The sequence below is a fragment of the Burkholderiales bacterium genome (genome assembly GCA_036262035.1).
In the GTDB taxonomy this organism is placed as follows: domain Bacteria; phylum Pseudomonadota; class Gammaproteobacteria; order Burkholderiales; family SG8-41; genus JAQGMV01.
This window is the reverse complement of sequence record DATAJS010000028.1, coordinates 1-115343: the sequence shown is the minus strand read 5'-3', so window position 1 is coordinate 115343 and position 115343 is coordinate 1. Positions and strand designations below refer to the sequence as shown.

General features: G+C 66.7%; 99 protein-coding genes, 4 tRNA genes, 3 rRNA genes and 2 pseudogenes (1 of these 108 running past the window's edge). 43 read left to right on the top strand and 65 right to left on the bottom strand.

Going from position 1 to position 115343, the window contains the following annotated elements; genetic code table 11:
* Nucleotides 1-527, top strand: partial view of a peptide-methionine (S)-S-oxide reductase MsrA gene (gene msrA, locus VHP37_27820; protein HEX2830179.1) — the 3' portion only. The gene continues 139 nt to the left of window position 1, outside the view; 527 of the gene's 666 nt are visible here — the last part of the coding sequence; its start codon lies beyond the left edge, outside the window; it ends in the stop codon at nucleotides 525-527.
* Nucleotides 528-548: 21 nt separating this feature from the next.
* Here msrA and VHP37_27815 read toward each other — a convergent pair whose 3' ends face one another.
* The 4 genes from VHP37_27815 to VHP37_27800 are packed head-to-tail and all read right to left on the bottom strand — an operon-like array spanning nucleotide 549 to nucleotide 3761.
* Nucleotides 549-1382 (bottom strand): extracellular solute-binding protein, encoded by an 834-nt coding sequence (locus VHP37_27815; protein HEX2830178.1) that lies wholly within the window; start codon nucleotides 1380-1382, stop codon nucleotides 549-551.
* A complete protein-coding gene (locus VHP37_27810) occupies nucleotides 1373-2074 on the bottom strand; it encodes an ATP-binding cassette domain-containing protein (GenBank protein ID HEX2830177.1) in 702 nt (233 codons plus the stop codon). The genes VHP37_27815 and VHP37_27810 overlap by 10 nt, the downstream gene beginning before the upstream one ends.
* Nucleotides 2074-2778 (bottom strand): ABC transporter permease, encoded by a 705-nt coding sequence (locus tag VHP37_27805; GenBank protein ID HEX2830176.1) that lies wholly within the window; start codon nucleotides 2776-2778, stop codon nucleotides 2074-2076. The genes VHP37_27810 and VHP37_27805 overlap by 1 nt, the downstream gene beginning before the upstream one ends.
* Entirely contained in the window at nucleotides 2775-3761 is a 987-nt protein-coding gene (locus VHP37_27800; protein HEX2830175.1) for a substrate-binding domain-containing protein, read from the bottom strand. Before VHP37_27800 ends, VHP37_27805 begins: the two co-directional genes overlap by 4 nt.
* Before the next feature lie 194 nt (nucleotides 3762-3955).
* On the opposite strand from VHP37_27800, the gene glp reads away from it, so the two are divergent.
* Together glp and VHP37_27790 are read left to right on the top strand one after the other, a co-directional pair.
* A complete protein-coding gene (gene glp / locus VHP37_27795; protein HEX2830174.1) occupies nucleotides 3956-5224 on the top strand; it encodes a gephyrin-like molybdotransferase Glp in 1269 nt (422 codons plus the stop codon).
* Between the two features lie 82 nt (nucleotides 5225-5306).
* Nucleotides 5307-5882 carry a hypothetical protein gene (locus VHP37_27790; GenBank protein HEX2830173.1) on the top strand — a complete coding sequence of 192 codons (576 nt, stop codon included), beginning with the start codon at nucleotides 5307-5309 and terminating at the stop codon, nucleotides 5880-5882.
* Here the strand turns inward: VHP37_27790 and VHP37_27785 are convergent.
* Nucleotides 5879-7096 (bottom strand): threonine ammonia-lyase, encoded by a 1218-nt coding sequence (locus VHP37_27785; protein ID HEX2830172.1) that lies wholly within the window; start codon nucleotides 7094-7096, stop codon nucleotides 5879-5881. The genes VHP37_27790 and VHP37_27785 overlap by 4 nt on opposite strands.
* 134 nt (nucleotides 7097-7230) lie before the next feature.
* On the opposite strand from VHP37_27785, the gene VHP37_27780 reads away from it, so the two are divergent.
* The 3 genes from VHP37_27780 (at nucleotide 7231) to VHP37_27770 (ending at nucleotide 10803) form a co-directional block, all read left to right on the top strand.
* A complete protein-coding gene (locus tag VHP37_27780; protein HEX2830171.1) occupies nucleotides 7231-8223 on the top strand; it encodes a tripartite tricarboxylate transporter substrate binding protein in 993 nt (330 codons plus the stop codon).
* A 72-nt stretch (nucleotides 8224-8295) separates the two neighbouring features.
* Nucleotides 8296-9486: an HD domain-containing phosphohydrolase gene (locus VHP37_27775; GenBank protein HEX2830170.1), complete on the top strand. Its 1191-nt coding sequence runs from the start codon at nucleotides 8296-8298 to the stop codon at nucleotides 9484-9486.
* A 15-nt stretch (nucleotides 9487-9501) separates the two neighbouring features.
* Complete coding sequence (locus tag VHP37_27770) at nucleotides 9502-10803, top strand: GGDEF domain-containing phosphodiesterase (GenBank protein ID HEX2830169.1); 1302 nt, start codon at nucleotides 9502-9504, stop codon at nucleotides 10801-10803.
* Between the two features lie 18 nt (nucleotides 10804-10821).
* On the opposite strand, the gene VHP37_27765 is transcribed toward VHP37_27770, so the two are convergent.
* The 10 genes from VHP37_27765 to VHP37_27720 form a co-directional block, all read right to left on the bottom strand.
* On the bottom strand, nucleotides 10822-11295 hold the full coding sequence (locus VHP37_27765) for a protein YgfX (GenBank protein HEX2830168.1): 474 nt from the start codon (nucleotides 11293-11295) through the stop codon (nucleotides 10822-10824).
* A gap of 114 nt (nucleotides 11296-11409) precedes the next feature.
* Nucleotides 11410-11523, bottom strand: a 5S ribosomal RNA gene (gene rrf, locus VHP37_27760).
* A 144-nt stretch (nucleotides 11524-11667) separates the two neighbouring features.
* Nucleotides 11668-14555, bottom strand: a 23S ribosomal RNA gene (locus VHP37_27755).
* 293 nt (nucleotides 14556-14848) lie between these two features.
* Nucleotides 14849-14924, bottom strand: a tRNA-Ala gene (locus VHP37_27750).
* A 10-nt stretch (nucleotides 14925-14934) separates the two neighbouring features.
* Nucleotides 14935-15011: transfer RNA gene (locus VHP37_27745), tRNA-Ile, on the bottom strand.
* Nucleotides 15012-15129: 118 nt separating this feature from the next.
* A 16S ribosomal RNA gene (locus tag VHP37_27740) occupies nucleotides 15130-16666 on the bottom strand.
* Together the 16S, 23S and 5S rRNA genes with 3 tRNA genes alongside form the textbook arrangement of a ribosomal RNA operon.
* A 238-nt stretch (nucleotides 16667-16904) precedes the next feature.
* Nucleotides 16905-16981 (bottom strand) — tRNA-Met (locus VHP37_27735).
* Between the two features lie 460 nt (nucleotides 16982-17441).
* The gene (locus tag VHP37_27730) at nucleotides 17442-20531 is read right to left on the bottom strand and encodes an efflux RND transporter permease subunit (GenBank protein ID HEX2830167.1); all 3090 of its coding nucleotides are present in this window, start codon (nucleotides 20529-20531) and stop codon (nucleotides 17442-17444) included.
* Nucleotides 20528-21754, bottom strand: a complete 1227-nt coding sequence (locus VHP37_27725; protein ID HEX2830166.1) for an efflux RND transporter periplasmic adaptor subunit — start codon at nucleotides 21752-21754, stop codon at nucleotides 20528-20530. Before VHP37_27725 ends, VHP37_27730 begins: the two co-directional genes overlap by 4 nt.
* Nucleotides 21755-21765: 11 nt before the next feature.
* A complete protein-coding gene (locus VHP37_27720) occupies nucleotides 21766-23235 on the bottom strand; it encodes a TolC family protein (protein HEX2830165.1) in 1470 nt (489 codons plus the stop codon).
* 153 nt (nucleotides 23236-23388) lie between these two features.
* Here VHP37_27720 and VHP37_27715 point away from each other — a divergent pair, with 153 nt between their 5' ends.
* A complete protein-coding gene (locus tag VHP37_27715; protein HEX2830164.1) occupies nucleotides 23389-24210 on the top strand; it encodes a CbbQ/NirQ/NorQ/GpvN family protein in 822 nt (273 codons plus the stop codon).
* Complete coding sequence (locus tag VHP37_27710; GenBank protein ID HEX2830163.1) at nucleotides 24185-26251, top strand: hypothetical protein; 2067 nt, start codon at nucleotides 24185-24187, stop codon at nucleotides 26249-26251. The genes VHP37_27715 and VHP37_27710 overlap by 26 nt, the downstream gene beginning before the upstream one ends.
* A 364-nt stretch (nucleotides 26252-26615) precedes the next feature.
* On the opposite strand, the pseudogene scpB reads toward VHP37_27710, so the two are convergent.
* From scpB to VHP37_27675, 7 genes and pseudogenes are all read right to left on the bottom strand, one after another.
* A pseudogene (gene scpB / locus VHP37_27705) lies at nucleotides 26616-27134 on the bottom strand (SMC-Scp complex subunit ScpB).
* Between the two features lie 14 nt (nucleotides 27135-27148).
* Nucleotides 27149-27973, bottom strand: coding sequence for a ScpA family protein (locus VHP37_27700; GenBank protein ID HEX2830162.1), 825 nt, complete (start codon nucleotides 27971-27973; stop codon nucleotides 27149-27151).
* A 174-nt stretch (nucleotides 27974-28147) separates the two neighbouring features.
* Nucleotides 28148-29350 (bottom strand): tryptophan--tRNA ligase, encoded by a 1203-nt coding sequence (locus VHP37_27695; GenBank protein ID HEX2830161.1) that lies wholly within the window; start codon nucleotides 29348-29350, stop codon nucleotides 28148-28150.
* Nucleotides 29351-29379: 29 nt separating this feature from the next.
* Nucleotides 29380-30072, bottom strand: coding sequence for a site-2 protease family protein (locus tag VHP37_27690; protein HEX2830160.1), 693 nt, complete (start codon nucleotides 30070-30072; stop codon nucleotides 29380-29382).
* Between the two features lie 149 nt (nucleotides 30073-30221).
* On the bottom strand, nucleotides 30222-30845 hold the full coding sequence (locus VHP37_27685) for an L-threonylcarbamoyladenylate synthase (GenBank protein HEX2830159.1): 624 nt from the start codon (nucleotides 30843-30845) through the stop codon (nucleotides 30222-30224).
* Nucleotides 30846-30924: 79 nt separating this feature from the next.
* Complete coding sequence (locus tag VHP37_27680) at nucleotides 30925-31776, bottom strand: 3',5'-nucleoside bisphosphate phosphatase (protein HEX2830158.1); 852 nt, start codon at nucleotides 31774-31776, stop codon at nucleotides 30925-30927.
* Nucleotides 31777-31864: 88 nt separating this feature from the next.
* On the bottom strand, nucleotides 31865-32440 hold the full coding sequence (locus VHP37_27675) for an HNH endonuclease (GenBank protein HEX2830157.1): 576 nt from the start codon (nucleotides 32438-32440) through the stop codon (nucleotides 31865-31867).
* A 194-nt stretch (nucleotides 32441-32634) separates the two neighbouring features.
* Here VHP37_27675 and VHP37_27670 point away from each other — a divergent pair, with 194 nt between their 5' ends.
* Nucleotides 32635-34092, top strand: a complete 1458-nt coding sequence (locus VHP37_27670; protein ID HEX2830156.1) for a DEAD/DEAH box helicase — start codon at nucleotides 32635-32637, stop codon at nucleotides 34090-34092.
* Nucleotides 34093-34134: 42 nt separating this feature from the next.
* A complete protein-coding gene (locus tag VHP37_27665; protein ID HEX2830155.1) occupies nucleotides 34135-35715 on the top strand; it encodes a rhodanese-like domain-containing protein in 1581 nt (526 codons plus the stop codon).
* A gap of 99 nt (nucleotides 35716-35814) precedes the next feature.
* Here the strand turns inward: VHP37_27665 and ligD are convergent, their stop codons facing one another.
* The gene (gene ligD / locus VHP37_27660) at nucleotides 35815-38463 is read right to left on the bottom strand and encodes a DNA ligase D (GenBank protein HEX2830154.1); all 2649 of its coding nucleotides are present in this window, start codon (nucleotides 38461-38463) and stop codon (nucleotides 35815-35817) included.
* Nucleotides 38464-38679: 216 nt separating this feature from the next.
* Here ligD and VHP37_27655 point away from each other — a divergent pair, with 216 nt between their 5' ends.
* The 3 genes from VHP37_27655 to VHP37_27645 are packed head-to-tail and all read left to right on the top strand — an operon-like array spanning nucleotide 38680 to nucleotide 40857.
* Nucleotides 38680-39657: a tripartite tricarboxylate transporter substrate binding protein gene (locus VHP37_27655; GenBank protein HEX2830153.1), complete on the top strand. Its 978-nt coding sequence runs from the start codon at nucleotides 38680-38682 to the stop codon at nucleotides 39655-39657.
* A gap of 4 nt (nucleotides 39658-39661) precedes the next feature.
* Complete coding sequence (locus VHP37_27650; GenBank protein HEX2830152.1) at nucleotides 39662-40501, top strand: aldo/keto reductase; 840 nt, start codon at nucleotides 39662-39664, stop codon at nucleotides 40499-40501.
* Nucleotides 40502-40518: 17 nt separating this feature from the next.
* On the top strand, nucleotides 40519-40857 hold the full coding sequence (locus VHP37_27645; protein HEX2830151.1) for a hypothetical protein: 339 nt from the start codon (nucleotides 40519-40521) through the stop codon (nucleotides 40855-40857).
* Nucleotides 40858-40860: 3 nt separating this feature from the next.
* Here the strand turns inward: VHP37_27645 and VHP37_27640 are convergent, their stop codons facing one another.
* Nucleotides 40861-41691: an amidohydrolase family protein gene (locus VHP37_27640; GenBank protein ID HEX2830150.1), complete on the bottom strand. Its 831-nt coding sequence runs from the start codon at nucleotides 41689-41691 to the stop codon at nucleotides 40861-40863.
* A gap of 113 nt (nucleotides 41692-41804) precedes the next feature.
* Here VHP37_27640 and VHP37_27635 point away from each other — a divergent pair, with 113 nt between their 5' ends.
* Nucleotides 41805-42428, top strand: a complete 624-nt coding sequence (locus tag VHP37_27635; protein ID HEX2830149.1) for a response regulator — start codon at nucleotides 41805-41807, stop codon at nucleotides 42426-42428.
* Nucleotides 42429-42479: 51 nt separating this feature from the next.
* On the top strand, nucleotides 42480-43439 hold the full coding sequence (locus tag VHP37_27630) for a tripartite tricarboxylate transporter substrate binding protein (protein ID HEX2830148.1): 960 nt from the start codon (nucleotides 42480-42482) through the stop codon (nucleotides 43437-43439).
* A gap of 41 nt (nucleotides 43440-43480) precedes the next feature.
* On the opposite strand, the gene VHP37_27625 is transcribed toward VHP37_27630, so the two are convergent.
* A complete protein-coding gene (locus VHP37_27625) occupies nucleotides 43481-44509 on the bottom strand; it encodes a 2-dehydropantoate 2-reductase N-terminal domain-containing protein (protein HEX2830147.1) in 1029 nt (342 codons plus the stop codon).
* A gap of 149 nt (nucleotides 44510-44658) precedes the next feature.
* Here VHP37_27625 and VHP37_27620 point away from each other — a divergent pair, with 149 nt between their 5' ends.
* Entirely contained in the window at nucleotides 44659-44853 is a 195-nt protein-coding gene (locus VHP37_27620; protein HEX2830146.1) for a hypothetical protein, read from the top strand.
* Here the strand turns inward: VHP37_27620 and VHP37_27615 are convergent, their stop codons facing one another.
* Both VHP37_27615 and VHP37_27610 read right to left on the bottom strand, forming a co-directional pair.
* Entirely contained in the window at nucleotides 44854-45717 is an 864-nt protein-coding gene (locus tag VHP37_27615) for a hypothetical protein (protein ID HEX2830145.1), read from the bottom strand.
* 89 nt (nucleotides 45718-45806) lie between these two features.
* Complete coding sequence (locus VHP37_27610) at nucleotides 45807-46640, bottom strand: aldo/keto reductase (GenBank protein HEX2830144.1); 834 nt, start codon at nucleotides 46638-46640, stop codon at nucleotides 45807-45809.
* Between the two features lie 88 nt (nucleotides 46641-46728).
* On the opposite strand from VHP37_27610, the pseudogene VHP37_27605 reads away from it, so the two are divergent.
* The 15 genes and pseudogenes from VHP37_27605 (at nucleotide 46729) to recQ (ending at nucleotide 59382) form a co-directional block, all read left to right on the top strand.
* Nucleotides 46729-46893: pseudogene (locus VHP37_27605) on the top strand (thiamine pyrophosphate-binding protein).
* Nucleotides 46894-47006: 113 nt separating this feature from the next.
* On the top strand, nucleotides 47007-47588 hold the full coding sequence (locus VHP37_27600; GenBank protein ID HEX2830143.1) for a hypothetical protein: 582 nt from the start codon (nucleotides 47007-47009) through the stop codon (nucleotides 47586-47588).
* A gap of 18 nt (nucleotides 47589-47606) precedes the next feature.
* Entirely contained in the window at nucleotides 47607-47954 is a 348-nt protein-coding gene (locus VHP37_27595; protein HEX2830142.1) for a hypothetical protein, read from the top strand.
* Nucleotides 47954-48739: a phytanoyl-CoA dioxygenase family protein gene (locus VHP37_27590; protein ID HEX2830141.1), complete on the top strand. Its 786-nt coding sequence runs from the start codon at nucleotides 47954-47956 to the stop codon at nucleotides 48737-48739. The genes VHP37_27595 and VHP37_27590 overlap by 1 nt, the downstream gene beginning before the upstream one ends.
* A gap of 65 nt (nucleotides 48740-48804) precedes the next feature.
* Nucleotides 48805-49551, top strand: coding sequence for a M48 family metalloprotease (locus tag VHP37_27585; GenBank protein HEX2830140.1), 747 nt, complete (start codon nucleotides 48805-48807; stop codon nucleotides 49549-49551).
* Nucleotides 49548-49922, top strand: coding sequence for a DUF423 domain-containing protein (locus tag VHP37_27580; protein ID HEX2830139.1), 375 nt, complete (start codon nucleotides 49548-49550; stop codon nucleotides 49920-49922). Before VHP37_27585 ends, VHP37_27580 begins: the two co-directional genes overlap by 4 nt.
* 37 nt (nucleotides 49923-49959) lie before the next feature.
* A complete protein-coding gene (locus tag VHP37_27575; protein ID HEX2830138.1) occupies nucleotides 49960-51066 on the top strand; it encodes an ATP-dependent 6-phosphofructokinase in 1107 nt (368 codons plus the stop codon).
* Between the two features lie 42 nt (nucleotides 51067-51108).
* A complete protein-coding gene (locus VHP37_27570; GenBank protein HEX2830137.1) occupies nucleotides 51109-51516 on the top strand; it encodes an MAPEG family protein in 408 nt (135 codons plus the stop codon).
* Between the two features lie 150 nt (nucleotides 51517-51666).
* On the top strand, nucleotides 51667-52017 hold the full coding sequence (locus tag VHP37_27565; GenBank protein HEX2830136.1) for an STAS domain-containing protein: 351 nt from the start codon (nucleotides 51667-51669) through the stop codon (nucleotides 52015-52017).
* Nucleotides 52018-52019: 2 nt separating this feature from the next.
* Nucleotides 52020-52979 (top strand): MBL fold metallo-hydrolase, encoded by a 960-nt coding sequence (locus VHP37_27560; protein HEX2830135.1) that lies wholly within the window; start codon nucleotides 52020-52022, stop codon nucleotides 52977-52979.
* Between the two features lie 3 nt (nucleotides 52980-52982).
* A complete protein-coding gene (locus VHP37_27555) occupies nucleotides 52983-55106 on the top strand; it encodes a SpoIIE family protein phosphatase (GenBank protein ID HEX2830134.1) in 2124 nt (707 codons plus the stop codon).
* A gap of 69 nt (nucleotides 55107-55175) precedes the next feature.
* A complete protein-coding gene (locus VHP37_27550; GenBank protein HEX2830133.1) occupies nucleotides 55176-55598 on the top strand; it encodes an ATP-binding protein in 423 nt (140 codons plus the stop codon).
* Between the two features lie 88 nt (nucleotides 55599-55686).
* Nucleotides 55687-56448 carry a hypothetical protein gene (locus tag VHP37_27545; protein ID HEX2830132.1) on the top strand — a complete coding sequence of 254 codons (762 nt, stop codon included), beginning with the start codon at nucleotides 55687-55689 and terminating at the stop codon, nucleotides 56446-56448.
* Between the two features lie 181 nt (nucleotides 56449-56629).
* Nucleotides 56630-57520: a TauD/TfdA family dioxygenase gene (locus VHP37_27540; protein ID HEX2830131.1), complete on the top strand. Its 891-nt coding sequence runs from the start codon at nucleotides 56630-56632 to the stop codon at nucleotides 57518-57520.
* 71 nt (nucleotides 57521-57591) lie between these two features.
* Nucleotides 57592-59382 (top strand): DNA helicase RecQ, encoded by a 1791-nt coding sequence (recQ, locus tag VHP37_27535; protein HEX2830130.1) that lies wholly within the window; start codon nucleotides 57592-57594, stop codon nucleotides 59380-59382.
* A 226-nt stretch (nucleotides 59383-59608) separates the two neighbouring features.
* Here recQ and VHP37_27530 read toward each other — a convergent pair whose 3' ends face one another.
* Both VHP37_27530 and VHP37_27525 read right to left on the bottom strand, forming a co-directional pair.
* Nucleotides 59609-61036: an NAD-dependent succinate-semialdehyde dehydrogenase gene (locus tag VHP37_27530; protein ID HEX2830129.1), complete on the bottom strand. Its 1428-nt coding sequence runs from the start codon at nucleotides 61034-61036 to the stop codon at nucleotides 59609-59611.
* 42 nt (nucleotides 61037-61078) lie between these two features.
* The gene (locus tag VHP37_27525) at nucleotides 61079-62053 is read right to left on the bottom strand and encodes a tripartite tricarboxylate transporter substrate binding protein (protein ID HEX2830128.1); all 975 of its coding nucleotides are present in this window, start codon (nucleotides 62051-62053) and stop codon (nucleotides 61079-61081) included.
* An 83-nt stretch (nucleotides 62054-62136) separates the two neighbouring features.
* On the opposite strand from VHP37_27525, the gene VHP37_27520 reads away from it, so the two are divergent.
* From VHP37_27520 to VHP37_27510, 3 genes are read left to right on the top strand one after another with little or no spacing between them, the layout of a single operon-like run.
* Nucleotides 62137-62802, top strand: coding sequence for an ABC transporter ATP-binding protein (locus VHP37_27520; protein ID HEX2830127.1), 666 nt, complete (start codon nucleotides 62137-62139; stop codon nucleotides 62800-62802).
* Complete coding sequence (locus VHP37_27515) at nucleotides 62799-65333, top strand: FtsX-like permease family protein (protein ID HEX2830126.1); 2535 nt, start codon at nucleotides 62799-62801, stop codon at nucleotides 65331-65333. The genes VHP37_27520 and VHP37_27515 overlap by 4 nt, the downstream gene beginning before the upstream one ends.
* Nucleotides 65334-65376: 43 nt before the next feature.
* Nucleotides 65377-66465, top strand: coding sequence for a lipocalin-like domain-containing protein (locus VHP37_27510; protein ID HEX2830125.1), 1089 nt, complete (start codon nucleotides 65377-65379; stop codon nucleotides 66463-66465).
* 96 nt (nucleotides 66466-66561) lie between these two features.
* Here VHP37_27510 and clpB read toward each other — a convergent pair whose 3' ends face one another.
* Both clpB and VHP37_27500 read right to left on the bottom strand, forming a co-directional pair.
* Nucleotides 66562-69156, bottom strand: a complete 2595-nt coding sequence (gene clpB / locus VHP37_27505; GenBank protein ID HEX2830124.1) for an ATP-dependent chaperone ClpB — start codon at nucleotides 69154-69156, stop codon at nucleotides 66562-66564.
* A gap of 100 nt (nucleotides 69157-69256) precedes the next feature.
* Nucleotides 69257-70807: an FMN-binding glutamate synthase family protein gene (locus tag VHP37_27500; protein HEX2830123.1), complete on the bottom strand. Its 1551-nt coding sequence runs from the start codon at nucleotides 70805-70807 to the stop codon at nucleotides 69257-69259.
* A 235-nt stretch (nucleotides 70808-71042) separates the two neighbouring features.
* Here VHP37_27500 and nadC point away from each other — a divergent pair, with 235 nt between their 5' ends.
* Complete coding sequence (gene nadC, locus VHP37_27495) at nucleotides 71043-71873, top strand: carboxylating nicotinate-nucleotide diphosphorylase (GenBank protein ID HEX2830122.1); 831 nt, start codon at nucleotides 71043-71045, stop codon at nucleotides 71871-71873.
* 88 nt (nucleotides 71874-71961) lie between these two features.
* On the opposite strand, the gene thrC is transcribed toward nadC, so the two are convergent.
* The 3 genes from thrC to alaC are packed head-to-tail and all read right to left on the bottom strand — an operon-like array spanning nucleotide 71962 to nucleotide 75614.
* Nucleotides 71962-73086: a threonine synthase gene (gene thrC, locus VHP37_27490; protein ID HEX2830121.1), complete on the bottom strand. Its 1125-nt coding sequence runs from the start codon at nucleotides 73084-73086 to the stop codon at nucleotides 71962-71964.
* 1 nt (nucleotide 73087) lies between these two features.
* Nucleotides 73088-74398, bottom strand: coding sequence for a homoserine dehydrogenase (locus VHP37_27485; GenBank protein HEX2830120.1), 1311 nt, complete (start codon nucleotides 74396-74398; stop codon nucleotides 73088-73090).
* Between the two features lie 31 nt (nucleotides 74399-74429).
* Complete coding sequence (gene alaC, locus VHP37_27480; protein HEX2830119.1) at nucleotides 74430-75614, bottom strand: alanine transaminase; 1185 nt, start codon at nucleotides 75612-75614, stop codon at nucleotides 74430-74432.
* A gap of 157 nt (nucleotides 75615-75771) precedes the next feature.
* Between alaC and VHP37_27475 the strand changes: the two genes are divergently transcribed.
* Genes VHP37_27475 through VHP37_27460 form a run of 4 tightly spaced genes read left to right on the top strand, consistent with a single transcriptional unit; the run spans nucleotide 75772 to nucleotide 79969 of the window.
* A complete protein-coding gene (locus VHP37_27475; GenBank protein ID HEX2830118.1) occupies nucleotides 75772-76140 on the top strand; it encodes an Mth938-like domain-containing protein in 369 nt (122 codons plus the stop codon).
* A 22-nt stretch (nucleotides 76141-76162) separates the two neighbouring features.
* Nucleotides 76163-77080 carry an AAA family ATPase gene (locus VHP37_27470; GenBank protein HEX2830117.1) on the top strand — a complete coding sequence of 306 codons (918 nt, stop codon included), beginning with the start codon at nucleotides 76163-76165 and terminating at the stop codon, nucleotides 77078-77080.
* Nucleotides 77081-77090: 10 nt separating this feature from the next.
* Nucleotides 77091-78032: a DUF58 domain-containing protein gene (locus VHP37_27465; protein ID HEX2830116.1), complete on the top strand. Its 942-nt coding sequence runs from the start codon at nucleotides 77091-77093 to the stop codon at nucleotides 78030-78032.
* Nucleotides 78029-79969, top strand: coding sequence for a DUF3488 and transglutaminase-like domain-containing protein (locus VHP37_27460; protein HEX2830115.1), 1941 nt, complete (start codon nucleotides 78029-78031; stop codon nucleotides 79967-79969). The genes VHP37_27465 and VHP37_27460 overlap by 4 nt, the downstream gene beginning before the upstream one ends.
* On the opposite strand, the gene VHP37_27455 is transcribed toward VHP37_27460, so the two are convergent.
* From VHP37_27455 to VHP37_27430, 6 genes are all read right to left on the bottom strand, one after another.
* On the bottom strand, nucleotides 79966-80961 hold the full coding sequence (locus VHP37_27455) for a peptidoglycan DD-metalloendopeptidase family protein (GenBank protein HEX2830114.1): 996 nt from the start codon (nucleotides 80959-80961) through the stop codon (nucleotides 79966-79968). The genes VHP37_27460 and VHP37_27455 overlap by 4 nt on opposite strands.
* Nucleotides 80958-81629: a protein-L-isoaspartate(D-aspartate) O-methyltransferase gene (locus VHP37_27450; GenBank protein ID HEX2830113.1), complete on the bottom strand. Its 672-nt coding sequence runs from the start codon at nucleotides 81627-81629 to the stop codon at nucleotides 80958-80960. Before VHP37_27450 ends, VHP37_27455 begins: the two co-directional genes overlap by 4 nt.
* Nucleotides 81626-82372, bottom strand: a complete 747-nt coding sequence (surE, locus tag VHP37_27445; GenBank protein HEX2830112.1) for a 5'/3'-nucleotidase SurE — start codon at nucleotides 82370-82372, stop codon at nucleotides 81626-81628. The genes VHP37_27450 and surE overlap by 4 nt, the downstream gene beginning before the upstream one ends.
* Nucleotides 82373-82542: 170 nt before the next feature.
* Nucleotides 82543-84369 (bottom strand): malto-oligosyltrehalose trehalohydrolase, encoded by a 1827-nt coding sequence (treZ, locus tag VHP37_27440; protein HEX2830111.1) that lies wholly within the window; start codon nucleotides 84367-84369, stop codon nucleotides 82543-82545.
* 182 nt (nucleotides 84370-84551) lie between these two features.
* Entirely contained in the window at nucleotides 84552-85172 is a 621-nt protein-coding gene (locus VHP37_27435) for a DUF3606 domain-containing protein (protein HEX2830110.1), read from the bottom strand.
* Nucleotides 85173-85342: 170 nt separating this feature from the next.
* The gene (locus tag VHP37_27430) at nucleotides 85343-86242 is read right to left on the bottom strand and encodes a YihY/virulence factor BrkB family protein (protein ID HEX2830109.1); all 900 of its coding nucleotides are present in this window, start codon (nucleotides 86240-86242) and stop codon (nucleotides 85343-85345) included.
* Between the two features lie 148 nt (nucleotides 86243-86390).
* Here VHP37_27430 and VHP37_27425 point away from each other — a divergent pair, with 148 nt between their 5' ends.
* The 3 genes from VHP37_27425 (at nucleotide 86391) to VHP37_27415 (ending at nucleotide 88052) form a co-directional block, all read left to right on the top strand.
* Entirely contained in the window at nucleotides 86391-86819 is a 429-nt protein-coding gene (locus VHP37_27425; protein HEX2830108.1) for a hypothetical protein, read from the top strand.
* A gap of 92 nt (nucleotides 86820-86911) precedes the next feature.
* On the top strand, nucleotides 86912-87256 hold the full coding sequence (locus tag VHP37_27420) for a hypothetical protein (GenBank protein ID HEX2830107.1): 345 nt from the start codon (nucleotides 86912-86914) through the stop codon (nucleotides 87254-87256).
* A gap of 391 nt (nucleotides 87257-87647) precedes the next feature.
* A complete protein-coding gene (locus VHP37_27415; GenBank protein ID HEX2830106.1) occupies nucleotides 87648-88052 on the top strand; it encodes an integration host factor subunit alpha in 405 nt (134 codons plus the stop codon).
* 7 nt (nucleotides 88053-88059) lie between these two features.
* Here VHP37_27415 and VHP37_27410 read toward each other — a convergent pair whose 3' ends face one another.
* The 12 genes from VHP37_27410 to rnr all read right to left on the bottom strand — a co-directional run bounded on the left by VHP37_27410 (nucleotide 88060) and on the right by rnr (nucleotide 102564).
* On the bottom strand, nucleotides 88060-88218 hold the full coding sequence (locus VHP37_27410; protein ID HEX2830105.1) for a lmo0937 family membrane protein: 159 nt from the start codon (nucleotides 88216-88218) through the stop codon (nucleotides 88060-88062).
* 60 nt (nucleotides 88219-88278) lie between these two features.
* Nucleotides 88279-89613 (bottom strand): HlyD family type I secretion periplasmic adaptor subunit, encoded by a 1335-nt coding sequence (locus tag VHP37_27405; GenBank protein ID HEX2830104.1) that lies wholly within the window; start codon nucleotides 89611-89613, stop codon nucleotides 88279-88281.
* A complete protein-coding gene (locus VHP37_27400; GenBank protein ID HEX2830103.1) occupies nucleotides 89610-91718 on the bottom strand; it encodes a peptidase domain-containing ABC transporter in 2109 nt (702 codons plus the stop codon). The genes VHP37_27405 and VHP37_27400 overlap by 4 nt, the downstream gene beginning before the upstream one ends.
* Nucleotides 91719-91950: 232 nt before the next feature.
* The gene (locus VHP37_27395) at nucleotides 91951-92631 is read right to left on the bottom strand and encodes a cyclic nucleotide-binding domain-containing protein (GenBank protein HEX2830102.1); all 681 of its coding nucleotides are present in this window, start codon (nucleotides 92629-92631) and stop codon (nucleotides 91951-91953) included.
* 94 nt (nucleotides 92632-92725) lie between these two features.
* A complete protein-coding gene (locus tag VHP37_27390) occupies nucleotides 92726-96187 on the bottom strand; it encodes an EAL domain-containing protein (protein HEX2830101.1) in 3462 nt (1153 codons plus the stop codon).
* 141 nt (nucleotides 96188-96328) lie between these two features.
* The gene (gene dnaB, locus VHP37_27385) at nucleotides 96329-97723 is read right to left on the bottom strand and encodes a replicative DNA helicase (GenBank protein HEX2830100.1); all 1395 of its coding nucleotides are present in this window, start codon (nucleotides 97721-97723) and stop codon (nucleotides 96329-96331) included.
* A gap of 164 nt (nucleotides 97724-97887) precedes the next feature.
* Entirely contained in the window at nucleotides 97888-98340 is a 453-nt protein-coding gene (gene rplI / locus VHP37_27380; GenBank protein ID HEX2830099.1) for a 50S ribosomal protein L9, read from the bottom strand.
* A 12-nt stretch (nucleotides 98341-98352) separates the two neighbouring features.
* Nucleotides 98353-98655 (bottom strand): 30S ribosomal protein S18, encoded by a 303-nt coding sequence (gene rpsR, locus VHP37_27375; GenBank protein HEX2830098.1) that lies wholly within the window; start codon nucleotides 98653-98655, stop codon nucleotides 98353-98355.
* Between the two features lie 10 nt (nucleotides 98656-98665).
* On the bottom strand, nucleotides 98666-98959 hold the full coding sequence (priB, locus tag VHP37_27370) for a primosomal replication protein N (GenBank protein ID HEX2830097.1): 294 nt from the start codon (nucleotides 98957-98959) through the stop codon (nucleotides 98666-98668).
* Nucleotides 98960-98976: 17 nt separating this feature from the next.
* Nucleotides 98977-99408, bottom strand: a complete 432-nt coding sequence (gene rpsF, locus VHP37_27365; GenBank protein ID HEX2830096.1) for a 30S ribosomal protein S6 — start codon at nucleotides 99406-99408, stop codon at nucleotides 98977-98979.
* Between the two features lie 160 nt (nucleotides 99409-99568).
* Nucleotides 99569-100312, bottom strand: a complete 744-nt coding sequence (gene rlmB, locus VHP37_27360; GenBank protein ID HEX2830095.1) for a 23S rRNA (guanosine(2251)-2'-O)-methyltransferase RlmB — start codon at nucleotides 100310-100312, stop codon at nucleotides 99569-99571.
* Nucleotides 100312-102564 (bottom strand): ribonuclease R, encoded by a 2253-nt coding sequence (rnr, locus tag VHP37_27355; GenBank protein ID HEX2830094.1) that lies wholly within the window; start codon nucleotides 102562-102564, stop codon nucleotides 100312-100314. Before rnr ends, rlmB begins: the two co-directional genes overlap by 1 nt.
* A gap of 39 nt (nucleotides 102565-102603) precedes the next feature.
* Between rnr and VHP37_27350 the strand changes: the two genes are divergently transcribed.
* Nucleotides 102604-102690 (top strand) — tRNA-Leu (locus VHP37_27350).
* A 47-nt stretch (nucleotides 102691-102737) separates the two neighbouring features.
* Here the strand turns inward: VHP37_27350 and VHP37_27345 are convergent.
* From VHP37_27345 to VHP37_27285, 13 genes are all read right to left on the bottom strand, one after another.
* Nucleotides 102738-104033, bottom strand: a complete 1296-nt coding sequence (locus VHP37_27345; protein HEX2830093.1) for an adenylosuccinate synthase — start codon at nucleotides 104031-104033, stop codon at nucleotides 102738-102740.
* Nucleotides 104034-104035: 2 nt separating this feature from the next.
* Complete coding sequence (locus tag VHP37_27340; GenBank protein ID HEX2830092.1) at nucleotides 104036-105187, bottom strand: ATP phosphoribosyltransferase regulatory subunit; 1152 nt, start codon at nucleotides 105185-105187, stop codon at nucleotides 104036-104038.
* Nucleotides 105188-105238: 51 nt separating this feature from the next.
* Entirely contained in the window at nucleotides 105239-105427 is a 189-nt protein-coding gene (locus tag VHP37_27335; GenBank protein ID HEX2830091.1) for a DUF2065 domain-containing protein, read from the bottom strand.
* Between the two features lie 22 nt (nucleotides 105428-105449).
* On the bottom strand, nucleotides 105450-106331 hold the full coding sequence (gene hflC / locus VHP37_27330) for a protease modulator HflC (protein ID HEX2830090.1): 882 nt from the start codon (nucleotides 106329-106331) through the stop codon (nucleotides 105450-105452).
* A complete protein-coding gene (gene hflK, locus VHP37_27325) occupies nucleotides 106331-107503 on the bottom strand; it encodes an FtsH protease activity modulator HflK (GenBank protein HEX2830089.1) in 1173 nt (390 codons plus the stop codon). Before hflK ends, hflC begins: the two co-directional genes overlap by 1 nt.
* 121 nt (nucleotides 107504-107624) lie before the next feature.
* Complete coding sequence (gene hflX / locus VHP37_27320) at nucleotides 107625-108749, bottom strand: ribosome rescue GTPase HflX (protein ID HEX2830088.1); 1125 nt, start codon at nucleotides 108747-108749, stop codon at nucleotides 107625-107627.
* 22 nt (nucleotides 108750-108771) lie between these two features.
* Nucleotides 108772-109008, bottom strand: coding sequence for an RNA chaperone Hfq (hfq, locus tag VHP37_27315; GenBank protein HEX2830087.1), 237 nt, complete (start codon nucleotides 109006-109008; stop codon nucleotides 108772-108774).
* Between the two features lie 97 nt (nucleotides 109009-109105).
* Complete coding sequence (der, locus tag VHP37_27310) at nucleotides 109106-110425, bottom strand: ribosome biogenesis GTPase Der (protein HEX2830086.1); 1320 nt, start codon at nucleotides 110423-110425, stop codon at nucleotides 109106-109108.
* 124 nt (nucleotides 110426-110549) lie between these two features.
* Complete coding sequence (gene bamB / locus VHP37_27305) at nucleotides 110550-111719, bottom strand: outer membrane protein assembly factor BamB (GenBank protein HEX2830085.1); 1170 nt, start codon at nucleotides 111717-111719, stop codon at nucleotides 110550-110552.
* A complete protein-coding gene (locus tag VHP37_27300) occupies nucleotides 111716-112351 on the bottom strand; it encodes a tetratricopeptide repeat protein (protein HEX2830084.1) in 636 nt (211 codons plus the stop codon). Before VHP37_27300 ends, bamB begins: the two co-directional genes overlap by 4 nt.
* Before the next feature lie 18 nt (nucleotides 112352-112369).
* Nucleotides 112370-113629 carry a histidine--tRNA ligase gene (gene hisS / locus VHP37_27295; GenBank protein HEX2830083.1) on the bottom strand — a complete coding sequence of 420 codons (1260 nt, stop codon included), beginning with the start codon at nucleotides 113627-113629 and terminating at the stop codon, nucleotides 112370-112372.
* Nucleotides 113630-113651: 22 nt separating this feature from the next.
* Complete coding sequence (gene ispG / locus VHP37_27290) at nucleotides 113652-114929, bottom strand: flavodoxin-dependent (E)-4-hydroxy-3-methylbut-2-enyl-diphosphate synthase (GenBank protein ID HEX2830082.1); 1278 nt, start codon at nucleotides 114927-114929, stop codon at nucleotides 113652-113654.
* Nucleotides 114926-115343 (bottom strand): DUF4115 domain-containing protein (locus VHP37_27285; GenBank protein ID HEX2830081.1); only part of this gene is annotated, 418 nt, incomplete at its 5' end. The genes ispG and VHP37_27285, both read right to left, overlap by 4 nt.

Here is a 115343-nt window from a genome sequence, read left to right as displayed (position 1 = left end):
TGCTCGCCGGCGGCTGCTTCTGGGGTGTGGAAGGCGTCTTCGAGCAGCTCAAGGGCGTGAAGAACGTGACGTCGGGCTATGCCGGCGGCGCGAAGGAAACCGCGAAATACGACGTCGTGAGCTCGGGCCGCACCGGCCACGCGGAATCGGTGCAGATCACCTACGACCCGTCGCAGATCACGTACGGCAAGCTGCTGCAGGTGTTCTTCTCCGTGGCGCACGATCCGACCGAGGTCAACCGCCAGGGCCCGGACGTGGGCACGCAATACCGCTCGGCGATCTTCTATTCCAGCGACGAGCAGAAGAAAGTGGCGCAGGCCTACATCGCGCAGCTCAACGCCGCGAAGGTGTTCAGGAAGCCGATCGCGACCGAGCTCGCGCCGCTCAAGGCTTATTACGAGGCCGAGGCCTACCACCAGGACTTCATGAAGCGCAATCCGACGTATCCGTACATCGTCGTGCACGACGCGCCGAAGGTCGTCAATCTGCAGAAGCAGTTTCCGGAGCTCGTCGCCCGCAAGGACTGAGGCCGCCCGGCGCCCGATCCGTCACGCACCCGCGTGCTCGGCGTTGGGATAGAAAAGCTGCTCGCCGCCGATCTTGTAATCGGCGATCGCCTTCTGCCCTTCCGGCGACACGACCCAGTCGATGAAAGCCTGGCCGTCGGCACGCTTCACGTTCGGGTGCTTCTGCGGGTTCACGAGCATCACGCCGTACTGGTTGAACAGCCGCTTGTCGCCTTCGACCTCGATCTTGAGGTCGCCGCGGTTCTTGAACGCGAGCCACGTTCCGCGATCGGCGAGGAGGTAGGCGTTCATCGACGAGGCGCTGTTCAGCGCCGGTCCCATGCCCTGGCCGGTGTCGCGATACCAGGGCCCTTTCTCCTTCGCGATGTCGATGCCCGCCGCTTTCCAGAGATTGAGCTCGGCGATGTGCGTGCCGCTGCGGTCGCCGCGCGAGACGAACGGCGCGCCGGCCGCTTTGACTTTCTTCAGCGCTTCGAGGATGTCCTTGCCGCCGGCGACCTTGGCGGGATCGCTCTTCGGTCCGATCAGCACGAAGTCGTTGTACATGACCGGCAGCCGTTTCACGCCGTGACCTTCGGCGAGGAATTTCTCTTCGGCCGACCTGGCATGGACGAACACCACGTCGGCGTCGCCGCGACGCGCGAGATCCAGCGCTTGCCCCGTACCGAGCGCGACCACGCGCACCTGGATGCCGGTCTTCTTCTCGAAGATCGGCAGGAGGTGCTTGAACAGGCCCGATTGCTCGGTCGACGTCGTCGACGCGACGGTGATGAAGCGCTGCGCCCATGCGGTGGGCGCGAGCGTGAGCGCGAGCGCGACGAGCGCCCCGTGCAGGAATCTTCTCCTCAGCTCCATGGCAGTTCTCCTTTTATGAACGATGCGGCTTCCGCGGTCGTGGGTTGGGTGAAGAAGCGCTCGACCGACGCGCGCTCGATGAGCCGTCCGCCGTTGATGAACAGGATCTCGTCGCCCGCGCGCCGCGCCTGTCCGAGGTTGTGCGTCGTCATGACGATCTTGGTGCCGCCGGCGCGGATCTGGCCGACGATGGTCTCGACCTCGCGCGTCGCCGCCGGGTCGAGGTTCGCGGTCGGCTCGTCGAGAAAGAGCACCTCGGGCCCAAGCGCCCATGCGCGCGCGAGCGCGAGCTTCTGCTGCTCGCCGCCGGAGAGCCGGCGCGCCGGTTGATGCGCGCAGTGCTCGAGCCCCACCGCTTCGAGCACGTCCAGCGCGCGCAGCTTGCGCTCGGCGCGCGCGACGCCGGCGAGCTGGAGCCCGTACTCGATGTTCGCGATCGCCGAGCGCCGCAGCATGACCGGGCGCTGGAAGACCATCGCCACGCGCCGCGCATGGGGATTGCCGAGCCAGCGCACGCTGCCCTCGCTCGGACGCAGCAGGCCGTGGCAGATGCGCATGAGCACGCTCTTGCCCGCCCCGTTCGGGCCGAGGATGATCGTGCGCGGACCGACGCCGATCTCGACGGTGATGTTCGTCAGTATCCGCTTGCCGTTCGCGCGGTAGCTCACCTTGTCGAGCACGAGCGGCAGCATCAGCCGTAGCGCCTCGCGGTGACCTCTTTGAGGACGCTCGCGGCGGCGTTGAGCGTGACGATCAGTGCGATCAGCACGAGGCCGAGCCCGAGCGCGAGCGGAAGATCGCCTTTGCTCGTCTCCAGCGCGATGGTGGTGGTCATCACGCGCGTGACGCCGTCGATGTTGCCGCCGACGATCATCACCGCCCCCACTTCCGCCGCGGCGCGGCCGAAGCCCGCGAGCACGATCGTCACGAGCGAAAAACGCGTGTCCCACAACAGCGTGACCGCCGCGGTGAAACGCGCGGCGCCCAGCGAGCGCAACTGCTCTTCATACTCTCGCCATGCGTCTTCGAGCGTCTGTCGCGACAGCGCGGCGATGATCGGCGTCACGAGCACCGCCTGAGCGATCACCATCGCGGAAGGGGTGAACAGCAGGCCGAGCTCGCCCAGCGGTCCCGCGCGCGACAGCAGCAGGTAGACGACGAGGCCGACCACGACGGGGGGCAGGCCCATCAATGCGTTGAGCAGCACGATCAGCGTGTGCCGTCCCGCAAACCGCTCCACCGCGATCAATGCGCCGAGAGGTAACCCGACGATCGCGGCGACGAGCACCGCGGTGAGACTGACCTGCAGGCTGAGAGCGACAATATGAAGGAGCTGCGGGTCGAGCCCGGCGACGAGCTTCCACGCTTCGCCGAAGGCCGCGCCCAGCCCGTTCAAGCAGCAGCCCGCCTGGCGGGGCGCTTGCTCACCCAGTTGAGCGCCGCGTCGAGATCGGCCGGCGCGCCGGCTTTCGCGGTGTCGTAGCCGGGAAGCCGCCCGACCCGCCGCGCGAATTCGCGGCCGCACAGCACTTCCATCAGCGCCTGGAAAGCGGGCGTGCGCGCCGACGAGCGTTCGAACGCGAGGAAGTAGCGCTCGACCGCGAGCGGGACGAAGTCGAGGCGGTAGCGGTTCGCGTCGGCTTTCAGGCCGAAACCCGCGTCTGCGCGGCCTTCGGCCACGGCCGCGGCCACCGAATCGTCACCGCCGCTGTGACGATTGATGAAGCGCACGCCGGCGCGCGTGAGGTCGTTGACGCCGCGGATATGCGTATCGGGCGAGGCGATGAGCCCCTGCTCGCGCGTGATGAAGTGGATGAGCGCGTGCTTTTTCGGATCCAGCCAGCGGCCGAGCGCGGCGGCGGCGGCGGCCGCACGCGGCAGCGCGTCCGCCACGTGGAAGCCCGCGATATCGCATTTGCCGTTGGCCAGCGCGGCGAGGCATTCGTCGGAGCCGCGAAAGTCGACGTCGAGCTGGACGCGCCCCGCGCAGAGCTGCGGAAGCTCGGAGAGCGCGAGATCGTGGCTCGCGCAGATCGACAGGCGGCGCGCGCGCTGCGGCAGCACCTTGGCGAGGCCTGCTTCGACCTCGTGGCGCAACTGCGCGAAGTGCGGCTCGAGCGCGCTGCGCACCACGCCGTCGGCCCACAGGAGCTTCTCGCCCAACGCCGTGGGACGCGCGCCGCGGCCGCGCTGCAGCACCACGAGCGGGGCGCCGAGAGCCGCTTCGCCTTCGCCCAGCAGCCCCCACGCATGGCGGTATGAAACCCCCAGATCGCGCACCGCCTGCGCCAGTGAGCCGGTGCGTCCGACGGCTGCGACGAGCCGCAACAGCGTTTCAGCGCGCTCCGGGGCGAGACGTTCCGAGCTCAGCCAGGACACCGAAAAATCGACAGGAATGCCCATACATGCAAGATCGTGCATATTTGATCGGTCGAGCCAAGTATGCCCAAGGCGAACCGTGGCAGCAAACCTGTGCACGGGGTTGCATATATGGCGTCGCGCCTTGCGGCGCGGCGTCCCATGGGCGCTGCGGTTAGAATCGAGTCATTCCCGAGCTACAGACGAGTCGCGTTATGAACGAGCCCACCCTCGCCGCGCTTTCCTGCGCGGACGACTACGATCCGAATTCGATGCCCGTCGACAAGGCGCGAGAGGTCATCGCGCGCTTTCTCGCGCCGGTCACCGCCACCGAGCGCGTGCACGTGCGCGCAGCCCTGGGCCGCGTGCTCGCCGCCGACGTGATTTCGCCGCTCGACGTGCCCGCGCACGACAACTCCGCGATGGACGGCTATGCCGTGCGCTTCGAGGACCTGAAGAGCGACGGCGAAGTGACGCTGCGCGTCTCCGGCAGCTCGTTCGCCGGCGCGCCGTTCGGCGGCCACGTCGGTGCGGGGGACGCGGTGCGCATCATGACGGGCGGTGTCGTGCCGACCGGCGCCGACACCATCGTCATGCAGGAGCACGTGAAAGCGGCCGACGGCCGCGTCACCATCGGCGGCGGCCACCGCAAGGGACAGAACCTGCGGCGCGCGGGCGAAGACCTGCAGGCCGGCGCGCCGGCGCTCAAGCGCGGCCGGGCGCTGCGCCCGGCGGAGATCGGGCTCATCGCCTCGCTCGGCATCCCCGAGCTGGAGGTGTATCGCAAGCTGCGCGTCGCGTTCTTCTCCACCGGCGACGAGCTCGTGTCGATCGGCACGGTGCCGAAGGAAGGCCAGATCTACGACAGCAACCGCTACACGATCCACGGCATGCTCGAGCGCCTGGGCTGCGAGGTGCTCGACATGGGCGTGGTGCGCGACGATCCGGCGCTGCTCGAGCAGGCGTTCAACCGTGCCGCGGGCGCGGCCGACGTCGTGATCACGAGCGGGGGCGTGTCGGTCGGCGAAGCCGATTTCGTGAAGGACCTGCTGAACAAGCTCGGCGAAGTGGTCTTCTGGAAGATCGCGATGAAGCCCGGCCGGCCGCTCGCCTATGGGCGCGTCGGCGGCGCGCACTTCTTCGGACTGCCGGGAAACCCGGTGTCGGTGATGGTGACGTTCTATCAGTTCGTGCGCGACGCGCTGCTCAAGCTGTCGGGCAGAGACCCGGTCGAACCGTCGCCGACCTTCAAGGTGCCTTGTACGTCCAGCCTCAAGAAAGCGCCCGGCCGCACCGAGTTCCAGCGCGGCATCCTGTCGCGTGGCGCCGACGGCCAATGGAGCGTGCGCGTCACCGGCGAGCAGGGCTCGGGCATATTGCGGTCGATGTCGGAAGCGAACTGCTTCATCATCCTGCCGACCGATCAGGGCAACGTCACGCCCGGCACCATCGTCGAAGTGCAGGTCATGGAAGGCGTCGTGTAGCGGCTCCCGCCCGCCTGAATTAGTGTCGCGCCCCGGCCCGGGGTTTGCAGTGTGACCATGACCCAACTTCGAGGCCATGGCCATGACTGTCACTCGGAAGCTGATTCTCGCGGGCGTCCTCGGGACGCTGTCGGGCACGCCCGCTTTCGCCGCGGATTCCACCGAGCGCACCTCGATGCCCGATTACTGCGCCAACCGCGACGTGGTCTGCCTGCTGCCGGACGGCGGCACCGTGCCGCGCGTGGTGAGCGGAAGCACGACGCCTTCCTCCCCCCCGACGACCGGCACGACCACGCCCCCCACGACCAGCGGTGCGGGTGTGTCCGGACGCACCGGCGCCGTCGTACTGCCTCCGACCAGCACCACGGGCGCGACCACCGTCGTCACGCCGCCTGCGACGAACACCGCGGGCACCGCGGGCTCGATCGGACCGACCGTGCCGGCGGTGCCGACGTTCGGCAGCAACGTGCCGACGCTGTCGTCGGGATCGGTGCCTTCGCTGACGGGCAACGTGCCGACCTTCACGGGTAACGTGCCGTCGCTGACGAACGGCGGGACCGGAACGACGGCGGGCTCGACCGCGAGCGGAAGCGCATCCGGCACCGGCGCTGCGTCCGGCTCGACGGGCGGCGGAGGCGCCGGGGTATCGGGACGCTAAGCGCCTCCGGCGGCATGCAGGCGTGGTCGGAAGCCGGCCCTTTCGAGCTCCGCCAGCACCTCCTGCACGTGCTCGTGGTTGCGCGTCTGCACCACGAACTCGACTTCTGCGCTCTGCAACGGCAGGTGCGTGAACGTGCGCTGGTGATGCACTTCCTCGATGTTCGCGCCGAGCCCGGCGAGCCTGGATGTGACCTGCGCGAGCGCGCCCGGCAGGTCCCGCAGCTCGACCGTGATGCGGGCCAGCCGTCCCGAGCGCGCGAGCCCGCGCTCCATGATGAACGCCAGCGTGAGCGGATCGATGTTGCCGCCCGACAGGACGAGCCCCACGCGTTTGCCGGCGAAGCGCTCGCGATGCGTGAGCAGCGCCGCCAGCGTGACCGCGGCCGCGCCTTCCGCGACGGTCTTCTCCACTTCGAGCAGCATCACGATCGCCTGCTCGATGTCGCCTTCCTCGACGAGGAGCATGTCGTTCACGAGCGTGGGCCCGCAGCGGCGGATGAACGCGCCGGGCTCGCGCACTGCGATGCCGTCGGCGATGGAGCTCGTGCCGAATTGCGGCACGTGGCCTTTGAAGGCCGCATACGCGCCCGGAAAGCGCGACGACTGAACCCCGATCACCTCGATCGAAGGTTTCAGGCCTTTCGCCGCGGTCGCGACGCCGGAGATGAGCCCGCCGCCCCCCACCGGCACGACGAGAATGTCGAGCGAAGCCTCGCACGCGAGCATTTCGAGCGCGACCGTTCCCTGGCCCGCGATGACGTGCGGGTCGTCGTACGGATGCACGAACTCGAGACCGAGGCTGGGCGCGAGCTCGAGCGCGTGCAGCCTCGCGTCGTCGAAGCCGTCTCCCGCGAGCAGCACTTCGGCGCCGAAAGCGCGCGTGCGCTCGACTTTCACCGAAGGCGTGTAACGCGGCATCACGATGACTGCCGGGATGCCCAGGCGCTTCGCGTGATAGGCGACGCCCTGCGCGTGATTGCCCGCCGATGCGGCGATGACGCCGCGTCTTCCCTGATCTTCGGAGAGCGTCGCGAGCTTCGCGAGCGCGCCGCGCTCCTTGAACGATGCGGTGAACTGGAGGTTCTCGAACTTTATCCAGACCTGCGCACCGGTGAGCTCGGACAGCGTCCGTGAGCGCAGGCACGGCGTATCGACGACGTGCCCGCGCAAGAGCTCGGCGGCGGACTGTACGTCCTGTAGCGTGACGTTCACCGCGGGAAAGGCTCGTTCAGATGAAGCGCCGGACGATAGCGGAAGGTTTATCGAGGGTCAACGCGGACGGGAACGCGATCCCTGTGTGCTACAGTAGCCCGCGTTCGAATAATCATCCCGCACGAGGAGCAACCATGCAGCGTACGCTGCGTATCTGTATCTGCAGCGCACTGCTGACAGTCCCCGCCGTCCAGGCAGCCCAAACGCCCGCCAAGGGCGGATCCACCTACCCGACCAAGCCGATCCGCATCGTCGTCACCTATCCGCCGGGCGGCCCCACGGATATCGTCGCCCGCGCTGTCGGGCAAAAGCTTACAGAGGCGTGGTCGCAGCCGGTCATCGTCGACAACCGCGCCGGCGCGGGCGGCATCGTCGGCACCGAAGTCGTCGCACGCGCGGCGCCGGACGGGTACACGCTGCTGCTCGGAACGTCCGCCGGACTCTCGATCAACCCCGCGCTCAATTCGAAGCTGCCGTATAACGCGTTCAACGACTTTGCGCCGATCAGCCGCATCGTCATCAATCCGCAGATCCTCGTCTTCAGCGCTTCGTTCGCGCCCAACTCGGTCAAGGAGCTGATACAGCTCGCCAAGACGCGTCCCGGACAGATCAATTACGCGTCGGTGGGGCCGGGCAGCCCGAACCATCTGGGCATGGAGCTGCTCAAATCGATGGCCGGCATCGACATGGTCCATATTCCGTACAAGGGAACGTCACCCGCGGTTACGGATCTTCTTACCGGTCAGGTTTCCTTGATGTTCAACAGCATGCCGTCTGTACTGCCCCAGGTGCGGGCTGGCAAGCTGAAGGGCATCGCAGTCGGCAGCGCCCGACGCTCACAGGCGGCTCCGGAGATCCCCACGGTTGCGGAAGCCGGCCTTCCGGGATTCGAATACGTGACGTGGTACGGGCTGTTCGCTCCTGCAGCGACGCCGAAGGACATCGTGGCCAAGCTCAACGCCGAGATGGTCCGCATGCTCGCGGATCGCGAGCTCGCGCAGCGATTCGCGAGCCAGGGCGCGGAGCCGGCGAGCACGAGCCCGGCCGAGCTCGGGAAGTTCATGCGCATGGAATACGAGCGATGGAAGCAGGTCATCAAGTCGGCACGCATCAAGATCGACGGGTAGACGCCCCGCCGCTTCACGCCGGCGCGTCGCCGCGACACGGCCTGTACCTATAATCGGGGGGCGAGGTCGTGCATGTTTAAGAAGGCGGTGCCCGTATCGGATCTGCAGCTCGGCATGTACGTGATCGAGCTCGACAGGCCGTGGCTCGGCACGCCCTTCGACTTCCAGGGCTTCCCCCTCACCACGCAGGAGCAGATCGACCAGATTCGGCAGTACTGCGAGATCGTCTACATCGATCCCGAGCGCGAGCCGTGGACGCCCGAGCGACGCAAAGCCGGGCTCGGCCTGCGCGGCGCCGCCGTCTACAGCGAGGTGACGCCGGTCGAGAAGGAAGTCATCGCCGCGCGCGACATCTATTTCACGTGCGAGACGGCGATGCAGCAGGCGCTCGAAGGCCTGCGCAGCCACGGCGAGATCGATTCCCAGAAGCTCACCTCCGCGGTGAGCAGCATGACCGAGAGCATCCTGCGCAATCCCGACGCCATGATGCTGCTCAACACGCTGCGGCAGAAAGGCAGCTACGAGCTCGGCCGCGCGATGGACACGTCGATCCTGATGGTCACCTTCGGACGGTTCCTGCAGTTCCCGAAGGACAGGCTGGAGGTGCTCGGCCTCGCGGGCATGCTGCTCGACGTCGGCAAGACCAAGCTGCCGGACGGCGTGCTGCAGAAGAAGGACATGCTGAGCCCCGAGGAGTACGAGCTCGTCAAGTCGCACGTCGACCATTCGGTCGATCTCGTTGCGACCTCGCACGCGCTGCCGCCCGGCGTCGCGGAGATCATAGCGCTGCACCACGAGCGGCAGGACGGCTCGGGCTATCCGAAGGGGCTCAAGGGCAGGGAAATCACCATCGACGGCGCCATCGCCGGACTCGTCGACAGCTTCTCCGCGCTCACCTCGGCGCGCGCATATGCCGAGCAGGCGTCGCCGTCAAACGCGCTGTCGCTCATGCACAAGCTGCGCGGCAAGCTCTTCCACGAGGCGCTGGTCGAGCAGTTCATCCAGTGCATCGGCATCTACCCGGTCGGCAGCGCCGTCGAGCTCAACACCGGCGAGGTCGCGATCGTCATCGCGCAGAACCTCGTGCGCCGGCTGCAGCCGCGCGTCATGGTGATCCTGGACCGCAACTGGAAAACGATACACCCGCAGCTCATCCTGGACCTGGTGAAAGAGCCGAAGGCGAGCGCCGACGAGCCGTATCGCATCCGCCGCACGCTGCCCAAGGACAAGCTGCCGATCGATCCGAGCGAATTCTTCCTCTGAGCGGGTGCCCTCGTGGTGAACGATACCGAGCAGCCCATGCGCCGCGCGACCGACCAGCCCAATCCGGTGGTCGAACGGTTGAACGCATGCGTCACGCAGGCCGCGCGCAGCGGCGACTCCATCGGTCTGCTGTTGGTGCACGCCGGCGCCGTCGACAGGCTCGATGCGCTGCACGGTTTCCACGCCGGCGACCGCATGTCGAACGCGGTCGGAGAGCTCCTGCGCCAGAAGGCTTTGCGCAAGCGGGACCTGGTCGAGCCGCTCTCGCGGGACGAGTTCGCGTGCGTGCTGCGCCCGGCGCCGTCCGAAGGCATCGCGATGCTCGCCGCCAACCGCGTCATGAGCCTGCTCTCGCCGCCCATGGAGTTCGGCGGCAAATCGGTGACGCCCGACGCGGCGGTAGGCATCGCCATGTACCCGCAGCAGGCGGCCAATGCGAGCGAGCTCCTGCAGCGCGCGAAGCACGCGCTGCACACCGCTCGCGGCCAGCGCGAGCGGATCTGGGTGTACACGCCGCCGGCCGGTGACAGCTCCACCATCGACCAGCTCGAATACGAGAACCGGCTGCGCACCGCGATCGAGCAGAACACGCTGTCTCTGCATTTCCAGCCGCAGCTCGACATCCGCACCGGCCGCGTGCAGGGCGCCGAGGCGCTACTGCGCTGGCACGACGAAGTGCTCGGCTTCGTGCCGCCCAGCGTCGCGGTACGCGCCGCCGAGGCGGCAGGGCTCATCGACCAGCTCACCATGTGGGTGATTACCAGCGCGATCCAGGCGTGCCGCGAGTTCCAGAACATCGATCCCGATTTCACCGTCAGCATCAACATCTCGCCGTCCAACCTGCGCGAGGTCGACCTGCCGTATTACGTCGATCGCGCGTTGCGCACGTGGAACGTCAAGGGCAGCAGCATCATCATCGAGATCACCGAGACCGCGATGATGGTCGAGCAGGAGACGGCGCACGAGGCATTGCGGGCGCTCAAGTCCCTGGGCGTGCGCCTGTCCGTCGACGACTTCGGGACGGGTTATTCCTCGATGCAGTACCTCGCGCAGCTTCCGCTCGACGAGTTGAAGATCGACCTCTCGTTCGTCAAGGGCATGCTCGAAGCGCCGCAGAACCACAAGATCGTGCGCTCGCTCATCGACCTCGCGCACAACCTCGAGCTCAAGGTGGTCGCGGAAGGGGTGGAGACCGGCGCCATCCTCGGCGAGCTGACCTCGCTCGGCTGCGACGAAGCCCAGGGCTGGGACGTCGGCAGGCCGACCACCGCCGCGGAGCTGCTCGAGCGGCTGGGGCAGCAAAAGGGTTCGAAGTAGCTCGAGGGCTGCCCGGGGTCAGGCCCCGGCTTCTTCGGGGTCTGACCCCGGCTCACCTCTGGGGCGCGCCCAGCGCAACAACACGCGTATCGTCCTGAACTCGTCCGAATTCACGTTATCGCGCACGAGCAGCACGTGCCGTGCGAAGCGGCTGCGTGCGATTCGCAGGTTCAACACCGTCAGCGACGGCGTGACGCAGGAGGTGCAGAGGATGCGGGCGTCGCGCCAATCGGTGCCTTGCGTCTTGATCGCCGCCTTCTCGCGGTCGTGAATCTCCAGTTCGATGATCGATCGGCTTGAGCGCAGCAATGCGTAGTGATAAAGCGCGTGGCCGAGGCTGGCGATTACGAGGGTGATCAGCGTGGCCTGGTATTCCGGCCTCACGTCCAGCGGAAACACAGTCGCCGCCGCGGCGCAGTGGACGAGGGTAAGGGTCGCCGTGAGCAGGCAGGAGGGGCTTAAGCGGGCGCGGACCATGACGGTGGAACGCACGCAGAGACACGCGGGTTATCAACCTAAGCCATAGGGCCGGCAGCCGGGGACACGTGGTAAGGCGCACAAACAAAAACGCCCCGGCTTTTGGCCGGGGCGTTTTCGTTCATGGGTGCCTGACGATGTCCTACTTTCGCACGGGTAGTCCGCACTATCATCGGCGCTGAGTCGTTTCACGGCCCTGTTCGGAATGGGAAGGGGTGGTTCCAACTCGCTATGGTCGTCAGACATAGCTGTTTGTGAAAACCCGGGGCAGAGTCGTGACTCTGACCCGGTTTTTTCACCAATTCGGAAGAAGTAAAGTGGCTTTCGATCGTTTCTGGCAAACCGATCCACTTCGCTCGGGCTGCTCTCGCAACCGCTCACGATTATAGGATCAAGCCGCACGGTCAATTAGTATCGGTTAGCTGAGGCCATTACTGACCTTACACACCCGACCTATCAACGTCGTAGTCTTCGACGAACCTTCAGGGGGATCGAGTCCCCGGGAGATCTTATCTTGAGGCGAGTTTCCCGCTTAGATGCTTTCAGCGGTTATCTCTTCCGCACTTAGCTACCCGGCGATGCCACTGGCGTGACAACCGGTACACCAGAGGTGCGTCCACTCCGGTCCTCTCGTACTAGGAGCAGCCCCCCTCAAATCTCCAACGCCCACTGCAGATAGGGACCAAACTGTCTCACGACGTTTTGAACCCAGCTCACGTACCACTTTAAATGGCGAACAGCCATACCCTTGGGACCGGCTACAGCCCCAGGATGTGATGAGCCGACATCGAGGTGCCAAACTCCCCCGTCGATATGAACTCTTGGGAGGAATCAGCCTGTTATCCCCGGCGTACCTTTTATCCGTTGAGCGATGGCCCTTCCATACAGAACCACCGGATCACTATGACCTGCTTTCGCACCTGCTCGACTTGTCAGTCTCGCAGTTAAGCACGCTTATGCCATTGCACTTTCAGCGCGATAGCCGACCGCGCTAAGCGTACCGTCGCACTCCTCCGTTACTCTTTGGGAGGAGACCGCCCCAGTCAAACTGCCCAGCATGCACGGTCCCCGACCCGGATGACGGGCCTAGGTTAGAGCCTCAATGAGATCAGGGTGGTATTTCAAGGACGGCTCCACCGCAGCTAGCGCCGCGGCTTCAAAGCCTCCCACCTATCCTACACAGATCTCATCAAAGTCCAATGCAAACTTGCAGTAAAGGTGCACGGGGTCTTTCCGTCTTGCAGCGGGGAGATTGCATCATCACAAACACTTCAACTTCGCTGAGTCTCAGGAGGAGACAGTGTGGCCATCGTTACGCCATTCGTGCAGGTCGGAACTTACCCGACAAGGAATTTCGCTACCTTAGGACCGTTATAGTTACGGCCGCCGTTTACCGGGGCTTCGATCAAGAGCTTGCACCCCATCACTTAACCTTCCGGCACCGGGCAGGCGTCACACCCTATACGTCCACTTGACGTGTTTGCAGAGTGCTGTGTTTTTGTTAAACAGTCGCAGCCACCATTTTATTGCAACCTGATTTGGCTCCGGCCGCAGGGCCTTCACCTACTACAGGCGTACCTTATCCCGAAGTTACGGTACCAATTTGCCGAGTTCCTTCTCCTGAGTTCTCTCAAGCGCCTGAGAATATTCATCCCGCCCACGTGTGTCCGATTACGGTACGGTCCCGCATGACTGAAGCTTAGAGGATTTTCCTGGAAGCATGGTATCAGTGACTTCGGTCCACAAGGGACCTCGCCATCACGCCTCAGCTAAGCTCTCCGGATTTGCCTAAAGAGCACGCCTACACGCTTAGACCGGGACATCCAACACCCGGATCACCTAACCTTCTCCGTCTCCCCATCGCATCATGCGGCGGTACTGGAATATTAACCAGTTTCCCATCGACTACGCGTTTCCGCCTCGTCTTAGGGGCCGACTCACCCTGCGCCGATGAACGTTGCGCAGGAAACCTTGGGCTTACGGCGAGGGAGCTTTTCACTCCCTTTATCGCTACTCATGTCAGCATTCGCACTTCCGATACCTCCAGCAACGCTTACGCGTCACCTTCGCAGGCTTACGGAACGCTCTCCTACCAAGATACGCTTGCGCGTATCCCCCGCAGCTTCGGTATACAGTTTGAGCCCCGTTACATCTTCCGCGCAGGACGACTCGACCAGTGAGCTATTACGCTTTCTTTAAAGGATGGCTGCTTCTAAGCCAACCTCCTGGCTGTTTATGCCTTCCCACCTCGTTTACCACTTAACTGTATTTCGGGACCTTAGCTGGCGGTCTGGGTTGTTTCCCTCTTGACACCGGACGTTAGCACCCGATGTCTGTCTCCCGTGGACTCACTCTTCGGTATTCGGAGTTTGCAATGGTTTGGTAGGCCTAAGCGGCCCCCTAGCCATGACAGTGCTCTACCCCCGAAGGTGTACCACGAGGCGCTACCTAAATAGCTTTCGGAGAGAACCAGCTATTTCCGGATTTGTTTAGCCTTTCACCCCTACCCACAGCTCATCCCCTACCTTTTCAACGGTAGTGGGTTCGGACCTCCAGTGGGAGTTACCCCACCTTCATCCTGGCCATGGGTAGATCATCCGGTTTCGGGTCTACACCCAGCGACTGAGACGCCCTATTCGGACTCGCTTTCGCTACGCCTCCCCTACACGGTTAGGCTTGCCACTGAATGTAAGTCGCTGACCCATTATACAAAAGGTATGCCGTCACTCCTTGCGGAGCTCCGACCGCTTGTATGCATGCGGTTTCAGGATCTATTTCACTCCCCTCCCGGGGTTCTTTTCGCCTTTCCCTCACGGTACTGGTTCACTATCGGTCGATTACGAGTATTTAGCCTTGGAGGATGGTCCCCCCATGTTCAGACAGGGTTTCACGTGCCCCGCCCTACTTGTCGCAACCCTAGTTCCACCAATGACTTTTCGCATACGGGGCTATCACCCGCTATGGCCGGACTTTCCAGACCGTTCCGCTAAATCACTGGCTAAAGGTTGCAGGCTGATCCGATTTCGCTCGCCACTACTTTCGGAATCTCGGTTGATTTCTGTTCCTCTGCCTACTTAGATGTTTCAGTTCAGCAGGTTCGCTCTACTCACCCTATGTATTCAGATGAGAGTAACCCTTGCGGGTTGGGTTTCCCCATTCGGAAATCCGCGGATCAAAGCTCGTTTGCCAGCTCCCCGCGGCTTATCGCAGGCTACGACGTCCTTCATCGCCTGTAATCGCCAAGGCATCCACCACATGCACTTGTTCGCTTGATCCTATAACCCTGAGCCCTCGAACTTGCGTTCGAAGCCTTCGAGCTAAAGGTGAACTCGTGTTTGCCGCATTCGAAGTCCTTTTGTGCTCTTCGAACGCAACGATACAATCTTTGCCCAGCCTCGCTTCGCAGCACACGCGCAGGCAAACAGCACCCGCGGTTCGCAACGAACCGAGACCTTTACTTCTTCCGTATTGTTAAAGAACGAACAGCCGATCGACTCGAAGAGCCGATTGTTCAATGCCGAGCGCACGGCCCGACGTTCAACAACGAACTCTAAGATTTAAGTGATGGTGGTGGAGGTGAACGGGATCGAACCGATGACCTCCTGCTTGCAAAGCAGGCGCTCTCCCAACTGAGCTACACCCCCGACTAAAAAGTGGTGGGTCTGGATGGATTTGAACCATCGACCCCACGCTTATCAAGCGTGTGCTCTGACCAACTGAGCTACAGACCCCGCGAGATCAGGATCTAGGATTCAGGATTCAGCGGTATAGCCCGATCTCTGATTCCTGATTCCTGCTTTGCTGAACAACCGATAAGTGTGGACACGTGGCCCGGAGGGCATTCTCTAGAAAGGAGGTGATCCAGCCGCACCTTCCGATACGGCTACCTTGTTACGACTTCACCCCAGTCATGAATCTCACCGTGGTAGTCGCCCTCCTTGCGGTTAGGCTAACTACTTCTGGTGGAACCCACTCCCATGGTGTGACGGGCGGTGTGTACAAGACCCGGGAACGTATTCACCGCGACATGCTGATCCGCGATTACTAGCGATTCCGGCTTCATGCAGTCGAGTTGCAGACTGCAATCCGGACTACGACCGGCTTTCTGGGATTAGCTCCCCCTCGCGGGTTGGCTGCCCTCTGTACCGGCCATTGTATTACGTGTGAAGCCCTACCCATAAGGGCCATGAGGACTTGACGTCATCCCCACCTTCCTCCGGTTTGTCACCGGCAGTCCCATTAGAGTGCCCAACTGAATGTGGCAACTAATGGCAAGGGTTGCGCTCGTTGCGGGACTTAACCCAACATCTCACGACACGAGCTGACGACAGCCATGCAGCACCTGTGTCCAGGTTCCCTTTCGGGCACCCTCACATCTCTGCGAGGTTCCTGGCATGTCAAGGGTAGGTAAGGTTTTTCGCGTTGCATCGAATTAATCCACATAATCCACCGCTTGTGCGGGTCCCCGTCAATTCCTTTGAGTTTTAACCTTGCGGCCGTACTCCCCAGGCGGTCAACTTCACGCGTTAGCTTCGTTACCAAGGAATTGCTTCCCCGACAACCAGTTGACATAGTTTAGGGCGTGGACTACCAGGGTATCTAATCCTGTTTGCTCCCCACGCTTTCGTGCATGAGCGTCAGTGTTAGCCCAGGGGGCTGCCTTCGCCATCGGTGTTCCTCCACATCTCTACGCATTTCACTGCTACACGTGGAATTCCACCCCCCTCTGCCACACTCAAGCCTGCTAGTTAGAAACGCAGTTCCCAGGTTAAGCCCGGGGATTTCACATCTCTCTTAACAGACCGCCTGCGCACGCTTTACGCCCAGTAATTCCGATTAACGCCTGCACCCTACGTATTACCGCGGCTGCTGGCACGTAGTTAGCCGGTGCTTCTTCTGCTGGTACCGTCATGGATCTGCGGTGTTATCGCAGACCTTTTCGTCCCAGCCGAAAGGGCTTTACAACCCGAAGGCCTTCTTCACCCACGCGGCATGGCTGGATCAGGCTTGCGCCCATTGTCCAAAATTCCCCACTGCTGCCTCCCGTAGGAGTCTGGACCGTGTCTCAGTTCCAGTGTGGCTGGCCGTCCTCTCAGACCAGCTACGGATCGTTGCCTTGGTAGGCCGTTACCCCACCAACTAGCTAATCCGGCATCGGCCGCTCCAATAGTGAGAGGTCTTGCGATCCCCCTCTTTCTCCCGTAGGACGTATGCGGTATTAGTCTCTCTTTCGAGAGGTTATCCCCCGCTACAGGATACGTTCCGATGTATTACTCACCCGTTCGCCACTCGCCGCCAGGGGTTACCCCCCGCGCTGCCGTTCGACTTGCATGTGTAAGGCATGCCGCCAGCGTTCAATCTGAGCCAGGATCAAACTCTTCAGTTTAATCACTGCAAAGTATTAACTCGCTTGACGTATTACTGTCGTGCGAGCACTTCAAACTTCAATGTATTGAGATTCCGTTCCGACCCGAAGATCGGCGCGGCACCCTCAAGACCAAGTGCCCACACTTATCGGCTGTAAATTTTTAAAGAGCGGTTTCGGGTCTGTCGACCCAGGACAGCGGAAGTGAAGACTTCGTTTGCCCGACCTGCGCGCCGCATGACGGCGCGCAGTATTGAATTGGTAGCGGGGATAGGATTTGAACCTATGACCTTCGGGTTATGAGCCCGACGAGCTGCCAGACTGCTCCACCCCGCGTCCGAATCAACCAAGACCGCGATTTTGACAAGTTTTCGTTTCGGCGTCAAGCACTTCGGAAATCTTTTTAACGCCGTCTCAAGCCGCCGAATGCACCGGCCCCCAGGGGCCCCGCACCTGCGGTCGAGAGTGGGAGAACTTGCCGAATTCTTAAAGAGCGGGTCCTACTTTTCGCTGTCGCGTCAACCCTAAGGCCGCCCGCGTCAGCTGAGCATTTTATCCCACTTTCGGGCATTTGGGAAGTTGTTTTTGCAACTTTTTCTGCCCTCCCCGGCGCTCTTCCGGGGTCCCGCCAACTGCATCAGCGGGAGCGCGATTCTATCCGACTTAAGCGCTAGAAGGAAGTTCCTTGCCTTACCTTTTTTGCGCCCCGCCTCGACTGCCGGCGGCGTGAATCAACGCGAGGCGCGAATTCTAATTGAAGGCTCGCGCGGAATGGAACCCCTTTTTGAGATTTTTTTTACGAAGCCGCGGCGGCGGGCTGGCGTCGCCGACGCAGGAAGCGCGCGAAGCGCTCCATCGTCACGTAAAAGGTCGGCGTCACGTACAGCGTCAGGAGCTGTGAGAACACGAGGCCGCCCACGACTGCGATACCCAGCGGCTGCCGCATCTCCGAGCCCGTGCCCGTGCCGAACGCCAACGGGAGCGTCGCGCAGATCGCCGCCATGGTCGTCATCATGATCGGCCGGAAGCGAATGATCGACGCTTCGACGATGGCCTCGGCGGGCGAGAGGTTCTGCTCGCGCTGAAGCTGGAGCGCGAAGTCGACCATCATGATGCCGTTCTTCTTCACCAGACCGACCAGCAGGATGATGCCGACGAAGCTGAAGATGTTCAGCTCCATGTCGAACAGCCAAAGCATGAGCAGCGCGCCGAATCCCGCGAACGGCAACGCCGTGAGAATCGTCACCGGGTGCCCGTAATGCTCGTAGAGGATGGCAAGCACCATGTAGATGACGAGGATGGTGATGAGCAGCAGGACCGGCAGCGTGCGGAAAGCATCTTCGAAAGCCTTGGCGCTGCCGGCCATCGTGGCCGAGACACCGCTCGGCAGCGTCTCCCGCGCGATTTCCTGCGCCCTGATGACCGCGTCGCCGATCGAAACTGCGGGCGCGAGATTGAACGAGATGACGACCGACGACAGCTGTCCGTAGTGGCTGACCGATACGGGCCCGACGCCGATCTGGATGTCGGCAACGGCGTTGATCGGAACCATGCTCCCCGAGCTCGACTGCACGTAGAGCGAACGCAGCGCATTGATGTCGCGCTGGAAGCGCGGGTCGAGCTCGAGCATCACCAGATACTGATCGGTCGCGCCGTAGAGCGTGCTGATCTGGCGCCCGCCGTACGCGTTGTACAGCGTCGTCTCGATCTGCTGCGGCGACACGCCGAGAGCCGCGGCGCGATCGCGCAGAATGTTGATGCGTATCTCCGGATTACGCAGCTCGAGATTGGTGCTCACTTCCCGGAAGTCGTGCGATTCACGCAAACGCGCTTCCAGCTCCTGCGCCGAATCGTACAACACCTTCAGGTCGGTACCCTGCACCACCATCTGGTAGTCGGCATTCCCGGTAAGCCCGCCGATGTTGATGGCGGGCGGATTGTTCATGAACATCTGAAGGCCCTGCGCGCCGCCCGCAAACTGCCGCCGCAGCGTCTGAATGACCTCGTCGGCGCCCAGCTTGCGCTCCTCACGCGGCTTCAGCCGGACGATGAGCCGCCCGATGTTGTCGCCGACCGCGCCGCCCGTGCCCTGCCCCGCCGTGGACATCACTGCTTCGACGTCGGGATGCTTCTGCACGATGGCCGACGCCGCCTTCTGGCGGCGCTCCAGGTCCGCGAACGTGACGCCCTCGGGCGCGCGCGTGTTGCCGAAGATCACTCCGGTGTCCTGGCGCGGGATGAATCCCTGCGGCACCAGCTTGTAGATGACACCGGTGAGCACGAGAAAGACGACGGACACCACCACCATCAGCAGCGTGTGACGGATGGTCCAGCGCAGGGTCGACCCGTAGAAGTCGCGCGCCAGATCGAAGCCCCGCTCGAAGAACTGATACACGCGGCCGTGGCTGTGAACCGGCCTGAGGAGCCGGCTGCAGAGCATCGGCGTGAGCGACAAGGCGACGATGCCGGAGATCAGGACCGCCGCGCCCACCGTGACGGCGAATTCGCGGAAGAGCCGCCCGAGTATGCCCTGCATGAACAGGATCGGAATGAACACGGCGGACAGCGAGATCGTCATCGACAGCACCGTGAACGCGATCTCCTGCGAGCCGTCGAGCGCCGCCTGCATGCGGTCCTTGCCCATCTCCATGTGGCGCGTGATGTTCTCGAGGACCACGATCGCGTCGTCGACGACGAAGCCGACCGCGAGGATGATCGCCATCAGCGACAGGTTGTTGATGCTGAATCCGAGCAGATACATCGCCGCGAACGTTCCGATCACCGACGTCGGAAGGATGAGCGCGGTGATCAGCGTCGAGCGCGCATTGCGCAGGAAAACGAGGATCACGAGCACGACCAGTCCGACCGAGAGCAGGAGGTGGAAATCCACCTCGTCGATCGAGGCCTTGATGAACTCGGAACGATCGTTCACGACGCTGATGCGAACGCCCGGCGGCGCCTGTCGCTCGATCTCGGCGAACATCGCGCGAATGTTCTTCACGACTTCGACGGTGTTCGCCCCCGGCTGGCGATACACCGCGAGACCGATGTTGCGCTCACCGTTCAGCCAGCTCTTGGCTTTGATGTTTTCGACGCTGTCCTCGGCATAGCCCACGTCGGCCAGGCGCACCGGCATGCCGTTCTGATAGGCGACGATCAGGTTGTCGAAGTTCTTGGCGCGCTCGAGCTTGGCCGAAGACTTCACTGTGAAATTGCGCGCGGAGCCCTGCAGCACGCCGGACGGCAGGTTGCTGTTCGCGTTCTGGATCGCCGCGACGACCTTGTCGAGGCCGAGCTCGCGCTTCGCCAGCGCTTCGGGATTGACGTAGACCCGCACGGCGTACTTCTGCGAGCCGAAGATCGTCACCTGCGCGACGCCGTTGATCATCGACAGCCGCTGTGCCACGTGGGTGTCGGCGAAATTGTCGAGCTCCTGCAGCGGCAGATGCTTGGCGCTGAGCGCGAGCGTGATGATCGAGAAATCCGCGGGGTTGACCTTGCGCAGCGTCGGCGGATCGATGCCGTCGGGCAGGCGGCGCATCGCCTGTGAGATCGCGGTCTGCACGTCCTGCGCGGCGGAGTCGATGTCGCGCTGCAGGCTGAATTGCAGCGTGATGCGCGTGCGTCCGGTGTTGTTCACCGAGTTCATCGTCTCGACGCCGGCGATCTGGCTGAACTGGCGCTCGAGCGGCGTGGCGACGGTGGACGCCATCACCTCGGGATTGGCGCCTCTGAGCTCCGCCGTGACCTGTATCGTCGGGAAATCGACGTTCGGCAGATCGTTCACCGGCAGCGTCCAGAACGCGATCAGGCCGAAGATGATCACTGCCGCCACGAGCACCGTCGTGGCGATCGGCCTCACGATGAAGATCTTGGAAAGATTCATTGGGCGGCGTCCTTGGATTTACCCTTGCCCTTGCCTTTTCCCTTGCCCTTGCCCTGACCGGAGGCGTCATCGGCCTGCTCGCGCAGGCGCACCGTGGCTCCGGGCTGCAGCGCCTGCGGAATCTCGGTGATCACCTGGTCGCCGCCCTTGATCCCCTGGGCGATGACGATCTCCTGCCCGATCTGTCGCGCGACCTTCACCGGCTGGACGCGAACCTTGCTCTGATCGTCGATGAGATAGACGAAGCTCCCGTCCTGCCCGGGCTGAACCGCGGCCTCCGGCACGACCACCGATTCGGGTTCGATCGTGAGGACCACACGAACGTTCACGAACTGTCCCGGCCAGATCACCTCGTTCGCATTCGATACGCGGGTTTTCAGCAGCACCGTGCCGCTCTGCGGCGTCACGGTATTGTCGATGAACACGAGCTTGCCCTCGGCGACCGCCGGCCCGGTACGGTCGGGCAGGATGTCGATGCGCATGTTGCGGTCGGAGCTATAGCGCCGGATCTCGTCCAGTTGCCGCTCGGGGATGCTGAAGCCGACGAGTATCGGATCCATGCTGTTGATCGTGACGAGCGGCGCGCCGGTGCCGGCGGCCTGCACGAGGTTGCCGGACTTGACCGCGAGCGTGCCGGTTCGACCCGAGATCGGCGCCGCGATCCGCGAGTAGCCCAGCTGGATGCGCGCCTGCTCCGCTGCGGCCTGGTCCGCGGCCACCGTGGCTTCCAACGACTTGGCCGAAGTCACCGCCACGTCGTATTCCTGGCGCGTGATGAACTCGCGCTTGAGCAGCGGCGCGAGGCGCTCCTGCTGCGCCTTCGCATTCTCGAGCTGCGCCTTGTCGCGCGCGAGCGCCGCGAGCGCCTGGTTGTACTGCGCCTGGAAAGTCCGCGGGTCGATCTGGAACAGGAGCTGGCCCTGCTTGACCCGGTCGCCTTCCTTGAACATGACGCGCTCGAGCACACCGCTCACCTGCGCGCGGACCTGCACGCTGTGCTCCGCTTCCACCGTACCCACCGCTTCGATGAGCACCGGCATCGGCTTCACCACCGCCTGCACGGCGCGCACCGTCAGCGGGCCGCCGCCCCCCTTCCCTTTTCCCTTGCCCTTCTTGGCTTTGCCTCCCCCGGTATCGGTCGCGGTCGCGCCGCTCGCCTGCTGGTTCCAGTACCAGTAGCCCCCCGCTACCACGGCGCCGATCACCGCAAAAACCAGAAGCATCGTCAAACGTTTCATTTTTTTCCGCTCGCCGCGGCGAGTACCTCGCCGAATCCCGTCGAAAACTGCAGCCTCGCGACCGCCGTGTACCAGTCGAGATACGACTGAATGCGCTGCACGCGCGCATTCGATTCGTCCTGCTGGGCCGTGATGAGATCGAGGATGCTGCCGAAACCCGCCTGGTAACGCGCGAGCGTCGCCTGCGCCGTCTGCTCCGCCGACTTCACTTGCGCGTCGGTGCTGCTGATGCCGCCGGCCGCGGTCTTCACATCGTAATACGCCTGCCACACGTCGAGCTCGGTCTGGCGATAGAGCACGTCGCGCGAAGCCTCGGCCTGGTCCGCGAGCGCCTGCGCCTGCGCGGTCAGCGATCGGTCGCGGAAGCCGGTGAAGATCGGGATGCGCAGGGCGAGGCCGATGTTGTAGTTGGTGGCGATCGGGTTGTCGCGGCTCGCGCTGTTGAGGAAGCCGGTCTTGCCCGCGACGCCGTTGAGCTCGAGCGTGGGCAGGTTCGCTTTCGATGCAGCGTCCGCACTCGCGCGCGCGGCGCGCACCTGGGCTTCGGCGGCAACCAGGTCGGGGCGGCTCGCACGCGCGCGGTCGAGGAGCTCGTCGACCGAGCTCATCAGCTCCTTGATCTCGGGAATCTCGCCCATCGGCGGGAGGGTGAGCGTCTGATTCACAGCAAGCCCGACCGCGGAGGCGAGCTGGCCGCGCGCTTTCTCGAACTCGCCGCGGCTGCGGATCAGCGTGACGTCGGCCTGCGCGACCTGGGTGTCCGCGCGATAGACGTCGGCGACGGTGGCGAGTCCCGATTCCCGGCGGCGATTCGCCGCGTCGAGCGAGGTGCGCAGGTTCTTGAGGCTGAGCTCGTTCACGCGCACCAGCAGCTCGAGACCGCGCAGCCTGAAATAGGCCTGCTCCACCTGGAACACCACGTCCTGCAGGACGCGGTTCTGCTGGAGGTTAGCGGCGAGCAGCCGGTATTCGGCGGCGCGAACCTGATCGGCGCGCGCGAGATCGAACAGAACGTAGGTGAGATTGACCGAGGGGCCGTAGCGCGTCTGCCACGGCGAAACGGCGCCGGTGGTCCCGGACACCGGGCGTATGCGGTTGAGGCCGACGAGACCGCTCAACTGCGGCAGGAAATCGGCCTCCTCGACCGCAACGCCCGCCGCGGCGGCTCGCGCCGCCGCCCATGCCTGGCGTGCGCGGGGATTGTTGCGCAGCGCGAACTCGGTCAGCTCCGCCAGAGTGACCGGCGCGGCGCCGCGCTCGGGCGCAGGGGCGACCGGCGGTGCTGTTACAGGCGGTAAAGGGCTTTGGGGCTGCCAGGCGACACCGGGCTCCGGCGAGGTTACCGCCGTGCTTCCGGGCATCTTGAACCAGTTATTCCACCAGGACTGCTGACTCCAACCGCTCCCCGCATAGGCTGCGAGTCCGAGCGCGACCAGCGCCCGACTCAACCACACTCGTCTTTGCATGCGTAGTGCTCAGACTTTCTATCTTGATAAATGGCAAAATAATTCATCTTAGCATCAAACAATTGGACCAGTATCTCGCCTGGATCGCGGACTTTTTCGAGATCCGCGTCAGGGCAAACCCTTCTTCAGAACCCAGGATTCGCTTTGACCAGCATCGCTTCCCTACGCCCGCGGACGCTCGAGTCCGAGCTGCGGGTGATCGCCGACGAGCCCTACTACGAACCGGTACACCAAGAAATCGCACTCTTCGAGGCCGCTTACGAGTGCAGGCTGCCGGTTCTGCTCAAAGGACCGACCGGCTGCGGCAAAACCCGCTTCGTGGAGCACATGGCGTGGCGGCTTGCACGCCCGCTGCAGACGGTCTCGTGCCACGACGACCTCACGGCTTCCGACCTCGTCGGCCGCTACCTCATCACCAATCAGGAAACGGTGTGGATCGACGGGCCGCTCACCCGCGCGGTGCGCGCCGGCGCGATCTGCTACCTCGACGAGGTCGTCGAAGCGCGCCGCGACACCACCGTCGTCATCCACCCGCTCGCGGACGAGCGCCGCGTGCTGGCGATGGAAAAGCGCGGCGAGCTCCTGCAGGCCCCGCCGGAGTTCATGCTCGCGCTCTCGTACAACCCCGGCTACCAGAGCGTGATGAAGGAGCTGAAGCAAAGCACGCGGCAGCGCTTCGTCACGATCGAGTTCGACTACCCCGATGCCTCACTCGAAGCGAAGGTCGTCGCGACCGAAAGCGGCGTCGGCGCCGAGATCGCGGACAAGCTCGTGCGGCTGGCGCACATGACGCGCAACCTCAAGGGCAGCGGACTCGACGAAGGCGCGTCGACGCGCCTGCTCGTGCACGCCGCGAAGCTCATGCGCCGCGGCGTGGCGGCGCGCACGGCGTGCAACGGCGCGATCGCCGAGACGCTCACCGACGACGCCGACATGCTGCGCGCGATCGATGAGCTCGCTTCCTCCCTCTTCTGAGGCGCCTGCGCCGTTAGCCGCAGACGCCGTCGAGCAGAAGCTCGCGGCGGCGCTCGACGCGGTGCTGTCGTCGAGGCGCACCGCCCGCGAGGCGGCCGAGGCCATCGCGCGCCTGCCTGCGCCCGAGCAGGCCTTCGTGCTGAACTGGACGGGGGTGATCGCGCGCACGAGCGCTGAGCTCGCTTTCCAGTTCAGCGCGACCGCCGCGGAAGCGGTACCGAGCCTCGGGCTGGAGAGTGCCGAACGCTGGATCGTGGACGCCGTCGACGCGTACGACCGCGAAGGCTTGTATCGCGGCACCGACGCTTTTCGCGACTGGCGCACCTACGCCCGGCGCACTCGCGACGAGGGCGTCTCCTTCGAAGACGCCGCGCCGGTGCTGCGGCTCTTCCTGCAAGGGCTCGAAGGTCGCGCGCTCACGCTGGAGCCCGCCAGTCGTGGGTATACCGACACCGAGCGCATCTTCCTGCCGCCGCGCGCGGCCGGCGGTCGCACCGAGCGCGAGAACTTCCTGCGCTACAAGGCGACCGCGGCGATGCTGTGGGCGCAGACCCGTTTCGGCACGTTCAACGCAGACCTCGTATCGGTCATCGACGGTTTCGACGACAAACCGCGCGCGCTCGCGCTGCTCGCCGCGCTCGAAACACGGCGCCTGGAAGCGCGCATCGCACGCACGTTGCCCGGACTGGCGCGCGACATGGGCGTGCCGGCGCACCACGGCGAAGACCCGCGGCTCGGGCGGCTCGCCGCAGACGCGGCCACAGTGAACGACAGCATCGCGCTCCTGCACGAGCTCTACGCGAATCCGCCGGCGCTCGGTTCGGCGTACGCCGTCGCGCTCGAGCCCGCGCTCGCCGCGGCGGCGCGCAATGCGCGCATCGAGCGCGACAAAGCCGCTTTCAGGAAAGAGCTCGCGCGCATCGCGAGTGAAGACGACCTGGGCGAAGCGACCCCCGCCTTCGCGCTCGAAAACCCGGGCCGCGAGACCGACGCGGGCTCGCAGTACACGCTGACGCTCGACGGCGACGCGATCGAAACCTCGGACGAGCTCTCGCAGCTCATCGCGTCGATCGAGCAGGACCTGGGCGCCGTGCCCGCCGACTACCTCTCGGATTACGTCAGCGCGGACAGCGCCGAGCCGCTGGAGCTCGTCGAGCCGCCGCGCGGTCCCGCACACGTCTACGACGAATGGGATTACCAGCGCCGGCACTATCGCAAGGACTGGTGCGAGGTGCGCGAGCAGGACGTCGAGCCCGGCGATACCGGTTTCGTCGCAGCCATCGCGGGCAAGTACGCGGGGCGCATCGCCCAGCTCAAGCGCACGTTCGAGCTCATGCGCGGCGAGGACCGGCTGCTGAAGCATCAGCCCGAGGGCGACGAGATCGATTACGACGCGCTGATCGAAGCGTTCGTCGACATGAATCACGGCGACGAGCTCGCGCCGCTCGTCTACGCACGGCGCCGGCGCGCCGAGCGCGATCTGGCCGCGCTCTTCATGGTCGACATGAGCGGCTCGACCAAAGGCTGGATCAACGACGCGGAGCGCGAGGCGCTGGTGATGCTGTGCGAGGCGCTGGAGGCGCTCGGCGACCGCTACGCGATCTACGGTTTTTCCGGAATGACCCGCAAGAACTGCCAGGTGTTCAGGGTGAAGCGCTTCGATGAAGCGTATGGCGAGGTCGTGAGGTCACGCATCGCCGGCATCGAAGCGCAGGACTACACCCGCATGGGCGCGGCGATCAGGCATCTTACCGGCGTGCTCAACTCGGTCGAGGCGCGCACGCGGCTGCTCGTCACGCTCTCCGACGGCCGGCCCGACGACTTCAGCGACAACTACCGTGGCGAGTACGGCATCGAGGATACGCGTCAGGCGCTGCTCGAAGCCCACCGCTCGGGCGTGAAGCCGTTCTGCATCACGATCGACCGCGAGGCGCGCGACTATCTGCCGCACATGTACGGCGCGGTGAGCTGGACGCTCGTCGAGGACGTCGGGAAGCTGCCGGCGAAAGTGGCGGAGATCTACGCGAAACTGACGCGATGAGCCTCTACGGTGCGTTACGGCTCCGCCTGCGCACCCTACGACAAGGCACGCTCGACGGCCGAAATCGTAGGATGCGTTAGCAGCGATGCCGCGTCACGCACCGCTAGTGCAAACGCGGCGAGACGTAACCCTGCATCGAATCGGACGCGCTTGCGGGCGGGATGTCGCCGCCCTCGTCGTCGGTCACGTCGGAGCTGATGTCGACGCTGCCCGAGGTTTCTTCGACGGGTGACGCGGCGAGGGCCTCGTCGCCGTTCGACTCGACCGCTTCTTCCGCTTGCGGCTGCGCTTCAACCGCGGATTCGTCGGACGATTCCGCACCGTTGTCCGGCGTGCCGGGCGCGGTCTCGACGAGCGTGCCGAGGTCGTCGAGCGCCGGCAGCTCTTCGAGCGAGCGCAGGTTCAGATCGTCGAGGAACTGCTTGGTCGTCGCGTAGATCGCGGGGCGCCCCGGCACCTCGCGATGGCCGATGACGTCGATCCAGCCGCGCGCTTCCAGCGACTTGAGGATGTTGCTCGACACCGTCACGCCGCGGATGTCCTCGATGTCGCCGCGGGTCACCGGCTGGCGATACGCGATGATCGCCAGCGTCTCGAGCACCGCGCGCGAATACTTCGGCGGCTTCTGCGGATTCAGGCGGTCGAGGAATTTCTGCGATTCGGGTTTCGCGCGGAAGCGCCAGCCCGACGCAACGCTCACGAGCTCGACGCCGCGGCCGTCCCAGTCGTTGCGCAGATCGTCGAGGATGTTCTTCAGCGTGTCGTTGGCGAGGTCCTGGTCGAACAGCTTCTTCAGCTCGCCGAGCGTGAGCGGCTCGGGGCTCGTCAAGAGCGCGGTTTCGAGGACGCGCTTGGCGTAGGAAAGATCGAGGTTTTCGTCCATATGCTCCATCCCAATCAGGCCACTTCGGCGAGCTGGCCGCTTCTCAACTTCACGTAAATCGGGGTGTACGCCTCGTGCTGGCTCACTTCGATGAGCCCTTCGCGGGCGAGCTCCAGCACGGCGAGGAAGGTCACCACGAGCACCGGCACGCCTTCCTGCGGCGTGAAGAGCTGCGCGAACTCGATGAACTTCGACTCCTGGAGCTGGCGCAGCACGCGGCTCATGTGCGCGCGCACCGAGAGCTGCTCGCGCGTCACCTTGTGGCTGCGGTTCACGTTCGCCCGCTGCAGCAGCGCGAGCCACGCGATCTTCAGATCGTCCGGATCGACGTCGGGCAGGCGCTCGGCGACGTCGCGCTCGAAGAGCACGTGCACGACGCTGAAGTCGCGCCCGGCCTGCGGCATCTGGTTCAGGCGCTGCGAAGCGAGCTTCATCTGCTCGTATTCGAGCAGGCGGCGCACGAGCTCCGCGCGCGGGTCCTCTTCCTCGGCCTCGTGCGCGTGCACGCGCGGCAGCAGCATGCGCGACTTGATCTCGATCAGCATGGCCGCCATCAGCAGGTACTCGGCCGCGAGCTCCAGCGTGTGCTGGCGCATCATCTCGACGTACTCGAGATACTGGCGCGTCAGCTTCGCCATCGGGATCTCGAGGACGCTGATGTTCTCCTTGCGGATGAGGTACAGCAGCAGGTCGAGCGGCCCTTCGAACTGCTCGAGGAAGACCTCGAGCGCGTCGGGCGGGATGTAGAGGTCCTGCGGGACCTCGAGCATCGGCTGCCCGTAGACGAGGGCGATGGGGACCTGGGTCCCCGGGACGCCGGCGGCGGCGGCCTCGGTCATGCGTCTCCTTCCGGCGCGGCAGCGCCCTGCCGACCCCGGCTTCCCGGGGCGGTGGACGCGCTTCTTAGCGTTCGTCTGACCATGGCTGCATTCTACAGCCAATCCGGGGGCAGACTACAAGCTATTGTGGTCGGAGGTGGCCGCAGCCACTAGAGGCATGGGTTTTGCACAGGACTAACTGTAATCCAGGCCCATCGCCCCGCGGACGTCGCGCAGGGTCTCGCCGGCCAGCCGCCGGGCCTTTTCGGCCCCGTCGGCGACGATATTGCGAACGAGCGTGGGATCTTCCAGGTACCTCTCGGCGCGCTCGCGGATCGGCTTCAGCTCCGCCAGCACGGCGTCGATCACCGGCTGCTTGCACTCCAGGCAACCGATGCCGGCGGTGCGGCAGCCGACCTGCACCCACTCCCTCGTCTTGTCGTCCGAGTACACCTGATGGAGCTGCCACACCGGGCACTTGGTCGGCTCGCCGGGATCGGTGCGCTTCACGCGCGCCGGGTCGGTGGGCATGGTGCGGATTTTCTTCGTCACCGCCTCGGGATCTTCGCGCAGGGCTATCGTGTTGTTGTACGACTTCGACATCTTCTGACCGTCGAGGCCGGGCATGCGCGACGCCTCGGTGAGCAGCGCGTGCGGCTCGGCGAGGATCATCTTGCCGCCGCCTTCGAGATAGCCGAAGAGGCGCTCGCGGTCGCCCATGGTGAGGTTCTGCGTCTCTTCCAGCAGCGCGCGCGCCGCTTCGAGCGCGCCGGTGTCGCCCTGCTCCAGAAATTTGGTGCGCAGCTCGCGGTAGAGGCGCGCGCGGCGCGAGCCGAGCTTCTTGACCGCCGCCTCCGCTTTTTCCTCGAAGCCGGGCTCGCGGCCGAACATGTGGTTGAAGCGGCGCGCGATCTCGCGGGTGAACTCGATGTGCGGAACCTGGTCCTCGCCGACCGGCACCTGGCTCGCGCGGTAAATGAGGATGTCGGCGCTCTGCAGCAGCGGGTAACCGAGGAAGCCGTAGGTCGAGAGATCCTTGTCGGTGATCTTCTCCTGCTGGTCCTTGTACGTCGGCACGCGCTCCAGCCACGGCAGCGGCGTGATCATCGACAGCAGCAGGTGCAGCTCGGCGTGCCCGGCCACGTGAGACTGTATGAACAGCGTCGCCTGCGCCGGATCGACGCCGGCGGCGAGCCAGTCGATGACCATGTCCCACACGTGGTGCTCGATCTGTGCGGGATCGTCGTAATGGGTCGTCAGGGCGTGCCAGTCGGCGACGAAGAACAGACACTCGTGCTCGTGCTGCAGCCGCACCCAGTTTTTGAGCACGCCGTGGTAATGGCCGAGATGCAGGGCGCCGGTCGGGCGCATGCCCGAGAGAACTCGATCGGTGAACATAAACGATGGACGTGGTGGATGGTGCGCTGCTAACTCGTTTGCGCCATGTGAATGAGCTCGACCAGCGGCACCGACAAGCCGTGCTCGAGGATCCACACCGCTCCGCTCACGAGCGGCCACAGCACGAAAGAGAGCACGCCGGTGAAGAGCAGCACGAGCAGAATCGGAAAGCCGTATCGCTCGATCCGCGCGAACCTGTAGGCGTAACGATGCGGCAGCAGCGAGACCAGGATGCGCCCGCCGTCGAGCGGCGGCAGCGGCAGCAGGTTGAGGACCATGAAGATGACGTTGACGAAGACGCCGGCCGCGCCGGTGAGCGCGAGCGGCAACGCGAAATAGCTCTGCGGCACCGCCAGCGCGAGCTTCGCCACGATCGCCCAGCCCAGCGCCATCGCGAGATTGCTGAGCGGACCCGCCGCCGCCACCCACAGCATGTCCTGCTTCGGATGGCGCAGGTTGGCGAAGTTGACCGGCACGGGCTTCGCCCAGCCGAACAGCATGCCGCTTCCGCCCGCGAGCTTCGCCACCGCGAGCAGCACGAGCGGCAGCGCGACGGTGCCGACGGGATCGATGTGCTTGATCGGGTTGAGGCTCACGCGGCCGGCGGCGTACGCGGTCAGGTCGCCGAAGCGCATGGCGATGTAGCCGTGCGCCGCTTCGTGCAGCGTGATCGCGAGCACGACCGGAATCGCGTAGATCGCGATGACCTGAACGAGATTCAGCTCCACTTCGAGGCGTGTTGAATGTTTAGTGTTGAGTGTTGAGTGGATCGTGCGTACGCATCGCACTGTCGCCGATTCTACCATCCGCCGGATTTTTCCTCGGACAACTAAACACTTAACACTCGACACTCAACACTCGCCTTTCGGCGCTAAGCGCCGAAAGGCGTCGTGCTGCCCTTACCGACCCGCGCGATCACCGGCGCATCGCCGGTGAGATCGACGACCGTCGTGGGGACGATGCCGCAGGCGCCGGCGTCGATGACGAGCTCGACGCGCCGCTCGAGCCGCTCGCGAATCTCGAGCGGATCGTTCAGCGGCTCGTCGTCTTCCGGCAGGATCAGCGTGGACGAGAGCAACGGCTCGCCGAGCTCTTCGAGCAACGCCTGTGTCACCTTGTGCTCGGGCACACGCAGTCCGATGGTGCGCCGGCTCGGGTGCATGAGACGTTTGGGCACTTCCTTCGTCGCGTGGAGGATGAAGGTGTAGCTGCCGGGCGTGGTCGCCTTGAGAAGCCGGAACTGCGCGTTATCGACGCGCGCGTACTGTCCGAGCTCCGCGAGGTCGCGGCACACCAGCGTGAGATGATGGCGCTCGTCGACCTGGCGTATCGCGCGTATGCGCTCCATCGCCGCCTTGTCGCCGATGCGGCAGCCGAGCGCACAGCACGAATCGGTGGGATACACGATGACGCCGCCGCCCCGCACGATCTCGGCGGCCTGCCGGATCAGCCGCGGCTGCGGATTGTCCGGATGGATGGTGAAAAGCTGCGCCAATTAGTGTCGAGTGTTGAGTGTCGAGTGATTCGTGGGATGCCCGCCGATGCGCCTTTAACTAAACGCTGAACACTCAACACTAAACACCGAATTTTTCCCAGACCGGCGTGCAGCCGGAGGGAAACGGCGGCAGGTCGCCGAGGTCGCGATACGTTTCGCGCGGTCCGTGGAAATCCGAGCCGCAGGAGGCGAGAAACCCGAACTCGCGGGCGCGTTTCGCCCAATAACCGAACTCGTCCGGGCTGTGGCTCCCGGTCACGACTTCGATCGCTGCGCCGCCGAGGTCCTTGAAGTTGCCGAGAAGCTGCGCGCGATTCGCTTCGTCGATCTTGTAACGTCCGGGGTGCGCGATCACGGCCACGCCGCCGGCGGCGCGTATCCAGCTCGTCGCGTCGGCGAGCGTCGGCCACTCGTGCGGGACGTAACCCGGCTTGCCGTCGCCCAGCCACTGGTCGAACACCGCCTGAGTGCTTCTCGCGCGGCCGCTCTCGACCAGGAAGCGCGCGAAGTGGGTGCGGCTGACGAGATCGGGATTGGTGACGTACGCCTTCGCGCCTTCGAGAGTGCCCGGTATGCCCAGGCGCTCGAGCGCCTCGGCCATGCGCTCCGCGCGCTCGAAGCGTCCGCCGCGGCTCACCCGCAGGCCTTCGACGAGCGCCGGATGCGCGGGATCTACGCCAAGCCCCACGACGTGGATCGTGTGGCCCTTCCAGGTGACCGAGACCTCCACCCCATCGACCAGGCGTATGCCGGCCCGCTCTGCCGCGTCGCGCGCCTCGGGCAGGCCAGCGAGCTCGTCGTGATCGGTCAGCGCGAGCACTTCCACACCGCGTTCCGCCGCGCGCGCCACGACGTCGTGCGGGCGCATCGTCCCGTCGGAGAACGTCGAGTGGCAGTGCAGGTCGTAGCGGCAAACGTGGGACGCGGTCATCGGGGTATCGGTAAGGAAAATCGCGGAACTGGAAATGCGGATCGCGTGCCCGTCGCGACGGACGCCGGCCGCGCAGGGGCGCCGGACGTCACGCGAGCTTCTGGTGCAGGCGGCTCTGGGCGGGGACGTGCTGCGCGAGAAAGTCCATCTGGTCCGCCAGGATGCGGCGGTTGGTCAGGATCAGATACTCGGCGCGGTTGGGCACGTACGGCAGATACAGCAACTCCATGTTGGCGAGCTCGGGCGTGCGGTCGCTCTTCTTCTCGTTGCAGCCGCGGCACGCGGTGACCACGTTCATCCACGTGTCCTTGCCGCCGCGCGAGAACGGCACGATATGATCCCGCGTGAGCTTCGAGATCGGCAGCAGCGTTCCGCAGTACGCGCAGATCTGGCGGTCGCGGTGGAACAGTTCGCGGTTGTTGAGCGGCGGGATCTGATGGAACGATTTCATCGCCATCGCCTTGCCCTTGACGGCGATGATGCTGCTGGCGGTGATCTCCGAGCGTTCGCCGGTCAGGCGGTTCATGCCGCCGTAGACGGTGAACGCGCTCTCGCCGAGGGCCCAGGCGACGCGGTTCTTCGCGTAGTAGTAACAGGCGTGTTGCCAGGTGATCCAGCGGTGAGGCACCCCGTGAGTGTCGAGCGTGAGGATCAGGGGGTACAACGTCCTCGCGCCGTCGTCCGGCGCGTGAAACGCGGTCGATTCGGGATCAAACGACATCGTGCTGGCAAACAATGGCCACAGGCCGATTCAAAATAGTAACAGATTCTTGAATAGACGGCACTTTTCAGGGCGGCGGTAGAACGCCGCCACGCGCCGCGCTATACTATGTGATTCCTCGCAGTCAATACCTTTAGATGTCCTTCGCATCACTGAATCTCCTGCCGGAGCTCCTGCGCGCGGTCTCCGACGAGGGCTACACCGAGCCGACTCCCATACAGGCGCAAGCGATCCCCGCCGTCCTCGAACGCAAGGACATCATGGGGTGCGCCCAGACCGGCACCGGCAAGACCGCGGGCTTCACGCTGCCGATGCTGCAGATCCTCGCGCCGCACGCGAACAACAGCCCGTCGCCCGCGCGCCATCCGATCCGCGCCCTCATCCTCACCCCCACGCGCGAGCTCGCGGCGCAGGTGGCGGAGAGCGTGAAGACCTACGGCAAGCACCTGCCGCTGCGCTCGACGATGGTCTACGGCGGCGTCGACATCAAGCCGCAGAAGCTCGCGCTGCACGGCGGGGTCGAGATCCTGATCGCGACACCCGGGCGGCTCCTCGATCACCTCGAGCAGAAGACGGTCAATCTCTCGCAGGTTCAGATCCTCGTGCTGGACGAAGCGGACCGCATGCTCGACATGGGCTTCCTGCCCGACATCAAGCGCATCCTCAACGTGCTTCCGAAGCAGCGGCAGACGCTGCTCTTCTCCGCGACGTTCTCCGAGGAGATCCGCAAGCTCGCGAAAGAGATGCTGCGCTCGCCGACGATGATCGAGGTCGCGCGCAGGAACACGCCGTCCGAAGTCATCACGCACGCGGTGTACGAAGTGCCGGGAACGCGCAAGCGTGCGCTCCTCGCACACCTCATCCGCACGCGCGAGATGAAGCAGGTGCTCGTCTTCGTGCGCATGAAAAAGGACGCGAACAAGCTCGCGCGCGAGCTCGAGCGCGACGGCATCAACGCGACCGCGATCCACAGCGACCGCTCGCAGGCCGAGCGCGAGCAGGCGCTGGCCGATTTCAAGGGCGGCCGCGCCACCGTGCTCGTCGCGACCGACATCGCCGCGCGCGGTCTGGACATCGAGCAGCTGCCCTATGTGATCAACTACGAGCTGCCGTACACGCCCGAGGACTACGTGCATCGCATCGGCCGCACCGGCCGCGCGGGCTTGTCGGGCGAAGCGATCTCGTTCATGGCGGGCGACGAGGCGAAGCTCCTCGGCGACATCGAGAAGCTGGTGAAGCGTCAAATCCCGCGGCTGGACCTGCCCGAAGGCTTCGACGGTGAAGACCGCCACGGCCGCTCCTCGCGCGAGCGCGACGATCGCGGCTCCCGCGGCGGACGGCACGAGCGCGAGCCTTCGCGCGCGTCGCGCGCCGGCCGCTCCGAGCGCGAGCACCGGCCGTCGTCGCACGCCAAGCCGCACGCGCCGAAGTCGACGATCGCCGCCGACGGCTTCGACTTCAGCAAGCCGTACGAGCCCGCGCCGTCGGCCGCCAAGAAAGACGACGAGCGGCCTCTGCCGGGGCGCGGCCGTGCCGCGCGGCCGACGCCGGCGCTGCTCGGCGGCACGCGCGATCACAGCAAGTCGCATAAATAAAACGGCGCGCCGGCGCGCGCGCTTCCATCACAAGGAGGTCCCATGAGCACGAAACGCGTGTCCGCGCGCGAGCTCAAGGCGATGCTGCACGACGGGGGCGAGCTCGCGCTCCTCGACGTGCGCGAAGCCGGCCAGTTCGGCGAATCCCATCTGCTGTTCGCGACACCGCTCCCCTACAGCCGTCTGGAGCTCGACATCGGCAGCCTCGTGCCGCGCAAGTCCGCCCGCGTCGTGCTCTGCGATGACGGTTCGCTGGGCGTCGCGGCGCTCGCCGCGAAGCGTCTGACAGACCTCGGGTACACGCAGGTCGCCCTGCTCGACGGCGGCAACGCCGCGTGGAAGCGCGCGGGCTACGAGCTTTTCGCCGGCGTGAACGTCCCGAGCAAGCTCTTCGGCGAGCTCGTCGAGCACGAGTACGGCACGCCGCACGTGAGCGTCACCGAGCTCAAGCGCATGCAGGACGCGGGCGAGGACGTGATCGTAGTCGACGGCCGGCCCTACGCCGAATACAGCAAGATGAACATCCCGGGCGGGATCTGCTGCCCCAACGCCGAGCTGCCGTACCGCATCCGCGAGCTCGTGAAGAGCCCGAAGACGAAGATCATCGTGAACTGCGCGGGCCGCACCCGCTCGATCATGGGCGCGCAGACGCTGCTCAACTTCGGCATCGAGAACCCCGTCTACGCACTGGAAAACGGAACCCAGGGCTGGGTGCTCGCGGACATGGAGCTCGAGCGCGGCGCGACGCGCCGTTATCCGGACGCGGTTGCCGCGGATACGCTGCGTGCAGCGCAGGAGAAAGCGCGCGCGCTCGCCGCGAAGCACGGCGTCGCGAGCGCCGACGCGGCGACGGTGCGGCGCTGGCTCGGCGAGAGCGACCGCACCACCTGCCTCCTCGACGTGCGCACGCCCGAAGAGTTTGCACGCGGCTCGCTGCCCGGCGCGGTCCACGCGGCCGGCGGCCAGCTGGTGCAAGCGACGGATCAATGGATCGCCGTGCGCAACGCGCGCATCGTCCTGATCGACGACGAAGGCGTCCGCGCGCCGGTCGTGGCGAGCTGGCTGAAGCAGCTCGGCTGCGACGTGTATGTGCTCGAAGGCGGCGTCAAGGCGCAGGTCGAGGCGCCGCGCGCGCCCGCGCCGGCACTTCCCGAGCTCGCATCGATGTCCGCGGCGGAGCTGAAACGCGCGCTAGAAGGCGGCGCCTGCGCCGCGATCGACCTGCGCCCCGCCATGAGCTACCGCAAGTCGCACATCGCCGGCAGCCGCTGGAGCATCCGCTCGAAGATCGTCGCAGCGGCGCGCGCCGTCGCGCAGCCGATCGTGCTCGTCGCCGACGAGGACGGCGTGGCGCGCCTCGCCGCCGTGGACCTGATCGAAGCAGGATTCAAGGACGTGAAGCTGCTCGACGGCGGGCTCAAAGCGTGGAGCGCGGCCGGCTATCCGATCGAAGCGACGCCCGACGTGCCGGCCGACGCCGAGTGCATCGACTATCTCTTCTTCGTCCACGATCGCCACGCCGGCAACCGCGAAGCGATGAAGCAGTATCTGAAGTGGGAGACCGGATTGATCGCGCAGCTCGACGCGGACGATCGAAAGCTGTTCAGGGTCCAGAAGCCGTAAACGACCGCGTCGGGATTGCTTCGGCGCGCTGCGCCTCGCAATGACGTCATCGCGAGGAGCGCGGCCGCGCGACGTGGCGATCCCGTGGCGCACGGGCCTCTACGCCGCGCCGACCTTCTTCAGCATCGCCTTGGTGATCGACTGCTTCACCTCGAAGAAGTCGGCCCACGGGTCCTTCTTCATCTTCGCGAGCCGCTGCGGCACGTTCTTCACGTTGAAGTGATCGCGCCGCACGTCGGTCGCGAGCTCCTCCCACGCGATCGGCGTGGCGACCGGCGCGTTCTCTCGCGCCCGCAACGAGTATGCGGCGATCGCGGTCGCGCCTTCGCCGTTGCGCAGGTAGTCGATGAAGATCTTCCCGCTGCGCTTCGCCTTCGACATGGTCGAGATGTAGCGATCGGGAAACGACTTCACCATGACGTCCGCCACCGACTTGGTGAACTGCTTCACTTCATCCCACGTAAGCGTCGGTTTGATCGGCACCACCACGTGCAGGCCTTTGCCTCCGGTGGTCTTGAGGTACGTCTTCAGTCCCAGCTCTTCCAGCAGGGTCCTGAGGAGCTGCACCGCTTCGACGAGCTTCGCCCACGAGATGCCGTCGTCGGGATCGAAATCGAAGACGAGCCGGTCGGGGTTGTCGAGCTTCGGCGCGCTGGAGCCGAACGGATGGAGCTCGAGCGCGCCCATCTGCACCATCGCAACGAGCGCGGGCGTCGAGTTCGCCATCATGTAGAGCGTGGTGCCCGCGCTTTCCTTGACCTTCACGCGCTCGATGACCGCATCGACCTTGGCGTCGGGGTGCTTCTGGAAAAAACACTGCTTGTTCCACCCGTTCGGGCAGCGCACCAGCGTGAGCGGGCGATTCACGAGGTGCGGCAGTATCCGGTCCGCGATCCCTTCGTAGAACAGCGCGAGATCGCGCTTGCTGATGCCCGCTTCCGGATAGAGCAGCTTGTCGGGATTGCTCAGCTTCACACCGGCGACCGCGCCGCCGTCGCTTTCGGACGCCGCGCGCTCGGGCTTCTGCGCCGTCTTGCTCGCGGCGGCCGATTTGCGCGCGGTCTTCTTCCCCGCCGCTTTCTTCGCCGCGCGCGGCGGCGCTTCCTCTGTCACGTCGGCGACCGGGCGCTCGCGCACGACGTCCTTCGCTTTCTTGTCCGCGCGCAAGCCTTGGAACGACGGGTGCCGCAGCGTGCCGTCGTTCGTCCATTCGGTGAATTCGACCTCGGCGACGAGCTCGGGCTTGATCCAGTGCGCGCCCTTGGCTTCGTAACCTCGCGGCGGGTTGCTGAACGCGGGCTTCGAAACCTCGAGCGCTTTCAGCTTCGGATGCATCGCCTTGAGCGTCGCATCGTTGAAACCGGTGCCGACCTTGCCGCTATAGCGCAGCGATCCGTCCTCCTCGTACACGCCGAGGAGCAGCGCGCCGAAACCCTTGCGGCTGCCTTCCGGGTCGGTGTATCCGCCGATGACGAGCTCCTGGCGCTGGCTGCACTTCACTTTCACCCAGTCGCGGCAGCGCCCGCCTTTGTATACCGAGCGAGCGAGCTTGGAGATCATGCCTTCGAGCTCGAGCTTGCACGCCTGCTTGAAGAACTCGATGCCGGAGCCTTCGATATGACTGGAAAAGCGCAGCGCCGATGGAGCCGCGGCGAGCAGCTTCTCGAGGATGCTTTTTCTTTCGAGCAGCGCCACGGACCGCAGGTCGTAGCCGTCGAGGTACATCAGGTCGAAGACGAAGTAGTGCAGCTTCTCTCCGTGATCGGTCGTGAGCGCGTTCTGCAGCGCCTGGAAGCTCGTGCGGCCGTCGCTTTCCATGACGGCGACCTCGCCGTCGAGCCACGCCGTCTTCACCGGCAGCCGCGCGACGCAGCGTGCGATCGAGGGGAAGTTCGCGGTCCAGTCCTTGCCGTTGCGCGAGATCATCCGCACCTCGCCGTCCTCGACGCGGCAGAGCATGCGATAGCCGTCGAGCTTGAGCTCGTGCAGCCACTGGTCGCCCGCCGGCGCATCCTTCACCAGCGTGGCGAGCTCCGGCTCGATGAAATCCGGCAATGAGGCTTTGCGCGCGCCGTCCAGGTCCGCGACTCCGAGCTTCGGTTTTTTCTTCTTCACCGCCCCGCTCTTCACGTTCTCCTTCACCGATTTGTTCGAATGCCACACGCGGTCGGGGTCCTCGGCGATCTCGTCCAGACTGCGCCCGCTCGCGACGCTGTTCGGTGCCTCCTCGACGATGGTACCTTTCGATTCAGGCTTCGCGTAGTCGTCGCTCTCCTTCAACAGGAACCACACGTTGTCCTTGTCGCCGCCGTACTTGCCGCCGTGTCCTTTGACGAGCATCCAGCCGCCGCGCAGCTTTTCGCCCTGAAGCTCGAACTTCAGCCGCCCTCGCCTGTAGTCCGCGGCCGCATCGCCTTTGGCCGTCCACGTCCCGCGGTCCCACAGCATGACGGTGCCGGCGCCGTACTGCTTCGGCGGGATCGTCCCTTCGAAACCGCCGTACTCGATCGGGTGGTCCTCGGTCTGCATCGCGAGGCGGCGGACCTTGGGGTCGAGGCTGGGCCCCTTGGGCACGGCCCATGACAGCAGCACGCCGTTCAATTCGAGCCTGAAGTCGTAGTGCATGTGGCTCGCGCGGTGCTTCTGGATCACGAACGAGAGCTCGCCGCCCTTGCGCTTGACCACTTTGCCTTTCGGCTCGGGCGTGACGCCGAAGTTGCGCTTCTTGTTGTAGAGCTCGAGTGCCATGACGGGACCTGGATAGCCTGCGACGGTGAGTTATTGTGGCCGAATGCAAAAAACGCGCGCGGCTCCGCGCCCCGTTGACATCCCGCGCTTCCAGATCGTACAAGCGATGTTCCCGCAGCCGCGGGGGGTGTATGCCGGCCCGCAAACCGGGTCGGCGCTCTCAGCTGCACCCGAACAAAAGAGGCCGCCCCAGCGGCCGTTGCATACGAGGAACTCATGACGCTCAACCGTTTCATCCGCACCTCCGCCCTCGCCGCCGGCGCGGCCGCGTGCGTGCTCGCAGCCGCCCCTGCGGCGGCGCAAGGCTATCCCGCCAAGAACATCACGATCATCCTGCCCTACAGCGCCGGCGGCTCCTCCGACGCGCTCGCCCGCGCGACGGCCAAGCTGCTCGGCGAGGCGTGGGGGCGCAACATCGTCGTCGACAACCGCCCGGGCGCGAGCGGCATGATCGGCGCCGAAGTGGTCTCCAAGGCAGCCCCCGACGGTTATACCCTGCTCAGCACCACCTCGTCGTATCCCGGCACCGTCGCGATCCGCAAGACGCTGCCGTTCGACCCGGCGCACGCGTTCGTGCCGGTGGCGATGATCGCGCGCGCGCCGATCGTGCTGGCGGTCCACCCCTCGGTGCCGGCAAAGAACGTCAAGGAGTTCATCGCGCTCGCGAAGAAGCGCAATCTCACCTATTCGTCGTCGGGAACCGGCGGCAACAACCACATCGCCATGGAATTGCTCGCGCAGGCGGCGGGCATCAAAATGACCCATGTGCCTTACAAAGGGATCGCCCCCGGCGTCATCGCGCTGGTGTCGGGCGAAGTCGAAGCGATCATCGCCAGCTCGCCCGCCGTCATGTCGCAGGTGAAAGCGGGCAAGGCGCGCGCGCTCGGCGTCTCAAGCCTGAAGCCCACGTCGCTGGTGCCGGGACTGCCGGCGATCGCGGAGTCGGGCGTGCCGGGCTTTCAGTACGAGAACTGGTGGGGTCTCTTCGCGCCGCGCGGCACGCCGCAGGAGATCGTCAACCAGCTCAACGCCGGAGTGAACAAGGTGCTGGTGAGCCCGCAGATGAAAGAGTTTCTCGATCGGGAGGGCGCCGAAGCCGCGCCGATGACCGTCGCACAGCTCGCGGATCTCCTGCCCAAGGAAATCGCGCGCTACCGCAAGGCGGCCCAGGCGGCGGGGCTCCAACCGCAATAAGGCCATGAAACCGGCGGCGCAGGCGGGCACGCTCAAGGTCGGCGACTTCACGGTGAATCGCCTCGGCTTCGGGGCGATGCGCGTGACCGGCGCCGACATCTGGGGCGATCCGCCCGACAAGGGCGAAGCGCGCCGGCTGCTCCGGCGCGCCTTCGAGCTGGGTCACGACTTCATCGACACCGCCGACAGCTACGGGCCGTACGTCTCCGAGAACCTGATCGCCGAAGCGCTGCACCCGTATCCCGCGGGCCTCGTCATCGCGACCAAGGGCGGGCTCGTGCGGCCCAGCCCCAGGCAGTGGACCGAATGCGGGGTGCCCGAGCACCTGCGGCAGGCGGTCGACGGCAGCCTGCGCCGGCTCAAGCTCGACCGCATCGACCTGTACCAGCTCCACGCGCCCGATCCTTACGTGCCCTTCGCCGAGTCCCTGAGCACGCTCGCCGACCTCCAGCGCGCGGGCAAGATCCGTCACCTCGGCGTATCGAACGTGACGGTGAAACAGCTCGAGGAAGCCCAGCGCATCGCCAGGATCGTCTCGGTGCAGAACGAGTACAACCTCGAGAACCGCGCGCACGAAGACGTGCTGCTCGCCTGCGAGCAGGCGGGGATCGCGTTCATACCCTGGTATCCGCTCGGCGCCGGGCGCGCGCTCAAGTCGGAAAAGGTGAAGCGCATCGCGGCGAGGCTCGGCGCGACGCCGTCGCAGGTGGCGCTTGCATGGCTGCTCGCGCGCTCTCCGGTGATGCTGCCGATACCGGGCACGTCGTCGACCAAGCACCTCGAGGACAACGCCGCCGCGGCGTCGCTTCGCCTGCTCGAAGCCGACCTTGCGGAGCTGGCATGATGCACTGAAGGAGCCCCATGGCAGCGAAGAAGAAGAGCAAGCCCGCCCGCAAAGCGAAGAAGAAAGCCGCACCGAAGCGCAGACGGGCCGCAAAGGTCAAGACCCCGCGCGCCGCGGCGCCGCCCGCCGGTCTGCAAACGCTCGATTCCGAATGGCGCAGCTTCATCAGGAAGAGCGTCCCGGATGAGCCGCTGACCGAAGTGTGGGAAGCGCCGAAAGGCGTGGCTTCGGCGAAGACGACGATCCGGCTGGCCACGAAGAAGAAAGCGAAGAAAAAAGCCGCGAAGAAGAAGGCGGCGAAGAAAAAAGCCGGCGCACGCAAGGCGCCGGCCCGTCGACGGGCGAAGAAGAAGTAGCGCTCAGTACTTCCAGCCCAACCACTCGCAGACGCCGCGGCCCATGATCCATTCCTTGTCCTGGGCCGTGAGCCACGGAATCTCTTCGGTCCACATCGTCACGTGCTGGCGGTAAGGAATCGGCGAGCGCGAAAGATCGGTGCCCCAGAAGAGCCGCTGCGGCCCGAACGCGTCGTACGCCTGGCGAATGTAGCGGTGCAGCGATTTGTACGGATAGCGGTCGGTCGAGTAGCACGGCAGGGCGCTCGCCTTGGCCGCGACGTTCGGACGCCGGGCGATCGCGAGCAGCTTGTCAAACTCGCCGAACGCTTCGGCGTCGCGCTGCTTGCTGTTCAGCGAGAGATGGTCCATGACCAGCTTCAGCCCGGGATAGCGTTGCGCGACGTCGTCGATGAGATGCACCAGCGCATGCGGGACGAGGACGTAGAGGGGCACGCCGGCTTTTTCGGCCTCGCCCCACACCCAGTCCATGTGGCCTTCGGTGATGAGGCTGGCCAGCTGGGGAATGTGGAACGTGAAACGCAGCCCCAGCATGCCCGGCTGCTTGCGCCACGTCGCGATCTGCCCGCGCGATCGCGGGTCCTGCGGATCGAGCCGACCCATCGTCGCGAAGCGGTCCGGATGCGCGGTCGCGGCCTCGATGGCGAGATCGTTGCGGTCCCCCTCCCATGACGGCGGCACGATGACGACGCGATCGACGCCCGCTTCGTTCATCTCGCGCAAGAGGTCGTCCTTGTCGAGCGGCACCGGCCGCTGGGCCTCCGCGCGCTTGGGCCACGGGCGCTCCGGCGTGTCGGCGCCCCAGATATGCACTTGTGAATCGACGATCAGCATCGAGCTCCTCCTGAAGAGGGGGCGATCATAACAAGGACCGACAGTACGTTCCCGTACAGACGCGCACCGTTCGGATGCGACAGGATTGAGGGTTACAGCGGGAGGACGACGACATGAACAACCCTGTCGAGCAGCGCGCGCGACTGCTCTGCGTGATCGGAGATGCGGACGAACGTGAGGCGCTAGGCTCGGTGCTGGCGGGGCATGAGCTCACGTTCGCCGAAAACGGATTCGAGGCGATGCGCAACCTCAATGCCCGCGTCTTCGATCTGCACATCGTCGATCAGTGGCTGGCGGACTGGGACGGCGTGCAGTTCTGCCGCCACGTGCGCCGCGCCGATCGCCACGTGCCCATCGTCTATCTGTCGACGGCCGCGCGCGAGGAAGACCGCCGCCGCGCGACCAACGCCGGCGCGGACGCGTATCTCGTGAAGCCCGTCGACCCCGGCGCGCTGCGCAGCCAGATCAAGCACCTGCTGGTGAAGGCGATGCTCGACAACCTCAGGGCCGTGACCGAGGAGGAACGCCTCGTCCAGGAGGAGCTGATCAGGCGCGCTGCCGAGTTGCGCGCGATCGCTGCCGACGCCCGTGTGAGCGCACGCAACGCGATCGAGCGCTCGACGCGCATCAAGGCTCTGAAAGCGTTTCTCGAAGCCGGCGGAACGATGGGCCATTTCGACCGCGCGTGGGAGCCGATATACACGAGCGCGTGGGGCATCCACCTCGACGACGCGTGAGCGTTATCGAGACGTTGTAGTATCCGGGCTCCGCCAGAGGAGCCCGTACCGATGTCAATCCGTTATGCCGCGGCGCTCGCCGCAGCGCTCGTCGCCTGCGCCGCGCACGCCCAGTCCTATCCGCTCCGGCCCGTCCGGCTCATCGTTCCCTTCGCGCCGGGCGGCGGCACCGACATCGTCGCGCGCGTCGTCGCGCAGAAAGCCGGAGAGCTGCTCAAGCAGACGGTGGTCGTCGACAATCGCGGCGGCGCCGGGGGACTCATCGGCACCGAGATGGCGGTGCGCGCGGCGCCCGACGGTTACACGCTCGGCGTGGTGACGGCAAGCCTGCCGATCAGCGCCGCGACTTCCCGCCTCTCCTACGATCCGGTCCGCGACTTTACCCTCATCAGCATGCTCGGCGAGACCGGCTATCTCATCACGGTGCACCCCGCGCTGCCGGTCAAGACGACGAAGGAGCTCATCGCGTACGCCAGGGCGAATCCCGGCAAAGTGACTTACGGCTCGTCGGGCACCGGCGGCACCGCGCATCTTTCGGGCGAGCTCTTCGATCTGCTCGCCGGCGTGAAGACCACGCACGTGCCTTACAAGAGCACCGGTCCGGCGCTCACCGACCTGCTCGCCGGACAGATCAGCATGATCTACGGCAGCCTGCCGGTCGTCGTGCCGCAGATGAACAGCGGCAAGCTGCGCGTCGTTTCTATCACCACCGCCAAACGCAGCCGCGCGCTGCCCGGCGTGCCGACGATCGCGGAGTCCGGCGTGCCCGGTTACGACGCGCTGACGTGGTACGGCCTGGTCGGTCCGAGAGGATTGGTGCGCGACGCCGCCGCGCGCTGGCAGGGCGTGGTGTCCGAAGCGATGCGGTCGAAAGAGATCAAGGACCGCTTCGACGCGGACGGGCTCGATTTCCCCGAGCTCGGCCCGGCTTACTTCGGCAGCGTGCTCAGGCGCGACGTCGACAAGTGGGCGAAAGTGGTCAAAGCGGCGAACATCAGGCTATCGCAGTGATCAGTGTTATGTGATGAGTTGAATCGCCCTTCACTAAGCACTCAACACTGCTTCACCAGCGCCTTCAGCCGCTCGAAGTTCGCCGGCTCCATCGCCAGCGTCCCCGCGTTGATCTGGCGATCGATCGCGACCACCGCGTCGTTGTAAGGCGTGGGAATGCCGAGCTCGCGGCCCTTGCGGCACACCAGCCCGGGGATATATTCCATCTCGCTCGTGCGTCCCTTGATGTGATCGTGGATGGGCGCGGTGCGGCCGTTGGTGATGTGGCCGAGCAGCGTCTTCATCGCGACGACCAGCATCTCGTCGCCCGACCCCGCGAACTCGTCGGCGCGCAGGCCGAAGATCGGCTCCATGCGCAGGCCCATCGCGGTGCCCACCGCGAGGGACTCGCGCCCGAGCGCGACCGACATCTCGAACATGCCCGGCAGCGCGGAGGCGTCCTTGTTGCCGAGGCCGGTGAGCCCGAACGGTCCCATGGTCATGGTGTTCGCGATGAGCTTGGTCCATTTCGCGCCGTAGATGTTGCCGGTGATCTCGACGCGCGCCACCTTGCTCAGGATCTCCGCGATCTCCTTCACGCGCGGGGTGGAGTAACCGTCGAGCTCCCCGACGCCGAACCACGTCGTCGTGCGCGTGGTGTTCCGTTTGACGCGCCCGGGCGTAAAGATCTCCGCCGACAGCTCCAGCGCGCAGCCGACCACCCGGTTGCGCCCGAGCACTTCGGCGATCGAGTCGTCGTTGTAGCCGTTCTGCGTCGGCACGAGCACGCCGTCGGGCTTGAGGTACGGCTTGACGAACTCGACAAGCCAGCGGTGATCGTTCGACTTGACCGCGAGGAACACGATGTCGAACGCGAGACGCGCCGAGGCGAGATCGCACAGATGCATGGCCTGCACCGGCACGTGCACTTCGCGGTCGGTCATCGTGACGCGCAGGCCTTCGCTTTTCAGCGTCTCCACCTGCGCCGGCCACTGGTCGACGATCGTCACGTCGTAGCCGGCCTCGATGAGATCGGCGCCTATGCTGCTTCCGATGGCGCCCGCGCCGAGCACCGCGATCTTGCGCTGCATTCGTTCCTCTCCGTCGTCCGCGCGTGTGCGCTCTGCCGCTTTTCCAGCCGCGCCGCCGGATGCTAAGCTGGTCGAAAGACAAAAGTCGGCGGCATGCGCGCCGACCCGGCGCTTACGCCGATACCAAAGCCCGCGCGGGGGAAATTGCGATGGACTTGAGCTGGGAATTCAGCGAAGCCAAGGCCGGCGGCTGGTCGTGGCGCTGCGTCGACAAAAGCACCGGCTCGGTCGTCAACTGCTCTTCGCGCACTTTTTCGGTGCTTTACGACTGCGTCGAGGACGCGAAGCGCAACGGCTTCACGCCCCCGCCGCTGCGCGCCGCCGAGCCCGAGCCCCGCTCCTGATCACGCGGTCCGCAGCGCCCACTGCCGCGCGTCGTAACCCGGCGTGTAATCGCGATTGGTCTGCACCGGGTCGCGATTGACCAGCGGCCTCGCGTACAGCGGATGCGTCACGCTGCGGATCTCGTGCTCGAGCGTGTACAGGACCTTGCCCCCGTCCGGGTCCACGATGTCCTTGAAGCGATACTGGTACTGGTTGCTCTCTTCCGTGACCAGCCCGCGCTCCACGAGCTGGCGGTGCGGCCCGGAGAAGTTCACGAGGTAGAGCTGGATGTGGTGGCCGTCGTACTCCGGCAGTTCGCGCGTCTCGTTGAACACCAGATGCTGGTTCATGCCGACCGTGACCTTCGCGCTGCCCTTCTCCACTTTCGCCGGCGCGCCGATGATCTGCCGATAGAAGCGCGCGATGCCCTCCGCCGCGCCTTCCGGCACGTCGAACGCGAGATACGCCATGCCGAGGCCGACCGGACCGAATTTCGCGCGGTCGGGCGCATACACCCGGATCTTGCCGCCCCACGGGTCGGTGACGTCGACGTAGCCGTCGGCTTTCCTGAAGTCGAACTTCGTCGACTTCAGGCGCTCGCGCACGGCTTCGAGCCGCTGCTGCAGCGAATCGAGCTCGGGCATGATGAGCCCGGTGTGGCCGCGGATCGCCTGCGGCTTGCCGATCGGCAGGTGGAACTGGTTGCGGCCGACGTTCACCCACATGTTCTCGAGGCCGGTGACTAGATACGGATCGCGCGTCAGCCCCAGACCCGTGATGTAGAAAAGCGTCGCGGTCTGCTGGTCCGGGACGGTCAGGTTGAGATGCTCGAGACCGACCGAATTCCCCAGATCTTCCGCGCTGCGATCGAAAACGCCGTCCATTGCCCCCTCCTTGCGCCTGATTGAGGTTTGTTTTATTAGCGCAGCATCGCCGAAAGCGCAAGCGAGGCGCGGAATGCGGACCGGCGACGCTAGAGCATTTCCAGCGCGCCCGCCGACCTCGGCGGCGGGAACAGGCGATCGAGCTCGTCGAGCTGCGCCTGCGCGAGGCGCATCTCCGCCGCCGCGACGTTCTCGCGCACGTGCGCGACGCTCGCCGCTTTGGGAATGGCGATGACGTCATCGCGCGCCAGCAGCCACGCGAGCGCCGCCTGCGCCGGGGTCATGCCGTGGTCGCGGGCGAACTGCACGAGCCTGCGGTCGCGCAGCAACCGCGTCTGCTCGAGCGGCGAATACGCCATCACCGGGATGCGCCGCTCGCGTAAGAACGGCAGCAGCTCCCATTCGATGCCGCGCCGGGTCAGGTTGTAGAGGAGCTGGTCGGTCTGCACGCCCTGCCCGCCCGGCGCATCGCGGAATTCCTCCATGTCGGCGCGGTCGAGGTTGGAGACGCCGAAGTGGCGAATCTTTCCGTCGCGCCGGAGGCGCCCGAACGCCTCCAGCGTCTCCTCGAACGGCACGCCGCCGCGCCAGTGCAGCAGATAGAGATCGATGCGGTCGGTCCTGAGCCGTTTCAGGCTGCGCTCGCACGCGGCGATCGCGCCTGTGCGCGTCGCGTTGTGCGGATAGACCTTGCTCACGAGGAACACCTCGTCGCGACGGCCCTCGATCGCTTCTCCGATCAGCGACTCCGATTTGCCCTCGCCGTACATCTCGGCGGTGTCGATCAGCGTCGCGCCCAGGTCCAGCCCTGCGCGCAACGCGGCGATCTCGTCGGCGCGGCGCGCCGGGGAATCGCCCACGTACCAGGTGCCCATGCCGAGCGCCGGCACGCGCTCGCCCGAAGGTAGAGTGACGGTGTTCATCGCAGGGGTTGTAACCGAGCGCGCGCGGCGGCGCAATCCTCGAAGCGCGTCATGCATAATCGCGGGTGCCCTACGTTGAGGAGGCGCGATGAACGGCGCTGAAAGCCTGGTGCGCACGCTGGTGATGAACGGCGTCGAGGTGTGTTTCACCAATCCCGGAACGTCGGAGATGCACTTCGTCGCCGGTCTCGACAAGGTCGAAGGCATGCGCTGCGTGCTCGGCCTGTTCGAAGGCGTGGTCACCGGCGCGGCGGTCGCGCGCCGCGGGCCCTGCCTCGTCGAGCTTCGCGTCTGAAGCCGCGACCCGCAGCAGCGCTCGCGCTGGCGCTCGTCACGTGCCCGGCGACGGCGGTCGAGGGCGTGCGCGTGGCCGAGCAGCGCGCGATCCAACCGCCGCGCGCGATCAAAGCGCCGACGCACACGCTCGGCATCTACGCCTACAGCTTCGCCGGCACGCGCTGGCGCAACGACGAGATCGCCGCCGCTCTGCCGAAGACCGCCGAGCTGCTGGCCCAGTGCGCGATCGCGCTCGACCGCGTCGACCTCTACGCGCTCGACGCGGTGCCGCGCTATCGCTACTTCTACACCCCGGTGTCGCGCGAGCTCGTGCGCGCGATCGACGCGAAAAAGCCGGCGGTCTTCTTCGTCGAGGACACGCGCAATAATCCTGCGTTCGACGCGGAGGCGATCGGACTGGCGAACGCGAACCGCCGGCCGGAGCTTGCGAACACCGTATGGATCGCGTACGGCACGCGCGACCTCGCGCACGCCATCGCCCACGAGATCGTGCACGTGCTCTCCGACAGCGGCGCGCACAGCAGCGAGGCCGGCAACCTCATGCGCGACGAGACGTCGCCGGCGAACGCGACGCTCACGGCCGAGCAGTGCCGCCTCGCCCGCACCCGCGGCGAGGCGAACGGGCTGTTGACGCGCATCAAGCAGGAATAGCACGTGCTGGTGCCTCACATGCGCTCCGGGCTTCTCGCCGCCGTCGTCTTCGCCGTTCTGGCCGGCTGCGGCTCGCCCTCACGCCCCTCGACAGGCTCCACCGAGCATGTGCGGGTCGCGCTGCCGCCGGAGCAGGCCGCCGCATGCTTCGCCCGCAACGCCGAAGAGCACAGCAGCGCGCTGGTCGCCGAGGTGCGGCCCGGCCGCGACCGCGCCGAAGTCGTCGTGCGGGTGAAGAACGGGGTGCTCTACGGCACGGCCGATTTCGAGCGCGCGGGCACGGGCTCGGCCGCGACGCTGTACCTCAACGTCACGACCTCGGGCCGCCGCAGCGATCTGGTCGATTCACTGCTCGAAGGCTGTTGATGCGCGCTTACGCCGTGTACGAAACGGACGCGATGCTGCGCGCGCTCGACGTCGACGGCTATGCGCTGGTCGCGAACGCGCTCACCGCGGATCAGTGCGCCGCCGCGCGCGACCGCATCGACGCGCTCAAGCCCCGGCACTGGGACGAAGCGCGAGGCCGCGGCAACGCGCCCGACCGCCGGCTCGATCGCTATCTCAATGTCTTCAACCGCGATCCGTTCTGGCTGGCGTTCCTCGACCGACCGGGCATCGTCGATCTCGCCGAAGCCGCGCTCGGCGCCGACTGCCACGTCATCGGCGAGACCGCGTGGCGCTCCCATCCCGGTTATTCCGGCGATCCGCTGCATGCGGACTTCGCGCCGGTGCCATGGCCGGAAGGCGCCCTGCCCGATGCGGTGCGCGTGCCGATCTTCATACTGACGGCCCAGTACTATCTCGACGACGTCACGCGCGAGCTCGCGCCGACTCGCGTCGTCCCGGGCAGCCATCGCGCGGGCCGCGCGCCGCATGCGGCCGAAACATCGTGGCGCGGGACCGCGCCGCAGGCGGTGCTCGCCGCGGCCGGCGACGCGCTCGTGTTCCGCAGCGACCTGTGGCACGCGGGCAGCGACAATACGAGCGCCGCCGGCGTGCGCTATCTGCTGCAGGTGCATTACGGCAGGCGCGAGATGGCGCAGCATTTCTCACCGTATCTCGACTGGCGCTTCGACGCGCGCGTGCTCGAAGCGGCGACGAAGCGCCAGCGCAGGCTGCTCGGCGAGCACGAGCCGGGACCGTACGACTGACCCGTCACTCCGGGCGCGCTTTGTGCTGACGAGACGCGTCGTCGAAAGCCGAAAGGACACACTTCATGCGCGCCGTCGTCGCCGCGCTCGTCGCGCTCTTCGGGATCCTCTCCTATTGCACCGGCACTTCGGACAATCCGATCACCGGAGAGAAGCAACGTGTGCAACTCACCGCCGAGCAGGAGGTCGAGCTCGGCCGCAAGCTCGCACCGCAGATGGCGGCGCAGTTCGGGGGCGTATCGTCGGATGCGTCGCTCCAGCGCGTGAGGCGCGTCGGTGCGCGCATCGCGAAGCAGTCCGCGGCCGCGCGCACGCCGTATAAATTCGACTTCCACCTGCTCGCCGACCGCAAGACCGTCAATGCGTTTGCGCTGCCGGGCGGCCAGATCTTCGTTACCGAGGCTTTGCTCGCGCTCCTCGAGACCGAAGACGAAGTCGCCGGCGTTCTGGGCCACGAGGTGGGTCACGTGCTCGCGCGGCATTCCGCCGAGCACCTCGCGAAGCAGCAGCTCACACAGCACCTCGTCGGCGCGATCGCGATCGGCAGCGGCAGCTACGACGCGACGCAGCTTGCGCAGCTCGCCGGCAGCCTCGTCAACATGAAACACGGGCGCGACGACGAGTTGGAGTCGGACACGCTCGGTTTGCGTCTCATGCGGGAAGCCGGATACGATCCGCGCGCGAAGCTCACCGTCATGCAGAAGCTCGAAAAAGCCTCGGGCGGCAGCCGCCAGCCCGAATTCGCAAGCACGCACCCGAGTCCGGCGAACCGCATCGCGCGCATCCGGGAGCAACTCGAGAAACCGCAATGACATTGGAAAGACTGTTCGTAGTACTCGGCGCGACTTTCGCTTTCATCGGAGTCGCCGCGGGCGCTTTCGGCGCGCACGCCCTGCGATCGCGTCTCGCCCCGGACCTTCTGGCGGTGTTCGAGGTCGCGGTGCGCTATCAGATGTACCACGCGCTCGGCCTGTTCGCATGCGCGTGGGCGGTCACCCGCTGGCCCGGCACGCTCGCCGCCGCGGCAGGCTGGCTGTTCGTTGCCGGCATCCTGGTCTTCTCGGGCAGTCTTTACGCGCTCGCGCTCACCGGCACCCGCTGGCTGGGCGCCGTCACGCCGCTCGGCGGCGTAGCCTTCCTGGCAGGCTGGCTATGCCTCGCCGCGGCCGTCCTCAAGTCCTAGCGCGCGTATCGGGCGCGCTCTTTGCCTAAGGCCGCCTATGAGCGACATAACAACAATCGGCGTGCTCACGAGCGGCGGCGATTGCGCCGGCCTGAATGCGGTCGTCCGCGCGGTCACCTATCGCGCCATCCAGGGCTACGGCTGGAAAGTGCTGGGCATCCTCGATGGCACCGCCGGCCTCATCCACCGCCCGCCGCGCTTTCGCGAGCTCACGCTCGACACCCTCGGCGCGAGCCTGCTGCGCGAGAGCGGCACCTTCCTCGGCACCACGAGCAAGGGCAATCCGCTGCGCTGGGAGATGCCCGACGGCAGCATCCGCGATTTCACGCCTGAGTTCGCGCAGGGCGCGCGCGATCTCGGTCTGGATGCGCTGATCGTGGTCGGCGGCGACGGCTCGATGCGCATCATCTCGCAGCTTTGCGAGCGCGCGGCCGTGGGCATGGTCGGCGTGCCCAAGACGATCGACAACGACGTGTACTGCACCGAGGTCGCCGTCGGTTTCGCCACCGCGATCAACGTCGTCACCGAAGCGCTCGACCGCCTGCAGCCCACTGCCGCGAGCCATCACCGCGTCATGATCCTCGAAGTGATGGGACGCGACACCGGACACATCGCGATGAACGGCGGCATCGCCGGCGGCGCCGACATCATCCTCGTACCCGAGCTCCCCTACACCGTCGCGGGCGTCGCGCGCCGCATCAACGAGCTCCTCGCCATGGGCCGCACGCACGCGCTGGTCGTCGTCGCGGAAGGTGTGAAGACCGAAGAAGGCGAGAGCGCCACGGTGAAAGACGCCGCGGGTCACGCGCGCTACGGCGGCATCGGGCACTACCTCGCCGACAAGCTCGCGGGATACACCCCGGCCGAGACTCGCGTGACCATCCTCGGTCACGTCCAGCGCGGCGGCACGCCGTCGCCGCGCGACAGGCTGCTCGCCTCGGCGTTCGGCGTCCATGCGGTTGACATCGTCGCGAAACGGAGCTTCGGCCGCATGGTCGCATGGCAGGACGGCGGCGTGGTCGACGTTCCGCTGTCGGACGTCACGATAGGCGCGCGCACGCTCGATCCGGACGACGCGCTGGTGCACACCGCGCGCGGCTTGGGCATACACCTGGGCGAGCAGCGCGCGAGGGCGCGGGAATAACCGGCATAGCCGAGGGTTCACTCCGGCATGGAAGGAGCCGCGATGATCGTAACTCCCCTGTATGCAGGATTGCTGGCGCTGTGGCTGATGTTGCTTTCGGTGCGCGTCGTCGATCGACGCCGCTCGGCGCGCATCAGCCTCGGCGACGGCGGCAACCCGTCGCTGCAGCGCGCGATACGCGCTCACGCCAACTTTTCCGAGTACGTGCCTTTCGCGCTGCTGATGCTCGCCGTCCTCGAGCTCTCCCGCTTCTCGATCTACGTGCTGCACGCGCTCGGCATGCTGCTGCTGCTCGCCCGCGTGCTGCACGGCTACTCGATGTCGTTCAATCGCCATTTCTGGTTCGGGCGATACTGGGGCGCGGTGCTCACCTTCGTCGTGATGATCGCCGAAGGCCTCATGTGCCTCTATCAGGCATACATCGGGCACGCCGTCTGGTTGGCCGATTGACGCGCGGGCGGTATTCCTCCCTGTCTTGCGGCGTCCGCGTGCATCGCGCACTTGTCAGAGGTACGCTCTCTGACAGAGAATGGCCGGTGCGCACAATCGAAGCTGTACACCTGCGCGCCATCACACACCGTCCCTGGGAGGAACTGCAACGTGGAATTCAGCGAGCGACGTGCGGGTAAAGCGGTCGTCCTGGCCCCCGCCGGCCGCATCGACATGGCGAGCGCGGACACTTTTCGCGAGCGCCTCATCCCGCTGATCAGCTCCGCGGCCGCCGGGGGCGAGTCGGTCGTGCTCGACTTCTCGGGCGTCGACTACATCTCAAGCGCGGGCCTGAGGGTGCTGATGCTCGCGGCCAAGCAGGCGCGCTCCGCGGGCGGCAGGATCGCGGTCGCCGCGCTCCAGCCTCTCGTCAACGAGATCTTCCAGATCAGCCGGTTCGACAAGGTGCTGCCGTGCCACAGCGGCGTGAATGAAGCGATCGCCGCGGTCGAAAAGACCTGACGATGCCGATCACGGTCCGGTTCTGGGGAACCCGCGGCTCCATACCCGCCGCGCTGACGGCGAAAGGTGTGCGCGACAAGCTGATCGCCGCGCTCGTCGCCGGTAACGGCAAGTCCCTCGATTCCCCCGAAAAAGCGGCCGCATTCGTCGACACCCTGCCTTTTTCCACGTCGCACACCTTCGGCGGCAACTCGTCCTGCATCGAGCTGCGCTCCCCCGGCGCGGCGCGCGTGCTGCTCGACATGGGCTCCGGCGCGCGTCCCGCCGCAGGCGACGCGCTGCGCGAGCTGAAAGGAGCGCCCGGCGAGTTCCACGTGTTCCAGTCGCACCTGCACTGGGATCACATCATGGGATTCCCGTTCTTCACGCCGGCCTATATCCCCGGCCACAAGATCACCATCTACGGCTGCCACGCCGAGCTCGAGCACGCGTTTCGACGCCAGCAGGCGCAGCCGTCTTTCCCGGTCGACATGTCGATCATGGGGGCGAAGATCGAGTTCGTCGTGCTCGAGCCCGGCCGAACCTACGAGATCGCAGGCTACAAGGTCACGCCCAAGCCGCAGGTGCACGGCGGCGATTCCTACGGCTACCGCCTCGAGCGCGACGGGAGGTCGGTGATCTACTCCACCGACTCGGAGCACAAGCTCGAGAACGCCGAGGAAACCCAGAAGTTCGTCGATTTCTTCCATGGCGCCGATCTGGTCATCTTCGACGCGATGTACTCGCTCGCCGATACGGTGTCGGTCAAGGAAGACTGGGGCCATTCGAGCAACGTCGTCGGCGTGGAGCTCTGCCAGCTCGCGCGAGCCAAGCATCTCGTGCTCTTCCATCATGAGCCCGCGAGCGACGACGCCGCGATCGAGCGCGTGTGGCGCGAGACCCAGCGCCTGGAAGAGATCACGCGCGAGGACCATGCCGTCACCGTCACGGCTGCGTACGACGGTCTCGAGATAACGGTCTGACCGGTGGCTGAGCTGGCCGCTACCGCGCAGGTCGGCTGGCGGCGCTGGCTCGCGAGCGGCCGCGGGCGCTGGCTCGGCATCTTCCTGTCGATCGTCTTCGCCGCCGCGCTGCTGCTGCCGGATCCATGGCCGCTGCCGCCGTTGCGGCTCGCGACGTTCGACGCGTACCAGGCGTGGCTGCCGCGCATTCCCGACCCGAACCCGCGCGCCGTCGTCGTCGAGATCGACGACGACAGCCTGACCCGCGTCGGACAATGGCCGTGGCCGCGCGACATCCTCGCGCGCCTCATCGAGCGCATCGCGGCGCACCAGCCGGCGGCGATCGTGGTCGATCTGCTCCTCACCGAGCCCGACCGCTCCTCGCCCGAGCGCATTGCGGACGCGCTGCGCCGCCGTGACCCCGGCGCCGCCGAGCAGCTTGCCCGCCTGCGCCCGAACGACGAGATCCTCGCCGAGGCGATCCGCCGCTATCCCGTGATCCTCGGCGTCGCCCCCACCGATCCCATCGACCCGAACGTCCGTACGACCGAGGTCACGCAGCTTCCGCTGCTGCGCTTCGAGGGCGCGGTGCGCAGCCTGCCGATCCTCGACCAAGGCGCGAGCGGGCACGGCATGATGACCGCCGAGCCGGAGCGCGGCATCGTGCGGCGCATCCCCATCGTGTCTTACATCGGCAACCAGCCCGTGCTCACGCTGGCGCTCGAAGCGATGCGCGTCGCCGAACACGCCGTGGCCTACGGCATCTCGCACGACGGCGGCCTCGCGAGCGTACAGATCGGCACGCGCACCATACCGGCGCAGCGTGACGGCAGATCGTGGATTTATTTCGCCAGGCACGACGAGTCGCGCTTCGTGTCGGCCGCCGATCTGCTCGACCAGCGCAGCAAGCTCGATGTGAACGTCGCGGACAACCTCGAGCGCACGCTCAAGGGCAAGATCGCGCTGGTCGGCGTGACCGCCGTCGCGATACCGGATCGTCATACCACCGCGCGCGGCGACCAGCTCTCGGGCGCCGAGATCCACGCGCAGATGATCGACGCCGCGTACGAAGGCGCGATGCTCACGCGGCCGCCGTGGACGAAGCCGCTCGAATCGGCGGCGTTCCTCCTCGGCGCGGCGCTCGTCATCATCGCCGTGCCGCGCACGCGCCCGCGCGCGTCCTTCGCGGTGCTGATCGCGTGCTGTCTGGTGCTCGCGTTCGCGGGGATCGGCACTTACCGGTTCGGGCGCATCCTCGTCGATCCGACCGCGCCGATCGTCGGCCTCACCCTGCTCTACGGCCTCATGCTCTCGGCGACGCTGGTGGGGCTCGACCTGCAGCGGCGCGAGCTGTCCACGCGCCTCGCGGCGGAGCGCGAGGCGGCCGCGCGCGTGACGGGCGAGCTCGAAGCCGCGCGGCGCATCCAGACCGGCATGCTGCCGACGCGCGAATCGGTGCTGCGCACCGAACGGCGCATCGAGCTCTTCGCCCAGATGAGCGCCGCGCGCGAGGTCGGCGGCGACCTCTACGACTTCTTCACGCTGCCCGGCGACCGCTTCCTGGTGCTCGAAGGCGACGTGTCCGGCAAGGGGCTGCCGGCGGCGATGTTCATGGCGGTGGCCAAGGCGCTCGCCAAGAGCGCGGCGCTGCGCGGCAACGCGGGGCCGGCCGACCTCATGTCGATCGTCAACGAAGAGCTCTCGCGCGAGAATCCCGAGCAGATGTTCGTGACGATGGCCGTCCTCGTCATCGACCTGAAGACCGGCGACCTCGCGTACTGCAACGCCGGCCACGAGCCGCCGATCCTCACCCGCCGCTCGGGCGACACGCTGCTGCTCGACGAAGGCGGCGGTCCCCCGCTGTGCGTCTTCGAAGGCTTCCCGTACGAAGAAGCGCACGTGAGGCTCGAGCCTCGCGACGTGCTGGTGCTCGCGTCCGACGGCTTCACCGAGGCGATGAACCGCGAAGGCGCGCTCTACGGGCGCGCGCGCCTGCGCGCGCTGCTCGAATCGCCGGTGCGGCGCGGCGTCGATCCGACCGTGCTCGGCAACGAGATCATCGCGGCGATCAAGGCGTTCGAAGCCGGCGGCGAGCCCGCGGACGATCAGACGCTGCTGCTCGTCTCGTGGCGCGGAGCGATCCAATGAGGGCGGACGTCACAAGCGTCTCGATGAGGCCGCCGCTATACTACCGGCATAACAAAGGGAGCTTGACGGGTGAATAGTCGCGCCACACGACGCTTCACCGCGCGACAGGCGGAGTTCGATACGATACGCGCGTTCATAGAAGCGCAATGCGCCGGCATCGAAGACGACGAGCGGCAGCGGGCCGTGCTGCTCGTCGAGGAGCTGTTCGCCAACAGCGTATTCCATGGCTACGGCGGCGACTCCGACGGGCCGGTGTGGCTCACCGTCGAGGTCGACGGACAGGGCTGCCGGCTGGTCTACGAAGACTGCGCGCCCGCGTGGAACCCCTTTGCGATCGAGGAGCCCGACCTCGACGCGGCCGTCCCCGAGGATCGTCCGGTGGGCGGCCTGGGCATCGTCTTCCTCTACGAGCTGTCGACCGATCGCAGCTACGCTCGCCGCGGCGACCGCAACATCATCGAGATGCACGTGAGGCGTACTGCGGCGCAGTAACGCCGGGGCATTAGGTCCCCTGTGCCCGCAGGTCGGGCACGAATCTTGGACGGCTTTCCTCGTTTCGACCTGATCCGAGGAGAGCCCCATGAAAGTCCCCATCAAACGCGGCCTGCGTCTCGCGCTCGTGCCTTTTGCGTGCGCCGCAGCGCTCGCGGCCTGCGCCCCGTACGATCCGAACGGCAACAGCGTGTACGTCTCGGGCGGTCCCGATACGCCGGTCACGCAGTTCGACCGCCTCGACATCAACCGCGACGGTTTCCTGAGCCGCGCCGAAGCGCAGCCGCTCAACCTGCCGGCGAGCTCGCCCGCCTACCCGGTCGAATCGGCCGCCGACATGTTCCGCAGGCTCGACACCAACAACGACGCGTTCCTGTCGAGGGGTGAAGCCGGCACGACCTTCAATACCATCCCCGGCGGCTCGTTCGACGCGTTCGACACCAATCGCGACGGCTTCCTCTCGATGAGCGAAGCGCAGCCGCACCTCCAGTGGCTCGCCAGCCGCAACGCCGCCCCTTCGACGGTGATGTCGTTCGACTCGCTCGATACCGACCGCGACGGCTTCCTCACGCGCACCGAGGCGGCGCCGATATGGAATGCCCCCCGCTACGCCACCGCGCCGATCCCGCCGGCGGCGCCGGCCTACACGTTCGACGGGCTCGACACGAATCGCGACGGCTTCCTGTCGCGCGCCGAGGCCGCCGCGATCGCGAACCCGCTGACCTTCGATCGCTACGACGCCAACCGCGACGGTTTCCTGTCGCGCGCCGAAGCGAACCCGTTGATGCAATCCGGCGTCGGCGGCACCTACGGCGCCCCGACCGGCACCGTCTACGGCCCGCGTTATTGAGCTTCTCGCGGTGCGTTAGCACGCACCCTACGTGGTCATTGGTGGTTTCGTAGGGTGCGCGCGAGCGCACCGCTGCCGTAGCCGCGCGAGCGGCAACGGCTGTACAGCGCGCTCCATTCGACGTTTGCGCGTCTCACACAGCAGGCGTTAACCTTTCGGCTGCGTATTCACGTCAGCCATCATGCAGATTCGAGTCGAGCAGCGGGGACCGGGCTTTTTCGCCGAAGTGCGCGGCGTCGGCCTCGCCGACGTCGCACGGAGCGACGAAGCGTACCGGGCGGTGCGCGCGGCTTTCGAAGAGCACTCGGTCTTGCTCTTCCGCGACCAGACGATCACCGACGATCTGCAGGTGGCCTACTCGCGCCGCTTCGGACCGCTGGAGACTGCCAAGGCGGCCTCCATCGGCGAAGGCACGCCCTTCAGCATCCTCACCAACATCGACCCCGTCTCCGGCGGGCTCGTTCCGCCGGGTCACAAGGAAGATCTCCGCGCGAAAGCGAACCAGCTCTGGCACACCGACAGTTGCTTCAAGGCGCCGCCGGCGCTCGCGTCGGTGCTGTCGGCCCGTGTCATTCCGCCGACCGGCGGCGAGACCGAGTTCGCGTCGACGCGCCTCGCATGGGATCGTCTGACCCCGACGCTGCGCCTCGAGCTCGAAAATGCTTACGCGTGGCACGACTACGCGCATTCGCGCGGCAAGATCGCTCCGGAGCTCGCTTCGGATCGCGAGAAATCGACGCTGCCGCCGGTATCGTGGCGCATCCGCTGGCGCAATCCCGCGAACGGCCGCGACGCGCTGTACATCGCCTCTCACACCTACGCCATCGACGGCCTGGCGAACGAGGCCGCGCAGGCGCTCATCGAAGAGCTGACCGCGCTGGCGACCGCGCCGGGCCGCACGCACGAGCACCGCTGGCGCGCGGGCGACGTCGTCATGTGGGACAATCGCGCGGTCCTGCACCGCGGCCGTCCGTGGCCGGGCGACCAGCCGCGCCACATGGTGCGCACCACGATCACCGCAACCGATGCGGATGGTCTGGCAGACATGTGGCCGGCCCGTGCCGCGGCATGAACCGTAGGGTGCGCGCGAGCGCACCGCGCATTTTTCGGTGCGTTGCCACGCACCCTACGATCGAAATACTGATGTCCGTTTCTTCCGCGCTACAACTCCTCCAGAACACCTTCGGCCACTCGGGCTTTCGCGGTAAACAGGAAGAGATCGTCACCCACCTGGCGCAGGGCGGGGACGCGCTCGTCCTCATGCCGACCGGCGGCGGCAAGTCGCTGTGCTACCAGCTCCCCGCGCTGCTGCGCGCAGGCACCGCGCTCGTCGTCTCGCCACTGATCGCGCTCATGCAGGACCAGGTCGCGGCCCTGAAGCAGCTCGGCGTGCGCGCCGCTTTCCTCAACTCCACGCTCGACGGGCGCGAGGTCTACGAGACCGAGCGCGCATTCCGCGCGGGGGAGCTCGATCTGCTCTACGTCGCGCCCGAGCGGCTTTTGATGCCGCGCATGCTCGACCTCCTGGGCGAAGCGAAGGTCGCGCTGTTCGCGATCGACGAAGCGCACTGCGTGTCGCAGTGGGGCCACGACTTCCGGCCGGAATATCTCCAGCTCTCGGTGCTGCACGAGCGTTTCCCCGACGTGCCGCGCATCGCGCTCACCGCGACCGCCGATCCGCAGACGCGCGACGAGATCGTGCACCGCCTCGCGCTCGACGAGGCGCGCGTCTTCATCTCGAGCTTCGACCGGCCGAACATCCGCTACCGCATCGTCGACAAGAGCGACGCGCGCTCGCAGCTCCTGTCGTTCATGCGGGAGGAACATACGGGGGAATCCGGCATCGTCTATTGCCTGTCGCGCCGCAAGGTCGACGAGACCGCCGCATGGCTGTGCGAGCACGGCGTGCGCGCCCTGCCCTATCACGCGGGGATGGACAGCGCCGCGCGAGCCGACCACCAGGCGCGATTCCAGGGCGAGGACGGCATCGTGGTGGTCGCGACGATCGCGTTCGGCATGGGCATCGACAAGCCCGACGTGCGCTTCGTCGCGCACCTCGACCTGCCCAAGAGCATCGAGAGCTATTACCAGGAGACCGGCCGCGCGGGCCGCGACGGCCAGCCCGCGGACGCGTGGATGGCTTACGGCCTCGGCGACGTGGTGCAGCAGCGACGCATGATCGACCAGTCCGAGGGCAGCGACGCCTACAAGCGCGTGTCCGCGGCCAAGCTCGACGCCTTGCTCGGCCTGTGCGAAACGGCGGCGTGCCGGCGCGTCCGCCTGCTCGAATATTTCGGCGAAGCGAGCGCGCCGTGCGGCAACTGCGATACCTGCCTGGAGCCGCCGGAGACCTGGGATGCGACCGAGGCCGCGCGCAAGGCTTTATCCTGCATCTATCGCACCGGGCAGCGCTTCGGCGCGGGCCATCTCATCGACGTGCTGCGCGGTCGCCCCAACGATCGCATCACGCAGTGGGAGCACAACAAGCTGTCGGTGTATGCGATCGGGGCCGATCTCGACGAAAACGAATGGCGCAACATCTTCCGGCAGCTCGTCGCGCTGGGCTATGCGCGGCCCGATCACGAGGCCTACGGCGCGCTGAAGCTGACCGAAGCGAGCCGACCGGTGCTGAGGGGCGAAATGCCGGTCGAGATGCGCCGCGCGGTCCCCCGCGCGCGTGGCTCACGGCGACGTGCGCAGGCGGCCCTGCCTGCGGGGGCGGACGAAGGGCTGCTGACGAAGTTGAAGGCGTGGCGGGCGAACGAAGCGCGCGAGCAGGCGGTCCCTGCGTACGTGATCTTCCACGACGCCACGCTCGCCTCGATCGCGGCGCTCAAGCCGCAGGACCTCGCTGCGCTCGGCACCATCAGCGGCATCGGCGCGCGCAAGCTGGAGCGCTACGGCCCGATGGTTATCTCGTTGATCAACGAGTAGAAAACCAAACTCGCCACACGGGCACGCGCGTTGCTCAACCCCGGGTAGCCACTGCCCAACTTCGAGGATTGCCACGCGGCGGTGACTAGAGCCCGGGTGCTCGGTTGAACGCCAAGGAGGGAAACCAAGGTTTCCCTCCTTGAACCTCCTTTCCTTTACCGATCGCGCGCACGCCCAGGGTTCGTCCGTCACGGGTTATCCGTCACGCTTCACCCATCACGTTCGATCAAACCTGGGTGACGAACTTGGTCACGAGGTAGCCGTCGAACGTCTCCGTGCCGCCCTCGCTGCCGATCCCGCTTTCCTTGACCCCGCCGAACGGCGTCTCGGACAGCGCGCTGCCGAAATGGTTGATGTTGACCATGCCGGATTCGATCGCGTTCGCCGCGTAGTGGGCGGTCTTGAGCGATTCGGTGAAGACGTACGACGAGAGCCCGTACGGCAGGCTGTTCGCGCGGCGGATCGCGTCTTCCGGATCGGTGAACGGCGCGAGCGGCGCGATCGGACCGAAAGGCTCTTCGGTCATGAGCTTCGCGGTATCGGGCAGCCCGGTGATCACCGTCGGCGGGAAGAAGAAACCCGAGCCTTTGAGCCGCGCGCCGCCGGTGACGATCTCGCCGCCGCACGTGACCGCGTCCTCGACGAACGCCTGCATCACGTCGACGCGCCGCGAATGCGCGAGCGGTCCCATCTGCGTCGTCTTCTCCAGCCCGTTGCCGACGTTGATCGACTTGATGGTCTCGATGAACGTCGCCGCGAACTTGTCGTAGATGCCTTTCTGCACGTAGAAGCGCGACGGCGACACGCACACCTGCCCGGCGTTGCGCACCTTGAGCTTGGCCAGCGTGATCGCCGCCTGCTCGACGTTGGCGTCGTCGAACACGATCACCGGCGAATGGCCGCCGAGCTCCCACGTGCCGCGCTTCATGTGCGCGCCCGCGAGCGCCGCCAGCTGCTTGCCGACGGGGATCGAGCCGGTGAACGACACCTTGCGCACGATCGGTGACTTGATGAGGTAGTCCGAGACCTCGGCGGGAACGCCCCACACGATGTTGAGACACCCCGGCGGAAGCCCCGCGTCGTGGAAGAGCCGCGCCAGCGCGACGACCGCGCTCGGGCTGCTCTCCGGGCCTTTCAGCACCAGCGTGCAGCCGGCGCCGAGCGCCGAGACCATCTTGCGGATCGCCTGGTTGAACGGGAAGTTCCACGGCGTGAAGGCGGCGCACACGCCGATCGGCTCGCGCAGCACGAACTGATGCACTTCCGGACGACGTGGGGCGATCACGCGGCCGTAGATGCGGCGGCCCTCTTCGGCGGCCCACTCGGCGTGCTCGGCGCACACCATCACCTCGCCGACCGATTCGGCGAGCGGCTTGCCCTGATCGAGCGTGATGTTGCGGCCGATCTCCTGCGCGCGCTCGCGCGCGAGCTGTCCCACCTTGCGCAGGATCGCGGAACGATCGAGCGGCGAAGATTTCTTCCAGCTCTCGAACGCGCGCTGCGCCGCCGCCAGCGCGGCGTCGAGGTCTTCGCGCGTGGCATGCGGCAAGTGCCCGAGCACTTCGCCGCTCGCCGGGTTCACGACCGGCTCGGTCTTGCGTCCTTCGGCCTCGACGAACTTGCCGTCGATGTACATCGCGAGCTTTTCGTACACGGTCGCAGGCTTCTCCAGCACTTGCTCGGTCATGGCATCACCTCACTCGACTTTGGCACCACTTTCTTGAACGACTTTAGCCCATTTAGCAGCTTCCACCTTCATGAACTGGTAGAACTGCTCGGGCTTCTCCTGGTACGCGACTTCCTGTCCGGCGTTGCGCATCGCGGCCTGCATGTCCTGCGTTTTCAGCACTTTCATGAGGTCGCCGTGCAGATGCATCTGGATCTCGCGCGGCAGCGCCTTGGGACCCGCGATGCCGAACCACGCGACCATCTCGTAACCCTTGACGCCCGCCTCGGCGATCGTCGGCACGTCGGGAAGCTCGGGCGAGCGCTTGGTGCTCGTCACGCCGAGAGCCCGCAGCTTGCCCGACTTGATGTGCGGCAGCATGCCGGCAATGCCGGGGAATGCCACCTGCACCTGCCCGCCGATGAGATCGGCGGTCACGGGTCCGCTGCCCCGATACGGAATGTGCGTCATGTTGATGCCGGCCATGCGGCAGAACAGGGCACCGGTGAGGTGCTGCGTGCTGCCGTTGCCCGACGAGGCGTAGTTGATCTGGCCGGGCCGCGACTTGGCGAGCCCGACGAGGTCCTTCACGCTCTTTGCCGGCAGCGACGGATGGACGACGAGCACGTTCGGCGCGGCGGTGATCTGCGTCACCGGCGTGTAATCGTTCAGCGAATCGTAGTTGAGCTTCCTGCCATACAGCGCCGCGCTTACGAAATGCGTGTTGCTGATCATGAACAGCGTATAGCCGTCGGGCGCTGCCTTGGCCGCCGCTTCGGCGCCGATGGTCGAGCCCGCGCCCGGGCGGTTGTCGATGACGATCTGCTGCCCGAGCACTTTGGTCAGGCGATCGGCGAGCAGGCGGCCGGGCACGTCGGCCGCCCCGCCCGGCGAAAACGGGATGATGAGGCGCACGGGGCGCGCGGGATAGCTCTGCTGCGCCTGGGCCGCGCCGGACAGCACAGCCAACGCGGCGCAGGCGAGGCTGACAGCGGTGGATCTCACGTTGATTTCTCCTCGGAGGACTTCCGAAACTGACGAGGGCGGCATGATAGCATCGGGCGCGCGACTCCACTTCCGCGCACCCCGTGCTCACACTTCACGACGTCACGAAATCCTACGGCGGCGCCCGCGTACGCGCGGTGCTGCGCGAGGTGTCGCTGACGGTCGCCGACGGCGAGCTCGTCGCGATCATGGGCGAGTCGGGCGCGGGCAAGTCGACGCTGCTCAATCTCATCGCCGGCCTCGACCTCCCGGACGCGGGTCGCATCATCCTCGACGGCATCGACCTGTCGGCGCTCGACGACGATGCGCGCACCCTCTTGCGCCGTCGGCGCATGGGCTTCGTGTTCCAGGCGTTCCACCTGCTCCCGCACCTCACGGTGTTCCAGAACGTGCGCCTGCCGCTCGATCTCGCCGAGACGCCCCGCGATGAAGCCAACGCGCGCGTGAGCGCGATGCTCGAAGCGGTCGGCATCGCTCACCTCGCGCACGACTTCCCGCGCACGATCTCGGGCGGCGAGGCGCAGCGCGTGGCGATCGCGCGCGCGCTCGTGCACGAGCCGCAGCTGGTGCTCGCCGACGAACCGACCGGCAATCTCGACAGCGAAGCCGCGGCGCAGGTGCTCGCGCTCCTGCGCACCGAAGCGAAGCGGCGCGCGGGCGGCGGCATCCTCGTGACGCACTCGAAGGCCGCGGCGAGCTACGCCGATCGCGTATACGTGCTGTCCCGGGACGGGCTCGCAGTGCAGTGATCGCGCCTTGGCGCCCCGCGGTACTGACGAGCCTCTGGCGGGCGAGCGCCGGCGGCGCGTGGCGGGAGCATCCGGGCAGGCTGGTCCTGGCCCTTCTCGGCATCGCGCTCGGCGTGGCGCTCGGCGTCGCGGTGCACCTCATCAACGCCAGCGCCACCAACGAGTTCGAGCTCGCGGTGCGCTCGCTCGCGGGCGAAGCCGACCTCGTGGTGCGCGGGCCGCGCTCCGGCTTCCCGGAATCGTTGTATCCGCGCCTCGCCCGGGCGCCCGGCGTCGCGGCCGCGAGCCCCGCGCTCGAGGTCGACGCGCAGATCGCGGGCCGCCGCGACACGATCAAGGTGCTCGGGCTCGATTCGTTCCGCGCGCTGCAGGTGCAGCCGCACCTCCTGCTCGAAAGCCGCGACGCGCTGACCGACCTGCTCAAGCCGCGGCAGGCGCTGCTGTCCGCCGCGGCGGCGGAAGATCTCGGCGTCGGCAAGGGCGGAGAGCTCCGAGTGCACGCCGGCTCGCGCGTCGAAACCCTGCACGTCGCGGGCGTGCTCGCGCCGGGCGCCACGCGCCAGCGCATGGCGATCGTGGACATCGCGGAAGCGCAGCGCGTCTTCGGCCGTATCGGCGACCTGTCGCGCATCGATCTGAAGCTCGCGGCGGGAACGCAGGCCGAAGCGTTCGCGCGCACGCTCGAGAGCGTGCTGCCCGCCGGCACGGTCGTCGCCACGCCCGAGGCGGAGGCGGCACGCAACGTGAGCCTCTCGCGCGCGTATCGCACCAACCTCGACATGCTCGCGCTGGTCGCGCTCTTCACCGGCGCATTCCTCGTGTTCTCCACGCAGTTCCTCGCGCTGCTGCGGCGCCGCTCGCAGCTCGCGCTGCTGCGGGTGATCGGCGTCACGCGCGGACAGCTCGTCAGGCTGCTGCTCGTCGACGCGAGTCTCACCGGACTGATCGGATCGCTCCTCGGCGTCGCGCTCGGCGTTGCGCTCGCACACTTCGCCGTCGCGCGTCTGGGCGGCGATCTCGGCGCGGGTTATTTCAGCGCGGTCGACGCGCAGTTGCACGTCGATCCGGCGGCGCTTGCGACGTTCTTCGTGCTCGGCGTCGTGTTCTCGCTGATCGGGGCGGCGCTGCCCGCGCTCGAAGCCGCGCGGCGCCAGCCCGCGACCGCGCTGAAAGCGGGTGACGAAGAAGAGGCGCTGCGCGGCGTACAGCGCGCGGCGCCGGGCCTCGCGATCATCGCGATCGGTCTCGCGCTGTCGCAGGCGCCGCCCCTCGGCGATCTGCCGTGGACCGGCTACGCCGCGATCGCGCTGCTGCTGGTCGGCGCGATACTCGTCATGCCGCGCTTCGCGCACTTCGCGCTGGCACGGCTGCCGAACGTGCGGCGCGCGTCCGCCGCGCTGGCCGCGGCGCAGTTGCAGGCGACGCCGCGGCAGGTGGCGGTCGCGCTCGCGGGTATCCTCGCGAGCTTCAGCCTGATGGTGTCGATGATCATCATGATCGGCTCGTTTCGCGAATCGCTCGCGACGTGGCTCGACCGCATGCTGCCCGCGGACCTCTACCTACGAGCGGGAAGGCTCGGCGACACCGGCTTCTTCAGCGAAGAAGAACAGGCGCGGATCGCGCGCGTGGCGGGTATCGAGCGCGCGGTGTTCCTGCGCAGCCAGAGCGTGTTCGTGGCCAGGGATCGGCCGCCGCTCACCCTGATCGCGCGTCCGCTGGCGCCGGGACAATCGGCGCCGCCGCTGCCGTTCGAAGGCCCGCGGGTCGAGCCCGCGGCGGGCGCGCCCACGCCGGTCTGGCTGTCCGAGGTCGCTGCCGACGTGCTGCGCGTGAGCGCTCGCGACATCGTGACGCTGCCGATCGGCGGCGTGCCGCGGCACTTCACCGTCGCCGGCATCTGGCGCGATTACGCGCGGCAGAACGGTGCGGTCGTCATCGATCGCGCGGTCTACGTCGCGATCACCCGCGACCGCAGGGCGAACGAAGCATGGCTGTACCTCGCGGGCGGTGTCGCACCGGACGAGGCCGCGGCACGCCTGCGGGCCGGGCTGGTCTCGCACGAAGGCCTGGAGATCGCGACGCCCCGCGAGCTCAAGTCGATCTCGCTCGCGATCTTCGATCGCACGTTCGCCGTGACGTACGCGCTCGAAGTCGCCGCGGTGTTGATCGGCCTCTTCGGCGTGAGCGCGAGCTTCAGCGCCCAGGCGCTCGCGCGGCGCCGCGAGTTCGGCGTGCTGAGGCACATCGGCATGACGCGCCGCCAGATCGGCTCGATGCTCGCGTTCGAAGGCCTGGCCGTGGGCAGTGTCGGCGTCGTCGCGGGTCTGGCGCTCGGCTGGCTCGTGAGCCTCGTCCTCGTGCACGTCATCAACCGCCAGTCGTTCCACTGGAGCATGGACATGCACATTCCCTGGGGCGAGCTCGGGGTGCTGGCGCTCTCGCTCGTCGTCGCCGCTACGCTGACCGCCGTCGTCTCGGGGCGTCGGGCGATGAGCGACGAGGTGACGAGGGCGGTGAGGGAGGATTGGTGAAATGCGAGTGTTAAGTGTTGAGTGTTAAGTGATGAGTGGATTCGTGGCACGCCGCCGGGCGCTGGCGTTGCTGTCGATTGCAGTCGCCGCACCGGCATCGTTCGCGCGAGCAGCGAGCTCGCGTGACACGCGGTACGCGCCCGTAGTGCCGGGTTATCGAATCCGCTTTCCCGACGACGAAGGCAGCCACCCGCAATTCCGGACCGAGTGGTGGTACGTGACGGGATGGCTGGAACGGCCGGGCGGCGCCGCGATGGGTTTCCAGGTGACGTTTTTCCGCGTGCGCCCCGAGATCGACGAGAGCAACCCGAGCGCGTTCGCCGCGAAGCAGATCGTGATCGCGCATGCCGCGCTGAGCGACGCCGCGCGCGGGCGGCTCGTGCACGATCAGCGCGTCGCGCGCGCGGCGTTCGGTCTCGCCGGGGCGGAAACGGGACGCACGCGCGTATGGCTCGACGACTGGTCGCTCGTGCAGGACGGCGGCGACTACCGCACGCACGCTTCCGCCCGCGATTTCACGCTCGACCTCGTGTTCACGCCGACTCAGCCGCCGCTGCTGCAGGGCGACGCCGGCTTCAGCAGGAAAGGAGCGCGCCCCGAATCGGCGAGCTATTACTACAGCCTGCCGCACCTCGAGGCCGTCGGTGAGATTCGTCAGGGCGCGTCGCGCATCGCGGCCGCCGGCAGCGCGTGGCTCGACCACGAATGGTCGTCGAGCTACATGGACGAGCAGGCGAGCGGCTGGGACTGGATGGGCATCAATCTCGACGGCGGCGGCGCGCTGATGGCGTTTCGGATGCGCGACAAGACGGGCGGGAAATTGTGGGCCGGCGCGACGCTGCGCACCGCCGACGGCAAGCGCACGACGTACCGACCGGCCGAGGTCGAATTCACGCCGCTGCGCACGTGGCGCTCGCCGCGCACCGGCGCGAGCTACGCGATCGCCTGGCGCGTGCGCGTCGGCTCGCTCGAGCTGACGCTCGAGCCGCTGATGGACGATCAGGAAAGCGACAGCCGCGCGTCCACCGGCGCGGTGTACTGGGAAGGCGCGGTGACGGCGATGCGCGAGGGGAAATCGATGGGGCGCGGGTATCTGGAGCTGACGGGGTATTACCGGCCGATGAAGGTATGAAACGCGTGATGGTGTTGAAGGAAAGGAGGTTCAAGGAGGGAAACCTTGGTTTCCCTCCTTGGCGTTCACCGCCATCGGAGATGGCAGCGGCAGCCGTCAGGCTGCTGCTGCCATCTCCTTCTCGAACACCACCTTCCCGCCCCGCGCGTCGACCTTGATCGTGTCTTTCGGACCGAACGCGCCTTCGAGGATCGCTTTCGCGAGCCCGTTCTCGATCTGCGACTGGATCGCGCGCTTCAGCGGCCGCGCGCCGAACACCGGGTCGAAGCCGACCGAGGCGATCTCGCGCAGCGCGGCATCGGTCACGTCGAGGCGCATGTCCATCGCGGCGAGACGCTTCTCCAGGCCCTTCAACTGGATGCGCGCGATCTCCTTGATGTTCTTCTCGTCGAGCGGGTGGAACACCACGATCTCGTCGATGCGGTTGATGAACTCCGGCCGGAAATGGTTCTTCACTTCGGCCATCACCGCACCCTTGATCTCCGCATACTCGCTGCCGCCCATCGACTGGATCATCTGCGAGCCGAGGTTCGAGGTCATGATGATCACGGTGTTCTTGAAGTCCACCGTGCGCCCCTGCCCGTCGGTCATGCGGCCGTCGTCGAGCACCTGCAAGAGCACGTTGAACACGTCGTGGTGCGCCTTCTCGACCTCGTCGAGCAGGATCACCGAGTACGGCTTGCGCCGCACCGCTTCGGTGAGGTAACCGCCCTCCTCGTAGCCGACGTATCCCGGCGGCGCGCCGATGAGACGCGCGACCGAGTGCTTCTCCATGAACTCGCTCATGTCGATGCGGATGAGATGGTCTTCCGAATCGAACAGGAACTCGGCGAGCGCCTTGGTGAGCTCGGTCTTGCCCACGCCCGTCGGACCCAGGAACAGGAACGAGCCGTACGGCCGCTTGGGATCGCCCAGGCCCGCGCGCTGGCGGCGGATCGCTTCGGACACGAGGCGCACCGCCTCTTCCTGGCCGACCACGCGGCGATGGAGCGCGTCTTCCATCCGCAGCAGCTTCTCGCGCTCGCCTTCCATCATCTTGGACACCGGGATGCCGGTCGCGCGCGACACCACTTCCGCGATCTCTTCGGCGCCGACCTGCGTGCGCAGCAGACGCGGCTTGACCTTGTTCTCACCGCCGCTCTCGGCCTGCTTCAGCTGCGCTTCGAGCTGCGGAAGCTTGCCGTACTGGAGCTCGGCGACCTTGTCGAACTTGCCTTCGCGCTGGAGCTTGGTGATGTCGAGCTTGATGCGGTCGATCTCTTCCTTGATGTGCGCGGAGCCGTGGACCTGCGCCTTCTCGGCTTTCCAGATCTCTTCGAGGTCGGCGTACTCGCGCTCGAGGTTCCCGATCTCCTGCTCGATGAGCTCGAAGCGCTTCTTCGAAGCCTCGTCCTTCTCCTTCTTCACCGCCTCGCGCTCGATCTTGAGCTGGATCATGCGGCGCTCGAGCCTGTCCATCGCTTCGGGCTTGGAGTCGATCTCCATCTTGATGCGCGCGCCCGCCTCGTCGATGAGGTCGATCGCCTTGTCCGGCAGGAAGCGGTCGGTGATGTAGCGATGCGAGAGCTCGGCTGCGGCGACGATCGCCGGGTCGGTGATGTCGACGCCGTGGTGCAGCTCGTACTTCTCCTGCAGGCCGCGCAGGATCGCGATCGTCGATTCGACGCTCGGCTCCTCGATCAGCACTTTCTGGAAGCGGCGCTCCAGCGCCGCGTCCTTCTCGATGTACTTGCGATACTCGTCGAGGGTGGTCGCGCCGATGCAGTGCAGCTCGCCGCGGGCGAGCGCGGGCTTGAGCATGTTGCCGGCGTCCATCGCGCCTTCGGCCTTGCCGGCGCCGACCATGGTATGGATCTCGTCGATGAAGACGATGATGCGGCCGGCTTCCTGGGCGATCTCCTTGAGGACCGACTTCAGGCGCTCCTCGAACTCGCCGCGGTATTTCGCGCCGGCGAGCAGCCCCGCCATGTCGAGCGAGAGCACTTTCTTGCCCTTGAGGGTCTCGGGCACTTCCTCGTTGACGATGCGCTGCGCGAGGCCTTCGACGATCGCGGTCTTGCCGACGCCGGGCTCGCCGATCAGCACCGGGTTGTTCTTGGTGCGGCGCTGGAGGATCTGGATCGCGCGGCGGATCTCGTCGTCGCGGCCGATGACCGGGTCGAGCTTGCCCGAGCGCGCGCGCTCGGTGAGGTCGAGGGTGTACTTCTTGAGCGCTTCGCGCGCCCCTTCGGCTTCCTGGTCCTGCACGCTTTCGCCTCCGCGCACCTGTTGAATCGCCTCGTCGAGCGCGGCGCGATTCGCGCCGGCCTGCTTGAGGATGCGACCCGCTTCGCCTTTGTCCTGGACCGCCGCGAGCAGGAAGAGCTCCGAGGCGATGAACTGGTCGCCCCGCTTCTGGGCTTCCTTGTCCGCGACGTTCAGGAGGTTCGCGAGGTCGCGCGACACGTTGACCTCGCCGCCGGTGCCCTCGACTTTCGGCAGGCGGTCGATCGCGGATTTGAGATCGGTCTTGAGCTTGGGCGTGTTGACGCCCGCACGCTGGAGCAGCGAGGTGGTCCCGCCGTCGTCCTGATTCAGGAGGGCGTACAGCAGGTGCTGGGGCTCGATGTAGGGGTTGTCGTTGCCCACGGCGACGCTCTGGGCATCGGCAAACGCCTGCTGGAACTTGGTGGTGAACTTGTCGAAACGCATCGGTTTTGACCTCGATTCGGGCTGATTTTTCCTATCTGCAAGCCTAAATCAGGCCTGAACGCCGAATTTCAAGAGGCGCGATGATGCGCCGCAACGAGAACTACCTCGGCACCTCGGCCTCGCGCGTCTCGGGGGCCGGCACCGGGGCGACCGGCCCCATGGTGTCGATCGGCCGCGGGGTGGGCCTGACCCCGACCACCGGATACGGCGACAGCATGTTGAGGGCGATGCTGTGGTTCGCCGACTGCACGATGCGCACGTGCTCGCGCTTGAGCTCCCGCGCGTGCCGGCAGCCGCACGAGTGGGCGATCATGTCGATCTCGTGGTTCATGTTCCGGCAGTAGTTCGCGACCCGCAGGTATTTCTCCTCGACCACCAGCCCGCGCTGCAGGCGCTTGTTGTGCGTCGTCACGCCGGTCGGACAGGTGTTGCTGTGGCAGCGCAGCGCCTGGATGCAGCCGAGCGCGAACATGAAACCGCGGGCGGTGTTCACGAAGTCGGCGCCGACGCAGAGCGCCCACGCCGCACGCGCCGACGTGACCAGCTTGCCCGCGGCGATGACGCGGATGCGCGACTTGAGCTGGGCCTGGAGCAGCGCGTCGACCGCCCTCGGCAGCGCTTCCGTAATAGGCAAGGCCATGTGATCCATGAGCGTCTGCGGCGCGGCGCCGCTGCCGCCCTCGCCGCCGTCGATCGCGATGAAGTCCGGCGCATATTCGAGCCCGCGGCTCAGCACCGCTTCGCACAGGTCGTTCATGAACTCCCAGCCGCCGAGCGCCGTCTTCACCCCGACCGGCTTGCCGGTGAGGTCGCGGATGAACGCAACCTGATCGAGAAGATCGTGGATGTTGGCGATGTCGATGTGCCGGTTGGGGCTGATCGAATCGCACCCCGCGGGGATGCCGCGAATGCGTGCGATCTCCTCGGTCACCTTCGCCGCCGGCAGGATCCCGCCCTTGCCGGGCTTGGCGCCCTGCGAGAGCTTGATCTCGAACGCCTTCACGTGCTTCGCGAGCTCTTTCGCGCGCTCGGCCGAGAACGTGCCGTCGAGATTGCGTATGCCGTACTTGGCGGTGCCGATCTGCATGATGATGTCGCAGCCGCCTTCGCTGTGATACGGCGCGAGCCCGCCTTCGCCCGTATCCATATAGCACCCCACTTCCGCCGCGCCGCGCGAAAGCGCGCGCACCGCGGGCTCGGAGATCGCGCCGAAGCTCATGCCGCTGATGTTGACGATCGACTTGGCCTCGAAAGGCTCGCGGCAGTACCCGTCGCCGATCATGATCGACGGCGTGGGCAGCCGGTCTTCCTCCAGCACCGGGAAGGGATGGTTGACGAAGATGATCGATCCCGGCTCGCGCAGGTCGTTGGTCGAGCCGAAGCCGATGAAGCCGCCCTCGTTCTTCGCGTTGCGATACACCCATGCGCGCGTGGCGCGGTTGAACGGCATCTCGTCGCGGTCGCCGGCGAAGAAATACTGGCGGAAGTACTCGCCGAGGTTCTCGAAGAAGAAGCGCAGCCGGCCGACGACGGGGAAGTTGCGAAGCACCGTGTGCTTCTTCTGGGTGACGTCGTGGATGATCAGGATCGCGAGGCCCACGAGCAGCACGAAACCGAGGATGGTTCCGATCCCGTAAGTCAGGACATTCATAACATCCATAAGGCGACTCCGCTGCGCTTCGTTGACCCCGGTACACGCCTCGGAGGGAAACCCATGGTTTCCCTCCGAGCGCCCGCTAGCGGGCGCTGCGCTTCCGCGCCGGTGAACGCCTCGGAGGAAAACCGGGGTTTTCCTCCGAGACCTCCTTTCCCTTAGTTATGCACCGCTCAGATCATCTGGGCGAAAGGTAAACTACCCGCCACAATTGCTCAACGTAGAGGGAATCGTGGATCTTCAGGCCGAAATCGAGCGCAACGTGACGCGGGCGCTCGAGGAAGACGTGGGTGCGGGCGACTGGACCGCCCTGCTGACGCCCGCCAGCACCCCCGCACGCGCGTCCATCGTGTGCCGCAGCGCGGCGGTGCTGTGCGGAGAAGCGTGGGTTACGGCGTGCTTCCGACGCCTCGATCCGAATGCGAAGGTGAAGTGGCGCGCCCACGACGGCGACACGGTGACTGCGGACACCGTCGTGTGCGAGATCGAGGGCGACACGCGGGCGCTGCTCACCGGCGAGCGCACGGCGCTCAACTTCCTGCAGATGATGTCGGCGGTCGCGACGGCGACGCGCGCTTACGTGGAAGCGGTCAAAGGCACGCGCGCGGCGATCGTCGACACCCGCAAGACCCTGCCGGGCCTGCGGCTCGCGCAGAAGTACGCGGTCAAGACCGGCGGCGGGAAGAACCATCGCCTCGGTCTCTACGACGGCGTGCTCATCAAGGAGAACCACATCGCGGCGGCCGGCAGGGTGAGCCGGGCGCTGGAGGAAGCGCGAAAAGTCGCGCCGGAAGGCGTGTGGATACAGGTCGAAGTCGAAACCTTCGATCAGCTGCGCGAAGCCCTCGCCTGGGACGCGAAGATGATCCTGCTCGACAACATGACGACCGAGCAGATGGCCGAAGCGGTGAAGATCGCCGCCGGCCGCGCAGAGCTGGAAGCGTCCGGCGGCATCACGCTGTCGAACGTGCGCGAGATCGCGGAGACGGGCGTGGATCGGATCTCGATCGGCGGCCTGACCAAGGACGTGAAGGCCGTCGATCTCTCGATGCGTTTCGTTTGAACGTCAAAATGGATTCCCGATCGTTCCGCTACCGCGGGTCGGGAATGACGTCATTCCCGCGAAGGCGGGGATCCATTTTCGACCGCAATTAAGCCTTCGGGAGGTTCTCCCGAATGATCCCCTCGATCGCCGCCAGCTCCGCGTCCACCGTCAGCGGCTTCACGCATTGCGAGATCGCGGTGTCGGGGTCTTTCAGCCCATGCCCGGTGAGCGTGCAGACGATGGTCACGCCTTCGCGGATGCGTCCGGCTTCGAGGTCCTTCAATACGCCCGCGATCGAGATCGCCGATGCGGGCTCGCAGAAGACACCTTCGGTCTGGGCGAGGAGCTTTTGCGCGGCGAGGATCTCCTCGTCGGTGCACTCGGCGAACCAGCCGCCGGACTCGCGCTGCGCGTTGAGGGCGAGCTCCCACGACGCCGGATTGCCGATGCGGATCGCGGTGGCAACGGTCTCCGGATTCTCGACGATCTTGCCGCGCACGATGGGCGCCGAGCCCGCGGCCTGGTAGCCGACCATGATCGGTCGCTTCGTCGCTTTTTTCTCGCGGTGGAACGGGCACTTCCCTTCGCAGTACGCGCACGCCTTGGTCTGCTCGCACGCCATCTCGCTGTAGCCCGCCCAGTGCGCGCCGATGTTGCCGGCGTTACCGACCGGCAGCGCGTGGTAGTCGGGCGCGTCGCCGAGCGCTTCGACGACCTCGAAGGCGATCGTCTTCTGCCCTTGCGGCCGGAACGGGTTGATCGAGTTCACCAGCGCGACCCCGGTCGTCTCGGCGGCCTGCTGCACCAGGCGCATGCCGTCGTCGAAGTTGCCGCGAATCTGGATCACGACCGAGCCGTGCATCATCGCCTGCGACAGCTTGCCCAGCGCGATCTTGCCTTCGGGGATGAGCACGAAGCACGCGATGCCGGCGCGCGCCGCATACGCGGCCGCCGCGGCGGAGGTGTTGCCCGTCGATGCGCAGATGATCGCCCTGGCGCCCGCTTCGACCGCTTTGGTCACCGCCATGGTCATGCCGCGGTCCTTGAACGAGCCGGTCGGGTTGAGACCGTCGAACTTGGCGTAGATGCGGACGTTCCTGCCGATCTGTTTCGGCAGATTGGTCAGCTCGATGAGCGGCGTGTTGCCTTCGTTGAGCGAGATGACGGGGGTTTGGTCGTCGACCGGGAGGCGGTCGCGATACTGTTCGATGAGACCTTGGTAATGAGCCATCTTAATTGAGGTTTTCGAGCCGGATGCGCGTGACCTTGCCCGCGATCACCGGCAATTTTTCGATCTTCGCCAGCGCCGCATCGACGTTCTTCTCGATGGTCTGGTGGGTGAGCATGATGATGTCGACCTGGTCCTCGCCTTCGTGCGGTTCCTTCTGGACCATCGCGTCGATGGAGATGTCGAGGTCGGCGAGGATGCGCGTGATGTCGGCGAGCACGCCGGGCTTGTCGAACGCACGCATGCGGAAGTAGTACGACGTCTCCACCTCGCTCATCGGCAGGATGGGCGTGTCGCTGAGCTTGCCCGGCTGAAAAGCGAGGTGCGGCACGCGGTGCTCGGGGTCGGCGGTCATCATGCGCGCGACGTCGACGAGGTCGGCGACCACCGCCGAAGCCGTCGGCTCGGCGCCGGCCCCGGCCCCGTAGTACATCGTCTGGCCCACCGCATCGCCCTTCACGAGGATCGCGTTCATCACGCCTTCGACGTTGGCGATCAGGCGCTTTTCCGGGATGAGCGTGGGATGCACCCGCAGCTCGATGCCTTTCTCCTTGCGCTTGGCGATGCCGAGCAGCTTGATGCGATAGCCCAGCTCCTCCGCGTAGGCAATGTCCTCACGGGTGAGCTTCGAGATGCCTTCGATGTAGGCGGACTCGAACTGCATCGGGATGCCGAAGCCGATCGCGGCCATGATCGTCAGCTTGTGCGCGGCGTCGTGGCCCTCGATGTCGAACGTCGGATCGGCCTCTGCGTAGCCGAGGCGCTGCGCTTGCGCCAGCACGTCCGCGAACGACGCGCCTTTCTCGCGCATCTCCGACAGGATGAAGTTGCTGGTGCCGTTGATGATGCCGGCGATCCACTCGATGCGGTTGGCGGTGAGGCCTTCGCGCAGCGACTTGATGATGGGGATGCCGCCGGCGACCGCGCCTTCGAAGCCGACCATCACGCCGTGCTTCTGCGCGGCTTCGAAGATCTCGTTGCCGTGCTGGGCGAGCAGCGCCTTGTTGGCGGTGACGACGTGCTTGCCGTTGGCGATCGCCTTCAGCACGAGCTCGCGCGCGATGCCGGTGCCGCCGATCAGCTCGACGACGATGTCGATCTCCCTGTTGGACACGACCTCGTTGGCGTCGCCGGTGACGATCGCGCGCTCGCCGACGATGCCGCGCACCTTGTCGATGTCCTTGTCCGCGACCATCTTCATGGCGATGGTCGAGCCGGCGCGGCGGCCGATCTCTTCCTGGTTGCGGCGGAGCACGGTCCACGCGCCGCCGCCCACCGTGCCGATGCCGAGCAGGCCTACATTGATCGGTTTCACAGCAAACCGTCCTTCCTGAATGCGACGGTCTTCACAAAAGACCGTCTTTCCTGAACATTTCCTTGATGCCGCGCACCGCCTGGCGCGTGCGCGCCTCGTTTTCGATCATGGCGAAGCGCACGTGGCCGTCGCCGTAGTGGCCGAAACCGACGCCGGGCGCGACCGCGACCTTGGCTTCGACCAGGAGCTTCTTGGAGAACTCGAGCGAGCCCATCGCCTTGTACTGCTCCGGGATCGGCGCCCAGACGTACATCGTCGCCCTGGGCACCTCGACGTTCCAGCCGCATGCGTGCAGGCCGCTGCAGAGCACGTCGCGCCGGCGCTGGTAGCTCATGCGCACGTCCTCGACGCATTCCTGCGGCCCTTCGAGCGCGACGATCGAGGCGACCTGAATGGGCGTGAACGTGCCGTAGTCGTGATAGCTCTTCATGCGCGCGAGCGCGGTGACGAGCTCGCGGTTGCCGACCATGAAGCCCACGCGCCAGCCCGCCATGTTGTAGCTCTTTGACATCGTGAAGAACTCGACCGCGACGTCGCGCGCACCAGGCACCTGCAGGATCGAAGGCGCCTGGTAGCCGTCGAACACGATGTCGGCGTAAGCGAGGTCGTGCACCACGTAGATGTGGTGCTCGCGCGCGATCGCGATCAGGCGCTCGAAGAACGCGAGGTCGACGCACTGCGCCGTCGGATTGCTCGGGAAGTTCACGATGAGCATCTTGGGCTTGGGATACGTGTCGCGTATCGCCTGCTCGAGCTCTTCGAAGAAATCCACGCCAGAATGCATCGGAACGTGGTGGATGTCCGCGCCCGCGATCACCGGGCCGTATATATGGATGGGATAGCTCGGGTTCGGCACGAGCACGATGTCGCCGCGGTCGAGCGTCGCGAGCGCGAGGTGGGCGATGCCCTCCTTGGAGCCGATGGTGACGATCGCTTCGGAATCGGGATCGAGCTCGACCGCGTAGCGCTTCTGGTACCAGTTGCAGATCGCCTTGCGCAGCCGAGGTATTCCCTTGGATACCGAGTAGCCGTGGGTGTCGGGGCGCCTGACGGTCTCGATGAGCTTGTCGACGATGTGCTGCGGCGTCGGCCCGTCGGGGTTGCCCATCGAGAAATCGATCACGTCCTCGCCGTGACGCCGGGCCGAGAGCTTGAGCTCGCCGGTGACGTTGAAGACGTACGGCGGCAGGCGCTGAATGCGGGGGAATTCTTCCATGTGCGAAAGCGTGAAGGGCTCGGAGGTGGGACGCGAGCCCGCCGCGGAGGGTTCGCCGTGAAAAAGCGTATAATTCTATCGGATTATCCGCAGCAATTCAGCGGCTTGGCAGTTGCTTGGTCGCGAAAGGTCGCCGCGACCGCCCACCACTGCCGTCATGAAACTCCACCTCACCAAGGCCGCCGGCCGCAATCTCTTCACGGGGTACGGCGACGGCTACGTCTCCGTCAACGATCAGCGCTACACCCGCCCGGTCATCGTCGCGCCCGAAGGCGAGGTCGAGCCGTGGAACCCGCAGAGCTTCGAGGCGCTGACCGCGGATGATTTCGACGTGCTCACCGCGCGCTCGCCCGAGCTCGTCCTTCTCGGCACCGGCTCGGCGCTGCGGTTTCCCAAGCCGGACGTGATCCGTCCGCTCGTCACCGCAGGCGTCGGCTTCGAAGCGATGGATACCCGGGCGGCGTGCCGCACGTACAACATTCTGATGGCCGAAGGCCGCCAGGTGATCGCGGCGATCTTCGTATGAGGTATGGCAAACTCGGGAGCCCATGAGCGAGAGGATCGATAAGGTCGTCCGGCAGGTCGGCGGCGTCATACTCGGCAAGGAAATCCAGATTCGACTCGCGCTCGCGTGCCTGCTCGCGCGCGGTCACCTGCTGATCGAAGACATCCCCGGCGTCGGGAAAACGACCCTGGCCCACGCCCTCGCCACGTCGCTCGGACTGTCCTTTCAGCGCATCCAGTTCACGAGCGACCTGCTGCCTGCCGACATCCTCGGGGTGTCGATCTACAACCGCGACAGCGGCACGTTCCAGTTCCACCCGGGCCCGATCTTCACGCAGGTCGTATTGGCGGACGAAGTGAACCGTGCGACCCCGAAAGCGCAGAGCGCGCTGCTCGAGGCCATGGAGGAGCAGCAGGTCACCATCGACGGCGAGACGCGCACGCTGCCCGCGCCTTTCTTCGTCATCGCCACGCAGAATCCGTCGTACCAGGTCGGCACGTTCCCGCTGCCCGAGTCGCAACTCGACCGCTTCCTCATGCGCATCCAGCTCGGCTATCCGGGCGCGGACGCCGAGCGCGAGCTGCTGTCGGGTCAGGACCGGCGGGACCTCCTCGCCCAGCTCGGCGCGTGCCTGCGCTTCGATGAGCTCGCCGAGCTTCAGCAGCAGGCGCAGACGATCCACGTATCGAACGCGCTGCTCGATTACGTGCAGGCGCTCGTCAATCACACCCGCGCCTCGTCCGATTACGCCAACGGCCTCTCGCCCCGCGCCGCGCTCGCGCTGCTGCACGCGGCGCGGGCGTGGGCGCTCATGGAAAAGCGCGAGCACGTCGTTCCCGAAGACGTGCAGGCGGTGCTCCCCGGGGTGGTGAGCCACCGCCTGCTGTCGGCGACCGAAGGCCGGCGCATCAACGGATTCGACGTCGCCCGGCAACTGATGAAGCAGGTCGCGGTGCCCTAGCGGCTCGCCGATGCAGCTCCTCAGGCCTTTCACCACCTGGCTCTTCCGCCTGCACGGCCCGGAGCGCGGCGAGGTGGTGCTGGTGCAGCGGCGCATCTTCATCCTGCCCTCGAAGGCGGGGGTGATGTTCGCGGCGGTGCTGCTGCTCATGCTCACCGGCTCGATCAACTACGCGCTCTCGCTCGGCTTCATCCTCACCTTCCTGCTGGGCGGCCTCGCGGTCGTGGCGATGCTCCACACCTTCCGCAATCTCGCCGGCTTGCGCGTGACGGCGGGTAAGGCCGAGCCGGTGTTCGCCGGGGACGTCGCGCGCTTCCCGATCGCGCTGCGCAATCCGACGCGCACGCCGCGCTTCGGCCTCGTGGTCGCGCGCGACGAGACGGACCACGACATCGTCGACGTTCCGGCCGAAGGCGCGAGCGTCGCGACCGCGGCCGTCCCTGCGGAGCGCCGCGGGCTTCTCTACCCGGGCCGGCTCACGCTCTACACGCGCTATCCGGTCGCGCTCTATCGCGGCTGGTCGTACGTCGACCTCGACACGCATTGCGTCGTGTATCCGAGGCCGGCGCCTGCGGGCGTTCCGCTGCCGCCGCTCGCGGCCGGCGGCGCCGAAGGCTCGGGCCACGGCGAAGGCCACGACGATTTCTACGGTCTGCGCCAGTACCATCCGGGCGATTCGCCGCGTCACATCGCGTGGAAAGCCGCGGCGCGCGAGCAGGGGCTGCTCACCAAGCAGTTCACGGGCTACGCGCCGGCGGAGCTGCGTCTGTCGCTCGACAGCGCGCCCCCGCACCTCCCACTCGAGGACAAGATCTCGCGGTTGACGCGCTGGGTGCTCGACGCCGACGCGGCGGGCATCGCCTACGCCCTGAGCCTGCCGAACGCGAGCATCGACGCCGCCACCGGCGTCGCGCACCGCGAGCGCTGCCTGCACGCGCTCGCCCTCGTATGAGCGCGAACCTCGACCTGCGCCACACGCTGTGGCTGACCCTCGCGCTCGCGCTGGTGACCGCGCCGCACGTGGAGAGGCTGCCGTGGTGGCTGTCGGGGCTGGTCGCGATGCTCCTCCTGTGGCGCACCTATCTCGCCCGGGCCCGGCGCGACCTGCCGCCGCGCGCGCTGCTCATCGTGATCGTCGCGGGGGCGAGCGCGGGCGTCTACTTCCAGTACGGCACGCTCTTCGGCCGCGACGCCGGCGTCGCGCTGCTGGTCGTGATGCTGGGGCTGAAGCTGCTCGAGATGCACAACCGGCGCGACGCCCTGCTCCTCATCTTCCTGTCGTACTTCCTCGTCATCACCAACTTCCTGTACTCGCAGACCATCCCCACCGCGCTGTACATGCTGGCGTGCGTCTGGTTCATCACCGGGGGGATGATCGGCATCAACTACACGCGCTCGCCGCAGAGCGTGCTGCCGCAGTTGCGAACCTCGGCCCTGCTGCTCGGGCAGGCGGTGCCGCTCATGCTCGTGCTGTTCGTGCTGTTCCCGCGCGTGCAGGGGCCGCTGTGGGGCATGCCCGCCGATACGCAGCGCGCGTCGACGGGGCTGTCGGACACGATGTCGCCGGGCAGCGTGACCGACGTCGCGCTCTCCGACGCCGTGGCGTTTCGCGTCGAGTTCAAGACGCCCATTCCCGAGTCGAAGCGGATGTACTGGCGCGGGCCCGTACTGTGGGATTACGACGGCAGGACGTGGCGCGCGCCGCGGCGCATGTACGCGCGCATCAAGTACGACGCGCGAGACCAGCCGGTCGATTACAGCGTCACCCTCGAGCCGCACGGCAAGGCGTGGCTCTTCGCGCTCGATCTTCCGTCCACCGTGCCGCCGGGAACGCTGGTCACCAACGATTTCCAGCTCATCTCGCCGCGGCCGGTGACCGCGCGCATGCGCTACGACATGAGGTCGTATCTCGATTACACCTACGGCGCCGACGAGCCCCGGCCGAACCTGGACCGCGCGCTGGAGCTGCCGGCGGGCTTCAATCCGCGCACCCTCGAGCTCGCGCGCTCCTTGCGTGCGCGCCACAAGTCCGACGCGGCGATCGTCGAAGCGGCGTACGCGATGTTCGGCCGTGAGCGGTTCACCTACACGCTCGCGCCGCCGCCGCTCGGCGTGAACATGGTCGACGAGTTCCTGTTCGATTCGCGCGCCGGTTTCTGCGAGCACTACTCCTCCGCGTTCGCGGTGCTCATGCGCGCGGCCGGCATCCCCGCGCGCGTCGTGACCGGTTATCTGGGCGGCGAAGCGAATCCGATCGGCGATTACCTCATCGTGCGCCAGGCGGACGCGCACGCATGGACCGAAGTGTGGCTCGAAGGCCGCGGCTGGGTGCGCGTCGATCCGACCGCAGCGGTGTCGCCTGCGCGCATCGAGCGTGGGCTGGCTGCGGCGGATGTCGCGGGCGTGCCGCTCTTCATGCGTGGCGACAACGTGGTGATGCGGCGGCTGCGTCTGACGTGGGACTCGCTCGCGAACAGCTGGAACCAGTGGGTGCTCGGCTACACGCCCGAGCGCCAGCGCGCTCTGCTCACCCGCGTCGGGCTCGACGACGCGACATGGCGCACGCTCGCCGGGCTGCTCCTCGCGGCGACCGGGGCGGTGATCCTCGTCGTCGCCTTCTTCACGCTGCGCCGGCTCAGGGTGCGCGTCGACGACCCGGTCGTGCGCATCTATCTCGCGTTCTGCCGGAAGCTCGCGGCCAAAGGTCTCGCGCGCGACGCGGCCGAGGGACCGTTCGCCTATGCCGAACGCGTCAGCGCGTCGCGGCCCGACCTCGCTTCACGGGTGCGCGATTTCGTCGCGCTCTACGTGGGCCTGCGTTACGGCGGGATGGCGCGAGGCGCGAACGTGGCGCGGCTGAAGAAGCTCGCGCAGGAGCTGCGCGCCTAACCGGAAGGCAGGAGCTTCAGCGGATCGACCGGCTTGCCGAAGCGGCGGATCTCGAAGTGCAGCTTCACCTGGTCGGCGTCGGTGTTGCCCATCTCGGCGATCTTCTGGCCGCGTGCGACGGTCTGGCCTTCCTTCACGTTGAGCTCGCTGTTGTGGGCGTAGACGCTCAAATAGGTGTTGTTGTGCTTGATGACCACGAGCTTGCCGAAACCGCGGATGCCGGTGCCGCTGAAGATCACGCGTCCGGGCGCGCTCGCCAGCACCGGCTGGCCGAGCTTGCCGGCGATCGCGATGCCTTTGCTCGTGGAGTCGTTGAAGGTGCCGACGACCTTGCCTTTCACCGGCCACGCCCATTCGACGTCCTCGGGACCGCGCGCGGTCTCGCTGCTGTCGGCTTTGGGCTCGGGACGCGCATCGGCGCTCGTCGGCGCCGCGGGCGGCGCCGCCGGCGGCTTCGACAGCTGTGCGAGCGCCTGCTCGGAATACGGCAGCCGTACCGCCTTCGGCTCGGTGAGCACCGATCCGGGATTCGGCGTCGCCGGCGCGAGCGGTGTCGATGCGACCGCGGGCGGCGCTGCGGCGGGCGCAGTGCCCAACGGCCGGCTTTCGACGGCGCTCGTCGAGCCTTTCAAAGGCGAGACCACCACCGTCGGCGCACCGGCGGGCGGGTTCAATCGCAACTGCATGCCGACGCGGATCGCGCCCGGGTTGTCGAGGCCGTTCCACAGCGCGAGCTCGCGGTAGTCGAGTCCGTGCTCGAGCGCGATGCTGTACAGGGTGTCGCCGGGCTTCACCGTATAGGACTCGGGCCGCGTGTCGGCGCGCGAGGGCACCGGTTTGGGCCTGGGCGCCGTCGCCGGCGCGACGACCGGCGCCGGCGCGGCAGCGGTGCTCCGTGCGGGCACGTTGCGCTCGACCACCGGCGCGGGCGTGCTCGACACGCAGCCCGCCAGCGCGACCGGCACCAGCGCGAACGTCAGCCGCACGCTCACGCCACTCCCGGCAGCATCGGCACGAACTTCACCACGTCGAGCTTCTTCTCGACGAACCCGTGAGCCGAGCGCTCGATCACGCACAGACGCTGCTCGCCCCGCTTGTCACCCACCTGCGCCATCGGAAAGATCATGCGCGCGCCGACCGCGAGCTGGTCGAGGAGCTCGCGCGGGACGTGGGTGGCGGCGGCGGTCATGACGATCGCGTCGAACGGCGCGACCTCGGCCATGCCGATGTGGCCGTCGCCGTGACGCAGCCTCACGTTGAGCATGCGCAGCTCGCGGAAATGCTTGCGCGCCTTGGCGAGCAGGCCCGCGACGCGCTCGATCGAGTACACCTCTTTCGCGAGCCGCCCGAGGACCGCGGCCTGGTAGCCGCAGCCGGTGCCGATCTCGAGCACCTTGTTGATCGGGCCGCCGGCGCGCGCGAGCTCGGTCATGCGCGCGACGGTGTACGGGCTGGAGATCGTCTGCCCGAAGCCGAGCGGCAGCGAGATGTCCTCGTACGCGCGGCTCGCGAGCGCTTCGTCGACGAAGAGATGGCGCGGCACCTCGCCCATGACCGCGAGCACGACTTCGTCGCGTATGCCCTGCTCTCTCAGCCGCTCGACCATGCGCATGCGCGTGCGCTGCGAGGTCATGCCGATGCCGGTGTGCTGGCCCGTCACGCCGCCCCCATCCAGTCGGAGATCGCCTGCATCTGCGAATAGCGCGTGAGGTCGACCTGCAGCGGCGTGATCGAGACCATGCCGTTCGCGGCGGCATGGAAATCGGTGCCGGCACCGGCGTCCTGCGCGCCGCCCGCGGCGCCGACCCAGTACACGACTCCACCGCGCGGCGTGGTCGACTTCACGACCGGTTCGGCCTTGTGGCGTCTGCCGAGGCGCGTGACCGCGGTGCCGCGCACTTCGCCGGGCGCGACGTCGGGCACGTTCACGTTGAGCAGGACCGGCGGCGCGAGCGGGCGATCTGCGAAGCGTCGCACCAGGTCGCACGCGACGCGCGCAGCCGTCTCGAAGTGGCCGCCGCCTTCGGCGACCAGAGACACCGCGATCGACGGGATGCCGAGCAGAAAGCCTTCGGTCGCCGCGGCGACGGTGCCCGAGTAGATCGTGTCGTCGCCCATATTGGCGCCGTAATTGACGCCGGAGACCACGACGTCGGGCAGCGCTTCGAGCAGTCCGGTGACCGCGAGGTGCACGCAATCGGTCGGCGTGCCGTTCACGTAGAAGAAGCCGTTGGGCGCGCGCCGCACCGACAGCGGCCGGTCGAGCGTGAGCGAGTTGCTGGAGCCGCTGCGGTCGCGCTCGGGAGCGACGACGGTGACTTCGGCGCACTCCGAAAGCGCTTCGGCGAGCACGCTGATACCCGGCGCGAAGTAGCCGTCGTCGTTGCTCACGAGGATGCGCATGGTGAAGCGCGGCTTTGGTAAGTCCCTGAGGTTTTCGACTGTCGTTGTCGGTCAGGTCGCCGCATGTGTGAAGACAGGAGAAACACGGCCGATTGTAGCACGCGACAAACTGCGGCTCGGCCGGCGGCAGCCGCGCGAATTCGCGTGCGGCCGTGCGAAATGTCCTGCGGTCAGCGATGGGCGGCGAAGGCGAGCGCGCCGTGCGCCGGCACTCGCCAGACCGCCGCGCATTCGGGCGGCGGCGTGCCGTCGCCGCCGTAAGCGACGGCCTCCGACGACCAGAGGAGAGACCACGCCGCACCGGGCGGCGGCGCGAGCAGCGGCTCCGGCACCGGGCTCAGCGCGAGCTCGGCGCCGAAGTTGACGATGATGAGGCGGTCGCCCGTCTCACCGCCGAAGTAGCGCAGCGCGAACGCTTCGGAGGCGAGCACCGCGCCGTCGATCTCGAGTCGCGCCGCGGCGCTGAAGACCGCATCGCTCTTCCTCAACGCGATGAGGTCGCGGTGCAGCGCGTAAACCTCGGCGTGGGCCGCGCGTTCGGCAAGATCCAGCTTGCAGCGCTCGAAGGTTTCGCGCACCGCCGGGTCGGCGAGCAGCACGTGGCCCTCGGCCGCGGTGCTCTGGAACTGCCGGAGGAACTCGCCGCGCCCTGTGCGCACCATCCTCGCGTCGGCGGGCGCGTTGTCGGCGAAATACAGGAACGGCGCGGACGCGGCGAACTCCTGCCCCTGGAACAGCATCGGCGTCTGCGGCGCGAGCAGGAGCAGCGCGGTCGCGGCGCGCAGCCGCCCGGGGCTCGTCAGCGCGGCAAGGCGCAAGCCCCGCGCCGAGTTCGCCACCTGGTCGTGGTTCTGCAGAAAGGTCACGAAGCGCGCGGCGTCCAGGCCGCGCGTCGGCGAGCCGCGGTTCTGTTTCTGCCACGCATAGTGCTGGCCCTGGTACAGGAAGCCGCGTTTCGCGGCCGACACGAATTCCTGCGGCCTGCCGCGGTAATCGAGGTAATAGGCCTCGGTGCGCCCCGTGACCGCGACGCGTGCGCTGTGGTGGAAGTCGTCGTTCCACAACGCGTCCAGGCCGTGTCCTCCGTCATGGGCGTCGCGCAGCAGGTTCACGTCCTGAGGTTCGTTCTCGCCGACGAGATAGATACCGCGACCGCGCGCCGCCGTGCGCGAGCGCTCCGCCATCTGGGCCAGGATGTGCGTCGGGGAATCGTCGACGATCGATTGCGTCGCGTCGAAGCGAAAGCCGTCGAGATGGAACTCGCTCACCCAGTAATCGACGTTGGCGAGGAAGAACTCGCGCACCGCGCCGGCGCCTTCGCCGTCGAAGTTGAGCGAATGGCCCCAGTCGTTCTTGTGGCGCCGGCTGAAGTACTTCGGGGTGTAGTCCGGCAGAAAGCAGCCGATCGCGGCGCAGTGGTTGTAGACCACGTCGAGGATGACGCCCATCCCGAGCCGGTGCGCTTCGTCGACGAAAGCGCGCATGTCCTCCGGCGTCCCGTAGAGACGCGTCGGGGCGTAGTAGTGCACGACGTCGTAACCCCAGCCGAACTCACCGGGGAACTCGCCGACCGGCATGAGCTCGAGCGCGGTGATGCCGAGGTCGGCCAGCGCGGGAAGCTCGCGCGTCGCCGCGCGCCACGTGCCTTCGCGCGTGAACGTGCCGACGTGCATCTCGTACAGCACCTGACCTTCGCGCTCGAGGCCGCGCCACGCAGCATCACGCCAGCGATAGGCGTGCGGATCGACGAGCGCCGAAGGCCCGAGATGGCCCTGCGGCTGGAAGCGCGAAGCGGCGTCGGGGACGAGCTTCGCATCGTCGAGCCGGAGGCGGTAGAGCGTGCCCACCGGCGTCGCAGCGCGCATTCCCGAGAAGTAACCGTCGCCTTCCGCCTGCAGCTCGAAGTCGCCGCAGCCGTCGACGGCGACCGCGACGCGCGCGTGCCCCGGTGCCCACACCCTGAACGACGCCGCGCCGCCGACGGCTTCGGCGCCCACGGGGTAACGGCGAGGGACGGATTGCGGTGCGGTGTTCAATCTCGGGCGCAGCCAGGACGGTGCGGCGTCCGCCGCCGCTCAATGCCTGGAAATGCAAGACCCGTGCTTGTGCGAACTCGCGCGCGGGGCGCGGGCGGGACTACCGGGAAAGAACGGGCGACGCCCGGGCGCGGGCGGCGGGATTACGCGGCGAGCGCGTAGCGCCGGCGTTTGGCGAAGTGACGCTCGATGTCGGCGACCATCGGGCCGACCTGTCTCACGACGGCGCGGAGCGTGTCCGCGGTCACGCCGAAACGGTCGCTCCACCAGCGGCATTCCCACTCGTGGGCGAGGCACACGACGCTGCGGTCGCGCGGTTGCCTCGCCTCCTCGCGCGCGAGGTACTTGGGCGTTTCGCGACGGGCCGCTTCGAGCAGGATCCGCGAGCGCCGCGTCTCGTACGATCGATCCGGGATGGCGCGCTCGCTGCGCTTCGCGCGGCTCACGACACTGTGCGCGGCGACCAGACGCCAGACGCCATAGACGGCGAGCACGGCGGCGACGAAAGCGGCGGGATAGCGCCACAAGCCGATCGGCGCGCTGTAGCCCAGCGCGGCGAGAACCTGCAGAAGATTGCCCGAGAGGAGAACGATGAGGCCGAAGCGGCCGTCGTAGCGCTGAGCGCGGAGTGCTGCGAGAACCTTGGGATAACCTGCGACGATCCGGGTCGCCTTGCGGTATATGGCCCGGTGGGAGAGGAACATGATGAGCGCACCGATGAAAGCGTAAGCCAGGCCTGTGGCGAGCACCAGATTCATATTCATCGTAAGTTCTGTCCTCCCTAACGGCGCTGCTGCGGCCACCCGGTGTCCACACGTGACGCGAGGCTTGATGCATGCCGTTCTTACCGGGCGGCGTTATGTCATCGGTAACTTGGCCGCACTATACTCAGGGAGAGCTCGTTTCGCAACGATTTTTGCCGTAGTTCCTGGATTCACGCCCCCTCTCCGGCGCTGGCGTCGGGTATCGCGGCGTCATGGGCCTTGTCGCTGCGAGAGCCGAGCTCGTGCGCGTAGACCCACGTGAACTCGGCGCCGATGAGAAAGATCTGCGCCGAGTAGTACACCCATACCATCAGCAGCACGAGCGAGCCGGCGGCGCCGAAACCGGACGCGATGCCGCTGCGCCCGAGGTACAGGCCGATCAGCACCTTGCCGATCGCGAACAGCATCGCGGTCACCGCAGCGCCCACCCATACGTCGTGCCAGCGGATATGGGCGCTCGGCACGATCTTGTAGATGATTGCGAAGAGCAGCGTCATGAAGCCGAAGCTCGCGAAGAGATCGATGACGTGCGCGAGAAGCTCCCAGCCGCCGAACCACGCGCCCCACCATTTGCCGATCGCCGAGATCGCCGCGCTGAAGACGAGCGACACGATGAGCAGGAAGGCGATGGTGAGGATGAGCGCGAGCGAGAGCAGGCGCGAGCGCGCGAAGCCGGCGAGGCCGGCGGATTTCTGCAGGGTCGGCACCCGCCAGATGCGGTCGAGGTCGTTCTGCAGCTCGTTCAGCACGGTGGTCGCGCCGAGCGCGAGGACGCCGAAGCTCACGAGCGCGGCGATCAATTCCTCCTCCGGCTTCGCCACGCTCTGCAGCATCTGCTCGACGGTGCGCGCGCCCTCGGCGCCGATCAAGCCGTTCAGCTGCACGAAGATCTCGCCGCGCACCGCCTCGTCACCGAAGAAGAACCCGGCGATGGCGATGACGATGACGAGCAGCGGCGTGATCGAGAACAGCGTGTAATACGAGATCGCGGCGCCCATGCTCGGCGCGTAGTCGTCGGACCACGCGGCGAGGGCTTTCTTCATGACCGTGACGAACTGCCGGGGTGTCATGCGCTCGTTTCTGCATTCGGGCGTTTGCCGGCACTCGGGCAAAGCCCGTACCGCCGCCCGGGACATCCCGCGGCGAAGCGGTGCGCGCAACCGTCGGGGCATGACGTTTGCAAGCAGCGCGTTCCCACACGTACGACGCCAGAACACGATGATCGATCACAAAGCGCGTCTCCTGGATAAAGCCCCGGCCCTGCGCGCCGGCGCTCTCGGCGTGCTGTGCGCCGCGCTCGTTTGCGGCTGCGCCGAATTCGGCACCGTTCCCGATGACACCGAGCCCGCATCGCTCGTGCAGGCCCGGGAAACCTACGTCCGCTGCGTCAGCGCGGAGGCGGAAAAAGACGCCTCGAATCCCGCGGGCGCAGAAGATATTGCAGTCGCCGCCCATGGCCGCTGCTGGACGAGCTGGGACGCTTACCGAAAGGCAGCCACCGACACCTTTGCGGCGGGCGCGCGCACGCGCGAAGAGCGCCAGCTCGCGCACGACAAGGCCGACGCCCACCTGCGGCAGCTCGAGATCGAGACCCGTCGGGGAGTCGTCGACGGCATCGTGCAGCGTGCGCTGACGCAGAAACGCTGACGTTCATGCCGCGGGCATTTCCATTGCTAATGCCTTTCCGTCCGCGGCCGCAGGGACGAGTCGCGGCAATCACCTTTTTTCGGGAGGTCGTGATGAGGAAGCTGATGTTGGCATTGGTCGCGGGATGCATGTCCGCCGCCGCCGCGGGCGCATATGCCGCGGCAGGGTCGCCCGCCGATTCGGACAAGGCGGGTCGTATGCCCCCGGGCACGTCCGCCGGACAAATGGGCGCGACCGATCCCACGCCGGGCAAAGCGGGCGCGTCCAAAGGCGGAGCCATGTCGAAAGGCGAAGCCAGCCCGGCAGGTTCCAGCGCGGCTGCGGGCGGCGCGTCGGCGACGACGAGCAGCAGCGGCAGCAGCGCGACGGCCGGCACGGGCGACGACACCGGCAAAGCCAAACGCTCCCGCCGTGCTGCGCGCGCTTCCAAAGGCTGAGCCTGCACTCCACACACGAAGGGCGCCGCACGGCGCCCTTTTTTTCGCACGACCCGCGCGGCTCTTGCCGCGCACGAAATGGGGCGCGCTGTTGCAAAAATCACACCGCGAAATTCGCGCACGCTTGCCGCTGCGTGCAGTCACGCGAAGAATTCTCTAGCACGTTCGCGGCGATTTCGCGCGCCTGAGGGCACGCGTGAGTCATCCGCGTTTTTTTCGGTATCATGCGTCGGACGTCCTGCTGCAAGTCCAGCGCGACTAGAAAACGGCGGCGCGAGGCGTAGCGCCACCAAGCCGTGATTCGCTCCCGTATTGCGGTCGGCACATGAAGGTGCGGTCCTTCAGCGCGCGGTGTTTGGCGCACTTGCCGGAACTCTCCCGCTTCGGGACAATGAGATCGAACGATCGTACGAAGGAGGCCCGAATGACGACGATCACCAAAGCTGACCTGGCTACCCTGCTGCACGAGAACCTCGGCGTGAACAAGCGGGAAGCCGCCGAGATCGTGATGGCCTTCTTCGAGGAGATCTCCACCGAGCTGGAGCGCGGCGAGACCGTGAAGCTCTCGGGCTTCGGCGTGTTCTGCCTGCGCAACAAGAACAGCCGGCCCGGCCGCAATCCCAAGACCGGCGAGATGATCCCGGTGTCGGCGCGCCGCGTCGTGATGTTCCACCCCTCGCACATCCTCAAGGCGCTGGTGCAGCGCGAGCGCCCCGTCGAGTCGAAGCCGAAGAGCGCCGCCGTCCCGGTGCAGGCGAAACCGCTGGAGCTCGAGGAATACCCGGTCCCGGGCTAGCGCTGCCTCATAGCGGCGGCGGTCCTCGCCGCCCGCTCACCAGTTGCAGGATGAGCACGACCACTGCGATCACGAGCAGGGCGTGTATCAGCCCGCCCAGGGTGTACGAGGTCAGGAGCCCGAGCAGCCACAGCACGAGCAGCACGACGATGAGCGTGTAGAGCATCGCGTTTCTCCGGTTTGCGATGCCGCTTTCACTGCAACACGCGCGCCCGCACGTGCCGCTTCAGCGCTCGCGCGCGGCCTCCTGCGCGACCTTCTGAACCGGGGACAGCAGATACTCGAGCACGGTGCGCTTGCCGATGTGCACTTCGGCGGTGACGTGCATGCCGGCGACGAGCGGCAATCGCGGCGGCTCGCTATCGCCGAGCGCGATCAGCGCGCGGTAGGCGAGCGGCGGCGCGCCTTTCTGCGGGTCCTGCGCGGCGCTCTTGTCCTGCGCATCGGCGCTCACCTGCCGCACCGTGCCTTCGAGCGTGCCGTATTTCTGGAAGGGATAAGCCGCCACCTTGATCTTCGCGCTCTGTCCGGCGCGCACGAAACCCGCGTCGGCGTTGTTCACCCACACTTCGCCGATCAGCGGCTCGCCTTGCGGCACGAGCGTCAGCACGATCGCGCCGGGTGCGAGCACCGTCCCCGGCGTGTGCGTCGCAAGATCCTTGACGATGCCCGCCTGCGGCGCGCGCAATTCGAGCAAGGCATGCCGGTGCTGCTGCTTGTCGCTGTCCTGCTTGAGACGGTCATACTGCGCTTCGGCTTCGGCGCGCTCGTTGTGGAGCTCGCGGCGGTAGTTCGACTCGATCTGGGCGATGCGCTTGCCCGCCTGCGCGATCGTCGCTTTCAGCCCTTCCACGTTGCGGCTTTGCGCCTTGAGCTCCTGCTCGGCTTCGATGCGGTTCTTCTGGCGATCGAGCGCGAGCAGCCGGCCCGCATAACCTTCGCGCGCAAGCTGGTTCCACGCGCTCTCCTGCTCGCGCAATATCGGCGTGGTCTGCATGAGCTTCGCTTCGATCTCGCTCGCGCTCGCGAGATCGTGCCGCGCCTTCGCGAGCACCGCCTGCTCGGCGCCCAGCGCATCGAGATACGCCTGGCGCCGCGCTTCGAGCTGTGCGGCGACCTGCGACGCGAGCTCGGGCGGATCGTCGCGCGCACGGCCGAGGCGTCCGCCCTTGAGCTCGGCGTCGATGCGGCGCAGCTGCAAGCGTCTGCGCGCGAGCTCGGCCTTGAGCGTCTGCACGTCGAGCTCGGAGAGGCGGCTGTCCATGCGGACCAGCACGTCGCCCTCCGCGACGCGCGCGCCCTCGGCCACCAGGATCTCGCGCACGATGCCGGCTTCGGCCGGCTGGACGATCTTGATGAACGTCTGCGGCACGAGCTTGCCTTCGCTCACCGCGACGATGTCGAGCTTCCCGAACACCGCCCATGCCAGCATCGCCGCGAGCAAGCTCAGCACGGCATACAGCACCGTGCGCGGCAGCGGCGACGGCGCGGCGCGCTCGATGCGCGCGAGATCGGGCGCGAACGCGAGCGCGGGCTCGGAAAGGTCCGCCGCGGCTCTCATGCGACTTTCTCCGCGTCACAGGACGGCTCGAGCCGGATGACGTCGTCGACGCGCAGGGCGGACGGCAGGTCGTGCGCGATGAAGAGCATCGTCACCTTGCCCTTCAGGCGGCTGATCGTCGCCGCCAAACGCTCGGCGGTGTCGCGGTCGAGATTGCTCGTCGCCTCGTCGAAGATGAGCACCTGCGGGCGCTTCAAGAGCGCGCGTGCGATCGCGATCCGCTGCTTCTGCCCGCCCGAGAGTCCGACGCCGCGCTCGCCGACGACGGTCTGGTATCCGCGCGGGAGCCGCTCGATCGTCTCGTGGATCTCGGCGAGCGCGCACGCGGCGACGATCTCGTCGAAGCTCGCGTGCGGATTCGCCACCGCGAGATTGTCGTAGACCGTACCGCTGAAGAGCGTGGTCTCCTGCGGCACGACGCCGAACGCGAGCCGCAGCTCGTTCGCCGCGAGATGGCGCGTGTTGCGCCCGCCGATGCGGATCTCGCCGCGGGTCGGCGGATAGAAGCCCTGCAGGAGCTTGGCGAGCGTGCTCTTGCCGCTGCCCGACGGGCCGACGAGCGCCACGCAGGTCCCTGCCGCGACGCGCAGCGTGAGGTGCTCGTACAGCCACGGGCTGTCGGCATCGTAGCGGAACGCAAGGTCGATCACATCGAGCGAGCCCGCGGAGGCGGCGGGGCGCGCGGGCACCACGCTGTAAGGCTCGGCCGGCGCGTCCATGATGTCGCCGAGGCGTTTCACCGCGACGGCGGCCTGCTGGAATTCCTGCCACAACCCGACGAGCCGCAGCATGGGCTGCGACACGCGGCTCGCGAACATCTGGTAAGCGACGAGCATCCCGACGGTGAAGCCCGCGTTCTGCATGACCAGCCAGGCGCCGACGCACAGGATCGAGAACGTCAGCACCTGCTCGAGCGCGTGCGCCGCGACGCCGTAGGTGTTGGAGAGCTGGCGCGTGGCGAACGTGGCGTCGAGATACGTGCCGAGATTCTGTGCGTAGCGCGCACGCAGCTGAGGCTCCATCTGCAGCGATTTCACCGTCTCCATGCCGGCGACGTACTCGGTGACGAACGCGGTATTGCGCGCGCCCAGCAGGAACTGGCGGTCGAGCCGCGCGCGTATGGCGGGCACGATGGCCGCACTCATCACGACGATCACCGACAACACGCCGAGCGTGATCAGGGTCAGGAGCACGTTGTAATAGAACATGATCCCGAGAAACACGAAGAGGAACGGCAGGTCGAGCACGAGCGAAGCCGCGGCGCCGCTCACGAACTCGCGGATGGTCTCCACGCCGTGCAGCCGTGCGACGAGCACGCCGGTGGGCCGGTGCTCGAAGTAGCCGAGCGGCAATGCGAAGAGGTGCTCGAACGTGCGCGCGCCGAGCACCGCGTCGACGCGGTTGCCGGTGTGCAGCACCAGGTACTGCCGCACCCAGCCCATCGCCGCGTTGAACACCACGAAGATGCCCAGCGCGATCGCGATCACCGACAGCGTCGAGAGCGTCTGGTGCACGATCACCTTGTCGATGACCACCTGGGTGCAGAGCGGCGCGACGAGCGCGACGAGCTGTATCGCGAGCGAGGCGAGCAGCACGTCGCGCCAGATCGCGCGATGCTTCATGAGCTCGGGGACGAACCAGCGGAAACCGAAGGCGGCCGGCGCTTGCGCGGCGAGCTCGGAAGACGGCGCGACGCTCTTCGCCGCGCACAGCAGAACGACGCCGGCATAATCGCGCCCGAACTCGGCGAGCGGATGGACGGCGGGGTTGGCGCTCTCCTCGGTCAGGTACAGGACGTTCTGCGCGTCGCACTGGAGCACCAGCGCGAGACGGCACGGCGATGTGCGATCGTCGCCGTCGGCCGGAGCGGGCTTGAGTATCGCGAGAAACGGAGCGGGCAGCACGAACAGCGCGGCGGGCTCGACACGGCGCAACCCCGCCTTGAGCTCGAGCGCCGCGGCGGCTTTCTCGAGCGCCGCCGCGCCGTACGGCGGCGCGAACTGCTGCAGCACGAGATCCGGCGCGAACGGACGCCGATGGAGCTGGCAGATCGCGGCGAGCCCCCATACGAACGTGTGAGTGGCGAACAACGGCGCGTCGTTCATCCCTCCCTCCCGGCGACAGCGCTCGACGTCCCGAACGCGAGCGCACGGCTACGACAGGCGACGCGGCTTTATGGGTTGAACGTATCGGCGGGCCCGGGACATTCGATCGTATGCGCCGGGTTGGTGAAAGGCAAACCGGAAATTGCTGCCACGGAGGTCCGGCGGCGGGGTCGGGAAAAGCCTTACGGGGACGCCGCCGGGGCGAGGCGGCTCGTACTACGTCAGGCCTAGGTCAGCGCACCGCCCCGCGCTGATCCATCGACGCGCGGTCGAGGACGATGATCTTGCGCTTGTCGCGGCGGATGAGGCCGCTGTCGCGCATGTCCTTCAACACCCGGCTCACCATCTCGCGCGACGCGCCGACCATGCGCGCCATCTCTTCCGACCCGGTGTCGACGATCCAGTTGCCGTTGTTCTCCTTCGCGAGGTCCATGATGAGACGCGCGACCCGGCCGTGCACGTCCATGAGCGCGAGGCTCGCGATCTTGCGATCGGCTTCGCGCAGCCGTCCGACCACGCTCTTCAGGATCAGCATCGCCGCGTCGAAGTTGTCCTTGAGGCACGACATGAACGCCGGCTTGGAGATGTACAGCACCTCGCACGGTTCCAGCGCTTCGACGCTCGCCGAGCGCGGCTTCTCGTCGATCAGGCTCATCTCGCCGAAGAACTCGCTCGGCCCGATCGTGGTGAGCGTCACCTCACGCCCTTCGCCGTCGTCGATCACGATCTTGGCGCGGCCGGAGAGGATGATGTAGAGGGCGTCCGACTTTTCGCCCGCGCGGAGCATGAAGGAGTGGCGCGGGTAGCTGCGGTGCTGGATCGCGGGGAAGAGCGCCGCCAGCTGGTGATCCGAGAACAGGGAAAAAAGCGGGACCGTCTTTAGTATCGTTGGATTGACCGCCAGGTTCGTCATGCTGGTCGTCTGCGCCCCGGAAAGTATTGCCGGCAAGTATATGCCTGCCGTGTCCAATCTGCACGGCTGGCCGCTGCGCGGCGGCGCAGCGCCGCTATATGGTATCGCCGGGCTCGGCGGCGTCGCCTGAGGCAGGCTGGCTGCGGCGCACCACGCGGCGGATCGCCTCGCGCAGCAGCGCCTCGTCCCGGCCTTTGACGAAGTACTTGTGCACTGCCCCCTCGTTGATCGCCGCGGCCATGGTCTGCGGGTCGTCGACGCCCGACAGCATGATGCGCACCACATCGGCGTGAGAGCGCTTGACCCGGCTGAAGAACTCGACGCCGGTGGTGCCGGGCATGTGATGGTCGGAGATCACCACGACGACGTTGTGCGAAGCGAGCACGTCGAGCGCGTCCTTCACGGTCGTGGCGATCAGCACCTGGTAGCCGTCGCGCTGCAGGAGCTGCTGCACCAGGATGAGGTCGTCGATGCTGTCGTCGAGCACGAGCACGCACGGCGCCTGCCCCACGGCCACCCGCGCGGTGCGCTGGTACATCGGCTCGTCGCGCGCGAGCAGCGCGGTGGTCGCCTCGCCGGCCAGCGCCGGCGCAAAAAGGAAACCCTGGGCGTTGTCACAGCGGTGGGCCAGAAGGAAGCCGAGCTGCTCTTCGGTCTCCACGCCTTCGGCGACGACCTCGAGCGACAGGCTGTGCGCGAGCGCGATGATCGTGCGCGCGATCATCGCGTCGTCCGGATCGCCCGGGATGTCGCGAACGAAGGAGCGGTCGATCTTGAGGGTGTCGAACGGAAAGCGCTTCAGATACGCGAGACTCGAATAGCCGGTGCCGAAATCGTCGATCGCGAGCGTGGTGCCGAGCGCCTTGAGCTGCTCGAGCACCACGTGCGCCTCCTCCGGATTCTCCATCAGCGAGCTCTCGGTGATCTCGACTTCGAGCAGGCTCGCTTCGATCCCGTGCTCGGCGAGCACGCGCGCGACGAGATCGGCAAAGCCCCGGCGGCGCAGTTGCCGCGCCGAGAGATTGATCGCGACCGGCACCGGAGTCAGGCCCGCAGCGCGCCACGCGCGGATCTGGCGGCACGCCGCGCCGACGACCCACTCGCCGACGGCGGAGATGAGCCCGGTCTCCTCGAGGACCGGGATGAACTCGGCGGGCGAGACCAGCCGTTCGCCCAGGGGCGCCCAGCGCAGCAGCGCCTCGAAACCGCAGACGCGCCCCGATTCCAGCCGGAGCTTGGGCTGGAAGTGCAGCACGAACTCGTCGCGCTCGAGCGCGCCGCGCAGCCGCGCTTCGAGCTGCATGCGCGCGAGCGCGCGTGCGTTGAGCTCGGCGGTGTAGAACTGGTAGTTGTCGCGCCCCCTGCTCTTCGCGTTGTACATCGCGACGTCGGCGTTGCGCATGAGCACGTCCGCGTTCCCGGCGTCGCCGGGAAAGAGCGTGATGCCGATGCTCGCGGAGACGACGACCTCGGTGCCGTTGATCTCGAAAGGCTGGCGCAGCCGCTGCAGCACTTTCTCCGCGACGAGCCCCGCGTCGCCGGCGTCGGCGAGCCTCGCGAGCACGATCGCGAACTCGTCGCCCGAGAGCCGGCTCACCGTGTCCTCGCCGCGCACGCAATCGGTGAGACGCGCGGCGATCTGACGCAGGAGCGCGTCGCCGATGCTGTGTCCCATCGTGTCGTTCACCGTCTTGAAGCGGTCGAGATCGATGAACATCACGCCGACCGTCCACTGGTGTCGCGCCGCCTGCGCGAGGCCGTGGGTGAGGCGCTCGTAGAACACGCCGCGGTTCGGAAGATTGGTGAGCTGGTCGTAATGCGCGAGATGCGCGAGGCGCTCCTGCGCCTGCCGCGATTCGGTGATGTCGGACGCGATGCCCGCGATCCTCACCACTTCGCCGTTCGCGCCGCGGATCGGGAACGCACGGTCGCTCACCCAGCGCGAAGCCCCGCCCGGATCGACGATGCGGTATTCGACGTCGTAGCTGCCCAGCGCCGCGGCGTCGCGCCGCGCCTGAAGCACGCGCTCGCGGTCGTCGACGTGGATCGCCGCGATCCATGCGTCGTAGCGCTGCTGGGCGGTCTCGCCGGTCCTGCCGGTCAGGATCTCGCTGGCCGGGCTCACGTACAGCGCGTGCTCGAGCGTGGGGTCGGTCAGCCAGAAGATCTGCGGGATGTTCTCCGCGAGCTGCCTGAAGCGCTCCTCGCTCTCCTGCAGCGCTTCGAGCGCGCGCTGGTGTGCTCCCTCCAGCTCCAGGCGCTCGAGCGCGTACGAGAGCTCGCTCACCATCTCGCGCAGGAGCTGCGTCATGTCCTCGTCGAAATAGCCCGGCACCGACGATTCGAGGTTGAAGATGCCGATGACCCGGCCCGAGAGCATCAGAGGCAGCGCGGCGAGCGAGCACGTGCCGTAGCGCTCGTAATGCGAGCGGCCGCGCGCGAATTCCGGATCGCCGCGGATGTCGTCACAGATGACGATGCGCGCTTCGCGCATCGCGCTGCTGCGCGGCCCCTGCCCTTCGGGCACGTCGGCGCGTATCGACACCGGCGGCAGCGCGAGCGGCTCGTCCTCGTCGTGCGCGGCGAGCTCGAGCGTGCCGGTGCGCTCGTCGAGCAGCCCGACCCACGGCGCGATGAAGCCGTGCTCGCGTGCGATGCGGCAGATCCCGTGCAGCAGCGTCGCACGGTCGGTGGCGCGCACGATGAGCGCGCTGGTGTGCGAGAGCGTGCGGTAGAGGCGGTTCACGCGCAGGATGCGCGCTTCGGAAGCTTTTCGCTCGCTGATGTCGCGCAGGAATCCGGTGAAGAGCGGCGGATCGGTATCGGTGATCCGCTGCATCATGAGCTCGATCGGTATCGTCGCGCCGTCGCCGCGCAGCGCGATGGTTTCGATGCGGCGGTTGAGCATCGACTCCTCGCCGTCGCCCAGGAGCCGGCGCATCGACAGCTCGTGCCGGCGCCTCAGGTGCGGCGGCACCAGCACGTCCGCGAGCTTGCGCCCCAGCACCTGTTCGCGCGCGTACAGGAAGACGCGCTCGGCCATCGGATTGAACTCGACGATGCGCCCGTCGGCGTCGGTGGTGACGATGCAATCGAGCGCGGACTCGAGCGTGCGCCGGAAGCGCAGGTCCTTCAGGCGCTGCTCTTCCTCGGCGCGCTTTCGCGCGGTGACGTTCTCTGCGAAATGGATGAGGTAGGGATCGCCCAGCGCGTCGGTCGCCACGACGACCGTGCGCTGGAGCCACACGCTCGCGCCGTCGGCGCCGCGATATTCCTCGCGCACCGAAGGCGCCGCGGCATCGCGCGCGACGAGGCGCTGCGGCGGCGCATCGGCGTCCTCCGGCCTGAAGCGCAGGGACGAGAGCCTTCGCAGGAGCAGTTCCCCGCGCTCGTAACCGAGCATGAGGCAAAAGGCAGGATTGACGTCGAGGATTGCGCCGTCGGGGGCGGTGTGAACGATACCGATCGCTGCTTGCTGGAAGGTGGCCCGATAGCGGGCTTCGTCGTCGCGATATTCGATGACCGGACCCTCGACGGGGCGGCCGTGTTTACTCATTCAATTCGTACACACGAGAGAACAAGGACTTATCCTCAAATAACACGAGGCGATCGAGGGTGTATGTAGGGAAATACCTGATCTGTCCGCGCGGGCGCGATCTTCGCAGCGTGCGCGGTCAGTCCTTCTTACCTGCCGGGCTCAGAAGCGGTCGCGCTGGACCGCGTTCTCGAAACGCGTGAACTTGCCGAGGAAGGTGAGATCGATCTTGCCGACCGGGCCGTTACGCTGCTTGGCGATGATGAGCTCGGCGAGGCCTTTCGCCTCGGGCGACGGGTTGTACACCTCGTCGCGGTAGATGAACATGATGACGTCGGCGTCCTGCTCGATGGCGCCCGATTCGCGCAGGTCCGACATCATCGGACGCTTGTCCTGACGCGCGTCGACGCTGCGGTTGAGCTGCGACAGCGCGATCACCGGCACCTTGAGCTCTTTCGCGAGGCTCTTCAGCGAGCGCGAGATCTCCGCGATCTCGGTCGCGCGGTTCTCGCCCGCGGTATTGCTCGTGCCCGACATGAGCTGCAGGTAATCGATGATGATCATCGAGAGACCGCCGCACTGACGGTGCAGGCGCCGCGCGCGCGATCTCACCTCGAGCACGTTCAGGCCCGCGGTGTCGTCGATGTACATCTGCGATTCGTTGAGCTTGCCGACCGCGTCGACGAGCTTGGTCCAGTCGTCTTCCTTGAAGGTGCCGGTGCGAAGCTCGTGCTGGTCGACGCGGCCGACCGAGCCGATCATGCGCATCGCGAGCTGCGGCCCCGACATCTCCATGCTGAACACCGCGACGGCTTTCTTCTCGAACAGCGCGACGTGCTCGGCCATGTTCATGACGATCGTGGTCTTGCCCATCGACGGGCGGCCCGCAACGATGATGAGCTCGCCCGCCTGCAGTCCCGACGTCATGCGGTCGAGGTCGACGAAGCCGGTCGGCACCCCGATCACGTCCTGCTTGTTCTCGCGGCTGTAGAGCATGTCGATGCGCTCTACGGTCTCGGTCAGGATCGGGTCGATCTTGATGAAACCCTGGTGCGCCTTGCTGCGGACCTCGGCGATCCTGAAGATCTTCGCCTCGGCCTCGTCGATGAGCACGCTCGCGTCGCGCCCGAGGGGCGAATAGGCGGAGTCGGCGATCTCGGTGCCGATCGAGGCGAGATTGCGCATGATGGAACGCTCGCGGACGATCTCGGCGTAGCGGCGGATGTTCGCCGCGCTCGGGGTATTGATCGCGAGCGTGCCGATATAGGCCTGGCCGCCCACTTCGGCGAGCTTGCCGCCGAGCTCCAGGCTCTCCGCGACGGTGAGCGCATCGGCCGGTTTGTTCTCTTCGATGAGCCGGGCGATGTGATTGAAGATCGCACGATGGTCGCTGCGGTAGAAATCGGCCTCGCCGACGACGTCGGCGATGCGATCCCACGCGCTGTTGTCGAGCAGCAGCCCTCCGAGCACCGACTGCTCGGCTTCGATCGACTGCGGCGGTATACGAGCCGCATCCAGTTGGGCATCACGAACGATCGAAGTAACAGCCTGTGCCATGCTCGACAAGATTCCGGAAGATTGCGCGAAGTCGCATTCGAGTTTATAGAAAAGATCGCAAAACAAAAGGGCTGCAAGCAGCCCTTTTTGCTCTCTGTCGCGCTCGAAAAACTACGTCGTCGTTAAGCCTTGGTTAATCAGCGAAAGTTTTGCCACGCAGCGCGTTACGCCTGCTCCGGCACGACGGTCACGTTCACCGTGACGACGACGTCGGTGTGCAGCGCGACCTTCAGCGGATGCTCGCCGATGTTCTTCAGCGGCCCCTGCGGCATGCGCACCGCGGACTTCTGCACCTCGAAGCCCTGCGCCTTCAGCGCTTCCGCGACGTCGGCGTTGGTGACCGAGCCGAAGAGCTTGCCGTCGACGCCGGCTTTCTGCGTGATCTGCACCGCGAGGCCTTCGAGCTTCTCGGCCTTGCCCTGCGCGTCGGCGAGCAGCAAAGCCTGCGCTTTCTCCAGCTCGGCACGGCGCTGCTCGAACTCGGCGAGGTTGTCCTTCGTGGCGCGCTTCGCCTTTCCTTGCGGGATCAGGAAGTTGCGCGCGTAGCCGTCGCGCACTTTGACGACGTCACCGAGGCCGCCGAGATTGACGACTTTTTCCAGCAAAATGATCTGCATCTCGCAAGCTCCTTAGTGCGTATCGGTGTACGGCAGCAGCGCGAGGAAGCGCGCGCGCTTGATCGCCACCCCGAGCTGTCGCTGGTAGCGCGCCTTGGTGCCGGTGATGCGCGCCGGGATGATCTTGCCGTTCTCGTTGATGAAATCCTTGAGGATCCCGATGTCCTTGTAATCGACCTGCTTGATGTTCTCCGCGGTGAAGCGGCAGAACTTGCGGCGGCGGAACAGCGCGCCGCCGCGCTTGTCGCGGCCCTTGCCCTTCAGCTTCGCTTTCGCCTTCGCCCTCGCGCGGGCGGCTCGACTCATCATCGCCATGTTCGTGTCCTTACAATAATTCGGTTCTGGTTGCGTGCAGTATGAGCTGCGCGCTCATGCGGTTCTTGCGGTTCAGGAATCCGGTAACGCTGACCCCGGTGCCGGCGCTCATTTTCGCGAGCTCGTTCGCGAGCTCGCCGAGCGCCACGCAGTTCATCTCGCATTCCACCTGCCGTTTGAAACCGGCTTCGATCTGCATCGACTTGTGGGCGAGCGTGAATTGCAGCAGCGGCAGTCCGGCGGGCGTATGGCGCAGCGGTTCGACGTGGGCGAGCGTGCCCGCGAGCGTGACCGCGTTGTCCATGCGCTCCTCGCGCGGCGTTACGCCTGCGCGGGCTGCTGCGCTGCTGCCGGAGCAGCCGCGGGGGCCGCGGGGGCCGCGCTCTCGCGTGCCGCGCCCTTGTCTTCCGAGGTCGTCGGCATGGAGCGCGACTTCTCTTCCTTCATCATCGCCGAAGGCGTGGTGACGGCCTCGGTCATGACGACGGTGAGATGGCGCAGGACCGCGTCGTTGAACTTGAAGGCGTGCTCGAGCTCGGTCAGGGTCTCGTTGTCGCACTCGATGTTCATGAGAACGTAGTGCGCCTTGTGGACCTTCTCGATCGGGTAGGCGAGCTGCCGGCGGCCCCAGTCTTCGAGGCGATGGATGTTGCCTTTGCGGCCGGTGACCATCTGGCGATAGCGCTCGACCATCGCCGGAACCTGCTCGCTCTGGTCCGGGTGGACGATGAAAACGATTTCGTAATGTCGCATCGGGCTTGGAGCTCCTTGTGGGTAAGCCGCCCGCTGGTGCGATAGCGGTGCGGCAAGGAAAAGTCCGCCTGAGACGCCGCGGACTTAAGGTCTGGCCGGAATGGACCCCAGCCTAGGGAAGGGCGGGATTATACGTAAGTGCTTGAGAAAAAACAAACCCTTACGGCTTGATGCCGCGCTGGCGGCGCGTCTCCGCGAGGCAGATGCCCGCCGACACCGACACGTTCAGGCTCTCCACCGTCCCCAGCATCGGGATCCGTACGAGCTCGTCGCAGTTTTCCCGGGTGAGGCGGCGCATCCCCTCGCCTTCGGCGCCCATGACCCAGGCCAGCGGCCCGGCGAGCCTGGCTTCGTACAGGGTCTGCCCGGCGCGCTCGTCGGTGCCCAGCAGCCACACGCCCCGGTCCTTGAGCTCGCGCATCGCGCGGGCGAGATTGGTCACCGGGATGTACGGGACCGTCTCGGCTGCCCCGCTCGCCACTTTCGACACCGTCGCGTTGATCCCGACCGCGCGGTCCTTGGGCGCGAGCAGCGCATGCACGCCCATCGCGTCCCCCACCCGCAGGCAGGCGCCGAGGTTGTGCGGATCGGTGATCCCGTCGAGGATGAGCAGCAGCGGCGGCTCGTCGAGCGCATCGAGCACGTCATCGACGTGCGTCGGCAGCTTCGCGACCTCGATGCGCGCGGCGACGCCCTGGTGCCGCGCGTGCTGGCTCATGCCGTCGAGCCTTTTGGCGTCCACGCGCATGACGCGGATGCCGCGCTCCTCCGCCGCTTTCGCGAGATCGAGCGAGCGCCGGTCCTCGCGCGCCGCGTCGAGATAGAGCTCTTTCACGCTCGCCGCGCTGCTGCGGATGCGGCTCGTGACCGCGTGAAAGCCGTAGATGGTGCGCGTCTCGGCCATCACGCGAGCACGAAATCGATGCGCGTCGTATCGAGCGCGACGCGCACGAGCTTCACGCGGATGCGGTCGCCGAGGCGGTAGCGCTGCTTGGTGCGCTCGCCGACGAGCTGGTGCTTGATCGCTTCGAAATGGTAGTAGTCCTTGCCGAGCTCCGAGACGTGCACCAGCCCCTCCACGTACAGCTCGTCGAGCGCGACGAACGCCCCGAACGCGGCGACCCCGCTGATCGTTCCCATGAACGTCTCGCCGACACGGTCCTTCATGTAGTACGACTTCAGCCAGTTGGTGACGTCGCGAGTCGCCTCGTCGGCGCGGCGCTCGGTCCCCGAGCAGTGGTCGCCGAGCTTGTGCCAGTCGCCGGGGTTATAACGCTTGCGCTTGAGCGCCGCCTTGATCGCGCGGTGCACGAGCAGATCGGGATAGCGCCGGATCGGCGAGGTGAAGTGAGTGTACGACTCGTACGCGAGACCGAAGTGGCCGACGTTGTCGGGCGTGTACACCGCCTGCTGCAGCGAACGCAGCATCACGGTCTGCAGGAGCTGCGCGTCGGGCCGGTTCTTGATCTTTTCCAGCAGCTTCGCGTAGTCCTTCGCCGTCGGCTCGTCGCCGCCCGACAGCGACAGCCCGAACCCTTTCAGGAATTCACGCAGCGCGGACAGCTTCTCCGGCGTCGGTCCTTCGTGCACGCGATAGAGCATCGGCTGCTTCTTCTTGCCGAGGAAGTCGGACGCGCAGACGTTCGCCGCGAGCATGCACTCCTCGATGACGCGATGGGCGTCGTTCCGGCGCACCGGAACGATGCGCTCGATCTTGCCCTGGTCGTCGAAGATGATCTGGGTCTCGATCGTCTCGAAGTCGATCGCGCCGCGCGCCTGCCGCGCCTTCACCAGCAGCTTGAAGAGCTTGTAGAGGTTCTGGATATGCGGCACCAGCTGCGCGTTGGCGTGCGCCGCATCGCCGCCCGGTTTCTCGATGATCTCGCCGACCAGCGTATAGGTGAGCCGCGCGTGCGAGAGCATCACCGCGGGATAGAACTTGTAGCTCTTGAACTCGCCGTCGCTCGTGAACTCCATGTCGCAGATCACGCACAGCCGCTCGACGTGCGGGTTGAGCGAGCAGAGGTCGTTCGAGAGCCGCTCCGGCAGCATCGGGATGACCCGCCGCGGGAAGTACACCGAGTTGCCGCGCGACTGCGCTTCGCGGTCGAGCGCGTCGCCGTGGGTGACGTAGTGCGAGACGTCGGCGATCGCGACGACGAGGCGATAACCGCCCTTGCCCTTGCCGCGGGTCGCTTTCAGGGGCTCGCAGTACACCGCGTCGTCGAAGTCCTTGGCGGTCTCGCCGTCGATCGTCACCAGCGGCAGGTCGCGCACGTCGACGCGGCCTTCGCGGTCGGCCTCCGTCACCCCTTTCGGGAAGAGCGCCGCGAGGCGTTCGACCTCGCGCGAGAAGACGTACGGGAGATCGTGCTTGCGCAGCGCGATCTCGATCTCCATGCCGGGATCGGCGTAGTTGCCGAGCACTTCCACCACGCGCGCGACCGGCTGCACCTGGCGCGAAGGCTGCACGACGATCTCGATCGTCACCACCTGCCCCGCCTTCGCCCCGGAGCTCTCGTCGTGCGGGATGAGGAAATCGCGATTGATGCGCTTGTCCTCGGGCGACACGAAGAGCAGCCCGTGCTCGTTCCTCAAGCGGCCGACGAGCTTTCTTTGCGCGCGCTCGATCACTTCGACGATCTTGCCTTCCGGACGTCCCCGGCGGTCGGTGCCGGAGATGCGCGCCATCACGCGGTCGCCGTGCAGCGCCTTCTGCATCTCGTGGAAGCCGAGGAAGAGATCCGGACCGCCTTCGTCGCGGATGACGAAGCCGAAACCGTCGGGATGACCGTGCACGCGGCCGCGCACCAGGTCGAGCTTGGCGACCACGCACACGTCGCCGGCGCGGTTGCGCATGATCTCGCCGTCGCGCTCCATCGCCGCGACGCGCCGCTGGAACGCGCTGCGCTCGTCGCGCTTGATCTCGAGCAGCACTGCGAGCTCGTCCTCGGGTACCGGCACACCCTGCTCGTGCAGGGTCTCCAGGATGTACTCGCGGCTCGGCAGCGGCTCGTCGTAGCGGCTCTTCTCGCGCTCGTAATAGGGATCGCGCGAGCGGCGGCCCGTCTTGGTCGCGGTGCGTCGCACGCGCCGTTCGGGAATACGCGACGTGCGCGCATTGGGCCTCGTGCGCTTGGTGGCCTGCCTCTTCATTTGTGTCCGTTCAAGCGTTCGGTTAGAATTCGCCACCACGCCGAGGTGGCGGAATTGGTAGACGCACTAGGTTCAGGTCCTAGCGGTGGCAACACCGTGGGGGTTCGAGTCCCTTCCTCGGCACCACACTCGAAACGCGGAACGAATGTTCCGCGTTTTTTTTTTGCGCGCGCTCAGGCGAACGGGTGACGCCGCACGATCGTCTGGTCGCGGTCGGGTCCGGTCGAGATGAGATCGACGGGCACCCCGCAGACCGCCTGCATGCGGTCGAGGTACGCCTGCGCGGCCTTCGGTAGAGCGTCGAAGGTCGTCACGCCGACCGTGCTCTCCGACCATCCCGGGAGCGATTCGTACACCGGCTCGCATTCCTCCAGCATCTCCGCGCCGAACGGCAGGATGTCGCTCTCCTTGCCGCTCGCGCAGCGGTAGCCGACGCCGAGCCGCACTTCCTCCATGCCGTCGAGCACGTCGAGCTTGGTGACGCATAGTCCCGAGACGCCGTTGATCTGTATCGAGCGCTTCAGCGCGGCGGCGTCGAACCACCCGCAGCGCCGCGGGCGTCCGGTGGTCGCGCCGACTTCGTTACCGCGGCTTGCAAGCTGTCTGCCCACGTCGTCGTCGAGCTCGGTCGGAAACGGTCCCGAGCCCACGCGCGTGGTGTAGGCCTTGGTGATGCCGAGCACGTAGTGCAGGCCGCTCGGGCCCACGCCCGCCCCGGCCGCAGCCGCGCCCGCGACGCAGTTGCTCGAGGTGACGTACGGATACGTGCCGTGGTCGACGTCGAGCAGCGTGCCCTGCGCGCCTTCGAACAGGAGGTTGTTGCCCGCGGTCTGCGCTTCGTACAGCAGCCGCGGCACGTCGCCGACCATCGGCGCGATGCGCTCGGCGAGCGCCAGCGTCTCGTCCAGCGTCTGGTTGAAGTCGACCGTCGGCGCCTTGTAATAGTTCTTCAGCATGAAGTTGTGATAGTCGAGGACTTCCCCCAATTTGGCCGCGAAGCGCTTGCGGTGGAAGAGGTCCTGCAGGCGGATCGCGCGCCGCGCGACCTTGTCCTCGTATGCGGGCCCGATGCCGCGCCCGGTCGTGCCGATCTTGGCCTCGCCTTTCGCGGCCTCGCGCGCGCGGTCGACCGCGCCGTGGTACGGCAGGATGAGCGGGCACGCCTCGGAGATCTTCAGCCGCGAGGTGACGTCCACGCCTGCGGCGTGCAGCGTGTCCACCTCCTCGAGCAGCGCCTGCGGCGAGAGCACCACGCCGTTGCCGATGTAGCACGCGACCTTGTCGCGCAGGATGCCCGACGGGATGAGGTGCAGCACGGTCTTCTCGCCGCCGATGACCAGCGTGTGACCGGCGTTGTGACCGCCCTGGAAACGCACCACGCCCTGCGCGCGATCGGTCAGCCAGTCGACGATCTTTCCCTTGCCTTCGTCGCCCCACTGGGTGCCGACGACCACCACGTTCTTAGCCATCTCTAGATTCTCTCCAAGTGCCACTTGCCCTGGCGCTGCACGAGCCGACGGTCGCACGAGGTGTCGCCGTCCACGTGACCCGGCAGCTCGACCACCACCGCGGTGCCTCGCGCGCGCAGCAGCGCGATGCGTCGCTGCAGCGCCGCGTCGCCGGGTTTGTAAGGCGCGAGCACGCCTGCGCGCGCGTGGTTTCCCGGCGACAGCGCCGCGAGCTCGCGTAAATCCATGCTGAAGCCGGTCGCCGGACGCGCGCGTCCGAACGCCTGGCCGACCTCGTCGTAGCGACCGCCGAGCCCGATCGCCGACGACTGTCCCTGCGCGTACGCGGCGAACACCACGCCGCTGTGATACGCGTAACCGCGCAGCTCGGCGAGGTCGAAGCAGCGGATCGGCGCGGTATCGGAGAGACGCTGCGACAGCGCCTGCAGGTCCTGCAACGCCGAGGCGATCTCCGGATGCGAGGGCAGCGTGCGTTTCGCTTTCTTCAGCACCTCCGGCCCGCCGTAGAGCTCGGGCAGCGCCGCGAACGCGTCCGCCGCCGCGCGCGGCAGCTTCTTCGTGAGCTCGCGCACCGCCGGCGCGTCCTTCACCTGCATGGCCCTGAAGAGCTCCTCCTCCGCCTCGCGCGCAAGTCGCGCGCGCGCAACCAAGGCGCGAAAGATGCCGACGTGGCCGATGTCGAGGTGCGCATCGGCGATGCCGGCGGCCTCGAGCGCGCGCAGCAGGAGCTGCTGGATCTCGAGGTCGGCTTCGATGCCTTTGTGGCCGTAGATCTCGGCGCCGATCTGCAGCGGCTCGCGCGTGCGGTTCATGCCCTTGGGCAGGGTGTGCAGCACGCTGCCCGCGTAGCAGAGGCGCGTGACGCCGCTGCGATTCAGAAGGTGCGCATCGATGCGCGCCACCTGCGGCGCGATGTCGGCCCGCAAGCCCAGCATCCGCCCCGAGAGCTGGTCGACCAGCTTGAACGTCTGCAGGTCGAGGTCGTGGCCGGTGCCGGTGAGCAGCGAATCGACGTGCTCGAGGAGCGGCGGCATGACGAGCTCGTAGCCCGAGAGCGTGAAGAGGTCGAGGATGTCGCGCCGCAGCCGCTCGATGCGCGCGGCCTCCCGGGGCAGGATGTCCTCGATGTACTCCGGGAGGAGCCAGGCGCGCATAGACGTACGTTGCAAGGTCAAAACCGCGGAATTATAGGTCAAATGAGGGGCTTACTGGCGTACCACGTAGAGCAGCAGCAGCCCGGCGAGCATCGAGGTGAGCCCGATGAAGCGAATCTGGCCGTCGCTCATCTCGGTCAGCTTGCGAAAGGTCTCGCGCCACATCCCGGGCACGAGGAAAGGGAGCACCCCTTCGATGACCAGCATCAGCGCGAGCGCGGTCAGCAGCGTATTGCTCATCGGCGCTCCGAACAGAGCGAAACTATTTGCCGCCGGCTTTGCCGCCCGATCTCAGGTAGCGGAAGAACTCCGAATTGGGCTCGAGGACCAGCACGTCGTTCTTGCTCTTGAAGCTCTGCCGGTACGCCTCGAGGCTGCGATAGAACGTATAGAACTCCTGATTGGCCTGCGTCGCGCCGGCGAAGATCGCGGTCGCCTTGGCGTCGCCGTCACCCTTGATCTTCTGGGCGTCGCGATACGCCTGGGCGAGGATGACTTCGCGCTGGCGGTCGGCGTCCGCACGGATCTTTTCCGATTCCGCCGAGCCGGTGGAGCGCAGCTCGTTCGCCACGCGCTTCCTTTCAGCTTCCATGCGCTTGTACACCGACTCGCTCACCTCGGTCGGCAGGTCGACACGCTTCATGCGCACGTCGAGCACCTGCACGCCGATCTTGGAGGCGTCCTCGTTCGCGCGCTGGCGCATGAGCTCCATGATCTTGTCGCGCTCGCCCGACACGACCTCGTGCACCGTGCGGTTGCCGAACTCGGCGCGCAGGCTGTCGTTGATCGTCTGCAGCAGGCGCGTCCTCGCGCGCGCTTCGTCGCCGCCGACCGAGACGTAGTAATTGCGCACGTCGATGATGCGCCATTTCACGAACAGGTCGACGAGCACGTTCTTCTTTTCCGACGTGAGGAAGCGCTCCGGCTCGGCGCTGTCGATCGTCAGTATTCGCGTATCGAAGTAGCGGACGTTGTCGAAGAGCGGCAGCTTCACGTACAGCCCCGGGTCCTTCTTCACGTTCACCACTTCGCCCAGGCGGAAGACGATCGCGTTCTGGCGCTGGTCGACGACGAAGAGCGACAGCGCCGCGACCACGAGCATGAGGACGGCGACGACCGCGATCACACCGGCGTAGCGTCTCATCAGCGCGACTCCCTTTCCCGGCTGCGGAACGCTTCGCGCGAACGGGCCGTCGCGGGTTCCTGCTGCTGCGGCGCTTCGGCGGCCTTGTGCGGCTCGGCGGCCGCCGGGGCGGCCATCTGCATCAGCTTGTCGAGCGGCAGGTAGAGGAGGTTGCCGCCGCCTTTCTGGTCGATCAGGACCTTGCTCGTGTTCGCGAGGATCTGCTGCATCGCTTCGATGTAGAGGCGGTCGCGCGTCACCTGCGGCGCCTTGTTGTATTCGGCGACGACCTGGCGGAAGCGCGCCGCGTCGCCTTCGGCCTGCTCGATCACGCGCTGGCGATAGCCTTCGGCTTCCTCGCCGAGTCGCGCGGCCATGCCTCGCGCTTTCGGAATGACGTCGTTGGCATAGGCCTGCCCTTCGTTCTTCTGGCGCTCGCGGTCCTGGCTCGCGCGCACTGCGTCGTCGAAGGCGGCCTGCACTTCCTGCGGCGGCTGCGCGTTCTGCATCGTCACTTTCGAAATATTGATGCCGGTGCCGTAACGGTCGAGGATCTCCTGCATGAGCTTGTGCGAGCGCTGCGCCACCTCGGCGCGGCCTTCGTACAGCACGAAATCCATGCTGCTCTTGCCGACGACCTCGCGAACCGCGGTCTCGGCCGCCTGCAGCACCGTCTCGTCGGGCTCGCGGCTGTTGAAGAGGTAGTCGTTCGGGCTCTTGAGCACGTATTGCACGGCGAACTGGACGTCGACGATGTTCTCGTCGTCGGTGAGCATCAGAGATTCCTTCAGGACCTTGTTCTTGACCGTATTGCGGTAGCCGACCTCGACCGTGCGCACGCCGAGCAGGTTGACGACCTCGGCCGATTCGACCGGATACGGCAGGTGCCAGCGGGGTCCGGGCATCGTGGTCTCGACGAATTTGCCGAAACGCAGCACCACGCCGCGCTGACCTTCCGGGACGATGTAGAAGCCGCTCGCGAGCCAGACGATCACGACGAGACCGATGAGCAGCCCGACGCCGCCCCCCATGCGCCGGGGGACGCGCGGACCGCCGCCGCCGGTATCGCCGCCGCGGCCGCCGAACAGGCCCTGCAGCTTGCGGTTGAAGTTGCGCCAGAGCTCTTCGAGATCGGGAGGTCCCTGGTTGCCGCCGCTGGGACGCCGGCCCCAGTTCGGATCGTTGAGCGACATCAGCGCGCCCAGCACGGTGGCGACGCGCCGCCTGAGATAGTCGCGAGCCGACCTTAACGTCGCTGTCATGAAAGCCCTGAGGACGGGTTGATTATGTAGAGGATACCGCGACTGCAGATATTCATGCCGCGGCTGGGCGTTGATCCCGCACGGGAAGCACGCCGGTGGCATGTTCTTCCAGTGCCCGGCGCACCGAATCGAGCCCCGACCCGGACGAGGCTGAGATCCAAACTCGCGCGATCTTACCATACTCGTCGCGCTCGACATGGGGCGCGAATTGCGTGAGATCGATCTTGTTCAGCACGATCACCTGCGGGATCGCGTCGGCCCCGATCTCTTTCAGCACGTCGTTCACCGCTTCGATCTGCGCTTCGCGATCGGCGCTGCTGGCGTCGACGACGTGCAGCAACAGATCGGCGTGCACCGTCTCTTCCAGGGTGGCGCGAAACGCCGCGACCAGCGTGTGGGGCAGATGACGGATGAATCCCACGGTGTCGGACACGACGATCGACGCCCCGCTGTCGCTGCGGATGCGCCGCGTCGTCGTATCGAGGGTCGCGAAGAGCTGATCGGCGGCATACGCGCCGGCGCGGGTGAGCCGGTTGAAGAGCGTCGACTTGCCGGCGTTGGTGTAACCGACGAGCGAGACCGAGAACACGTTCGCGCGCTCGCGCGCCCGCCGCTGCACCGCGCGCTGCGCCTGCATGCGGGCGAGCTTTTCCTTGAGGGTCTTCACGCGCTTGCCGAGGAGACGCCGGTCGGTCTCGAGCTGGGTCTCGCCCGGGCCGCGCAGGCCGATACCGCCTTTCTGCCGTTCGAGGTGGGTCCAGCCCCGGATGAGCCGGGTGGACAGGTGCTCGAGCTGCGCGAGCTCGACCTGCACCTTGCCTTCGTGGCTCCTTGCGCGCTGCGCGAAGATGTCGAGGATGAGGCTGGTGCGGTCGATGACGCGGCACTGCAGCCGCTGCTCGAGGTTGCGCTCCTGGACGGGCGAGAGCTCGTGGTTGAAGATCGTGAGCGGCGACTGCGTCTCGGCCACGGTCTGGGCGATCTGCTCGACCTTGCCCTTGCCGGCGAAGAGCGCCGGATCGGGCCGCTCGCGGCGCCCTTTCACGACGGTGAGCGCGGACAGGCCGGCGCTCGACGCGAGCTGCTTCGCTTCTTCGAGGCTTTCGGCGTAATCGGTCTTGCCGAAATCGAGACCGACCAGGACCGCCTGCCCGCTGCTGCCTGGGCGTTCGGACATCAATTACCCGGAAGGACGGACATCACTCCTGCGCTTGATCCGCCTGGAAATTCACCGGACGCGCGGGCACCACGGTCGAGATCGCGTGCTTGTACACCATCTGGGTGACGGTGTTCTTCAGCAGCACGACGTACTGGTCGAACGAATCGATCTGGCCCTGCAGCTTGATGCCGTTGACGAGGTAAATCGAGACGGGGATGTGTTCCTTACGCAGCGTGTTCAGGAACGGGTCTTGTAATAACTGCCCCTTGTTGCTCATGGTACCCTCGCCGTTTGTAGTTCTCGGATTGACACTCTATATGAATTTTTTTCGTAGCGCCATTGAGTTAGCCGCGCTACTCGGTGTTTGACGCAGCTCACGCGTAAGGGTTCCGCCCCGTCTTCAGCTCCACCTTGAGCGGCGTGCCTTGCAATTTAAAAGCCTCCCTGAAATAGCGCTCCAGGTAACGCCGGTAGCTGTCGGGCACGTGCTCGAGCTGGGTGCCGTGGACGATGATCCGCGGCGGGTTCGACCCGCCCTGGTGGGCGTAGCGCAGCTTGGGCCTGCCGTAGCCGGCGCGCGGCGGCTGCTGCTGGCTGACCGCGGCGATCAGCGCCCGGGTCAGCCGGGGCGTCGGGAGCTTGGCCATCGCGGCGGCATAGGCGGCGTCGACCGACTTCATGAGCCCGCCGATCCCGTGCCGCTCGAGGGCCGAGATGAAGTGCAGCCGCGCGAAGCCCAGGAAGTTGAGCTTGCGCGAGACGGTGCGCTTGGCCATGTCGCGCTCGCCTTCATCGAGCGCTTCCCACTTGTTGACCGCCAGCACCAGCGCCCTGCCCGCCTCCAGGATGAAACCGGCGATGTGCGCGTCCTGCTCCGAGATCTCCTGCTTGGCGTCGAGCACCAGCACCGCCACGTTGGCGTCGGCGATCGCCTGCATCGTCTTCACCACCGAGAACTTCTCGGCGGCTTCGTTGATGCGGCCGCGCTTGCGCACGCCCGCCGTGTCGATCAGCGTATACGGCTTGCCGTGCCACTCGAAATCCATGTAGATCGAGTCGCGCGTGGTGCCCGGCTGGTCGAACACGATCACGCGCTCTTCCCCGAGCAGCGCATTGACCAGCGTCGACTTGCCGACGTTGGGACGCCCCACGATCGCGATGCGCGGGTGCTTCTCGTCGCTGTCCGAGCGTTCCTCGGCCTCTGGAAAGTCGGCGAGGACGATGTCCATGAGCTCGGTGACGTTCTCGCCGTGCGCCGCGGCGATCGTCAGCGGGTCGCCCAGCGCGAGCTCGTGGAATTCCAGCGCGGCCCGCTCGGGCTGCAGGCCCTCGGCCTTGTTGACCACCACGTGCACCCGCCGCCCGCTCTTGCGCAGCTCCTCGGCGATGATGCGATCGTGGGCGGTCAGCCCGACGCGCGCGTCGACGGTGAAGAGCACGACGTCGGCCTCGTCGACCGCCTGCCGCGTCTGCCGCGCCATCTCGTGGTAGATGCCTTCGGTCGCGACCGGCTCGAAGCCCCCGGTGTCGACGGCCAGGTAAGACTTGCGTCCCACGCGGCCCCGACCGTAATGGCGGTCGCGGGTGATGCCCGGCTCGTCGTGGACGATCGCGTCCCGCGTTCGCGTCAGGCGATTGAACAGCGTGGACTTGCCGACGTTGGGGCGGCCGACGATGACGACGATGGGCAACATTCGTTGCTAGCGTTAAGTATTGAGTATTAAGTGTTTAGTTGAGCAGTGGCCGGCTTGAGCATCGCGTGCTGGCGGCACGGGTTTTCACTCAACACCAAACACTTAACACTAAACACTGTCCTTGCTATTGCACGGTAATGGCAAATACCCCGCCGTTCTTGGTCTGAACGAGCACGGTGTCGGCGTCGAGCGCGACCGGCGCTGCGCCGATGGCGCTGCCGTCGGTCGCGACGCGGCCCACGAACGAGCCGTCCTCGCGCGACAGCAGGTGCACGTAGCCCTCGAAATCGCCGACGATCACGTAGCGTCCGAACGCGAGCGGCGCGGTGACGAAGCGGCCCGCGAGCTTGTCCTGCTTCCACAGGCTGCCGCCGTTCGCCTTGTCGAGCGCGATGACCGCGTTCTTCTCGTCGGTGATGTAGGCGCCGCGGTGGTCGGCATCCATGCCGGCGTAGCTCGACATGTCGCGCGCCCAGATCGTGGTGCCGCTCTGGGTGTCGAAGCACGCGACGCGGCCCTGGTAGGCCACGGCGCACACGCGGTCGCCGTCGACGACCGGCAGGCCCATCACGTCGGCGACGCGCTCGAGCTCGGTCGTGCCGCGCGGCAGCGCCACCACGCTGTCCCAGCCGACCGCGCCGTTCTGCGCGTTGAGCGCGACGAGGCGGCCGCCGGGAAAGCCGGCGAAGATCGCGCCGCGCTCGAGCACGACACCGCTGTAGCTGCGCAGCGAGAGCGCGGGGGTCGTGCGCTGATAGACCCAGCGCTGCTTGCCGGTGACCGCGTCGAGCCCGTAGATGCGCCCGTCGCCCGCGCGCACCGCGACCAGCGTGCCCTCGACCGCGGGCGGCGCGAGCACTTCACCCGCGAGCTGCACTTTCCAGAGCTGCTTGCCCGACGCGTCGAAAGCCACCACCTCGCCTTTCGTGGTGCCGGCGAGCACCAGCGAGCCGCTCGCCGCGACGCCGCCCGAAAGCTTCGCGCCGGGGGTGATGCGATGCAGCGGATGGCCGTTCTTCGCTTCGAACCCGACGATCTGCCCCGACTCGCCCGCGGCGTACACCACGTTGCCGGTCACGGCCGGGAAGAAGATCGTGCGTTCCGCAGGACCGACCGCGCCTTTCCAGGCGATCTTCGCGTTCGCTGTGGCGTTGAGCGGCGGCAGCGGCGCGGGTTTCACCTTGGGTGCGGCGCCGAACCAGCGGTCGTAGGTGTTGCTGATCGTCGTGCCCATGCCGCACGCGGCGAGCATGGCCGCAAGGGCGGCCGCGGCGAGCGTGCGCCACAAGCTCATTTCGCTTCGCCCAGCGCGTCCATCTTGAGCTCGACCAGACGCCGGTAATTGCTGCCGGGATCGCTCTTGTCGAGCGCCTGCTGATAGGCCGCGCGCGCTTCGGCGGCCTTGCCCTGCGCCGACAGCACGTCACCCTTCAGGTCGGCGTAGAACACCGCGAAAGCGTCCCCGGTCTTGGCCGAGAGGAGCTTCAGCGCTTCGTCGTATTTCTTCTCGTCGAGGAGCACGCCGGCGAGGCGCAGCCGCGCGATGTCGCGCATCTCCTCTTCTTTGGCGTTGTCGGCCGCCCATTGCAGGCGCTTCTTGGCGTCGTCCATCTCGCCGGTGGACACGCCCGCTTTCGCCGCCGCCAGCGCGGCCATGCCGGCGTACTGGCTCGAGCCGTAACGATCGATGATCTGCGCCGCGATGTCGCGCACGCGCTTCGAATCGTTGCTGCGCTCGGCCTCGCTGAGCTGGGCGTACAGCAGCGACGCCTTCTCGGCCTGCTGGGCGCGGTAATAACGCCAGCCCTGGAAGGCCGCGATCGCGACGAGCGCGCTGATGACGACGAGCATCACGAGCTTGCCGTTGTCCACCCACCAGCCTTTGAGCGCGTCTATCTGTTCCTGTTCTTCGAGGTCGTAAGCCATGAGGTGCTTTCCTGGGATTTAAGTGGACGCGACGCGCGCGAGCGCTTCGGCGAGCGGCAGCTTCGCCTGCTCGGCCTCGACGCGCAGTGCTTTCAGCGTGAGGGTGCCGGCGCTCGCCTCGTCGTCACCGATGATGGCCGCATAGCGCGCGCCGCTGGCGTCGGCTCTCTTCATCTGCGACTTGAAGCTGCCGCCGCCGCAGTGGAGCACGACTCTGAGCCCGGCGTCGCGCATCTTCTCGGCGATGTCTTGCGCGTAGCGCGCCGCCGCCTCGCCCTGCCGCACCACGTAGATGTCGGGCGCGACCGCCGCGCGCGCCGGCCCTTCCTGCATGAGCGCGATCAGACGCTCGACGCCCATCGCGTAGCCGCACGCCGGCGCGGGTTTGCCGCCGATCTGCTCGACGAGGCCGTCATAACGCCCGCCCGCGCAGACCGTACCCTGCGCGCCTAGGCGCGTGGTCGTCCACTCGAACACGGTGCGGTTGTAGTAGTCGAGGCCGCGCACCAGGCGCGTGTTGATGCGGTATTCGACCCCGGCCGCGCGAAGGCCCGCCTGCACCGCTTCGAAATGCGCAGCGGACTCGGCGTCGAGATCGTCGATGAGCTTCGGCGCGTCCTCGATCAGCGACTGCATCGCGGGGGTCTTGCTGTCCAGAACGCGGAGCGGGTTGCTCGTGAGACGGCGCTGCGAATCGGCATCGAGCGCCTCGCGGTGCCGCTCGAGATATGCGACGAGCCGCTCGCGGTAACGCGCGCGCGCCTCCGCGCTTCCGAGCGAATTGAGCTCGAGCGCGATGTCGGCGAGGCCCAGCAGCCGCCACAGCCGCGCGCACATCACGATGTGCTCGATGTCGATGTCGGGCCCGGCGAACCCGAGCGCTTCGACGCCGAATTGGTGAAACTGGCGGTAGCGGCCCTTCTGCGGGCGCTCGTGCCTGAACATCGGCCCGGCGTACCACAGGCGCTGAGGCGAGCCGTAGAGCAGGTTGTGCTCGATCGCGGCACGTACGCACGACGCCGTGCCTTCGGGGCGCAGCGTCAGGCTTTCGCCGTTCAGCTCGTCGACGAAGGTGTACATCTCCTTCTCGACGATGTCGGTCACTTCGCCGATCGAACGCACGAAGAGCTCGGTGCGCTCGAGGATCGGCATGCGGATCTCGCGATAGCCGTACGCGCGCAGCCATTCGCGCACGGTGTGCTCGAAAAACTGCCACAGGTGGCTGTCGTCCGGCAGGACGTCGTTCATCCCGCGGACACCTTGTATCGTTTTGTTCATCGGATCTGGAACGAAACCGCGCCTAGCCGGCCGCGGATACGGCGTCTTTCTCCACCGCCGCCGCCGGCGACGGATACTTGTCCTGGACGTAGCGCTCGACGATGCGCTGGAACTCGCCCGCGATGTCGTCGCCCTTCAACGTGACGGTCTTCACGCCGTCGACGAACACCGGCGCCACCGGGTTCTCACCCGAGCCCGGCAGGCTGATGCCGATGTTGGCGTGCTTGCTCTCGCCCGGACCGTTCACCACGCAGCCCATCACCGCGACATGCATGTTCTCGACGCCCGGATGCGCGAGGCGCCATACCGGCATCTGGTCGCGCAGGTATTGCTGGATCTCGCCGGCGAGCGTCTGGAAGAAGGTGCTCGTCGTACGGCCGCAGCCCGGGCACGCGATCACCATCGGGGCGAACGAGCGCAAGCCCATCGTCTGCAGGATCTCCTGCGCGACGATCACTTCCTTCGTCCGATCGCCGCCGGGCTCGGGCGTGAGCGACACGCGGATCGTGTCGCCGATGCCTTCCTGCAGCAGCACCGCCATCGCCGCGGTCGAAGCGACGATGCCTTTGGACCCCATGCCGGCCTCGGTCAGGCCGAGGTGCAGCGCGTAATCGCACTTCGAGGCGAGGTCGCGATAGACCGCGATGAGATCCTGCACGCCGGAGACCTTGCACGAGAGCAGGATGCGGTCGTGCGCGAGGCCCCATTGTTCCGCCTGTCGCGCGCTGTCGAGCGCCGAGGCGACGAGCGCGCGGCGCGTGATCACCGCGGCGTCTTCGGGCTCGGGCAGCTTTGCGTTCTCGTCCATCATGCGCACGACGAGCTCTTGATCGAGGCTGCCCCAGTTGACGCCGATGCGCACCGGCTTGCCGTACCGACACGCGAACTCGATCATCGTGCCGAACTGATCGTCACGCTTGGAGCCGCGGCCGACGTTGCCCGGATTGATCCTGAGCTTCGCGAGCGCTTCGGCGCACGCCGGATGCTGCGTGAGCAGACGGTGGCCGTTGAAATGGAAATCGCCGACGAGCGGGACATCCACGCCCATCTTGTCCAGTGCGTCGCGAATGTGCGGGACCGCGGCCGCCGCTTCGGCGGTGTTCACGGTGACGCGCACGATCTCCGAGCCTGCGCGCGCGAGTGCCGCGGTCTGCTCGACCGTCGCCTGCACGTCCGCGGTATCGGTATTGGTCATCGACTGCACGACGATGGGCGCATCGCCGCCGACCTTGACGTGGCCGATGCGAACCTGGGCGCTCGCCCTGCGCGAGGCGGGACCGTATTCGGGAAGACAGCTCATTGGAGAGTGAGTCGGGCGACCGTGACACCGATGTGCGGCGCGAGGTCGACCGGCTTGTCGTCGTAGGACAGATGCACGCCGCGGGCGTTACCGACGACGAGCTTGAAAGGCGGCATGCCGTTGACGCGCTCTTCGGCGCCGGCCTTGTTCAGTTTGGAGAAGATCACCTTGTCGTTCCTGTCGCGTATCTCGACCCACGATTCGGTGTCGAACTTGAACGCGAGCGTGCGCGAGCCGGGGGGCTTGGCGGCGTCCGGGGCGGACGGAGCCGTGGCCGTGAGCTCGCCGGGCCGCGCCGGCGGCACGACCGCGGGTGCGACGCCGGGCGCGGGCGCCGCGCCGGGCGCTGCGGCGATGCCGGGCGCCGGCGCGCCGGGGATCGCGGCCGCCGGCGGCGATGCTCCGGGCCGCGGC

Bases quoted from the DNA above. Each gene is read 5' to 3' on its own strand.
- VHP37_27815 (HEX2830178.1), bottom strand. From the start codon at position 1,382: ATGGAGCTGAGGAGAAGATTCCTGCACGGGGCGCTCGTCGCGCTCGCG.
- VHP37_27810 (HEX2830177.1), bottom strand. From the start codon at position 2,074: ATGCTGCCGCTCGTGCTCGACAAGGTGAGCTACCGCGCGAACGGCAAG.
- glp (HEX2830174.1), top strand. From the start codon at position 3,956: ATGAACGAGCCCACCCTCGCCGCGCTTTCCTGCGCGGACGACTACGAT.
- VHP37_27790 (HEX2830173.1), top strand. From the start codon at position 5,307: ATGACTGTCACTCGGAAGCTGATTCTCGCGGGCGTCCTCGGGACGCTG.
- VHP37_27780 (HEX2830171.1), top strand. From the start codon at position 7,231: ATGCAGCGTACGCTGCGTATCTGTATCTGCAGCGCACTGCTGACAGTC.
- VHP37_27775 (HEX2830170.1), top strand. From the start codon at position 8,296: ATGTTTAAGAAGGCGGTGCCCGTATCGGATCTGCAGCTCGGCATGTAC.
- VHP37_27730 (HEX2830167.1), bottom strand. From the start codon at position 20,531: ATGAATCTTTCCAAGATCTTCATCGTGAGGCCGATCGCCACGACGGTG.
- VHP37_27725 (HEX2830166.1), bottom strand. From the start codon at position 21,754: ATGCTTCTGGTTTTTGCGGTGATCGGCGCCGTGGTAGCGGGGGGCTAC.
- VHP37_27720 (HEX2830165.1), bottom strand. From the start codon at position 23,235: ATGCAAAGACGAGTGTGGTTGAGTCGGGCGCTGGTCGCGCTCGGACTC.
- VHP37_27710 (HEX2830163.1), top strand. From the start codon at position 24,185: ATGAGCTCGCTTCCTCCCTCTTCTGAGGCGCCTGCGCCGTTAGCCGCA.
- VHP37_27700 (HEX2830162.1), bottom strand. From the start codon at position 27,973: ATGACCGAGGCCGCCGCCGCCGGCGTCCCGGGGACCCAGGTCCCCATC.
- VHP37_27695 (HEX2830161.1), bottom strand. From the start codon at position 29,350: ATGTTCACCGATCGAGTTCTCTCGGGCATGCGCCCGACCGGCGCCCTG.
- VHP37_27680 (HEX2830158.1), bottom strand. From the start codon at position 31,776: ATGACCGCGTCCCACGTTTGCCGCTACGACCTGCACTGCCACTCGACG.
- VHP37_27670 (HEX2830156.1), top strand. From the start codon at position 32,635: ATGTCCTTCGCATCACTGAATCTCCTGCCGGAGCTCCTGCGCGCGGTC.
- VHP37_27665 (HEX2830155.1), top strand. From the start codon at position 34,135: ATGAGCACGAAACGCGTGTCCGCGCGCGAGCTCAAGGCGATGCTGCAC.
- ligD (HEX2830154.1), bottom strand. From the start codon at position 38,463: ATGGCACTCGAGCTCTACAACAAGAAGCGCAACTTCGGCGTCACGCCC.
- VHP37_27655 (HEX2830153.1), top strand. From the start codon at position 38,680: ATGACGCTCAACCGTTTCATCCGCACCTCCGCCCTCGCCGCCGGCGCG.
- VHP37_27650 (HEX2830152.1), top strand. From the start codon at position 39,662: ATGAAACCGGCGGCGCAGGCGGGCACGCTCAAGGTCGGCGACTTCACG.
- VHP37_27645 (HEX2830151.1), top strand. From the start codon at position 40,519: ATGGCAGCGAAGAAGAAGAGCAAGCCCGCCCGCAAAGCGAAGAAGAAA.
- VHP37_27640 (HEX2830150.1), bottom strand. From the start codon at position 41,691: ATGCTGATCGTCGATTCACAAGTGCATATCTGGGGCGCCGACACGCCG.
- VHP37_27635 (HEX2830149.1), top strand. From the start codon at position 41,805: ATGAACAACCCTGTCGAGCAGCGCGCGCGACTGCTCTGCGTGATCGGA.
- VHP37_27630 (HEX2830148.1), top strand. From the start codon at position 42,480: ATGTCAATCCGTTATGCCGCGGCGCTCGCCGCAGCGCTCGTCGCCTGC.
- VHP37_27625 (HEX2830147.1), bottom strand. From the start codon at position 44,509: ATGCAGCGCAAGATCGCGGTGCTCGGCGCGGGCGCCATCGGAAGCAGC.
- VHP37_27620 (HEX2830146.1), top strand. From the start codon at position 44,659: ATGGACTTGAGCTGGGAATTCAGCGAAGCCAAGGCCGGCGGCTGGTCG.
- VHP37_27615 (HEX2830145.1), bottom strand. From the start codon at position 45,717: ATGGACGGCGTTTTCGATCGCAGCGCGGAAGATCTGGGGAATTCGGTC.
- VHP37_27610 (HEX2830144.1), bottom strand. From the start codon at position 46,640: ATGAACACCGTCACTCTACCTTCGGGCGAGCGCGTGCCGGCGCTCGGC.
- VHP37_27595 (HEX2830142.1), top strand. From the start codon at position 47,607: ATGCGCTCCGGGCTTCTCGCCGCCGTCGTCTTCGCCGTTCTGGCCGGC.
- VHP37_27590 (HEX2830141.1), top strand. From the start codon at position 47,954: ATGCGCGCTTACGCCGTGTACGAAACGGACGCGATGCTGCGCGCGCTC.
- VHP37_27585 (HEX2830140.1), top strand. From the start codon at position 48,805: ATGCGCGCCGTCGTCGCCGCGCTCGTCGCGCTCTTCGGGATCCTCTCC.
- VHP37_27580 (HEX2830139.1), top strand. From the start codon at position 49,548: ATGACATTGGAAAGACTGTTCGTAGTACTCGGCGCGACTTTCGCTTTC.
- VHP37_27575 (HEX2830138.1), top strand. From the start codon at position 49,960: ATGAGCGACATAACAACAATCGGCGTGCTCACGAGCGGCGGCGATTGC.
- VHP37_27570 (HEX2830137.1), top strand. From the start codon at position 51,109: ATGATCGTAACTCCCCTGTATGCAGGATTGCTGGCGCTGTGGCTGATG.
- VHP37_27560 (HEX2830135.1), top strand. From the start codon at position 52,020: ATGCCGATCACGGTCCGGTTCTGGGGAACCCGCGGCTCCATACCCGCC.
- VHP37_27545 (HEX2830132.1), top strand. From the start codon at position 55,687: ATGAAAGTCCCCATCAAACGCGGCCTGCGTCTCGCGCTCGTGCCTTTT.
- VHP37_27540 (HEX2830131.1), top strand. From the start codon at position 56,630: ATGCAGATTCGAGTCGAGCAGCGGGGACCGGGCTTTTTCGCCGAAGTG.
- recQ (HEX2830130.1), top strand. From the start codon at position 57,592: ATGTCCGTTTCTTCCGCGCTACAACTCCTCCAGAACACCTTCGGCCAC.
- clpB (HEX2830124.1), bottom strand. From the start codon at position 69,156: ATGCGTTTCGACAAGTTCACCACCAAGTTCCAGCAGGCGTTTGCCGAT.
- VHP37_27500 (HEX2830123.1), bottom strand. From the start codon at position 70,807: ATGAATGTCCTGACTTACGGGATCGGAACCATCCTCGGTTTCGTGCTG.
- thrC (HEX2830121.1), bottom strand. From the start codon at position 73,086: ATGGCTCATTACCAAGGTCTCATCGAACAGTATCGCGACCGCCTCCCG.
- alaC (HEX2830119.1), bottom strand. From the start codon at position 75,614: ATGGAAGAATTCCCCCGCATTCAGCGCCTGCCGCCGTACGTCTTCAAC.
- VHP37_27475 (HEX2830118.1), top strand. From the start codon at position 75,772: ATGAAACTCCACCTCACCAAGGCCGCCGGCCGCAATCTCTTCACGGGG.
- VHP37_27470 (HEX2830117.1), top strand. From the start codon at position 76,163: ATGAGCGAGAGGATCGATAAGGTCGTCCGGCAGGTCGGCGGCGTCATA.
- VHP37_27465 (HEX2830116.1), top strand. From the start codon at position 77,091: ATGCAGCTCCTCAGGCCTTTCACCACCTGGCTCTTCCGCCTGCACGGC.
- VHP37_27460 (HEX2830115.1), top strand. From the start codon at position 78,029: ATGAGCGCGAACCTCGACCTGCGCCACACGCTGTGGCTGACCCTCGCG.
- surE (HEX2830112.1), bottom strand. From the start codon at position 82,372: ATGCGCATCCTCGTGAGCAACGACGACGGCTACTTCGCGCCGGGTATC.
- VHP37_27435 (HEX2830110.1), bottom strand. From the start codon at position 85,172: ATGAATATGAATCTGGTGCTCGCCACAGGCCTGGCTTACGCTTTCATC.
- VHP37_27430 (HEX2830109.1), bottom strand. From the start codon at position 86,242: ATGACACCCCGGCAGTTCGTCACGGTCATGAAGAAAGCCCTCGCCGCG.
- VHP37_27425 (HEX2830108.1), top strand. From the start codon at position 86,391: ATGATCGATCACAAAGCGCGTCTCCTGGATAAAGCCCCGGCCCTGCGC.
- VHP37_27420 (HEX2830107.1), top strand. From the start codon at position 86,912: ATGAGGAAGCTGATGTTGGCATTGGTCGCGGGATGCATGTCCGCCGCC.
- VHP37_27415 (HEX2830106.1), top strand. From the start codon at position 87,648: ATGAGATCGAACGATCGTACGAAGGAGGCCCGAATGACGACGATCACC.
- VHP37_27410 (HEX2830105.1), bottom strand. From the start codon at position 88,218: ATGCTCTACACGCTCATCGTCGTGCTGCTCGTGCTGTGGCTGCTCGGG.
- VHP37_27405 (HEX2830104.1), bottom strand. From the start codon at position 89,613: ATGAGAGCCGCGGCGGACCTTTCCGAGCCCGCGCTCGCGTTCGCGCCC.
- VHP37_27400 (HEX2830103.1), bottom strand. From the start codon at position 91,718: ATGAACGACGCGCCGTTGTTCGCCACTCACACGTTCGTATGGGGGCTC.
- VHP37_27395 (HEX2830102.1), bottom strand. From the start codon at position 92,631: ATGACGAACCTGGCGGTCAATCCAACGATACTAAAGACGGTCCCGCTT.
- VHP37_27390 (HEX2830101.1), bottom strand. From the start codon at position 96,187: ATGAGTAAACACGGCCGCCCCGTCGAGGGTCCGGTCATCGAATATCGC.
- dnaB (HEX2830100.1), bottom strand. From the start codon at position 97,723: ATGGCACAGGCTGTTACTTCGATCGTTCGTGATGCCCAACTGGATGCG.
- rplI (HEX2830099.1), bottom strand. From the start codon at position 98,340: ATGCAGATCATTTTGCTGGAAAAAGTCGTCAATCTCGGCGGCCTCGGT.
- rpsR (HEX2830098.1), bottom strand. From the start codon at position 98,655: ATGGCGATGATGAGTCGAGCCGCCCGCGCGAGGGCGAAGGCGAAAGCG.
- priB (HEX2830097.1), bottom strand. From the start codon at position 98,959: ATGGACAACGCGGTCACGCTCGCGGGCACGCTCGCCCACGTCGAACCG.
- rpsF (HEX2830096.1), bottom strand. From the start codon at position 99,408: ATGCGACATTACGAAATCGTTTTCATCGTCCACCCGGACCAGAGCGAG.
- rlmB (HEX2830095.1), bottom strand. From the start codon at position 100,312: ATGGCCGAGACGCGCACCATCTACGGCTTTCACGCGGTCACGAGCCGC.
- rnr (HEX2830094.1), bottom strand. From the start codon at position 102,564: ATGAAGAGGCAGGCCACCAAGCGCACGAGGCCCAATGCGCGCACGTCG.
- VHP37_27345 (HEX2830093.1), bottom strand. From the start codon at position 104,033: ATGGCTAAGAACGTGGTGGTCGTCGGCACCCAGTGGGGCGACGAAGGC.
- VHP37_27340 (HEX2830092.1), bottom strand. From the start codon at position 105,187: ATGCGCGCCTGGCTCCTCCCGGAGTACATCGAGGACATCCTGCCCCGG.
- VHP37_27335 (HEX2830091.1), bottom strand. From the start codon at position 105,427: ATGAGCAATACGCTGCTGACCGCGCTCGCGCTGATGCTGGTCATCGAA.
- hflC (HEX2830090.1), bottom strand. From the start codon at position 106,331: ATGAGACGCTACGCCGGTGTGATCGCGGTCGTCGCCGTCCTCATGCTC.
- hflK (HEX2830089.1), bottom strand. From the start codon at position 107,503: ATGTCGCTCAACGATCCGAACTGGGGCCGGCGTCCCAGCGGCGGCAAC.
- hflX (HEX2830088.1), bottom strand. From the start codon at position 108,749: ATGTCCGAACGCCCAGGCAGCAGCGGGCAGGCGGTCCTGGTCGGTCTC.
- hfq (HEX2830087.1), bottom strand. From the start codon at position 109,008: ATGAGCAACAAGGGGCAGTTATTACAAGACCCGTTCCTGAACACGCTG.
- der (HEX2830086.1), bottom strand. From the start codon at position 110,425: ATGTTGCCCATCGTCGTCATCGTCGGCCGCCCCAACGTCGGCAAGTCC.
- bamB (HEX2830085.1), bottom strand. From the start codon at position 111,719: ATGAGCTTGTGGCGCACGCTCGCCGCGGCCGCCCTTGCGGCCATGCTC.
- VHP37_27300 (HEX2830084.1), bottom strand. From the start codon at position 112,351: ATGGCTTACGACCTCGAAGAACAGGAACAGATAGACGCGCTCAAAGGC.
- hisS (HEX2830083.1), bottom strand. From the start codon at position 113,629: ATGAACAAAACGATACAAGGTGTCCGCGGGATGAACGACGTCCTGCCG.
- ispG (HEX2830082.1), bottom strand. From the start codon at position 114,929: ATGAGCTGTCTTCCCGAATACGGTCCCGCCTCGCGCAGGGCGAGCGCC.